Here is a 113,973-nt window from a genome sequence, read left to right as displayed (position 1 = left end):
GCGTGAGCCCGCTGGCATTCATGGCCGGGACGCAAAGCTGCAGGCTTGCGCCAGGGATGGCCTGCCATGCGGTTGGTCATCCTGTGCCGGCCGGCGGGACGGTCAGCGCGGGCAGCCGGTCCTGAAAGCGCAGCAGCCGTCCGGCATTGGCCATCACCAGCAGGCTGCTCAGATTATGCAGCAGTGCCGCCAGCAAGACCCCGGCCGTACCCAGCAGGCCCAGCGCCGCCAGCAAGGTGAGCAGGGCGGTCCAGCCCAGGCCGAGTGCCACATTGAGCGACAGGGTGCGGCGACACTGCCGGCTCAGGCGGATGGCGGTGGCCAGCCGGCGCAGATCCTTGCTGATCAACACCACATCGGCTGCCGCCACCGCAATGTCGGCCGCCTGTGCCCCCATGGCAATGCCGACGGCACCGGCCTTGAGCGCCAGCGAGTCATTGATGCCATCGCCCACCACCAGCGGGCGGTAGCCGGCACGGATTTCCGCCTGTACCGTGGCCAGCTTGCCTGCCGGCAATACCTGGGCGACCACCCGTTCTATCCCCAGTGCCTGCGCCAGCGGTTCGGCCGCGGCGGCGTGGTCGCCGGTCAGCAAGAGCTGGCGCTGCAGGCCCAGCTGCCGCAGCTGGCGCATGGCCTCTGCCGCTTCCGGGCGTGGCGTGTCCGCCAGATGAAACCAGGCCAGCAAGCGGCCATCGAGCGCCAGCCCGACCAGTGAAGCCGCGCCCCGCGCCGGTGGCAGATGGCTGATGCCCATCTGCTGCAGCAGGGCCGGCCGGCCCAGCACGGCCTGCCCCCAGGCGGTGCCGGCCTGCAAGCCCATGCCGGCCATCTCCTGCACGGCAGTCAGTGGCAGCAGCGGCTGTGTGCCGGCCAGCGTTGCCAGCGCCCGGCTGACCGGGTGGCTGCTGCTGGCTCCCAGGCTGGCTGCCAGCAGCTGGATGTCCGGCCCCGGGCCGGCGTCGAGCACTTCCACCCGCTGCAGGCTGAGCTGGCCGCTGGTGAGGGTGCCGGTTTTGTCGATCACCAGCGCGGAGACATCGGCCAGTTCTTCCAGAAAAGCCGTGCCACGAATCAGGATGCCATGGCGCGCCGCCACCGCCACGCCGGCGACCGCTGCTGCCGGTGTGGCCAGCACCAGCGCACAGGGGCAGGCGGCCACCAGTACCGCCAGCATGGCCTGGGTATCACGGCTGATAAACCAGCTGAGCGCGGCCAGCGCCAGCACCAGGCCCAGATAAGCGCCGGCATGGCCTTCCACCAGCCGGGTGATTGGCGGCTTGGCCATTTCGGCCTCGCGCATCAGGGCGGTGATGCGGCCCAGGGCCGACTGCTCGCCCACCTGGCTGATTTCCACCAGCAGCCGTCCTTGCAGATTGAGCGCCCCGGCATACACCTGGCTGCCTGCCGTCACATCCTGTGGCAGGGATTCGCCGGTGATGGCCGAGGTATCCAGGCTGGAGTGGCCCTGGCGCACCATGCCGTCGGCCGGGATGCGGTCGCCGGGGCGGACTTCCACACAGTCGCCGCTACGCAGCTGGCTGTTGTCGACGTCCTCGTGGCGGCCATCGGCCAGCAGGCGGCGGCTGCGGCTGCGCGTGAGCGTGGACAGTGCCTGGATGGCCTCTTGCGAACCCAGCAGGCTGCGCTCTTCCAGCACATGGCCCACTACCATCAGGATGGGCAGCAGCGCGGCACTGAGGGTGTCGCCACTGGCCCAGGCACCGATGATGGCCAGCGCCACCAGCAGGTCGGTCATGCCATGCAGGTCAGGGTGTTGCAGGCTGCGCCAGGCGGCGCGCAAGGCTGGTCCCGCCATCAGCAGGGCGGCGGCGGCGGTCAGCCATTGCGCCAGGGCGCTGCCATTGTCCACGGCAAAGCGCCAGTACGCTGCCAGCAGCAACAGTCCGACCGCGCTCATGGCCAGCAGCAGCTGCCGGCCCAGCCCCTTTTGCTCGGCCGGGCTGAGCAGGCCATTGCCGCCCGGTGTGCAGCACAGGCTCATGGCCGGACTCCTGGCAGGATCAGCCGGCTGCCGCTGTCCGGGTCAATGGTGCTGAGCTGGCCGGCCTTGGCCAGCACGCCCTGTATCCGGTTGCGGTAGAGCTGGCGCAGCAGCTCCGGCCCGTCGCTCTGTTGCATGTGGCTGGCCAGTGCGCTGATTTCACTGGTTTCGCTGCGGGCCAGTGCCAGCCGTTCATTGGCGCGGGCGCGGGCGTTGTTGAGCATGCTGCTGACGGCGGCGCTGGCCTGTTGCTGTTGCTGGGCGGCCGCGGTGCGCGCCAGTGCCAGCTGCCGTTCCACGGTCTGGTCGGCGGTCAGTACCGCATCAAAAGCCGCCTGCGCCTGGTGGGGCAGGGCGGAGAGCAGGTCGATGCGCACGATGCGGATGCCCAGTGCCACACCGCGCTGACGCAGTGACTGCAGGCGCTGGTTGGCGGCCGCCACCAGTTCGGCGCGCAGCCGTTCGCGCTGTATGGCCAGCTGGCCGGAGGCGGTGCTGCCGCGGCTGACCAGAATGCTGTCCAGATCGCGCCCGGCACTCAGTTGCAGGGCGGCGGCACTGACCAGCCGGTCCAGCGCCGGCAGCGCCTGTTCGCCCTGCACGGCATAGGCCATGGCATCGTCAATCTGGTAGTAGACCGTGGCATTCAGCTGCACCACGCCCAGGTCGCCACTCAGCAGATAACCCGAGCCGGCCAGTTCGTCGCCCATCTGCCGCAGCGCGGTGCCGGCGCCATCCAGTGCCAGCGCATGGGCGTTGCGTGCCAGGCCGCTGATCTGGCGCTGCTGCAGCCGTTCGCCGGCCGGCAGCAGCAGGACTTCCTCGATGGGGCTGGGCCAGGCCAGCAGCAGCCCGGCATGCTGTACCCGCTCGACCGCGCCAAAGCGCAGGACAACAGCCTGGCTGTCGGCCGGAATGGGCCGGATATGGCCAAACAGCCAGGCCAGCCCGGCCAGCAGCGTCAGGCCCAGCAGCAGGCGGTAGCTCAGGCGCAGCGATTGTTCCAGCGGGCTGGCAGTGTGCTCGGCATGCAACATCAGCGGCCCTTTGCACTCTTGCTGGCGCTCAGCCCCGGCGGGCCGTCCACCAGTGCGCGGAAGGGCGCGGCATCGGTGCGCAATACCAGCTGGGTCGAGTTGTTGACCACGCCGTTAAGGGTGTCCAGCGAGCGCAGTGTCTTGTAAAGCTCGGGTGCGCGCTGGTAGGCCGCGGCGTAGATGCGGGCTGCTTCCACCCGTGAGCCGGCTTCGATCTGGGCGGCGGCCACGCTGGCATCGGCCTGACGGATACGCGCATCACGTGCGGCATTGGCGCGGATGGCGGCGGCTTCTTCATTGCCGCTGGCCGTGCGTTCCGCCGCGATGGTGTCGCGCTCGGCCCGCATGCGTGCCACGGTGGCATCCAGCGTCACTGCCGGCAGTGTCAGCCGCTCCAGCCCGACATCCACTACCCGCACGCCATAACTGGTCAGCAGTTGCGGCGCCAGTTGCTGGCGCAGCCGCTGTTCGAGCTGGCTGATGCGCAGCTGGCTGGCATCGGTATTGACCAGGCTGGACAGGGCAAAGCCGCTGCTGCCGGTTTCCATGGCCGAACCGGCAAAAGTGGCAATCTGGCGTGCGGCTTCTTCCGGCTGGTTTTGTACCGCCCGCAGGAAACGGGTGATGTGGGTGGCATCGGCCGGCACTTGCCAGGCCACATAGCTTTGCATGATGACGCGCAAGCCGTCGCGGGTGCCGACATCCTGCAGGCCGCTGGAGGTGGTGCGCAGGCGCAGGTCGACCGCGATGGCGCTTTCCAGCGGCGGTGGCAGTCGCCATGCCAGGCCCGGTTGCAGCAGCACGCGTACCGGGTCGCCAAAGCGGGTGATGACCACGGCTTCGCCGGAGTGGACTTGCAGCAGGCAGCTGGCCAGGGCTGCCAGCAGCAGCACGGCCACGGCAGCCAGCTGCCGCCAGCGCAGGCTGCGGGGTGGCAGCGGCGGCGTGCTGTGATGATGATGGTGAGCGGAATGGTCCAAGGCGGACTCCTATGGGTGCGGCACCGCCGCACGGGCGGCAGCGCCGGTAGCAGGTGGTGGCTTGACTTCGACGCCGGGCAGCGTCGGCGCAGTGCCGGCCGGCCGCAGGTCGATGGTGGGCAGCGCGGCGGCCGGGATGCGGTGGTCGATGATCAGCGGGTGGGTATGGCTCAGCCCGTGTGCCAGTGCATGCAGATAGCGCTCCAGCAAAAAGGTCTGGCCCGCCAGCTGGTAGGCTTGCTGGTCGGCCTGGAAGGCAATGGCATCGGCACGGCTGGCGGCCAGCTGCTCGGCGGCGGCCGCACTGGCGGCGGCGCTCTGGCGCAGGGCGGCCTGCACGGCGGCACTGTGGCTGCGCACCGCCTGGGCGCGCTCGGCCGCCACATTGGCCTGGGCCAGAATCTGCGCGGCCTGCACGCCATGATAGGCATTGGCGGCGGCGGCTGGCGGGTGGATGGCCTGTATGACCACGGCCAGCAGCTCGATGCCGGCGGCAGAGCGGTCCAGCTGCTGCTGGATGCGGTTGCGCAGTTGCAGGGAGGTGGCCGATAGCCCCTCGCCCAGCAGCTGATCCAGTTGCTGGCCGGCAAAGTAATGCAGCATGGTCTGCTGTGCCAGGCTGTGCAGCAGTGCCGGCGCATCGCTCAGCCGGTACAGCGCCAGCGCGTCTTCATCGCGCAGCCCCTGGCGGTAGACCAGCCGCACATCCAGACCCATCAGCTGGATGGACTGGCTGCTGCCGCGGCCGCTGGCAATCAGCTGCATGCTTTCGGCGCGGTGCTGGCCATCCCACAGGCGGTTATTGCCGGCGCTGGCGTTCTGGCCGCCATCGTCGGGCAGCAAGGTGCTGGCCTGCTGATGGACCTGGCCGTTCTCGATAAAGCTGACGCGGCCCAGCGGCCACGGCAGACCCAGGTGCAGGCCGGGCGGCCACACCGCCACGGCGGCGCCAAAGCGCTGATAGATGCCGCGCTGGTCGGTGCCAATGATGCTGAGGCTGCTCAATAGCCAGGCGCACAGCAGCAAGCCGGCGGCCAGCGGGCGCAGGGCAGTGCCGAGAAAGCGCAATGCCCAGCTGTGGCGCAATTCCAGCCCCAGTCCCTGTTGCAGCTGCCGGCGCAGCCGCTGCGCCGGGTTGCTGCGCTGCATTAGCGAGGCCAGCAGGCTGTTGAAGGCCGGCGGTGTGGCCTGCTGCCGGTGGTAGGGGCGGAATCCGCTGAGCAGGGCGCGTAGCAGCAGTTCGGCACTGAGCAGCAGCAGCCAGCAGCCAGCCAGCGGCAGGCCCGGCAACAGCCAGTCCAGCCCCAGCATCAGCCCCAGCCCGCACAGCGCAGGCAGCAGCAGGGCAAGAATGATGGCGCGTGACAGGGTAAGCAGCAGCGGCGCCTCCGGCCAGTCGGTGGCGCTTTCCTGTGCCAGCCTGCGTTCCAGCAGCAGGCAGGCAAAGGCGGCCAGCAGTCCGCACAGCCCCGGCAGCAATAGCGACGGGCGGCTGATGCCGCTGGTCGTGGCGGCACTCAGGTCGGCCTGCACCAGCAGCAGCGACAGCAGCAGGGCCAGCAGGCTGCCCAGTGCCTGCCAGATGACCGGCCAGCCGCAGTGGCGGCCGATCAGCCGCCGTAGACGTGGCCACAGCAACAGCCGGCGCAGTGGCTGGTGCTGCTGGTAGGAAGTGGTACTGCGGCGCGGGTGGAGGGCTAGCCAGGCGGGCCGGGCAAAGGGCAGCACAGGCAGCGCGGCAGCGCCCTGGTGGCGCCGGCGCCAGCCCGCCCGGCTGGCCGCCGCATTGAGCAGGCCGGCCAGCAGGCCGAGTGAGGCTGCGTCGCTCAGCCACAACAGCCGCGCCGGCCACTCGGCTAGCAGCAGGCTGCACAGCAGGCAGGCCAGTGCCGCCAGCATGGCCAGCAGGCTGCCGCCGCGACTGCGCCGTTCGTGGTGGCAGTCGGCAGAAACGGGTGGAGGGGTGGCTGGCGTCTTCATATTCCGGCTTGGGGGGCGATCTGGGCTGCTGCTGGTGTTGGCAATGCTACACTGTGCGGAATGATAGGCCGAAAAAAAGGTGAGCGAATCATGACACAGGCGCACTGCCACAGCGTGTGTTTCCTGCTGCTGGCCGGTGGCGCATGCGCGGCCAGCCTGCCTGCGGCACCACCGCCGCAGCAGGTCGGGCCGGCCGCGGTGGCGCAGCCGGCGGCGGCAGCATCATACCAATGTCTCAACCCTTCCGGGCAGTTGCACCGTCTGCTGAGGCAGTACGCGCTGAAATGCGGTAATCCGGCGTGTCCGCTGTGCTATCCGGCTGCGCCGCCGCCCTGAGCGATGCGCTACGCAGGCTGTTTCAGTTTGGCAGCAGCTGTTCCAGTGTGCGCTGGTAGATGGCTGCCAGCGGCTCCAGGTGGGCCACTTCCACACACTCGTTCAGCTTGTGAATGGTGGCATTGACCGGGCCAAACTCAACCAGCTCGCGCGTAATGCGCTTGATGAAGCGGCCGTCGGAGGTGCCGCCGGTGGTGGAGAGCACCGCATTCTGTCCGGTGACCTGGTGGATGGCGCTGCTGAGCGCATCGGTCAAGGCACCGGGGGCGGTGATGAAGGGCAGGCCGGACAGCGACCAGTGCAATTCATAGCCCAGGCCGTGGCGATCCAGAATGGCATGCACTCGGTCTTTCAGTGACTCCACCGTGCTTTCCGGGCTGAAACGGAAATTGAAGCGGATTTCGCACAGGCCGGGAATGATGTTCACCGCACCGGTGCCGGCGTGGATATTGGACACCTGCCAGCTGGTGGGCGGGAAAAATGCATTGCCCTGGTCCCATTCGGTGGCGGCCAGCTCGGCCAGCGCCGGGGCCATCAGGTGCACGGGATTCTTGGCCAGATGCGGATAGGCAATATGGCCCTGGATGCCGTGGATCACCAGCCGGCCTGACAAGGAACCACGGCGGCCGTTCTTGATGGTGTCACCCAGTTGCTGGTCCGAGGTGGGTTCGCCAACGATGCAGTAATCGATCAGCTCGCCGCGTGCTTCCAGTGTATCCACCACCTTGACCGAACCATCCGTCGCCACGCCTTCTTCATCCGAGGTCAGCAGCAGCGCGATGCTGCCGCCGTGCTGCGGGTGATCCGCCACAAAGGCTTCGATGGCGGTGATGAAGGCTGCCAGCGAGGCTTTCATGTCGGCGGCACCGCGGCCGTACAGCAGGCCGTTGCGCTGGCGCGGTTCGAAGGGCGGGCTGTCCCACTGTTCGGTCGGGCCGCTTGGCACCACGTCGGTATGGCCGGCAAAGCACAGCAGCGGGCCGCTGTTGCCGCGGCGCGCCCACAGATTGTCCACCTCGCCAAAGCGCATGTTTTCAATGACAAAACCCAGTGCCTGCAGGCGTTCGGCCAGCAGTGGCTGGCAGCCGGCATCGCGCGGGGTGACCGAGTCGCGGCGGATCAGTTCGCAGGTCAGCTCCAGTGTCTTGCTCATGCGCCAAACTCCTCGGCCCATTGTGCTTCGTTGAAACCCACGCTGACCTTGCCCGGGCGTTCCAGCACCGGACGCTTGATGATGGACGGCTGTGCCAGCAGCACGGTAATGGCCCCTTCAGCGCTGCTGGCCTGGGCTTTCAGTTCGTCGGACAGGCCGCGCCAGGTAGTGCCCTGGCGGTTGATCAGCTTGTCCAGGCCGATGGCGTCGATCCAGGCTTGCAGCTGGGCTGCGGTCACGCCCTGTTTCTTGAAGTCGTGAAAGGCAAAGTCGATGTGATGATCGGTCAGCCACTGGCGGGCTTTCTTGACCGTATTGCAATTGGGGATGCCGTAGAGGGTGATCATGTGTGTGTGCTTGTTTTATAAATCCAGGGTGAATCCGTCAAAGCTGGTGGCAGTGTGGTCGCTGTCCTGCCGTTCCGGCTGTTGCTTGCGGGCTGTTTGCGTTTCCGCCTGCTTGTTCTGCGCATGGTTGATCAGCCAGTACAGATTGGTGGGCGAGTCGGCATTTTTCAAGGCATCGTCCAGCAGGATGCGGTCTTGCTGGTAGAGCCGGAACAGTGATTGTTCGAAAGTCTGTGCGCCTTCGCTCATGCTGTTTTCGATGGCTTCCTTGATCTGGTCCACCTCACCGTTGCGGATCAGCTCGGCGATATGCGGGGTATTGATCAGGATTTCCAGCGCCGGGATCTGCTTGCCGTCCTTGGTGGGGACCAGCCGCTGTGAAATCACCGCGCGCAGGGAGACCGACAGGTCCATCAGCAGGGCATTGCGGCTTTCGGTGGGGAACATGCTGATGACGCGGTTCAGCATGTGATAGCTGTTGTTGGCATGCAGGGTGCTCAGGCACAGGTGACCGGACTGCGCATAGTTGATGGCGTGGGTCATGGTTTCCGCGTCGCGGACCTCGCCGATCATCAGCACGTCCGGTGCTTCGCGCATGGCGTTCTTCAGGGCGTTCTGGTAGGAAAAGGTATCCACGCCGATTTCACGCTGGTTGACGATGGATTTCTGATGGCGGTAGACGAATTCGATCGGGTCTTCCACGGTCAGGATATGGCCGGACTGGGTCTGGTTGCGATGTTCCAGCAAGGAGGCGACGGTGGAGCTTTTGCCGCTGCCGGTGGCACCCACCACGATGATCAGGCCACGCTTTTGCAGCACCAGCCCCTGCAGCGTATCCGGCAGGTTCAGCTCGGCCAGCGACGGAATCCTCGGGCGGATGAAGCGCACCACCATGGCCACCGTGCCGCGTTGCTTGAAGATGTTGACGCGATAGTTGCCCAGGGTGTCGACCAGGCGGCCGAAGTTCATTTCCAGTTCGCGCTCGAAGGTGGCGATTTCCACCTCGTTCATCAGGCTGTAGGCCAGCTGGCGCACGATGTCGGCGGACAGCGGCTTGTCGTTGATCGGCAGGGTCACACCGTCGATCTTGATCTGTGGCGGGGCATCCGCGGTGAAAAAGATGTCGCTGGCCTGTTTGTCGGCCATCAGCTTGAAGAACGGCAGCATCAGCATGGTTGGGTTTCCCGATATGCAAGAGATGTGTTGTGGCGGACAGCACGCTGTCCTTGTTATAGCCGTATTGTGCCTGCAGTCGGCGCCGAGCGACAGCCAGCAAGAAAAAAGCCCGCCGGGGCGGGCTGGGATGGCTCAGGCCTGTTTGCCGACTTCCTGGTCGCGCAGGGCGCGGCGCAGGATCTTGCCGACATTAGTCTTGGGCAGCTCGCTGCGGAACTCCACCATCTTGGGTACCTTGTAACCGGTCAGGTTTTCGCGGCAATGATGGATGACATCCTTTTCCGTCAGCGCCGGGTCTTTCTTCACCACGAATACCTTGACCACCTCGCCGGACTTGTCGTCCGGCACGCCGATGCAGGCGACTTCCAGCACGCCGGGGTGGCTGGCGACGATGTCTTCCACTTCATTGGGGTAAACATTGAAGCCGGATACCAGAATCATGTCCTTCTTGCGGTCCACCAGCTTGACGAAGCCGTCCGGCGTCACCATGGCCATGTCGCCGGTGGCCAGGAAGCCGCGCTCGTCGATAACCTTGGCGGTTTCGTCCGGACGGTTCCAGTAGCCCTTCATCACCTGCGGGCCCTTGATGCACAGCTCGCCCTGTTCGCCCTGCGGCAGTGCCTGGCCATCGGCACCGCGAATCTCGATGTCGGTGGAGGGGACGGGCAGGCCGATGGTGCCGTTATAGGCCTTGATGTCCAGCGGGTTGATGCAGGCGGCCGGGCTGGTTTCGGTCAGGCCATAGGCTTCGGCCAGCGTGACGCCGGTAACCTGCTTCCACTTGTCGGCCACGGCTTTCTGCACGGCCATGCCGCCGCCCAGCGCCAGCCGCCAGCTGGAGAAGTCGACCGTCAGGAAGTCCGGATTGTGCAGCAGCGCATTGAACAGGGTATTCACCCCGGTCATGGCGGTGACGCGGTATTTCTTGATTTCCTTGACGAAGCCCGGAATGTCGCGCGGATTGGTGATCAGCACGTTCAGCGCACCCAGCTCGGTGAACACCATCAGGTTGGCTGTCAGCGAAAAGATATGGTACAGCGGCAGGGCGGTGATGATGACTTCCTGCCCCTCGCGCGCCACCGCCTTCACCCAGCTGCCGGCTTGCAGCATGTTGGCGATGATGTTGCGGTGAACCAGCATGGCACCCTTGGAGATGCCGGTGGTGCCGCCGGTGTATTGCAGGAAGGCGATGTCTTCGTGGCCGATCTGCACCGGCTTGAAGCTCTGTGCCGCTCCGGCGGCCAGGGCATCGTTGAAGCGGATGTGGCCGGGCAGATTCCAGGGCGGCACCATCTTCTTGATCTTGCGCACCACGAAATTCACCAGCAGCCGCTTGGGGAAGCCCAGCATGTCGCCAATCGAGGCAATGATGACGTTCTTGACCTTGGTGCGGCCGATCACGTCTTGCAGCACATTGGCGAAGTTCTCCAGGATGACGATGGTCTCGGCACCCGAATCATTAAGCTGGTGTTCCAGTTCGCGCGGGGTGTACAGCGGATTGACGTTGACCACGGTGCCGCCGGCACGCAGTGTGCCGAACACGGCCACCGGGTACTGCAGCAGATTGGGCATCATCACGGCCACGCGGTCGCCTTTTTGCAGCTGCAGCGTGTTTTGCAGGAAGGAAGCGAACTGCACCGTCAGCGCTTGCAGCTCGCCATAGCTCAGCACCTTGTCCATATTGGCCATGGCTGGCCGGTCGCGGAACTTCGTTACACTGCGATCAAACACCTCGACAATCGACTGAAACTGGTTGATGTCGATCTCGTGTGCTACCCCCGGCTGGTAATTCTTTAGCCAAACCTTTTCCATATCTAGGGTTTCTCCATCGTGCTGATTCGAGAGTGCCGCGCCGGCGCTGGTCGTGCTGGCGAGCGTCTTCTATATATTTGTTTCTGAATTTTCGACCGGACATTGCGCCCGTTCTTATATACCCGCACTCCGTCGGGTTGCGGCTAATTTACAGTATGTGAAAAACTCGCGCAAAGCACAGAACCTGTGCGCGACGGCGGCGGGTAGGGGCTTGACAGGCTTCGGTTTTCTTTTTCGCGGGAATGGGTTACAATCGCGATGTTTAGGGATGGGCGTTTCGCCCATTTTTTATTTGTGGAAAGAAGCAATGGATGTTCGTTTGCTGCTGGAAAACACCCTGCCAGGTCTAGGCTATGAGCTGGTCGATTTCGAAATGACCCAGGGTGGCGGTTATCGCGTGTTTATGGACAAGCCCGGTGGTATCACGGTGGAAGACTGTGTGCTGGTAAGCAACCACCTGACCCGTCTGTTTACGGTTGAAAACGTTAATTACGAACGGCTCGAGGTTTCCTCCCCGGGGCTGGATCGTCCTCTCAAGAAAGAGGCCGACTTCGTGCGCTTTGCCGGACAGCTTGCCAAGATCAAGACGCGCATGCCGGTCGAGCAGCAAAAGAAGTTTGCCGGTCGTCTTGCCGGGGTTGAAGATGGCGCCGTCAAGCTGGAAGTGGACGGCGGCCGCATCGTGGCAATTGCCCTGACCAATATCGACAAAGCCAGGCTGGAGCCTGAGTTTTGAGCGGAGGCGGGCTCTGACGCCACGCATAAGGACAAAAATTCGGAGGAATGCATGAGTCGCGAGATTTTGTTGCTGGTTGATGCCCTGGCAAGCGAAAAGAACGTCAGCAAGGACGTGGTCTTTTCCGCCCTTGAAATGGCGCTTGCTTCGGCAACCAAGAAGAAGTTTACCGATGACGAAATGGATGTGCGTGTCGAAATCGACCGCCATACCGGGCAGTACCAGACTTTCCGCCGCTGGACGGTGGTGCAGAACGAGCTGATCGAAAACGAAAGCCGTGAAATCACCATCACCGACGCGCGTGACGATGATCCGCGCATCGAAGTGGGTGCCGTGATCGAACAGCCGATGGAAGCGGTGGAGTTCGGCCGCATCGGTGCGCAGACTGCCAAGCAGGTCATCCTGCAGCGCATCCGCGACGCTGAGCGCGAACAGCTGCTGAATGAATTCCTGCAGCGTCGCGAACACCTGGTCAGCGGCACCATCAAGCGCATCGAGCGTGGCAATGCCATCATCGAATGCGGCAAGCTGGAAGCCGTACTGCCTCGCGATCAGATGATTCCGAAGGAAAACCTGCGCGTGGGCGACCGCGTCAAGGCCTTCCTGCTGCGCATCGACCGCATGGGTCGTGGTCCGCAGCTGGTGCTGTCGCGGACGTCCAGCCAGTTCCTGATCAAGCTGTTTGAGCTGGAAGTGCCGGAAATCGAAGAAGGCCTGCTGGAGATCAAGGAAGCCGTCCGCGATGCCGGTCTGCGCGCCAAGATCGCCGTCAAGGCCAACGATGCCCGCATCGACCCGCAAGGCACCTGCATCGGCATGCGCGGTTCCCGCGTCCAGGCCGTTACCCAGGAGCTGGCTGGCGAGCGCATCGACATCGTGTTGTGGGCGCCGGAACCGGCACAGTTCGTGATCAACGCGCTGTCCCCGGCCGAAGTCAACCGCATCATGATCGATGAAGACAACCACAGCATGGATGTGGTGGTCGAGGAAGACCAGCTGGCGCTGGCCATTGGCCGCAGCGGCCAGAATGTGAAGCTGGCTGCCGAGCTGACTGGCTGGTACCTCAACATCATGACGGTTACCGAAGCGGAAGAGAAACACCAGGCGGAAGACGCGCAATTGCGTGATCTGTTCGTCAAGTGCCTGAGCGTGGACGAAGCAACCGCCACGGTGCTGGTGCAAGAGGGTTTCGCCACCCTGGAAGAGGTGGCATATGTGCCGATCGCCGAGATGCTGGAGATCGACGGTTTTGACGAGGAGTTGGTGAATGAGCTGCGTAGCCGTGCACGTGACGCCATCCTCACCCAGGCCATTGCGTCCGAAGAGAAAGTCGAAGGTGTGTCCGAAGACCTGAAGGATATCGAGGGTCTGGACGCCGAGCTGGTTCGCAAGTTGGCCGAAAACGGCGTGTCCACGCGAGATGATCTGGCCGATCTGGCCGTCGACGATCTGGTGGACATGACCGGCATTGAAGCTGAAGCTGCACGTGCAATCATCATGAAAGCGCGCGAACACTGGTTCAACCAGTAAGGCTTCTTCGGGAAGTATTTACGGAATTTGGGAAGACGCATGGTATTGACGAATGTAAAACAGTTTGCCGGTGAGCTGAACCTCACGCCTGAACGATTGCTGGAACAGCTTCGTGCAGCGGGTGTGGCCAAGCGCACGCCGGATGATATGCTCTCCGAGCAGGATAAATCCCAGCTTCTTGACTACCTGAAGCGTTCGCATGGCGCCCGTGATGAGTCGCGTATTACGCTGACCCGCAAGTCCACCAGTGAAATCAAGACCGCCGACGGTAGTACGGTAAAAGTGGAGACGCGCAAGAAGCGTGTCGTGGTTCGTCCGGAAGACACTCCGGCAGCTGCTCCGGCGGAAGTTGCGCCGGTTGCCGCTCCGGTAGCCAAGGCCGCCGAACCTGTTTCTGCCCCCGCTCCGGCGGCAGAGACCAAGCCGGCTGAAGTCAAGCCGGAAGCAAAGCCGGAACCGCAAGTAAAGGTTGAACCCAAGGTGGAATCCAAGCCCGCCGCACCGGCAGCACCGGTTGCGGAAGCCCCGGCCAAGGAAGCCGCACCTGCTGCCAAGCCGGCTCCGGCTCCGGTACGCACCGTGGCCTCCATTCTGTCGCCGGAAGAAGTAGCCTCCCGCGAAGCGGAAGAAAAGCGTCAGGCTGCTTTCCGCGCCCGTCAGCAAGAGCTGATGCGCGAAAAGATCGAACGCGAAGAGCGCCGTCAGGCGGCTCGTCTGGCTGCCCAGCAGCCGGCACCGGCACCGGCTCCCAAGCCGGTTGAAGCGCCGAAGCCGGTGGAAGCACGCAGCGACGAGCGCCGCGATGAGCGTGGTCCGCGTCCTGCTGGTGCCGACAACCGCGGCCCGCGTCCGGCTGGCGACAACCGTGGCCCGCGCCCGGCTGGCGACAACCGTGGTCCGCGCCCGGCCGGTGACAACCGTGGCCCGCGCCCGGCTGGTGCCGACAACCGTGGTCCGCGTCCGGCAGGTGCCGACAGTCGTGGCCCGCGTCCGGCCGCTGCGCCGGGTGCGCCGGTCGTTCCTGCTACGGTAGCCGGTCGTCCGGATGCCAAGAAGGGCGGCGCCAAGAAGGGTAACGAGCGCTGGGAAGAAGGCAAGAAGGGCGGCCGTGGTCTGAAGACCAAGGGCGGCGATGCCGGCAGCGACTGGAAATCCCGCGGCGGCAAGGGCAAGCACAAGCAGAACAATCAGCATGCTTTCCAGGCCCCGACCGAGCCCATCATTCATGAAGTGCTGGTGCCGGAAACCATCTCCGTGGCCGATCTGGCTCACCGCATGGCCGTCAAGGCCGTCGAGGTGATCAAGGTCCTGATGAAGATGGGCATGATGGTCACCATCAACCAGGTACTGGACCAGGAAACCGCCATGATCGTGGTGGAAGAAATGGGCCACAAGCCGCGTGCGGCACAGGCGGACGATCCGGAAGCCTACCTGGAAAAACCGGAAGGCGAAGAGGTGGAAGTGGCCGTGTTGCCGCGTCCGCCGGTGGTTACCGTCATGGGTCACGTCGACCACGGCAAGACCTCGCTGCTGGACTACATCCGTCGCGCCAAGGTGGCGGCGGGCGAAGCCGGTGGCATTACCCAGCATATCGGTGCTTACCACGTGGAAACCCCGCGCGGCATGATCACCTTCCTGGATACCCCGGGTCACGAAGCGTTTACCGCCATGCGTGCCCGTGGTGCCAAGGCCACCGACATCGTGGTGCTGGTGGTGGCGGCCGACGACGGCGTGATGCCGCAGACCATTGAAGCCATTCACCATGCCAAGGCTGCCAAGGTGCCGATGGTGGTGGCGGTCAACAAGATCGACAAGATGGGTGCCAATGTAGAACGCATCCGCCAGGAGCTGGTATCGCACGAAGTGGTGCCGGAAGACTGGGGTGGCGATACCCAGTTCGTCGAAGTGTCTGCCAAGCAAGGCACCAATATCGACGCGCTGCTGGAAGCCATCCTGCTGCAAGCCGAAGTGCTGGAGCTGAATGCGCCGATCGACGCCCCGGCCAAGGGCATCATCGTGGAAGCCCGTCTGGACAAGGGTCGTGGCCCGGTTGCCACCCTGCTGGTACAGTCCGGCACTCTGAAGAAGGGCGATGTGGTACTGGCTGGTACGGCATTTGGCCGCGTTCGCGCCATGATGGACGAAAACGGCAAGGCCATCGACACCGCTGGTCCGGCCATCCCGGTGGAAATCCTGGGTCTGTCCGACGTGCCGCAAGCCGGTGAAGACGCCATGGTGCTGACCGACGAACGCAAGGCGCGTGAAATCGCCCTGTTCCGTGCCGGCAAGTTCCGTGACGTCCGCCTGGCCAAGCAGCAAGCCGCCAAGCTGGAAAACATGTTTGCCCAGATGGCCGATGGCAGTGGCGAGGTGCAAACCTTGTCCATCATCATCAAGGCCGACGTACAGGGTTCCTACGAAGCGCTGGCTGGCAGCCTGCAAAAGCTGTCCACCGACGAAGTGCGCGTCAGCATCCTGCACTCCGGCGTGGGTGGCATCTCGGAATCGGACATCAACCTGGCGATTGCTTCCAAGGCCATCGTGATCGGCTTCAACACCCGCTCCGATGCCGCAGCGCGCAAGCTGGCCGAAAACGAAGGCGTGGACATCCGTTACTACAGCATCATCTACGATGCCGTGGACGAAGTGAAAGCCGCCTTGTCCGGCATGCTGGCTCCGGAGAAGAAGGAACAGATCCTGGGTACCGTCGAGATCCGTCAGGTGATCCCGGTGTCGAAGGTAGGCAATATCGCGGGTTGTATGGTGACCGACGGTGTGATCAAGCGTACTGCTTCGATCCGTCTGATCCGCAACCACGTGGTGGTGCACACCGGCGAACTGGACTCGCTCAAGCGTTTCAAGGACGACGTGAAGGAAGTGAAGCAGGGTTACGAATGTGGCCTGATGCTGAAGAACTTCAACGACATCCAGGAAGGCGACCAACTGGAAGCTTTCGAAATCGTGGAAGTGGCTCGCTCGCTGTAAGCGGCAGCTCCCCGGCGGGCGCGCTTCGGGCTCAGGCTCGAAGGCGCTCGCCTTTTGCATTCAAGGCGGCTGACACAAGGCCGGGTCCATGCCCGGCTGGCTGTTGGCCGCTTTTATACCGACAGGATGGAAATCATGGCCAAAGCCAGAAAAGGTTTCTCCCGCGCCGACCGCATTGCTGAACAGATTCAGCGCGAGTTGGCCGAACTGGTCCGCACCGGTCTGAAAGACCCGCGCGTGGGCTGGATCACCATTACCGCCGTACAAGTGACCCGTGATTACTCGCATGCCAAGGTGTTCTACACCGTGATGGACGAGAAAACCCGCGAAGTCAGCCAGGAAGCACTGGAGCACTCTGCCGGTTACCTGCGTTCCGAACTGGGCCGCAGCATCAAGATGTTCACCACCCCGCAGCTGCACTTTGTCTACGACGAATCCGTATCGCGCGGCATGCACATGACCAGCCTGATCAACCAGGTGGCACGGGAAGATGCCGAGAAGTTCGGTGCTGCCGAAGGCGAGGGCGCAGCTGCCGGGCAAGAGCAGGAAGGTAGTGCCGAATGAGCAAGCCGCGCAGCAACCGCCGCCAGATTGATGGCGTGCTGCTGATCGACAAGCCCTACGATATTTCCAGCAATAATGCGTTGCAAAAGGCGCGCTGGCTGCTCAATGCCGCCAAGGCCGGGCATACCGGTGTGCTGGACCCGCTGGCCACCGGCCTGTTGCCGATGTGCCTGGGGGAAGCCACCAAGTTTTCCTCCTATCTGCTGGATGCCGACAAGGGCTACCGCGCCACCGTACGCTTTGGTGCCGCCACCAGCACGGGCGACATCGAGGGCGAGGTGGTGCGCGAGTGCCCGGTTGCCTTCGACCAGGCCCGCCTGTTGCAGGTGATGCAGCAGTTTGTCGGCGAGATCAGCCAGGTGCCGCCGATGTATTCGGCACTCAAGCACCAGGGCAAGCCCCTGTACGAATACGCCCGCGAAGGCATTGAAATCCATCGCGAAGCGCGCCAGATCACCATTCATTCGCTTCAGCTGATCAGCTTTGATGGCGTGGAAGCGGTCATCGATGTGCTGTGCAGCAAGGGCACGTATATCCGCACCCTGGCGGAAGACATTGCCATTGCGCTGGACTGCGCCGCCCACCTGACCGGCCTGCGCCGCACCACCACCGGTGGTTTCCAGTTGTCCGAGGCACACACCCTGGCAGCCGTCGAGGCGCTGGACATGGCCGGGCGGGAGGCCTTGCTGCTGCCTGCCGATGTGTTGGTGCAACATTTTCCCGCCACCACGCTGGATGAAACCATGGCCGGGCGTTTTATTCATGGACAGGCCGTGCGTTTTGCCGGCAACTGTGCGAGAATGACGCGCTTCCGGGTTTACAGCGATGCAAACGCGGAGTTTCTTGGTCTGGCCGAGGTGCGTGATGATGACATGCTGCACCCGATCAGACTGCTGGCTGTCAAGCAGACAGCCAGCTAGCGAAGTGCGGATGGGTTGGGCAACCGGCTCGCTGCACTTGTCGGATCGCAAGATCCTTACCTGATTTGGAGTTACCCAAAATGGCAATGACCGCCACTCAAAAAGCAGAAATCGTTAAAAACTTCCAACACAAGGAAGGCGATACCGGTTCGTCCGAAGTGCAAATCGCACTGCTGACCGCCCGTATCAACGATCTGACCCCGCACTTCAAGGCCAACACCAAGGATCACCACAGCCGTCGTGGTCTGCTGAAGATGGTGAGCCGTCGTCGTCGTCTGCTTGACTACCTCAAGCGCACCGATGCTGACAGCTACCGCGCCCTGATTGCCCGTCTGGGTCTGCGCAAGTAATTGGTTCAGGTTTGAAAAAGTCGCAGCAAGTCTGCGACTTTTTCACGCTGGCCTTCAAGCACGCTGTATTACTGTGACAACGGGGGGAGCCTCTAGAAATTTTGATCGCGGCCGGTCTGAATTTTTAGGGGTTCCCGTTGTGTTTTCAGCTTGAAAAAACATATTTTGACTAAGGGATACCCTGTGTTCAATAAAATTACCAAATCGTTTCAGTATGGTAACCAGACCGTTACCCTGGAAACCGGCGAAGTAGCGCGCCAGGCTTCCGGCTCCGTTATTGTTTCTGTTGATGAAACCGTAGTTCTGGTCACCGTTGTCGGTGGCAAAAATGTCAAGCCGGGCCAGGATTTCTTCCCGCTGACCGTCGATTACCTGGAGCGTACCTACGCGGCCGGTAAAATCCCGGGTGGCTTCTTCAAGCGCGAAGGCAAGCAGTCCGAGAAGGAAGTGCTGACCAGCCGCCTGATCGACCGTCCGATCCGCCCGCTGTTCCCGGAAGGCTTCTACCACGACGTACAGATCGTGGCCACCGTGCTGTCGCTGAACCCGGAAGTGGATTCCGACATCCCGGCCATGATTGGTGCTTCTGCTGCGCTGGCCATTTCCGGCCTGCCGTTTGCCGGCCCCATCGGTGCTGCCCGTGTGGGTTACGCCAATGGCGAATACATCCTGAACCCGACCAAGAGCGAACTGGCCGGCTCCGCAATGGACCTGGTGGTTGCCGGTACCGAACGTGCCGTGCTGATGGTGGAATCCGAAGCCAAGGAACTGTCCGAAGCCGTGATGCTGGGCGCCGTGGTGTTCGGTCACGAGCAGATGCAGGCTGCCATCAAGGCCATCAACGAACTGGCTGATGAAGTCAATCCGGTGATGTTCGACTGGGCCGCTCCGGCCAAGAACGAAGAGCTGATCGCCCAGGTGCGTGGCATTGCCGGTGACAAGCTGGCCGCTGCCTTCCGCCTGCGCCAGAAGCAAGCCCGCACCGTAGCCATCAACGACGCCTGGAGCGACGTCAAGGCTGCGCTGATCACCGAAGAAACCGACACCCTGCTGGCCAACGAAATCAAGGGCATCTTCAAGGGTCTGGAAGCCGAGATCGTACGTGGTCAGATTCTGGCTGGTGAGCCGCGTATCGACGGTCGCGACACCCGCACCGTGCGCCCGATCAGCATCCGCAGCAATGTGCTGCCGCGTACCCACGGTTCCGCCCTGTTTACCCGTGGCGAAACCCAGGGTCTGGTGGTGACCACGCTGGGCACCAAGCAGGACGAGCAGATCATCGACGCGCTGGCCGGTGAATACACCGAACGCTTCATGCTGCATTACAACTTCCCGCCGTACTCCACCGGTGAAGCCGGCCGCATGGGCCCGCCGAAGCGTCGTGAAATCGGCCACGGTCGTCTGGCCAAGCGTGCCCTGGTGGCCGTACTGCCGCCGGAATCCGAATTCGGTTACTCCATGCGCGTGGTGTCGGAAATCACCGAATCCAACGGTTCGTCCTCCATGGCTTCCGTTTGCGGTGGCTGCCTGTCGCTGCTGTCCGCCGGTGTACCGCTGAAGGCCCACGTGGCCGGTATCGCCATGGGTCTGATCCTGGAAGGCAACCGCTTTGCCGTGCTGACCGACATCCTGGGTGATGAAGATCACCTGGGCGACATGGACTTCAAGGTGGCCGGTACGGCCGAAGGAATCACCGCCCTGCAGATGGACATCAAGATCCAGGGCATCACCAAGGAAATCATGCAGGTTGCCCTGGCGCAAGCCAAGGAAGGCCGCGAGCATATCCTGGGCCTGATGAAGGAAGCCGTGGAAGGCCCGCAAGAGCTGTCCGCCCATGCCCCGCGTCTGTACGTGATGAAGATCAACCCGGAGAAAATCCGTGAAGTGATCGGCAAGGGCGGCGAAACCATCCGCTCCATCACCAAGGACACCGGCACCGAGATCAATATCGATGAAGATGGCACCATCACCATCGCCTCCATCTCCGGTGAAGGCGCCGAGGCTGCCAAGAAGCGCATCGAAGAAATCACCGTTGAAGTCGAAGTAGGCAAGATCTACGAAGGCACCGTGGTGAAGATTCTCGACAACAATGTCGGCGCCATCGTTTCCATCCTGCCGGGCAAGGATGGTCTGGTACACATTTCGCAGATCGCCAACGAGCGTATCAAGAATGTGTCCGACTACCTGAAAGAAGGCCAGGTTGTGAAGGTCAAGGCCATTGAAATGGACGATCGCGGTCGCATCCGCCTGTCCATCAAGGCCCTGCTGGAAGACGAATCCAAGGTGGCGCGCGAAACCGCCGACTCCTTCGGTCTGAAGACCCAGCAGTAATCCTGCCTGATCGGCAACAAGAAAGCCCGCAGCAATGCGGGCTTTTTTACGCCTGTCGCGCGGCGGCATGCTGGCGGGCAAGCTGTTGTTGCATGTCGCCATTGCCGCAGGGCTGAGTGGGAAAATGGACTTTTCAGGCCGGATTATGGCACTGCTGGCGCTATAATCTGCCGCAAGTATTTGAAAATTATGGGAATTATGCTGACGGGGCTGCTTTGAGATAGGTCAAGTAATTTTATAAGCTGATGTCGCAAACCGGATATGGGTTGGCTTGGTGATTCGATTAGAATCATTTCAAGCGTATTAAATCATAACAATGCCGTTTTCTGCCCAGGACAGCAGGCAGAAGCGGAGGACTCTGCAGGAAGGGAACTATAAAGATGAGCAATTCGATCACCCGCGCTGATTTCGACCAGGTCATGGTACCCAACTACGGCCCGGCGGCTTTTATTCCGGTCAAGGGCCTGGGCTCCCGCGTCTGGGATCAGGATGGTCGTGAATTCATTGATCTGGCCGGTGGTATCGCCGTGAATTCGCTGGGCCATTGCCACCCGGAGCTGGTGGCTGCGCTGACCGAACAGGCTGGCAAGCTGTGGCATGTCTCCAATGTGTTCACCAACGAGCCGGTACTGAAACTGGCGCACGCGCTGACTGCCGCCACCTTTGCCGACCGTGCCTTCTTCTGCAACTCCGGCGCCGAGGCCAACGAAGCCTGTTTCAAACTGGCACGCAAGTACGCTGCCGACCACTTCGGCCCGGAAAAGAATGAAATCATTTCCTGCAAGAATTCCTTCCACGGCCGTACCCTGTTTACCGTGAGCGTGGGTGGCCAGCCCAAGTACACCGAAGGCTTTGCCCCGGTACCGGCCGGCATCCACCATTTCGAGTTCAACAATATCGACTCGCTCAAGGCCGCCATCACCGACAAGACCTGCGCCGTGGTGATCGAGCCGGTACAGGGCGAGGGCGGTGTGCTGCCGGCCGACAAGGCTTTCCTGCAAGCTGCGCGCGAACTGTGCGACCAGCACAATGCCCTGCTGATCTTTGACGAAGTGCAAACCGGCGTCGGCCGTAGCGGCTCGCTGTACGCCTACCAGGAATACGGCGTGACCCCGGACATCCTGTCCAGCGCCAAATCGCTGGGCGGCGGCTTCCCCATCGGCGCCATGCTGACCACCGACAAGATTGCCAAGAGCTTCTCGGTCGGCACCCATGGCACCACTTATGGCGGCAACCCGCTGGCCGCCTCGGTCGCCCTCAAGGTGATCGAAATCGTCAATACCCCGCAAGTGCTGGATGGCGTGCGCGCCAAGAGCCAGCGCCTGCGCGATGGCCTGAATGCCATCAATGCCAAATACCACGTGTTCAAGGAAGTGCGTGGCATGGGCCTGCTGCTGGGCTGCGTGCTGACGGATGAATATGCGGGCCGTGCCAAGGACTTTGTCAACGCCGCCAGCAAGCATCAGCTGTTGCTGCTGGTCGCCGGGGTCAATGTCGTGCGTATGGCGCCGTCACTGGTAGTGGAAGACCGCGACATCGACGAAGCCCTGCAGCGTTTTGATGCTGCCGTGGCTGAACTCGTCGCCGCCAAGTAAGCCTGTTTTTCCCAGCAAGAGACACCGCAGCCCGGTTTTTCCGCGGCTGCGGGTACGGCTGCGCCCGTGAAACGGCGCAGCGGCTTACCCCCCAGAGGGAGGTTTCCATGTTTATCGTGCGCCCAGTCCGCACCGCCGACTTGCCCGCCATCGAAAGAATGGCCGTAGCCAGCGGCATTGGTGTGACCAGCCTGCCCAACAATCGGGACAAGCTGTTCGAACGCATCCAGCAGTCCTCATCGTCCTTCGAGTTTGAAGCCACTGCAGAAACCGGCAGCGAATACTATATGTTTGTGCTGGAATCGGCCGGCGAAGTGGTGGGCACGGCCTCCATCAGCGCCTGTGCCGGTTTTGACGAGCCGTTTTACAGCTACCGCAGCGAAACCTTCGTCCATGCCTCGCGCACGCTCAAGGTGAACAACCGCGTGCATGTGCTGAACATCTGCCACGACCTTACCGGCATGGTGCAGCTGTGCGGCTTTTATGCCGATGCCGCACTGGAGCCTGTCGCCGCCGAACTGCTGTCCCGTGCCCGCCTGCTGTTCATCGCCACGGCGCGCGCACGTTTTGGCCGCCGCATCATTGCCGAAATGCAGGGCATTCATGACGATGCCGGCCAGTCGCCGTTCTGGAACGCCATTGGCCGCCGCTTCTTCAATATGGATTTCCTGCAGGTGGAGCAGGCCTTTGTCGGCCACAGCAAAACCTTTATTGCCGAGCTGATGCCCAGCTACCCCATCTATGTCCCGCTGCTGCCGGATGATGCGCAAAATGCCATTGGCCAGATTCACGCCAATTTCGAGCGTCCCTGCCAGTTGCTGACTACCGAGGGCTTTGAGGCCGACAACTACATCGACATCTTTGATGGCGGTGCGGTGCTGACGGCCGAGCTGGACCGCCTGCAAACGCTGGAGCGCAATCGCAGCTATCCGGTGGAAGTGGCCGCCAGCCTGCCGGCCCAGGCCAGCATGCATCTGGTATGCAATCAACAGGTAGGCGACTTTGCCGCAGCAGCCATCCGGGTGGCGGTGGTGGACGGTGTGGCCTTCATCAACCCCGACGCAGCCCAGGCCCTGGGTGTGGCCAGTGGCGACACGGTGCGCGTCGTCGGTTTGCAGCAAGGCTGAGGAGAAGCAGCATGATGATTATCCGTCCCATCGCCCATGGCGATCTGCCCGGCCTGATGAATCTGGCACGCAGTGCCGGTGTCGGCCTGACTTCGCTGCCGGTGAACGAAGAGCGGCTGTCGCGTCGCATCAGCCGCTCGGTATTGTCCTTTGCCGGCGAGCTGGACCGCGCCGATCAGGGCTATGTATTCGTGCTGGAAGACAGTGAAACCGGCCAGGTTGGCGGTATCTGCGCACTGGAAGCCGCGGTTGGCCTGAAGGAGCCCTGGTACAACTACCGCGTGGGCACCATTGTCCATGCTTCGGACGAACTGGGTGTGTACTCGCGTCACGAAACCCTGTTCCTGTCCAACGACCACACCGGTTACTCCGAGCTGTGCACCTTGTTCCTGCATCCGGACTTCCGCGCCAATCGCAATGGCGGCCTGTTGTCGAAAAGCCGTTTCCTGTTCCTGGCGCAATTCCCGCAGCTGTTCGGCAAGACCGTGGTGGCGGAAATGCGCGGGGTATCCGATGCCGATGGCCGCTCGCCCTTCTGGGAAGGGCTGGGCCGCCACTTTTTCTCCATCGATTTTGCCCAGGCGGATTACCTCACCGGCGTTGGCCAGAAAGCCTTTGTCGCCGAGCTGATGCCCAAGCATCCGGTGTATGTGGATTTTCTGCCGGCCGATGCCCAGGCGGTGATCGGCAAGACGCACGACAACACCCGCCCGGCCGTGGCCATGCTGGAATCGGAAGGCTTCCGCTACGAAGGCTATGTCGACATCTTTGATGCCGGCCCCACCGTGCAGGCGTATACCAGTGAAATCCGCGCGGTGAAGGAAAGCCGCACCCTGGCGGTGAAACTGGCAGACCCGCTGCCGGCAGGCGAGCGTTGTCATTATCTGGTGTCGAATCAGTCGCTCACCGGATTCCGGGTGATTCTGGCGGAAGCCCCGGCACCCACCCATGAATTCTGCCTGACGCCGGAACAGGCGCAGGCGCTGAACGTGCAGGAAGGCGAGCATGTGCGCGCCGTGGCGCTGTCGCCCAAGGAGAATGTATGAGCACCCTGTTGATCAACGGACAATGGCTGGCCGGTGCCGGCGCAGCCCTGAGCAAGACCAACCCGGCTACGGCTGAAGTCATCTGGCAAGGGCAGGGCGCGGATGCCGCGCAGGTGGATGCTGCGGTTGCCCATGCGCGTCAGGCTTTCAAGAGCTGGGCCCGCACCGCGCTGGAGCAGCGCATTGCCATCGCCCGCCGCTTTGGCGAGCTGCTGACGGCCAACAAGGATGGCCTGGCCACCATCATCGCCAAGGAAACCGGCAAGCCGCTGTGGGAAGCGCTGACCGAAGTCACCACCATGGTCAACAAGGTGGAGATCTCGGTGAAGTCCTACCAGGAGCGTACCGGCGAGCGCGCCGCACCCATGGGTGATGCCCAGGCGGTGTTGCGTCACAAGCCGCATGGCGTGGTGGCGGTGTTCGGCCCCTACAACTTCCCCGGCCATCTGCCCAATGGCCATATTGTCCCGGCGCTGCTGGCTGGTAACTGCGTGCTGTTCAAACCGTCCGAGCTGACTCCGTGGACGGCGCAGGAAACCGTCCGCCTGTGGGTGGAAGCCGGCTTGCCGGCCGGGGTAATGGCCCTGTTGCAAGGCGCGCGGGAAACCGGCATCGCCCTGGCTGGCCACAAGGGTATCGACGGCCTGTTCTTTACCGGCAGCTCGGCCACTGGCGAACTGCTACACCGCAATTTCGGCGGCCAGCCGGACAAGATCGTGGCGCTGGAAATGGGCGGTAACAATCCGCTGATCGTGGAAGACGTGGCCGATGTCGATGCCGCCGTGCATCACATCATCCAGTCGGCTTTTGTGTCGGCGGGTCAGCGCTGCACTTGCGCGCGCCGTCTGCTGCTGCCGCAAGGCGCCTGGGGTGATGCGCTGCTGGCACGGCTGGTTGAGGTCACCGCCAAGCTCAAGGTGGGCAAGTACGACGAACAACCGGCACCCTTCATGGGCGCGGTAATTTCCAACGCCGCTGCCGAAGCCCTGCTCAAGGCCCAGGCCTGGCTGCTGGAAAACGGTGGCAAGAGTCTGCTGGAAATGCGTCGCCTGACGCCAGATGCCGCCATGCTGTCGCCCGGCATCATCGACAGCACCGCGGTGGATCGCCCGGATGAAGAATTCTTCGGCCCCTTGCTGCAAGTCATCCGCTATGCCGACTTTGACGAGGCCATCGCCATTGCCAACGACACCCGCTTTGGCCTGGCTGGCGGTGTGCTGTCGGACAGCCGCGATCTGTACGAACGCTATCTGCTGGAAAGCCGCGCTGGCGTGGTCAACTGGAACAAGCCGCTGACCGGCGCCTCCAGTGCCGCCCCGTTCGGTGGCATCGGTGCCTCTGGCAACCATCGCCCCAGTGCCTACTATGCTGCGGATTACTGCGCTTACCCGGTAGCCTCGCTGGAATGCGACAGCCTGACCGTGCCTGCCCAACTTTCTCCGGGGATTACACTGTGAACGCCTACGAAGTGAATTTTGACGGCCTGGTTGGGCCGACGCACAACTACAGCGGCCTGTCCTTTGGCAATGTTGCTTCCACCAGCAATACCAAGGCCGTGTCCAACCCCAAGCTGGCGGCCAAGCAGGGCCTGGCCAAGATGAAGGCGCTGCACGACCTGGGCTTCAAGCAGGGCGTGCTGGCTCCGCATGAGCGTCCGGATGTGGCCAGCCTGCGCCGCCTGGGTTTTTCAGGCACGGACGGCGAAGTGGTGGCCCGCGCCGCCAAGGAAGCCCCGGCCATTCTGGCGGCGGCCTCATCGGCCTCCTGCATGTGGACGGCCAATGCCGCCACGGTCAGCCCGTCTGGCGATACCGCGGACAAGCGGGTGCACTTTACCCCGGCCAATCTGAACAACAAATTCCACCGCTCCATCGAGCATCCCACCACGCGTCGTCTGTTGCAGGCCATGTTTGCCGATGAGCAGCATTTCATGGTGCATGAAGCCCTGCCGGCACAGATGCACTTTGGTGATGAAGGTGCGGCCAACCATACCCGCTTCTGTGCGGAATATGATGCTGCCGGGGTGGAGTTCTTCGTGTTCGGCGCGGCTGCATTCGATGGCCGTTACCCGGCCCCGCAGCGCTTCCCCGCACGGCAGACGCTGGAAGCCTGCCAGGCCGTGGCCCGGCTGCATGGTTTGGCGGAATCCGGCGTGGTGTATGCCCAGCAAGACCCGGCCACCATCGATGCCGGGGTCTTCCACAATGACGTGATTTCGGTGGGCAACCGCAATGTGCTGTTCCACCATGAAAAGTCCTTCCTGCAGCAGGGCAGGGTGCTGGAAGAGCTGTCGCGCAAGCTGGCTGCCGTGGGCGGGCAGTTTGTCCCGGTGGAAGTGCCGGATGCCGAAGTCAGTGTGACCGAGGCGGTAAAGAGCTATCTGTTCAACAGCCAGCTGCTGTCCAAGCCCGATGGCAGCATGATCATCGTGGTGCCGGAAGAGTGCCGCAACATCGAGCGCGTATGGAGCTATCTGCAAAAGATGACGTCCAGCGGCGGCCCGATCAATGAAATCCGCGTGTTCGACCTGAAACAATCCATGCAAAACGGCGGCGGCCCGGCCTGCCTGCGTTTGCGCGTGGCACTGTCGGCCGCGGAGATCGCCGCGGTCAACCAGGGCGTGCTGATGAGCGAGCAGCTGTTCATGAGCTTGAACAACTGGGTGGACAAGCATTACCGCGACCGCCTGAGCGGTGACGATCTGGCTGATCCGGCGCTGCTGGACGAGTGCCGTGGCGCGCTGGACGAACTGACGCAGATTCTGCGCCTGGGTTCGGTCTACCCCTTCCAGCTGGTCTAGCAGGCAGGGTGGCAGATTTGTCGCCCCTCTGCTGCCGAACCAAGCCACCTGCGGGTGGCTTTGTTCATGGTGGCGCTGGCGGTGGATGGCTGCGGCGGTGCGCCCAGGATTCTTTTTGGGGCGTCCGGGAGATTTCTGCCGCATTATGGGGCAGGGCCGGGCTTTTTCCGGCTAAAAATCTGGCCCGACTTTTGCTCTAGGGGGGGCGTGGAGTGGGTTTTGTCGCGATGGATACATCAGGATGACTGCACAGCCATGAGAATTTTCTCGTCAGCCATGCCTTAGTGTCATGCTTTGGATTGTATCCCGAAGATTGTATACATTCGAATGACTGCGGAAATTCTATGTTCACTTTGGAATATGAATGAACATATCTTTTCGAAAACGAAGAATATCAAGGGGAAACATGTCAAAAATGTGAAAATGCATGCTTGGACGGGTGTGGCGCGGCGCAGCGAAGATATCCAATTTTATCTTGTTGCGGCGCAGCGTTATGCCCTGAAAAAAATCAATAAAATCAATAACATGCAAAGTTTTTAAATGATTTGCTTTTTGGCTGTTTTTTGCTGGTTTTTAAGATTGACAGTCGATTGAATCCACACGCATAATCCGTGCGGCTGTCAGACAGAAACCAGAAAAATGGTTCGATAAGACAGGCTATACAACTACAGGTGGCATAAGAAGAGGGTAAGCCCTACAAGCTGCTGGGTCGTTTAATCAAAGGAGATCTCCCACGTGGACATTTTTATCCAACAGATCCTCAATGGTCTGGTACTTGGTAGTATCTATGCGCTGATCGCGCTGGGTTACACCATGGTGTACGGGATCATGGGGCTCATCAACTTCGCCCATGGCGAAGTCGTGATGTTTGGTGCCATGGTATGCATTACCGTTGTTTCTACGCTGATGCATTCCGGCGTAGACCTGCCGGGCTGGGCCATCGTACTGATCGGTACGCTGGTGGCCATTCCGGCTTGCGCCTTGCTCGGTTTCGTCATCGAGCGCGTGGCCTACCGTCCGCTGCGTGGCGCACAACGTCTGGCCCCGCTGATTACCGCGATCGGTCTGTCCATCACGCTGCAACAGGTGGCCATCCTGATCTGGGGCCGCAACTACATTCCTTTCCCTGACCTTCTCAACTCGGATACCGTCAGCATCATGGGTGCCAGCATCACCAAGCTGCAGGTCATGATCGTGGTGTTGTGCGTGGTGCTGATGGCCGGCTTGCTGGTGATCGTGGAGAAAACCAAGCTGGGCCGCGCCATGCGTGCCACCAGCCAGAACCCGAGCGTGGCCGGCCTGATGGGTGTGAACGTCAACACCATCATCTCCGCCACTTTCATGCTGGGTTCCGCCCTGGGCGCGATTGCCGGTGTGATGGTTGCCACCAACTACTCGCAAGCCCACTACTACATGGGCTTCATGATCGGCCTGAAGGCGTTTACCGCTGCGGTGCTGGGTGGTATCGGCAATCTGGGTGGTGCGGTGGCCGGCGGTATCCTGCTGGGCATCATCGAAAGCCTGGGTGCCGGCTATATCGGCCAGCTGACCGGTGGTTTCCTGGGTTCCAACTATCAGGACATCTTTGCCTTCATGGTGCTGATCCTGGTGCTGATTTTCCGTCCGTCCGGCTTGCTGGGCGAAAAGATGGCTGACCGTGCCTGATCCGGGGGAGAAATAATATGACCAAGGCACTCGATTCCAAAAAACTCGGGCTGTTCATTGCCTGCGGCATTGCCCTGTGCGTACTGCCCTTCGTGGTAGGCGGCGCACTGGGTAATTCCTGGGTACGTATCGTCGACTTTGCGCTGTTGTACGTGATGCTGGCGCTGGGCCTGAACATCGTGGTGGGCTTTGCCGGCCTGCTCGACCTGGGCTTCATCGCCTTCTATGCCGTGGGTGCCTACACCTACGCGCTGCTGGGTTCGCCGCACTTCGGCATTCACTGGCCTTTCTATGTCACCATTCCGCTGGGTGCGCTGTTTGCCGCCTTCTTCGGCATTCTGCTCGGTACTCCGGTACTGCGCCTGAAGGGTGACTATCTGGCCATCGTGACGCTGGGTTTCGGTGAAATCGTGCGTATTTTCATGAACAACCTGAATGCGCCGATCAACATCACCAACGGCCCGCAAGGGATCAACCTGATCGACCCCATCCACGTGGGGGGGGTCGATCTGGGTACTCCGATCAACCTGTTCGGCCTGAGCCTGCCGCCGGTTTACCTGTACTACTACCTGTTCCTGGTACTGACCGTGCTGGTGGTGATCATGGCTTCCCGCCTGCAGCACTCCCGTATCGGCCGTGCCTGGGTGGCACTGCGTGAAGACCAGGTGGCGGCTTCCGCCATGGGCATCAACATCCGCAACATCAAGCTGCTGGCTTTTGCACTGGGCGCGCTGTCCGGTGGTGTGGCCGGTGGCCTGTTCTCTGCCTTCCAGGGCTTTGTTTCGCCGGAATCCTTCAGCCTGCTCGAATCCATCATGATTCTGGCCATGATCGTACTGGGCGGCATGGGTAATATCGCCGGTGTGATCCTGGGTGCGGTTGTGCTGACCATTGCGCCGGAAATCCTGCGTGACGTGATTGGCCCGCTGCAGATGAAGACCATGGGTCGCATGCTGATCGACCCGGAAAATGCCCGCATGCTGCTGTTCGGCATTGCCATGGTGGTGATGATGCTGGTTCGTCCGGAAGGCATGCTGCCGTCCAAACGCCGCAAGGCTGAGTTCAAGGACGCCAAAGAAGCGGCGGCGCAGAAAGGTTAAGTCATGGCTGAAGTACTGCTGAAAATCGAAGGCATCAACAAGCGTTTTGGCGGCTTGCACGCGCTGAGCGGCGTCGGCCTCACCATCAACAAGGGTGAGATCTACGGTCTGATCGGCCCCAATGGCGCCGGCAAGACCACCCTGTTCAACGTGCTGACCGGGCTGTACGTGCCGGACGAAGGCTCCTTCACCTTCGACGGCAAGAACCTGTTCCAGGCCAAGCCGCACATCGTGGTGGAAGCCGGGATTGCCCGTACCTTCCAGAACATTCGCCTGTTTGCCGAAATGACCGCGCTGGAAAACGTGATGGTGGGTCGCCACATCCGTTCCAAGGCCGGTGCGCTGGGCGCGGTATTGCGTGACCGCCGTACCCGTGCCGAAGAGCAGGCCATTACCGACAAGGCCTGGGAGCTGCTGGAATACGTTGGCATCACCGACGTGGCCAACGAGCGAGCCCGCAACCTGTCCTACGGCCACCAGCGCCGTCTGGAAATTGCCCGTGCGCTGGCCACCGAGCCCAAGCTGCTGGCACTGGACGAGCCGGCCGCCGGCATGAACCCGCGTGAAACCGAGTCGCTCAAGGAACTGATGAGCAAGATTGCCAAGAGCGGCACCACGGTTTTGCTGATTGAACACGACGTCAAGCTCATGATGGGCCTGTGTGACCGTATCGCGGTGCTGGACTACGGCAAGAAGATTGCCGAAGGCATCCCGGAAGAAGTACGCAGAAACCCGAAAGTGATTGAGGCTTATTTGGGAGCGGCACACGCATGAGTCTCTTAGAAGTTAAAAACCTGCAAGTGGCCTACGGCGGCATCCAGGCTGTCAAGGGGATCGATTTCCATATTGACCAGGGCGAACTGGTGACCCTGATCGGTGCCAACGGTGCCGGCAAGACCACCACCCTGAAAACCCTGATCGGCATGGTCAAGCCCTCCGGTGGCAGCATCACTTATGATGGCAAGCTGAACGGCACCATTCCTTCCTATGACTACGTGCGTCATGGTCTGGTGATGGTGCCGGAAGGTCGCGGCATCTTCAGCAAGCTGACCGTGGAAGAAAACCTGCAAATGGGCGCCTACTACCGCAATGACAAGGCGGCGATCCAGAGCGAAATCGAACGCGTGTACGAGCTGTTCCCGCGCCTGAAAGAGCGTTACAAGCAGCTGGCCGGCACCCTGTCCGGTGGCGAACAGCAAATGGTGGCCATGGGCCGCGCCATGCTGTCCAAGCCCAAGCTCTTGCTGCTGGACGAGCCGTCCATGGGTCTGGCACCGATCATCGTGGAAAAGATTTTCGAAATCATCCAGATGATTGCCAAGGAAGGCGTGACCATGCTGTTGGTGGAGCAGAACGCCAAGCTGGCCTTGGAAGTGTCGCAGCGCGGTTATGTGATGGAAAGCGGCCGTATCACCATGGGTGGTCCGGCGCGCGAATTGCTCGACGACGAACGCGTGCGTAACGCCTACCTCGGCGAGTAAGCAAAAGAGTCTTCAATGACAGCAACGATTAGCCCCGAAGTACTGGTTCACCAGCTCTTCGGGGCCTTTTTATTGCCGCCGCTGCTGTTCATGCTGCCGATACTGGCCGGTGCGCTGCTGTTGCGCAGGCGCCCGCTGGCCGGCTGGCTGCTGCTGCTGGGCGGCCTGTTGCTGGCCTATGGCCTGTCCATTCCGCGCACGGCCATGTGGCTGAGCGCCGGTCTCGAGCAATATCCTCCCATCACCGCCAGTCAATGGCAGCAGGCGCAGGCCATCGTGGTGCTGGGTGGTGGCAAGAAACCGGCACCCGAATATGGTCGTAACGAACCCGCAGCCGATACGCTCGGCCGCCTGCGCTACGCCGCCTGGCTGGCACGGCGCAGCCAGCTGCCCTTGCTGGTGACCGGTGGCTCCCCGCTGGGCGGCGAGCCGGAAGGCGAGGTGATGGCGCGTACCTTGCAGCAGGATTACGGCCTGCCGGTGCGCTGGGTGGAAATGCAGTCCAATACCACGCTGGAAAATGCCCGCTACAGTGCTGCCATGCTGAAAAAGGATGGCATCGGGCGCATCGTGCTGGTCAGCCAGGGCTGGCATCTGCGCCGTGCCTTGCCGTTTTTTACTGCGGAAGGTTTGCAAGTGTTGCCCGCACCCACTGGTTTTGTCCGCTATGATGGCGGGGGGCTGGCCTGGTATCTGCCTGCGGGCCGGGCCATGCAGGAGTGCCACTCTGCCTTGCGCGAGTGGCTGGGGATTTTTTTCTACAAGGCGCGCGGCTGGCTGCATGGCCAGGCGGATCAGCCGGCTGCGCAGCCCTGATTTGACGAGGTGAGTACGTGAAAATCGGTGCCATCATCATTGGTGACGAACTGCTGTCCGGCAAGCGCCAGGACAAGCATCTGCAGGCCTTGATCCGCATTCTGGCGGCGCGGGGCCTGAATCTGGCATGGGCTGACTATGTGGGCGATGATCCGGCCCGTATCCGTGCCACGCTGGAGCGTGCCTTTGCCGGTGGTGATGTGGTGTTCAGCTTTGGCGGTATCGGCGCCACCCCGGATGACCATACCCGCGCTTGCGCGGCGCAGGCGCTGGGCCTGGAACTGGCGGTGCATCCCGAAGCCGGTGCGCTGATCGAGGCGCGTTTTGGTGCGGATGCCTATCCGCACCGCATCAATATGGCGATGTTTCCGCAAGGTAGCCGCATCATCCCCAACCCGGTCAACCAGATTGCCGGTTTCTCGCATGGCGATGTGCATTTCGTGCCGGGCTTCCCGGCCATGGCCTGGCCGATGATCGAATGGGTGCTGGATGAGCAGTACCGCCATCTGTTCAATGACAGCCCGGACGTGGAGCAGGGCGTGATTGCGCTGAATGCCCGCGAGGGCGACCTGATCACCCTGATGCAGGATTTCAGCCAGCGCTATCCTGCCCTCAAGCTGTCCAGCCTGCCCAGCTTTGGCAATGACACCATCCCGCAGATGCATATCGATTTCGGTTTCACCGGCCAGCGCCAGCTGGTGGAGATTGCCCTTGCCGAATGGCGCAAGGCGCTGACGGCGGCGGGGTATACCTTGCAAGAGCGCGCTTGAACTGAGGGGTGGCACAACTGACAAAGGGGCGTTACGCCCCTTTTTGTTTTGCTGGGCCTTGCCGATCAGCGCCCGGTTTTCAGCTGCGTCCACAAGCGGTTTTGCAGGCGCATGATGTCAGTCGGCAGCGGCTCCAGCAGGAACAGCTTGTTGATGAGGGCTGGCGGCGGGTAGATGGCCGCGTCGTTGGCAATCTCCGGTTTCACGAACTTGCGCGCCGCCGCATTGGCGGTGGGGTAGAACACGGTATTGGTGATGCCGGCATTCACCTGCGGGGTTTGCATGTAGTTGATCCACTGCAGGGCGGAGTCGACATTCTTGGCCCCCTTGGGAATCACCATCACGTCAAACCACAGCGGTGCACCGGTCCTGGGGATGTAATAGGCCAGCTGGTAGGGGCGTTTGGCTTCAGCTGCCCGGGTTTTGGCAATCACCACATCACCGGAATAGCCCAGCACCATGCAGATGTCGCCATTGGCCAGCTCGTTGATATAGCCGGAGGAGCTGAAGCGCTTGATATAGGGGCGGATCTTTTGCAGGGTCTGGAAAGCCGCCTGGTAGTCGGCCGGGTTACGGCTATTGGGATTCTTGCCCAGATAGTGCAGGGTGGTGGCAAACACCGCCTTGGCATCATCCAGCACCGAAATGCCGCAGCCTTTCAGCTTGGCTGCTTTTTGCGGATTGAACAGATTGTCCCAGTCATCCAGCGGGGTGTCCTTGCCCAGCAGCGGCTGCACCTTGGTCAGGTTGTAGCCCAGGCCATCCGTGCCATAGGCCCAGGGAACGCCATACAGATTGCCCGGGTCAGCCCCGGCTATCTTGGCCATCAGCGCCGGGTCCAGATTGCGCAGATTGGGCAGCTTGCTCTTGTCCAGCTTCTGGAAGGCACCGGCCTGGATCTGCTTGGCCATGAAGTCCGAGGTGGGGGTGACAATATCGTAGCCGGAGCTGCCGGTCAGCAGCTTGGATTGCAGGGTTTCATTGCTGTCGTAGTTGTCGTAGCGCACCTTGATGCCGGTCTGTTTTTCAAAGCCGGGAATGGTGTCCTTGGCAATGTAGTCGGACCAGTTATATACATTCAGCACCCCGGCGGCGCTGGATGCCTGGCTGGCAGCGGCCAGCAGCAGGGTGGTGGCAAGCAGTTTTCTGGTTTTCATGGCTGGTTTCCTGAGCGGTTGTACACGTCGTCATGAAGGGCGTTGGACCTCATCCTCATGACATGGTTTCGCCCGCGCATGGCAACCGGCCAAACTGCCTTGTGTGAATATGCCTGATGCAAGAAAGCCCGGCATAAAGCCGGGCGCCGATTATTGACAAGCCCCTCTCGCTTTCTGAAAAGAAAGCGAGGCTCCCTTTCAGGGAAAGGGCGGGGGGATTGGGATTAGATGGAAAGGCTGCGGAATCGAGTGCTTGGTCGGGTGGCCCAGCTTTGCTGGGTCCAGTGCCATCGCATCACATTACGTTGCCAGCAGCCTGGGCCCAGCATAAAGCCGGGCCGGGACAGACAAGAAAACGGACTCAGTCTTGCGGCTGGAAATATTGCAGGATGCTGGAAAAATCCAGCTGGCCGTGGCCGGCTGCTGCATGGCTCTCGTACAGATTGCGCGCCAGCGTGCCCAGTGGCGTGGTGGCATGGCTGTCCAGCGCGGTGGTTTCGGCCAGGCCCAGGTCTTTCAGCATCAGCGCGGTCATGAAACCGCCGCTATAGCCACGGCTGGCCGGGGCGGTGTCCATCACCCCCGGCCAGGGGTTGTACAGCTCCAGCGCCCAGTTGCGGCCAGAGCTTTTGCTCATGATGTCGGATAGCACTTTCGGGTCCAGACCGTTCTTCACGCCCAGCGCCAGTGCCTCGGCGGTGCCTGCCATCAGGATGCCCAGCAGCATGTTGTTGCAGATTTTGGCGGTCTGCCCGGCACCGTTGCCTCCGGCATGGAAGATGTTCTTGCCCATGGCTTCCAGCAGCGGGCGTGCTTCGGCCAGGTCTGCTTCTGCACCACCGACAATAAAGGTGAGCGTACCGGCAGCGGCCCCGGCGGTGCCACCGGAAACCGGCGCGTCCAGCATGCGCAGGCCCGCTGCAGTGGCAGCATCGGCCACCTTGCGTGCATCGCTGGCGGCAATGGTGCTGCAGTCAATCACCAGCGTACCCTTGGGCAGGCTGGCAAACAGCCCTTGCTCGCCCAGATACAGCGCCTGCACATGCTTGCCGGCCGGCAGCATGGAAATCACCACGCTGGCGCCTTGCGCAGCGTCCAGTGCGCTGCTGGCGGCACGGGCACCGGCGGCTTGCAGCCTGGCCAGTGCGTCGGCGGACAAATCAAAAGCGGCGACGCTAAAACCCTTGGCCACCAGATTGAGCGCCATTGGCCCGCCCATATTGCCCAGGCCGATGAAGGCGATGTGTGTCATTGCGTCTCTCCTGTTGTGTATTGCTTAGCGCAGGGCAGCCAGCGGGTGCTGATCTGCCGGCCACGGCGCCACAAAGTGGCTGTCCACCCAGTCCTGCGGGATGTCGGCCAGCTGGCGGTAATGCCATTGCGGCTGCCTGTCCTTGTCCACCAGCAGCGCGCGCACGCCTTCGCGGAAGTCCGGCTTGTGGCAGAAGTTGAGCGACAGGATCAGCTCCATGCGCAGTGCTTCAGCCAGCGACAGGTGGCGGGCGCGCTGGAAGATTTCCCAGGTCACGGTGGCGGATACCGGGCAGCCGTGGCGGAAGTTGTTGGCAGCGCTGGCCAGCCAGTCGTCGTCGAACTGTTGCGTGCCCAGGGCATCGGCCACGCTGGCCAGATCGCCCATGCTCATCAGCTGATGAATGGTCAGCAGATTGGGCTGCACATTGGACGGCGGCAGGCTGCTGCGTGCGGCCTGCTCCAGCTGGCTGAGCAGGGCGGAAACCTGGGCGCTGCGGGTGGCGCTGTCGGTATCCCAGTATTGCTGTTGCAGCTGCTCCAGCAGCTGCGGCCAGGCATCGCTGGCCAGCACGTGGTCAGCCAGATTGCAGATCAGCGCATCGTGGGCGTTGAGTGGTGCGCCGGTCAGGCCGAGGAACAGGCCGACGCGGGCGGGCATGCGTTGCAGAAACCAGCTGCCGGCCACGTCGGGATACAGGCCGATGGTGATTTCCGGCATGGCAATGCGGGTGGCGCTGGTGGCCACGCGGTGGCTGGCCCCGGCCATCAGCCCCAGCCCTCCGCCCATCACGATGCCGTGGCCCCACACGATGAGCGGCTTGGCATAGCAATGAATGTGGTAATCCAGCGCGTATTCTTCGCGGAAGAAGGCCAGCGCCTGCGGCTGCGGATGGCTGTCGTCGCTCAGCAGCGCTTCGCGCAGGGCACGCACATCGCCCCCGGCACAAAAGGCTTTTTCGCCAGCACCGCGCAGCAGCACGGCGGCGATATCGGGGTCGGCTTCCCAGGCGGCCAGCTGCGGCTGCAGCAGGCGTATCATCTGCAGCGTCAGTGCGTTCAGTGATTTTTCGCTGTTGAGGGTGGCAATGCCCAGGCGCTTGCCATCGGCACAGCGGAGTTCTTCAAACAACACGGCGTCGTGCATGGCGGCTCCTGTCAGCGGTTGTGCCATTGCGGGCTGCGCTTGGCCAGAAAGGCTTGCACGCCTTCTTGCTGGTCGGCGGTATCGAACAGCTTGATGAACTGCTCGCGCTCGTGAATCAGGTTATAGCCGGGCGGTTCGATGCGGGCGCGCTGCACCAGCTGTTTGCACACCTTGACCGAGGAGGGCGACTGCCGTGCTACTTTTTCCGCCAGCTTGAGCGCGGCTTCCAGCGCCTGGCCCTGGCCGACTACTTCTTCCACCAGACCGATGCGCTCGGCGGTGTCGGCATCCACCCGCTCGCCACACAGAATCATGCGCTTGGCCCAGCCTTCACCCACCAGCCACGGCAGTTGCTGCGTGCCGCCAGCGCAGGGCAGCAGGCCGACCGCGGCTTCCGGCAGCGCCATTTGCGCCTGGACTTCGGCAATGCGGATGTCGCAGGCCAGCGCGCATTCCAGCCCGCCGCCCATGGCATAGCCGTTGATGGCGGCAATGCTGACGCCACGGAAGGCCGCCAGTGCTTCGAAGGCCTCGCCGAACAGCATGGTCATTTCGGTGGCCACCAGCTTGTTGCCGTCGGCAAACAGGTTGAGATCGGCCCCGGCGGAGAAGAACTTGCTGCCGCTGCCGGTGATCACCAGCGCGTAGATGTTGTCGTCCGCGTTCAGGTCCGCCACCAGTTGCTTGAGCGCGTTCAGGCTGGCGCGGTTCCAGGTGTTGGCTGGCGGGTTGTCGATGGTGACCTGGGCGGTGTGGCCGCGTATTTCCACTTGCAGATGCGCGTAATGTGTCATGGCGTTCCCGATCATTGGTAAGTAGTACCTACAGTCTGTATACGATCTTTGCTGTCCTGAATCCGCGTCGCGGATGCCGGTTTGGTTTGCCGGGGCAGCCCGGCGGCAGGGAGGGGATATTTGCGTGGCCAAATATCCCCTCCACCCCTAAAGGCCACCCCGGCAAGCCTGGCCTGCGGCTGCCCGCCGGATCCTGTCAGTCCCGAGGCGCGGCTGAACTCGCCCTGCGCTAGCGTCGCAGGGCTCAAACATGCAGCCGCTTAATACCTCGGGCCTGCCATCCGGCGGCAGGCTTGATGGGGCCGTGGCTGCGTCGACAACATCAATCCTGTATTGCAACATGCACCACACAAACAGGGTGCATGGAGGTTCTCAACGGAGGTTTTCCAGCGCGCCGTCCTTCAGCAACTGCCGGGCGATTATCATGCGCATCACCTCGTTGGTGCCTTCCAGAATCTGGTGCACGCGGGCATCACGGACATGGCGTTCCAGCGGGAAGTCCTTCAGGTAGCCATAGCCGCCAAACAGCTGCAAGGCATTATTGGCGACATTGAATGACAGATCGGTGGCAAAGCGCTTGGCCATGGCACAGTAGGCACTGGCGTCGGTGCTGCCGCTGTCCAGCTTGAATGCCGCCAGCCGTACCATCTGCCGTGCGGCCACCAGCTCGGTCAGCATGTCGGCCAGGCGGAACTGTACGGTCTGGAAGTCGGCCAGCGGCTGGCCGAACTGTTGCCGTTCCTGCACATAGCGTTGGGCGGCATTCAGCGCGGCCTGGGCGGTGCCCACGGCGCAGGTAGCGATATTGATGCGGCCACCATCCAGCCCCTTCATGGCATAGGCAAAGCCCATGCCTTCTTCGCCCAGCAGGTTGCCTGCCGGAATTTCCACATTGTCGAAGGTGATGGCGCGGGTGGGCTGGCTGTTCCAGCCCATTTTCTTTTCCTTCTTGCCGTACTGCACGCCGGGTGCATTGGCGGGCACCACAAAGGCCGACACGCCTTTGGGGCCGGGGCCGCCGGTGCGGGCCATCACCACCAGCACATCGGTGCTGCCCGCGCCGGAGATGAACATCTTGCTGCCGTTCAGCACATAGACTTCGCCCTTTTTCTCGGCGCGGGTCTTGAGCGAGGCGGCATCGGAGCCGGCACCCGGCTCGGTCAGGCAATAGCTGCCCAGCACTTCGCCGCTCACCATGCGCGGCACCCATTCCCCGGCCAGCGTGGTGCTGCCGAAGCTGGCAATCATCCAGCTCACCATATTGTGGATGGTGAGATAGGCGGCAGTGGAGGTGCAGCCAGCGGCCAGTTCTTCAAACACGATAGCCGAATCCAGCCGCGACAGGCCCAGCCCGCCGTGGCTTTCCGGGGTGTACAGGCCGAGAAAGCCCATGTCGCCGGCTTCACGGATGGTATCCAGCGGAAAGGTTTCTTCCAAGTCCCATGCGGCGGCAAACGGCGCCAGGCGGCTGCTGGCAAAGTCGCGTGCGCTGTCCTGGAAGGCCAGTTGCTGTTCGTTGAGTGCAAAGTCCATGTCGGTTTCTCCTCTTGCAGCAGCCGGGCCGGTGGGGGAGGGCGGCCTGCTGCTGTCTTGTTTTATCTGACGTGAAGCGGTCTGCGTTTATCAGTTCATTTCTGCGCAGGTCAGCGCAGTGAAATGGTGGTGTGCACCTTGCCGCTGCTGGCCTCGTCGTCGAACCAGCGGCTGGTGACGGTTTTGGTCTGGGTATAGAACAGGATGACCTGCTTGCCGTAGGGGCCGAGGTCGCCCAGCTTGGAGCCGCGCGAGCCGGTAAAGCTGAACAGCGGCACCGGCACCGGAATGGGTACATTGATGCCGACCTGACCGACGTCGATGTCCTCCTGAAAGCGCCGTGCGGCAGCGCCGCTCTGGGTGAAGATGGCGGTGCCGTTGCCATTGGGGTTGGCATTGATGGTGGCAATGGCCTCATCCAGCGTGTCCACGCCCAGCAGGCACAGCACCGGGCCGAAGATTTCCTGCTGATAGATGGCCATGTCAGTGGCCACGCCCGAGAAAATGGTGGGGCCGACAAAGTTTCCCTCCGGGTAGCCATCCACTTGCACTTCCCGGCCATCCAGCTCCAGCACGGCGCCTGCGGCCACGCCCTGATTGATCAGGCTAGTCACCCGTTCGCGTGCAGCGCAGGAAATCAGCGGGCCCAGGTCCGGGTTGTCCTTGCCTGCGCCCACGCGCAGGGTTTTGGCCTTGGCTACCAGGTCTGGAATCCAGCTGCGTGCTTCACCCACCAGCACCGCCACACTCAAGGCCATGCAGCGCTGGCCGGCTGCGCCAAAGGCCGCGCCGGTCAGCTGGTTCAGCGCCTGTTCCTTGTTGGCATCCGGCAGCACGATGGCGTGGTTCTTGGCACCCATCATGCATTGCACGCGCTTGCCGGCCAGGCTGGCGCGGTTGTACACATGAGTGCCGACGCGGCTGGAGCCGACAAAAGAGATGGCCTTGATGTCCGGGTGGTCGCAAATGGCATTCACCACCGCTTCGCCACCATGCACCACATTCAGCACCCCAGCCGGGATGCCAGCCTGCAAGGCCAGTTCCACCAGCCGCATGGTCACCATCGGGTCCTGCTCGGACGGTTTCAGCACAAAGGTATTGCCGGTGGCAATGGCCATCGGGAACATCCACAGCGGAATCATCGCCGGGAAGTTGAAGGGGGTGATGCCGGCACAGACGCCCAGCGGCTGTTGTACGGTGTAGGTATCCACCCCGCCAGCCACGTTTTCGGCGTATTCGCCCAGTTGCAGATTGCCAATGCTGGCGGCGTGTTCCACCACTTCCAGCCCACGGAAGATATCGCCCTCGGCATCGGCCAGGGTTTTGCCCTGTTCTGCCGTCAGCAGCGCGGCCAGTTCCTTCATGTGCTCGCGAATCAGCTGCTGGTACTTGAGGAAAATCCGGGCGCGGCTGCCGATGGGGGTTTTCTTCCAGCTGGCAAATGCCGTTTTGGCACTGGCGACAGCGGCTTGCACTTCTTCTGCCGTGGCCATCGGTACCCGTGCCAGCACTTCTTGTGTGGCCGGGTTGATGATGTCGCGCCACTCCTGGCTGCGCGATTCGACAAATTCACCGTTGATCAACAGCTTGACGCTGGGAACAGCCTGTTTCATCTGCAACTCTCCTGTGCTTGGCGGCTTGTGTGCCGTCTTGGTATGTCAGTCGTAGTGATAAAAACCCTTGCCACTCTTGCGCCCCAGCTGTCCGGCCGCCACCAGTTGCACCAGCAGCGGGCAGGCGCGGTATTTGCTGTCACGGAATTCGGTATAAAGGATGTCCATGATGGACAGGCAGGTATCCAGGCCAATCAGGTCGGCCAGTGCCAAAGGGCCGATGGGGTGGTTCATGCCCAGCTTCATCACGGTGTCGATGTCTTCCGCCGTGGCCAGGTTTTCGAACAGGGCAAAGGCCGCTTCGTTGATCATCGGCATCAGGATGCGGTTGGAGACAAAACCCGGGCCGTCCTTCACCGTCACCGGAGTCTTGCCCAGCGCCACCGCCAGTTCGAATACCTTCTGGTAAGTGTGATCGCTGGTCTGGATGGCACGGATGATTTCCACCAGCTGCATCAAGGGCACCGGGTTCATGAAGTGCATGCCCACCACGCGTTCCGGCTGCGGCACCCAGGCGGCAATGCAGGTGAGCGAAATGGACGAGGTATTGGATGCCAGAATGGCGTCTGCCCGCACCACGCTGCCCAGTTCGCGGAAGATGGACTCCTTGATCGCCGGGTTTTCGGTGGCGGCTTCGACCACCAGATCGCGGTCGGCCAGCTCGGCCAGCCGGGTGGTGGGGTGGATGCGCGCCAGAATGCTGGCGATGTCGGCTTCGGCAATGCTGCCTTTCTTCGCCATGCGTGCCAGGCTGTTGCCAATGGCGGCCAGGCCCTTGTGCAGGGCAGGCTCATTGACGTCGGCCAGTTTCACGTCAAAGCCATGCATGGCAAAAACCTGGGCAATGCCGTTGCCCATGGTGCCGGCACCGACGACGGCGATGTTGAGGATGCTCATCTGCGTTTCTCCTGCGTTGTTTTTATCACAATAACTTGACGTTTACGTCAACGTCAATCAACAATCAGCCATCAGGGAAGAGAAAGCAGGGCAGCGGCGCAATCCGCCCTTGTCACAGACTGGATGCAGGGCCAAAACAACAACAGGGAAGCGGCAGATGGCCGAACACACTTTTAGCATCAGCGAGCTGGCACGCGAATTTGATGTCACCACGCGCACCATCCGCTTTTACGAAGACCAGGGCTTGCTGGAGCCGCAGCGGGCAGGGCAGCGCCGCATCTACAGCCGGCGCGACCGGGTAAGGCTGATGCTGATTTTGCGTGGCAAGCGCATCGGCCTGTCCTTGCTGGAAATCCGCGAGCTGTTTGATTTGTACGACGCCGCCAGCAACGACGAACCGCAGCTGCGCGAATTCATCCGCATTCTCAGCCGCAAGGAACAGCAATTACAGGAACAGCTGGACGATATCCGCGTGGTGCTGGGCGAGATCGGCCAGATCCGCAGCCAGTGCGAAAAAGCACTGGGCAAACAGGCAGTTTGAAGACAGAAGACATTAGCCGGGCAAGCAAGCCATTCAGGAAGGAAAACGCAAATGCAACAGCAAGAATCGATTGTCATTGTGGGCATGGCCCGTACCGCCATGGGCGGCTTTCAGGGCATGTTTGCCGGACAGACCGCCAGCCAGCTGGGTGCCGCCGCCATTCGCGCGGCAGTGGAGCGGGCCGGTGTGGCTGCCGAGGATGTCGACGAGGTGATCATGGGCTGCGTGCTGCCCGCCGGCCAGGGACAGGCCCCGGCACGCCAGGCCGCGCTGGGCGCCGGCCTGCCATTGGCCGCAGGCTGTACCACCATCAACAAGATGTGCGGCTCCGGCATGAAGGCCGCCATGCTGGCGCACGACCTGCTGCTGGCTGGCTCGGCCAGCGTGATGGTGGCCGGTGGCATGGAAAGCATGAGCAATTCGCCTTATCTGATTCCCAAGGCGCGTGGCGGCCTGCGGCTGGGGCATGGCGAAATCAAGGACCACATGTTTCTGGACGGACTGGAAGATGCCTACGACAAGGGCAAGCTGATGGGGGTGTTTGCCGAAAACTGTGCCGCCGAGTACGGCTTCAGCCGCGAGGCGCAAGACGCCTTTGCCATCGCCTCGCTTACCCGTGCGCAGGAGGCGATTGCCGCCGGCCGTTTCCGCGAGGAAATCACCCCGGTCGTGGTGACGGGCAAAACCGGTGAGCAGGCGCTGGATATCGACGAGCAGCCGCTCAAGGCCCGCCTCGACAAGATTGCCAGCCTCAAGCCGGCTTTCCGCAAGGACGGCACGGTGACCGCCGCCAATTCCAGCTCCATTTCCGACGGAGCCGCGGCGCTGGTGTTGATGACCGCCAGCGAAGCGGCGCGGCGCGGTCTCAAGCCGCTGGCACGGCTGCTGGCCCACGCCACCCACGCCCAGGAACCGGGGCTGTTCACCACCGCGCCGGTGGGGGCCATGCGCAAGCTGCTGGCCAAGACCGGCTGGACGGTGGGCGATGTCGACCTGTTTGAAATCAACGAAGCCTTTGCCGTGGTCACCATGGCAGCCATGCAGGACCTGGGCCTGCCGCATGACAAGGTGAACGTGCATGGTGGTGCCTGTGCGCTGGGCCATCCCATCGGCGCATCCGGTGCGCGGGTGATGGTGACGCTGCTGGCAGCCCTGCGCCAGCACGGTGGCAAACGCGGTGTGGCCAGCCTGTGCATTGGTGGTGGCGAGGCTACGGCGGTGGCGCTGGAACTGCTGTAAGACTGGATGCTGGACTGTCAGCCCGGACCTGATGACCGGGCTGACTACTGTCATGGATTGCTGCGGTGTGCTGGCCATGTCAGGCCAGGCAGAGTCAGTTTGCTGCAGGGGATGATTGCGATCTCAGCGTGTCCAGTCTTTGCATGAACAAAGTCTGGTCCAGCGGGGAAATCAGGATGCTCTTGGCCTGACCATCCTGGGAATAACGAATCAGCAGCCGGTCTAGCGATAGCGCAGGTGCCGAGGCCATGTCCCGGCTTGGCGTGACGCTTTTGATGGCAGAGACCGGGATGTTCCAGCGGAACAAGCCACTGCGTACCATCAGGCTTTGCTTATCCAGCGTGTACTGGGTATTGCTAAGCGGATACCACAGCAACAGCAGCAGTGGTATGCCGCTCAGCAGGATGCCCAGAATTTTTCCTGTCTCAGCCAGCGGAGCACGAGTCGCAGCCACCACTACCATGGCTGTGGCCATTACGGCTACCGCCACCAGCCACAGGTCGATTTTGGATGTCATGACCAAGGTTTGCATGGCATGCCTTTGCGCATTTCAGGACTGATGCTCTTCCTGTTCATCGTATGGGGACTCGGACTCCTCGGCATGCTCCGGGTAATTCTCCGGGCGCAGCCAGTGCTGGAACAAGGTAAAGCCCACCGCCAGCAGGGTGGGGCCGATGAACAGGCCCAGCAGACCCCAGGCCAGCAGGCCGCCGATCACCCCCATGAAAATGATGGACAGCGGCATCTGTGCGCCCTGGCTGATCAGCAGCGGCTTGAGCACATTGTCGATGGTGTTGACCAGCAGGAAACCCCATACCAGCAGGAAGATGCCCAGCCCGGTCTGGCCGGTGTAGAACACCCACAGTGCAGCCGGCAGCCAGATCAGCAGGGTAGGCAGCTGCGCCACCGCCACGATAAAGCACAGAAAGCCCAGTACCAGCGCGCCGGGCACGCCGGCGATCAGCAGGCCGATCACGCATAGCACGGTCTGCGCCAGGGCGGTGCCCACCACGCCGGTGGTGACGCTGCGGATGGTGCGGGCGATGACTTCCGGCAGCTCGTCCGCCGTGGCGCCCCCCAGCTTGCTGATGGCCAGTTCGGCACCGTCCCACAGCTTGTCGCCATTGATCAGCAACAGGCCGGCGATGACGATGGCCAGCACGATTTCCAGCATGCTGAGGCTGGCCGAGGCGCCGCCCTCCAGCGCCCACAGCGCCGCCTTGTTGATGGCCGGGCGGATTTTGTCGATGAAACCGGGCAGGTCGGCCTGCACGCTCAGCCAGAACTTGTGCAGGCTGTCGCCCACCAGCGGCAGGGTGCTCACCCAGTTGGGCGCATCCGGCAGATGAAAGCTGGTGAGGTCACGCGACATATTGGTGAGCTGCGGTATGGTATCGGCCAGCGTCAGCGCCATCAGCCCGATGGGAATGGCCAGCGTCAGTGACAGCCCGCCGACAATCAGGATGGCCGCCAGCTTGGCGCGGCCATTCAGGCGCAGCCGCAGGCGGGTGAACAGCGGCCAGGCGGAGATGGCAATGATGGCCGCCCAGGTCAGCGCTCCCAGAAAGGGCTGGATCACCTTGATGCAGGACAGGATGAGCAGGCCCAGCACGGCGATGCGCAATACCGCCATCACACTGATGCTGGGGAAGGGTTTGGGCGTCATGAGGAAATCCGGAGTCTGAGTAAAAAAAGCAGGCACAAGGCCTGCCCGTTGGTGTGACACGTTAATGGATCAACCCGCGGACTTCAAGCCAGCGCAAGCCGGAAAACCGTGTTCCCGCCCTGCACGGCCAGTTCATCGCACCTTGACCATGATGCGCAGCACGCCCCACTGCCTGCCCTGCACCATGATGGGCGCCGAATAGTTCTTCATCAGGTCAAAGCGGCCACCGCCCATATTGCGGCGGTAGGTTTGTACCAGGAAGGGCTTGTTGGTCTTCATCTGGTTGAGCGAGGTGCGGTCCAGCTGACGTGTTCTGGCACGGGAGTTGGCCGCATTCCATACCGGGTCAGCGGTGGGTGGTTTGGCAAATTCGCGGTTGATGATCGGGTAGTAATTGTTCATGTCGCCCGGTGTGCAGGCGATGATGTCGGGCGAGGAGTCGACTATCCGGTCACACAAAGGGCCCAGATGGCGGGCGCAGAATTCGGTGTGGCGCGTCAGGTAATGCGGCGGCGTGATATCCGGTACTTGCTGGTACTGGGTGTCGAACAGATCGTTGATGGCAATCTCGCCGCGTTTTACCGCGTCTTCGAACAGTGTGGACACCTGTTTGGCCGCCGCCACGATTTTCTCGATAAACGGCGTATCCACCGTTTTGATACCGGCTTCGGAGGTGAGCGACACCAGATCCTCGCTCATGTTCAGCAGCGAGGCGGTATGGCCCTTGATGACTTCGATATCCTTCAGCGATTCCCGGGTGGTTTCCGCCACAAGCCGGATTTCGTCTTCAATATGACGGCAGTGTTCGCGGTTGCCTACCGCCTCTTCCACAATCCCCGCCACCGATTGCTTGACCTGGGCCAGGTCCTGGCTGATCTGATCAATGCGCGTCACGGCAGAGCCAATCTCGCCGGTGCCGGAGCGTGCTGCCTGAGCCACTTGCGAGGCGGCGCGGCTGTTGGCGATCAGCGCATCCACCTGGCTGCTGAGCGCACTGAGCGTGGCCTGAATCATTTGCACGGCACCCTCGGTCTGGGCGGAAAGGTTCTTCACGTTGTCGGCCACCACGGCAAAACCGCGGCCGGCTTCTCCGGCACGGGCGGCTTCGATGGAGGCATTCAGCGCCAGCAGATTGGTCTGTTTCGCAACATCGTTGACCGTTTTGGAAACCTGGGAGACATGCTCCAGCGAGGTGAGGATTTCCGGCAGCTTGGCTTCGATCTGGCCCACACCGTCCACCAGCTCAAGAATGGCATCCAGTGCCACTTTGACCGTGGCACGGGTTTCTTCCATGCAGTTGGCGGCTTCGCTGGCATTTTTATGGGTGGATTCGGCGGCATCGCCGATACGGATGTTGGCACCGGACAGGGAATGTACTGCCTCGACCATCGAGGCCATTTTCTCCGTACGGCTGGTGGCCCGCGCATGCACCGTGTCCACCCGGCCATCTATTTCCACCGATTCAATGCCCAGCCGGCCAACGCGCTCGGCCAGCGCGGTGACGGTACGGCGCAAGGTATCTTCCGACACGGCATCTTGTGGCCCGGTCGCTGCGACCGGATCAGTCTTAGCCCAAAACATGAGACCCATCACTCCCCCCAACATTCATCTGCGGTTTCATTAACGGCACACACCCTGCGGGCATGGCCTGTCAGTACGGCCCGATATCGGTACTGCACCAAGCAATCCACATGCCATGCAGGGCAGGGTCCGCCCGCACACGGCTCAGGCCCTGCCCATGCTGATCCTCGATATTAGCGATAAGGCTGACAAATTTTAATGACGTTTGGGTTACTGCGGGATGGTTTACAGTTGGCGGGCAAAATCGGCAGCCGGAGTAAAGCCGATCACCCGGCCTTTTTCCTGAGCTGCCGGGTCAAACAGGATGATGCCGGGCGGGCCATACAGGCCAAAGCGTTTGAGCAGGGCCTGATGTTGCGGCAGGTTGGCGGTGACATCGGCACGCAACAGCACATAGCCTTGCAGTTTGGCGGCCACGGCGGGGGCGGGGAAGGTGTCGCTTTCCATTTCCTTGCACGACACGCACCAGTCGGCATAGAAATCCAGCAACAGTGGCTTGCCCTGGGCGCGGGCCTCGGCCAGGGCGGCATCGAGGCCGGCATTGTCGTTGACCGGGCCGAAATGCATGGACTGGCTGACGCCAGCCTGCGCCTTGTTGCCGGCCAGCCATTTCAGCGGATAACGCGGATCGGATTCGCCCGCCAGCGCACCGGCCAGCTGGGCGGCGCCTACCAGAAACAACAGCAGCCCCAGCCCCTTGCCCAGCTTGTGGCTGACATGAGCATTGCCGGGCAGGGTTTCGAATGCCTTGAGAAAGACCGCGCAGCCCACACACAGCGCAGCCCACAGCAGCAGTGCCAGGCTGCCCGGCAGAAAGGGGCTGGCCATCCAGATGGCAAGGCCCAGCATCAGCACGCCGAAGCCGGCCTTGACTGCCTTCATCCAGCCGCCGGCACGCGGCAGCACATGGCCGCCGAAGGTGCCGATCAGCAGCAAGGGCAGGCCCAGCCCCAGCGCCATCGCGTATAGCGCCGCACCGCCCAGCACGGCATCGCCGGTGCTGCCGATATAGCCCAGCGCCAGTGCCAGCGGCGGGGCCACGCAGGGGCCGATGATCAGCGCGGAGAGCGCACCCATGGCAAATACCGTGGCCAGCTTGCCGCCGGACAGGCGGTTGGAGGCATCGGCCAGCCGCGATTGCAGTGCCGATGGCAGCTGGATGGTGTAGAGGTCGAACATCGACAGGGCAAACACCACCATCAGCACGCTGGCCGACAGGATCACGGCCGGCTGTTGCAGCCAGACGGTGAGCAGCGAACCGGTCAGTCCGGCGATGATGCCGATCACGGTGTAAGTGAGCGCCAGGCCCTGCACATAGGTCAGCGACAGCCAGAAGCCGCGTTGGCGGGTGATGTGCTGGCCTTCACCGGCAATCAGCGAGGAGACGATGGGTAGCAGCGGATACATGCAGGCGGTAAAGGCCATGCCCAGCCCGGCCAGCAGAAAACTGCCGAGCGTGGCCAGCCAGCCCCTGGCCGCCAGATTGCCGCTGCTACCCGCCGGCTTTCCCGGCGTGGCATCCGCCAGCCAGTCGCCACCGTTCTGGGCGCTGCCGTAGCTGTCGATATTCAGGTGATGGGTATAGGGCGGGTAGCACACGCCAGCTGTGGAGCAGCCTTGCAGTTTGACATTCAGCTGGAAGCGCGCCGGCGCGCCGGCTGTCAGCGGCAGCTTGATCAGCTGCTTGCCCAGGTAGATCACCTGCTTGCCGAAAAAGGGATCATGCTTTTCCTTGCCCAGCGGCAACGCCGGCGTGCCCAGCAGCCCGGCCGGTTCGGTGCTGAAGGAGATGCGGTCGCGGTAGACATAATAGTTGTCGGCCACGGCCAGCTGCAGCAGCAAGTGGTCGGCCTGGCGCTCCACGCTGACAGCAAAGGCTTTTTCCGGTGGCAGCAGGTCTTCCTGATTGACTGCCAGCGCCGGCAGGCTGCTGCCAAGCAGGCTCAGCAGGGCCAGCAGGCGTAGCAGGGGAGAAAACAGGCGTAACAGAGACTGGGGCATGGCGGGGTTCAGTTTGGTAGAGCAAGGGTTGACCAGCAGACGGCTGCCGGGTTCCTGCCTGCTTGCGGCAAGTGGCGCGCAGGGTCGGGCAGCCGCCATTTTACGGTAGTATCGACCAACAACAACACAATATGGGCGAAACATCACATCATGCGGGACATCATTCATTTTGCGCATGCCAACAGCTTTCCGGCCACGGTATACGGCAAGCTGCTGGGAGCGCTGGCCACCGACTACGAATTGGGCTGGCAGGACACCATCGGCCATGATCCGCGCTTTCCGGTCAGCGACTGCTGGCCACAGCTGGTCGAGGAACTCATCCAGCACATCGGGCAGCATTATGCCATGCCTGTCATCGGCGTCGGCCATTCGCTGGGCGGTTTCCTGCTGTTTTATGCGGCGCTCAGGCGGCCGGAGCTGTTCAAGGCGCTGGTGATTCTGGATTCGCCGCTGATGGGGCCGCGCCGCTCGCTGGGGATCTGGCTGGCCAAGAAGCTGGGCTTCATCGACCGCGTCACGCCGGGTGGCAACACCCTGCGCCGGCGTGATAACTGGGCCAGCGTGGACATGGTGCAGGACTACTTTGCCCGCAAGCCGGCGTTTGCCCGGTTTGATCCGGACTGCCTGGCCGATTATGCCCGGCATGGCACGGTGGACAATGGCCAGGGGGGGCGCCGGCTGAAGTTTCGCCCGCAGATCGAGCACCAGATCTACTGCGGCCTGCCGCATGACTTCCCGCGTTATCGCGGTCAGCTGACGGTGCCGGCAGCCTTTGTCGCCGGTACGCAGTCCGATGTGGTGCGCGCGGCGGACATCCGCTTCATGCAGCGGCATTTCGCCATGCAACTGCATCAGCAGCCAGGCAGCCACCTGTTTCCACTGGAGCATCCGCTGGAAACCGCGGCCACCATCCGCCGCGCACTGGCGCAGCTGTTGCCGGCGCGTTAAGCCTTGCCGCCGCATTGCTGCACGACACAAAAATGAGCAGACGGGCAGGGCAGATGTTACCCTGAACCCGGTTTCAGCCGCGCTGCCAGGACGGGGGCGCGGTATCCGACTGCCTTTTCGTCCCCGCATGCCCCTTGCCCGAGTGATTCCGGAAGTGACTGCCCGTTCGATCAGAACGTTTCCTGCAGTGCAACCCAGTTTCCCTTGCGTAAAGGCGTCCCGGCATGCCCGGCTATCTGACCAAGCAGCAAACGGTGTCCGTTGGCGGCACCGATTATCTCATTCGTTCCCTGCTGGATTCCCAGCAATACGCCGACCCGCTGGGCGAGGCCGAACAGCGTGGCATCTCGCCGGCCAGCTGGCCCTTGTTCGGCCTGTTGTGGCCATCGGCCCGCGTACTGGCCCTGCTGATGCATAGTGAGCCGCTGGCCGGCTTGCGCGTGCTGGAAATCGGTGCCGGGCTGGCGCTGGCCAGCATGGTGGTGCACCGCCGCGATGGCGATGTCACCGTCACCGACTGGCATCCGCGCAGCCCGGATTTTTTGCGGGAAAACCTGCTGCTGAATGATTTGTCACCGCTGGAATACCAGGCGGGCGACTGGGGTGGCTGCAATCCGGAGCTGGGACGTTTCGACCTGATCATCGGCAGCGACGTGCTGTACGAACGCCAGCAGCCGGGCCAGCTGGCCCACTTTATCGACAGCCATGCCAATACTGCGGCCGAGGTCATCATCGTCGACCCCGACCGTGGCAACCGCGCCGGTTTCTGCCGCGAAATGGCAGCGCTGGGCTATGGCTTTGACAGCCAGCGTGCGCCAGGCCGGATGGAAAGCGGTGAGGCTTACAAGGGCTGCATTGTGCGCCTGTCGCGCCAGCGCATGGCGGCCTAGCTGCCCCAGCCCAGCACCAGCAGGCCGCCCAGCATGCCAAGGCTGGCGGCCAGCAGGGTGGGCAGGCAGCGCCGGGCCAGTGTGGCACCGCCCAGGCTGGCGATCAGGCCGAACTTGAAGGTGTTGTTGGCGGTGATGGCCAGGGCCAGCGTGGTGGCCACCTGCTGACCATCCAGCCTGCTTTCACCGAACAGGTTGAAAGCGGTCAGCGAGATGGCATCCACATCGTTCAGGCCGGAAATCAGCGCCACCACATACACGCCCTTGCTGCCGAATTCGGCATTCAGCCAGGCGGCGCAGAACATCACCAGCGCAAACATGGCACCAAAGCCCAATGCCAGCTTCATTTCGGACGGATTGCTCAGGCTCAGGTCCGGCTGTTGCTGCTCGCTCTGGCGGCGCTTCAATTGCAGCAGGGCGCAGGCCAGCCCGCACAGCAGGCCGGGCAGCAGCACCCACAGCACCGCCGGCAGCACGCTGGTTTGCACCACGGCGGCCAGCAGCATCAGCCGTACGAACAGCACCAGATTGGCCAGCAGGATGACGGCGGTGGCCAGCTGGATGGACTGCGGATTGGCACGCGCCTCACGCGCGTAGATCAGGCTGGTGGCGGTGGAGGACACCAGACCGCCCAGTATGCCCAGCAAGGGGCCGCCCACGCGCTGGCCCAGCAGCTTCACCGCCAGATAGCCGGACAGGCTGATGCCGACAATCAGCGTCACCATCAGCCATACCTGGTGCGGATTGACTGCTTGGTAGGGGCCGAAGGTGCGGTTGGGCAGCAGTGGCAGCACAATGAAGGACAGCGCGGCAAACTGCAGCAGCGACAGCAGGTCGCGCCGCTCCAGCTTGTGGGTGAGGCCGGTGAGTTCCGGCTTGAGATAAAGCAGGGCAGTGGCAACAATACCCACCGCCACGGCCACGCCGCCATAACCGTGCCATACCAGCGCGCCCAGGCAATACATCACCAGCAGCGAAGCCACCGTGGTGGTGCGCGGTTCGGTTTTGTCCGGCTCGCCGCTGTGTTCGGGCAGAAAACCCAGGCTGGCCACGGCCAGCAGGCCCACGGTTTGCAGCAGCACGCCGTGGGCGGGGGCGTCCAGCATGGCGGTCAGCGTGCCGAGGATGGCGATCAGCGGAAAGGTGCGGATGCCGGCCAGGGTGTGATGCTTGCGTTCGCGTTCCACCCCCATCAGCAGGCCGATGGCCAGGCTGGTGACAAACAGCGGCAGCGCCTCGAACGGGCTGCCCCTGAGGTTCAGCCAGGTTGCCAGATCAATTCCCCCCATGACTTCCCCTTATGCTGTCTGGCACCGCTCACCACACCCGGTTGCGGGCCGTTCTGCTTTATTGTCTGCGCTGGCGCGTCTTGCCCCAGCGGTACTGCACCCTCTGCCCGGCGGCGTTTACTGCTGCGGCAACCAGCTGCGGATGCTGGCTTCGATGCCGGCGGCGTTCAGGCCGCAATCGGCCAGCAGCACGGTGGGGTCGCCATGTTCGACATAGTCGTCCGGCAGGCCCAGCAGCAAGGCCGGCTTGACGATGCCCATGGCCTGCATGGCTTCCAGACAGCCGGAACCGGCACCACCCATCACCACGTTTTCTTCCACGGTGACCATGTAGTCATGCGTGTCGGCCAGTTGGCGGATCAGGGCCGTGTCCAGCGGTTTGACAAAGCGCATGTCGGCTACCGAGGCATCCAGTGCCTCGGCCGCGGCCAGTGCCGGCGCCACCATGCTGCCAAAGGCCAGTATCGCCACCTTGCCCTGGCCGCTGCGGCGCAGCACCCCCTTGCCCAGCGGCAACGCGCTCATTTCCTGCTGGATTTCCGCACCCGGACCCACGCCGCGCGGGTAGCGCACGGCGCTGGGACTATCCAGCTGGAAGGCGGTATACAGCAGCTGGCGGCATTCGTTTTCGTCGGACGGGGTGATCACCGTCATATTGGGAATGCAGCGCAGGAAAGAGATGTCGAAGGCGCCGGCGTGGGTGGGGCCGTCCGCTCCCACCAGGCCGGCACGGTCGATGGCAAACAGCACCGGCAGGTTTTGCAGTGCCACATCGTGAATCAGCTGGTCGTAGCCGCGCTGCAGGAAGGTGGAGTAGATCGCCACCACCGGCTTGGCGCCGTCACAGGCGAGGCCGGCGGCAAAGGTCACGGCATGCTGCTCGGCAATCGCCACGTCGAAGTAGCGCTCCGGGTGTTCCTTCTCGAAACGCACCAGGCCGGAGCCTTCGCGCATGGCCGGGGTGATGCCCACCAGGCGTGCATCCAGCTTGGCCATATCGCAGATCCAGTCGCCAAACACCTGGGTGTATTGCGGCTTGCCGCCGCTCTTGCTGCCGGCCAGGCCGTTGGCCGGGTCGAACTTGGTGACGCCGTGGTATTTGACCGGATCGTTCTCCGCCAGCTTGTAGCCGTGGCCCTTCTTGGTGACGATATGCAGGAACTGCGGCCCTTTCAGGCTGCGGATGTTCTTGAGCGTGTCCACCAGCACATCGATATCGTGGCCGTCGATGGGCCCGATATAGTTGAAGCCAAACTCTTCGAACAGGGTGCCGGGGGTGAAGAAGCCCTTGACGTGTTCTTCCACCTTGCTGGCGATTTCCTTCAGCGGCGGGGCAATGCCCAGCACCTTGCTGGAGCCTTCGCGCATGGCGGCATAAAAGCGGCCGGACATCAGCTTGGCCAGATAATTGTTCAGCGCGCCGACATTGGGCGAAATCGACATGTCGTTGTCGTTGAGGATGACCAGCAAGTCGGTATCCATCGCTCCGGCATTGTTCAGCGCCTCGAAAGCCTGGCCGGCCGTCATGGCGCCGTCACCGATGATGGCCACGCACTTGCGCTCCAGCCCCTGCAGCCTGGCGGCTACCGCCATGCCCAGTGCCGCACCGATGGAGGTGGAGGAATGACCCACGCCAAAGGTGTCGTAGGGCGATTCCTCGCGCTTGGGGAAGCCGGCCAGCCCGCCTTGCTGGCGCATGCTGCCCATGCGTTCGCGACGGCCGGTGAGAATCTTGTGCGGATAGGTCTGGTGGCCCACATCCCATACCAGCCTGTCGTCCGGCGTGTTGAACACATAGTGCAGGGCGATGGTCAGCTCGATGCTGCCCAGGTTGGAGGCAAAGTGGCCGCCGGTCTTGCTGACCGTGTCGACCAGAAATGCGCGCAGTTCCGTGGCCAGTTGCGGCAGTTGCTGGCGGCTGAGGGCGCGCAGGTCGGAGGGCAGGTGGATGGTGTCGAGCAGCGGGGTCATTGTTGTTCTTCTGCGGTTAAAACGAGCGGGCTACGATATAGTCGGCCAGTTGTTTCAGGCGGTCGGCATCCGGTCCGAAGCCTTCCAGTGCGGCAAAGGCTTCGGCGCACAGTTCGCGGGCGAACTGCTTGGCTTCGGCCAGTCCCATCAGGCTGACATAGGTCGGTTTGTCGTTGGCGGCATCCTTGCCGGCGGTCTTGCCCAGCGTGGCGGTGTCGGCCTCGCAGTCCAGCACGTCGTCCACCACCTGGAAGGCCAGGCCAATGCGTTTGGCAAAGATGTCCAGCTGTTCGGTCTGGGCGGTCGACAGCGGCTTGCCGGCTTGTGCGCCCAGCATCACCGCTGCGCGGATCAGTGCACCGGTTTTCAGCATGTGCATGAATTCCAGCTCGGGCAGGTTCAGCTGCTGGCCGACGCTGGCCAGGTCGATGGCCTGGCCACCGGCCATGCCACCATGACCGGAGGCGCGTGCCAGGGTGTGGCACAGGCTGAGCTGGGCGGCCGGGCTGACCCCTTGCATGGGGGTGGAGATCAGTTCGAAGGCCAGCGTCTGCAGTGCATCGCCCACCAGCAGGGCGGTGGCTTCGTCAAACGCCACATGACAGGTGGGCTTGCCACGGCGCAGCACATCGTCGTCCATGCAGGGCAGGTCGTCGTGCACCAGCGAATAGGCGTGGATCATCTCCACTGCGGCCGCGGCGCGGGCCAGGTTCTCGGTACTGGCGCCGCTCAGTTCGCCAGCGGCAAACACCAGTAGCGGGCGCACCCGTTTGCCGCCCTGCAGCGTGACATAGCGCATGGCTTCATGCAGGCGTTGCGGCAGGCTGTCGGCGGAGGGCAGAAAACGCTCCAGCGCGGTTTCCATGGTTTGCTGGATCTGCGTCATCCAGCCGATGAAGGATTCATTGGCCATTGCTGAGGTCCAGCGGTTTGAGTTCGTCGTTTTCCAGAATTTTCAGCTGCTGCTCGGCGTCGGACAATTTGCCCTGGCAGAACTTGATCAGCTCGATGCCTTGCTTGTACGAGGTGAGCGCAGACTCCAGCGGCAGGTCGCCGCCTTCCATCGCCTGGATGATGTCCTCCAGCTGGGCCAGTGCGGTTTCAAAGCTGGCCGGGGCTTTGGCGGATTTCGCCATGGCGTTTTCCTTGTTGCAAAATCAGGTAGTCGGCCATTTTATTCCATTTCTCCGGCAACACGATAACTTTGTCAGGCGTGAGCGCGGCAGCGAAAGCGCTTTAGCAAGGCCGGGCGGATGGTGTAGGGTGCCGGCTGTCTGTCCGAACATGAGAAGGAATTCCGGTGCACGCCCACCCCTGCATTCTGATTACCGGCTGCTCCAGCGGCATTGGTTACCACACGGCAAAACTGTTGCAGCAGCGCGGCTGGCGGGTGTTTGCCAGCTGCCGCAGTGCCGACGATGTGGCCCGGCTGCAAGCCGAAGGGCTGGAGAGCCTGCCGCTGGATGTGACTGACAGCGAGTCCATTCGCCAGGGCTTGGCCGAGGTATTGCGCCGCAGCGGTGGCCGGCTGGATGCGCTGTTCAATAATGCAGGCTTTGGCCAGCCGGGCGCGGTGGAAGACATTCATCGCCAGGCCATGCGTGAACAGTTCGAGACCAATCTGTTCGGGCCGTGGGAGCTGACCAATGCCGTGTTGCCCATCATGCGCGCCCAGGGCCATGGCCGCATCATCTATAACAGTTCCATTCTGGGCTTTGCCGCCATGCGCTGGCGCGGTGCCTATAACGCCAGCAAGTTCGCCATGGAGGGCCTGTGCGACACCTTGCGTCAGGAGCTGCACGGCACCGGCATTTTTGTGTCGCTGGTGGAGCCGGGGCCGATTGAAAGCCGCTTCCGCCCCAATGCCCTGCAGCGCTTCCTGAAAAATGTCGATGTGACGGGCAGTGTGCATCGCGAGGAATACCAAAGCCAGCTGGTGCGGCTGAAAAAGGAAGGCCACGCCGCCCCCTTTACCCTGCCGGCCACCGCCGTGGCCGAGGCGGTATGGCGCGCCATTACCGTGGCACGCCCGGCCGCGCGCTACCGCGTGACCACACCCACCAAGCTGTTCTGGTTCTTGCGCCGGGTGTTGCCGACGCGGGCTTTCGACTGGGCGCTGCGCAAGGCGGTGTAATGGCGGGCGGCCATCCGGCTGCCTCTGCCAGCGCTTGCATCAGTGTGGCGCGGCACGCCAAGGGGCTGAGTTTACGTCTGTTGGTGCGGATGGCTGCCTGATATCGTAGTTGTGCCTTTATCTCTTGCGGCGAACAACACCGTGCTAGTATCCGCTCCCGCGGATGATGGTTTACCTGCCGCTTCCGCGCGGCGGACGGGAAGGAGGGCTTGCCTGGCCAAGCCCTCCTTCACCTCCAAGGCCACCCCACAAGCATGGCCTGCGGCTTCCCTCCGGGGCCTGACCGCGGCGAGGCGCGCCTGAACTCGCGATTTGCTAACGTCAAATCGCTCAGACAGGGCAGGCGCTTAAGACCTCGCCCCGGCCACCCGTCGGCATGCTTGACGGGGCCCGTGGGTGGCGTTGGTGCGGTAGAGAATCAGACGATGCGGGTGGCTTCGTGTGCCGAATCAAAACTACTGAAAGTGGAACTTCTGCTTACGACCCTAAGTTGTCCCTGAGCCATTGATAAAGCAGACGTTCAGGAATGTTCAAATTCAGCCACCTGAATGAATTTCCGAGCATGCCAGGTGTATTGCATGGACCTCGAGCGGCAATCATTTCAGGGTTGCACTCTGAAGCCTGCCATCAGAGGTGAATACGTACTCAACCGTTCGAGTGCATTTGGTGCAGTTTCCACCACTCCAGAACGTTACTGAGATACTGTTCGAACCTTCGCACTTGACACTCGTTGGGTCACTGTCTCCGACAAACCATAGCCGGGCCTTAAAACTATCCTTGGCCGATAATAGAGAATTGACCGTAGGCAAGGGCAAGCGCTTCATGTCTTTGCTTACGTAGAAAACCTGCTCCTTGGCAAATGGAGTATCACCAAGGCATGACTCGTACTCCTCAGGGTTGCGTTCCCCATACACAAGCACGGTCGCTGCGTGGCAAATCATCCACATTTTGTATGGCATCGTAACGATGGGCTCGCCTTGTTTCGGGCAAAAATCAGCACTGGCGTTCAGCGAAAAAAGGCCCGAGACAAAGAAAGCCAACGCATATTTCAATCTCAATGGAACCACCTTCAATGACGAGGCTCAACGTGAGGAGGATGTCCATTTTGCAGGATTTCCTGGGTTTTCGAGCAGGTCCGGTGGAGCGCAAGGTTATGTCTTCTTGATTCACTCATCATCTGCTTCGCCTCCGGACGAACCGACCATTTTCCAGCGCCCGGTTTTAATGTCGAAACACCACTCCTCGTCTGTATAACCGGCAAGGCCACTCTTGTAGTTGGCAACTACGCACCCTTTGGCTTTTGACTTGGTAATTTCTCCTCGGCCGGACAACGTTTTGCTCTTAACAAAGCGGCCAAGCTTTGGTGCAAAAATCAAGACGTCAGCTGCCCTTGTAGGGCCTGCGCACAGGGCAAATCCAGCACAAGCGTTGTAAACCAATAAATCGACGTAGCCATCGCCGTTTAGGTCGACGAACTCGAACCAAGGTGAAGAAATTTCTACGTCCAGTGGCAGTTTTTGAAGTACCTCGCCAGATTGGCGATAGACCACAAGTTCAGCAGGCGTCGATTCCCAGAGCTTGTATGGAGAGGCACCAAGGCTTCTTAACTCAAAGCGAAATTTCCCGAGCTGGGGGCTGATGGTCGACTCGGCTTGAATGACTTCGCCATGTGATGCTGCTTCCGCAGCTTGTGTGAGTGCCAAGACTATGACGAACAGTAGGTTGCGCATAACAGTTATTCAGTTGTTGAAACATCATCGTTATTTTCAATAACACGTACACGCTAGCACAGCCTGTAAGTTTATGAATGTCAGGGAGATTGATGGATGCCGGTCCCCTTCTCAATCTGCAATCGTACGGACAGCGCGAAGGGCAACTATGTGGCAATTTCCCGGTGGGGCTCTTGGCCGACTACAGTCACTAACCACACAGCAGCAGCCGATTCTAAGTGGAAGTTGGCACGTATGGGAGGCGGACGTTTAACGGTCTTTACACTCTCTTTATTACCTCCAGTGCCACTCCAGCAAAACACGACAAGCAAACCATTGCAAAAAGAAAGTATTTTGCATGCTTATGGCGTGCTTCAATTTCAAATTTGAACCGGAAGATGCTAAAAAAGGTTACGCATGATTGCAAGCATAGCATTACGAAATAACGACTAACAGTCATGCCATGCTGGTATGGTGTCCAGCTTGAGTCTGTATTGATTCCTAAATTGAAATCGGTAGGTGTTAAGTAATCATAGCAATACCACGAAAAAACTGCGGAAAAAGGAATTGCCAGTGCCGAAGAATATAGCGCATGCCGCTGATTTTTTTTGATAAAATGATTGGTAATGACCGCTTGAAATAATTGAGAAAATGAAAAGACAACCCCTGTGGCCAAGACATTACATATCAAAACAATAGGCAGAAAGATGAATGGCAGTGAGGCAGCGTGAAGTTGAGATCTGTTCGGGTTTACTCTCAAGAAATCAATAAATATCACATTGGAAAGTATTGAAAAGAATATTGCAATTGAAGCAAGAATAGAAATAAAAAAAAGGCTCTTGTAGAAACTTGAAAAAATGGCATTGATTGGCATTTTCCATAACCGATTAAATTATTGTAATTTTTAGGTAAAATTTCTCTACAAATGACAGTTTGTATGAGTGACTGCTTTGCGGCATGGCCATCGAAGGTCAGCTCCTGGCCGGTAGCAGCCATGCTAACTCATTGGCATAAAACTTTCTTGTCCCTGATCAGGAATCCAGCTACCCAGCGTGCTGCCTGACAAGTCGATACCGGCACTTGGTTTACAGGACGCAGCCCACCTGGCTTTGTCACACCCGCTATCCCCCCGTCCCCATCAACTGCGCCAGCACCCAGGCCGCGGCCCGGCCGGGCTGGCGGGCGTGCGACCACACCAGGTCCACCCGGACTGACTTGGGCCAGCCGGCCACATTCAGCGCCTGTAGTTCATCTCCGCCAAAGTTGACTGCCAGCCAGCAGGGCAGTTCGGCCCAGCCAAAACCCAGCCGCGTCATTTCCAGCAGCAGCAGATAGCTGGGGGCGGACCAGCAGCGTGCGCTCAGCGTGGCGCTGGGTGGGCCGTAATAGGTGTTCAGCCGCAGCTCGCGCTCGGCTGCCAGTTGTTCGCGGCTGACTTCCGGCAGTGTCGCCAGCGGGTGGCCACTGGCCACATACAGATTGCTCTGGCTGGCATCTGCCATGGGGTAATGGCCGATGTCGGCCGGATAGCGTGCCAGGCCCGAGACAAAGCCGAGCTGGGCACGGCCACTTTCCACCAAGTCGATCACGTCTTCCTTTTCTGCTACCAGTGTTTCCAGTTCCAGTGCCGGAAACTGCTGCTCGAAACGCCGCAGCATCTGCTCCAGCGCCTGCGACTGGAAGGTGTCGGACAGCACAATGGTCAGCCGTGGCTCCAGCCCACCGCCCAGGAGGCCGGCCACCCGGCCCAGCGCATCGCTGGCATCCAGTAGCTGGCGGGCATGGCTGAGCAATTGCTGGCCGGCCGGGGTCAGTACCGGCTGGCGTCCGCTGCGCTCGAACAGGCTGACACCCAGGTCGATTTCCAGATTGGCAATGGCTTCGCTGATGGTGGACTGGCTCTTGCCCAAGCGGCGGGCGGCGGCGGAGAAGGAGCCCAGTTCGGCGGCGCTGCTGAAGGCGGCGATGGCGTCTAGTGACAGTGACATATCGGACTTTCCGATGGGTTTTATTTTTTAACTATCCGTCAAACCAATCACAATGTCACCCGATCAGAACCAGTCCGCAGTATTCGCCGGAGAAAACACCATGCAGACACAACACGACAAGCCTGTCAGCGAGCGGATTTTCCATGCCGTGCTGTACGAGCTGTGCGCCATGATCCTGCTGGTGCCGCTGGCCTCGCTGGTGATGGATACCGGCCTGGCTCATATGGGCGTGCTGGCACTGATGATGTCCAGCGTGGCCATGTTGTTCAACATGCTGTTCAACGCCCTGTTCGAGCGAGCGGAACGGCGCTGGGGGCTGACACGTACGGTGTGGGTCCGCAGCGCGCATGCCTTGCTGTTCGAAGGGGGGCTGGTGGTGATGCTGGTGCCGTTGGCGGCGTGGTGGCTGGCGGTGTCGCTGTGGCAGGCATTTTTGCTGGACCTGGGCTTTTTTGCCTTCTTCCTGCCCTATACCTATGTGTTCAATCTGGCTTACGACCGGATTCGTCTGCGTGTCATGCAGCGCAGGCATACTGCCCGGCTTCGCGCCGAGGGCGTTGCAGGAGAGTGATGATGAATAATGCGTGGATGTTCCTGGCGGTCGCCATTCTGTCCGAGGTTGTGGCCACCTCGTCGATGAAGCTGACCGAGGGCTTTACCCGGCTGGGGCCGTCGCTGGTCACGGCCATCGGCTACATGATTTCCTTTTACATGCTGTCGCTGACCCTGCGTCATGTGCCGGTGGGGGTGGTGTACGCCATCTGGTCCGGCGTGGGCATCGTGCTGGTGTCGCTGGTGGCCTGGCAGCTATACGGGCAAAAGCTGGATGTGCCGGCCATGATCGGCATTGGCATGATCATGGGCGGGGTGCTGGTGCTGAACCTGTTTTCCAAGTCGGCCAGTCATTGAGCGGCGTGCGGCGGCGGTTGCCGCACGGCCAGGGGTGAAAGGGGGGAGGGGACTTCCCCCTTTTTTCATGCCGATGCCACGGAGGCCGGGTCGCTGGTCTGGTCGATGATGCCGCCGCATACCTGGTTGCGGCCATTGTGCTTGGCCTGGTACAGATAGTTGTCGGCCTGTTTCAGCAGGGTGCTGATATCGGCTTCCTCGGCGGCGGCCATGCCGATGCTGACCGTGAAGCGCAGATCGCCCAGTGGGGTGCTGATGCTGAGATTGGCCAGCGCCCGCCGCAGCTTGTCCAGCTGGCGCAGCATGTCGGGGGCGTCCAGCGGCTGTGCCAGGATGACAAATTCCTCGCCACCGAAGCGGGCGATGATGTCGTCCGGGAAAAACGATTCCAGCAAGCGCGCCGTCTGGCAGATCACCTGGTCGCCGATATCATGGCCAAAGCCATCGTTGATGCGCTTGAACAGGTCGATGTCCAGCACCGCCACGCTGTAGTTGTGGCGTAGGCTGGCCACCTGCTCGAAAAAATGACGACGGTTGGACAGGCCGGACAGCGGGTCCTTGTTGGCGGATTCCTGCAGCGCTTGCAGGTTTTCCACAAATTCCACGTTACGGGTGACGCGACAGAAGAATTCTTCGTAATTGAAGGGCTTTTGCAGATAGTCATCCGCCCCGGCCTTGATGAAGCGGGCGGTCATGGTGGGGTCCTGGCTGCCGGAAATGCCGATGATGGCCAGGCGGGTGTGGTCGAGGAAGCGGCGCACCGTGCTGGTCATGCGTACCCCGTCCATGCCCGGCATGTCGTGATCGGTCAGCACCAGCTTGATGCCGGATTCGTGCCGCAGTATGCCCAGCGCCTCTTCGGCATCGGCGGCTTCCAGTACCTGATAGAGATGGCGCTCCAGCTGCAAGCGCAAGAACTGGCGCACCGCCTGCGAATCGTCCACCACCAGCACCTTGATGCCGGGATTGATGCGGATGCGGCGCAGCATCTTCATCACGTATTCAAAGGCGGACGGGCTTTCCTTGGGGATGTAGTCCACCACCGGCATGCACAGCACGCGTTCACGCGTCTGCATGTCGTTATGCGCGGTCAGCACCACGGTGGGAATGCGGTTTTCCAGCAAGAGCGGCAGCACTTCGCCGTTGGGCGCGTCCGGCAGACAATAATCCGCCACGGCAGCCATGAACCGCGGGTCGTCCGCCAGTGCCTGGCGGACTTCGGCCATGCTGGTGACGGGAACCGCGACAAAGCCCTGCTTGTTGACCATCCGGCATAGCGGACGGATCAGCATCAGGCTGTCTTCGATCACGAGAATGCGCGGGGCGGCCGTGCTCATGGTGAATTGCTGTCCGTCAAGATAGATTTCCGCATTATTGACGAAGCCAGACTATCTGTCAGTAAAGCTTGTGTTAAACCAGCAACAAATGCCCGCTGCTAGCGGCTCGGAGAACACCGCAAAAAAGGGTATAATCAACCCATTTTTTCAGCATAAGACGCACCATTCACCACCATGGAACTTGCCAAGAGCTTTGAACCGGGCGATATCGAACGTCGCTGGTACGACCAATGGGAACAGGCCGGCTATTTCAAGCCGAGCATGGACACCACCAAGCCTTCCTTTGCCATCCAGCTGCCGCCGCCCAATGTCACCGGCACCCTGCACATGGGTCACGCCTTCAACCAGACCATCATGGATGGCCTGACGCGCTACTACCGCATGAAGGGCGACAACACGGTATGGATTCCCGGCACCGACCACGCCGGCATCGCCACCCAGATCGTGGTGGAACGCCAGCTGGCCGAGCAGGGCATCAACCGCCACGACATGGGCCGCGACGCGTTTACCGCCAAGGTGTGGGAATGGAAGGAAAAATCCGGCGGCACCATTACCAGCCAGATGCGCCGCGTGGGCTGCTCGGTGGACTGGAGCCGTGAGTACTTCACCATGGACGACGTGCGCGCCGAAGTGGTGACCGAAGTGTTCGTGCGCCTGTTCGAGCAAGGCCTGATCTACCGTGGCAAGCGCCTGTCCAACTGGGACCCGAAACTGGGCACCGCCATCTCCGACCTCGAAGTGGTTTCCGAGGAAGAAGACGGCCATATGTGGCACATCAAATACCCGGTAGTCGGTAGCGACGAGTTTGTCACCGTGGCCACCACCCGCCCGGAAACCCTGCTGGGCGACGTGGCCGTGGCCATCAACCCCAGCGACGAACGCTACCAGCACCTGCTGGGCAAGCAGCTGGAACTGCCGCTGACCGGCCGCACCATCCCGGTGATCGCCGACGACTACGTGGATGCCGCCTTTGGCACCGGCTTCGTCAAGATCACCCCGGCGCACGACTTCAACGACTATCAGGTGGGCAAGCGCCACAACACCCAGCTGATCAATGTGATGAGCCTGGAAGCCACCATGCTGGCCCGTGCCCAGGTATTCGGCTTCGACGGCTCGGTACAAGGCAGCATCGACCTGCCGGCCGCCTATGCCGGCCTCAGCACCAGCGCCGCCCGCAAGGCCATGCTGGCCGACCTGGAAGCCCAGGGCCTGCTGCTGGACACCAAACCGCACAAGCTGATGGTGCCGCGTGGCGACCGTACCGGCTCCGTCATCGAACCCCTGCTGACCGACCAATGGTTTGTCGCCATGGACAAGGTCGCCGTGGACAAGAACGGCCAGCCCGACCCCACCGGCCAGTCCATCGCCGCCAAGGCCATCGACGCGGTACAGTCCGGCGAAGTGCGTTTCATCCCGGAAAACTGGGTCAACACCTACAACCAGTGGATGAACAACATCCAGGACTGGTGCATCAGCCGCCAGCTGTGGTGGGGTCACCAGATTCCGGCCTGGTACGACGAAGACGGCAACATCATCGTCGCCCGCAGCGAAGCCGAAGCCCAGGCACAAGCCCCGGGCAAGACGCTGCGCCGCGAACAGGACGTGCTGGACACCTGGTTCTCCTCCGCCCTGGTGCCGTTCTCCACCCTGGGCTGGCCGGAAGAAACGCCAGAGCTGAACGCCTTTGTCACCTCCAATGTGCTGGTGACCGGTTATGAAATCATCTTCTTCTGGGTAGCCCGGATGATCATGATGACCAAGCACTTCACCGGCAAGGTGCCGTTCCGCGACGTGTACATCCACGGCATGGTGCGCGACCACGAAGGCAAGAAGATGTCCAAGTCCGAGGGCAATGTGATCGACCCGGTAGACCTGATCGACGGCATCGCCCTGCAACCGCTGATCGAAAAACGCACCACCGGCCTGCGTCGCCCGGAAAAAGCCCCGGCCATTGCCAAGGCCACCGAAAAGCTGTTCCCGGAAGGCATTCCGGCCTATGGTACCGACGCCCTGCGTTTCACCATGGCCAGCTACGCCACCCTGGGCCGCAGCGTCAACTTCGACTTCAAGCGGGCAGAAGGCTACCGCAACTTCTGCAACAAGCTGTGGAACGCCACCCGCTTTGTGATGATGAATGTGGAAGGCAAGGACTGCGGCCAGGATGAAAGCCTGCCGCTGGAATACAGCTTTGTCGACCAGTGGATCATCGGCCGCCTGCAACAGGCCGAAGCCGACGTGACCAATGCGCTGGAAACCTACCGTTTCGACCTGGCCGCCCAGATCATTTACGAATTCATCTGGAACGAATACTGCGACTGGTATGTGGAACTGGCCAAGGTGCAGCTGCAAAACGGCAACGAAGCCCAGCAACGCGCCACCCGCCGCACCATCGTGCGCGTGCTGGAAGTGGCCCTGCGCCTGACTCACCCGCTGATGCCCTTCATCACCGAAGAGCTGTGGCAGACCGTGGCCCCGCTGGCCAATGCCAAGCACACCGACTCCATCATGCTGGCGCAATGGCCGGTGGCGGTGCCGGAGAAGATCAATGCCGCAGCCAACGCGCGCATGGATGCCTTCAAGGACATGGTGAACGCGGTGCGCAACCTGCGTGGCGAAATGGGCATCGGCCCGGCCGTCAAGGCGCCGCTGTTCATTGAAACCAGCGATGCTGCGGTAGCGGACTTCATCCCTTACCTGAAGCTGCTGGCCCGCCTGACCGAGGGCAGCATTGTTGCCGCCCTGCCGGCAGACGACGCGCCAGTCGCCATTTCCGGCAACGCCCGCCTGATGCTGAAGGTGGAAGTGGACAAGGCCGCCGAAACGGCCCGCCTCACCAAGGAGCTGGGCAAGCTGGAGGCCGAGCTGGCCAAGCTGAGCGCCAAGCTGGAAAAGCCGGGCTATGTCGACAAGGCCCCGGCGCATCTGGTGGAACGCGACAAGGCACAACTGGCCGAGCTGAACGACAAGATGGAGAAGGTGAAGGGTCAGCTGGCCAAGCTGGCCTGATCGGCTTTATCCCGCATGCAAAGCCCACCGTAACGGTGGGCTTTTTTGTGGCTGCAATGGGGCAGGGGATTGCTGTTGGCTCAGAAGGAGCAAGAGCGGCTGATGTGGCTGGGGTGGCCAATATGCCTGTTGTGGCAGGATTAGCCACGCGCACCTGCCGGCAAAAAACCATGACTGGCCGGGGAGGTGGCTCAGGCCGGAATAATCCGGTTCTTTCCGCCGTTTTTGGCCTGGTACAGAGCCAGGTCGGCCCGTCTAATCGCATCTTCGTATGAGCGATCTTCCTGCATGATGGTCGTGATACCCATGCTCACGGTCACAACAGCATCATCCACCAGGAAGCGGCTCAACTGTTTCCTGGATAGCTCGTGTATCTGTCTGGCCAGCTGCATGGCCTGCTCCAGCCCGGTATCGGGGAAGGTAATCACAAATTCATCACCACCAAAGCGGTAGGCGCCATCATTTTCGCGGAGTGCCTGGCGACAAATATGGGCGACTACCCGGATGGCCTCATCACCTTCATGATGTCCTTTGCTGTCGTTAACCCTTTTGAGATTATCAAGATCGAACATCAGGATGGATGTGGGTACGGCAGCCCGTACATAGGATTTGTAGTGCAGGGTCAGGTCATGCTGCAGCTTTCTGCGATTGAACAGGCCGGTAAGCTGGTCGGTTTCGCCCAGCTCCCGCAGTCTGATTTCCAGCTCGTGACGCTCTGAAATATTACTGGCAACCCAGAGCACCACCTCTTCGCCCTCAACCGGGAAACTCAGGGCCTGAATGCGTCCTTCGAACCAGATCGGTTTGGCCGGGCCATCATCGGGCAGACCTTGCACATCGCTATTGCTCAATTCGTATTCTTCGATGAGCAGTTTTCTGGACTCCAGTGCCCGGGCAATCTGCTCCAGAAACCAGTTGGCCTTGGCGGGCTTGATCAAATCCGAAATGTACAGACCAACCAGGCCGGAGCCATCGTGATAATAGCGCTTGTCACGACCACCAAATACCGCAACGTATTTTCCACTGCGGGACAGAATAAAGGCAGGGTCTGGCAAGGTATCAAGAATGATGGCCATCTGCTCAATGTTGATCATGAAGCACTTCTTCTGCGTGACTTGCAATAAGTGACACCTTAGTCAAATCAAAACATAAATGCACGGTTTATTCCTGGATGTTTCAACAGGCCCATCATTGCGGCGAGACCGCGGCTGGCTGTCTGAGCGATTGGACCATGGCTGGTCGTGAGTTCCCGTGGCGACGGCAAGGAGCTCCAACGCTTCTGATTGATGACTTTCTGTTTATCTTCGTCCGGTGCGGGCAGATGCATCTGGCACAAAGTGGCTTTGTGCGCGGATCTGCAGCGCACGGCCTGTACAGCCAGGGCTGCAGTCGCGTTGCGGGTTTCTTCGCGAATGGCTGGTGTTGTGCGGGTTTGTTTGTGTGGTTTGACGATCATGGGGATTGGATAGGGATAGCCCTGCCCTGACGGGTGGGGCAAGCACTGCAGATGCGTTTGCCTAAATTAATGTCAAAAATGCGATAGCCAATGCATTTGTGGTTAGAATATGCCAAACAGAACTTTGCCTTGCACCATGAAATACCTGAGTCTTGCCTCTCTTTGTTCGACAATCCTGCTTGCTGCATGCAGTTCAACTGCCTACACCGTTGATGACGGAAGAAAGGTCAATCAGCAACTGCTGTCCAACATCAAACTATATGGCCAAGGCGAACGGGTGTTGCGCCCGGCGATTGTCCGATCAGCCACCATGAACGACCAACAGTGCGCAAAGCGCTGGGAATTACCCTTCAGTGTTGCCAGCAGCTACCTGGTCGAGGACAAGACAGATCGTGTGGCGTGGGTACGTGGACTGAATGTCGACGAGCGGCTGACCGTCGTTGGTGCCGCTCCCGCAAGCGGACTGGCCATTGGTGACAAACTGACCCAGCTGGATGGCTACCATACCGATGACTCGGAAAAAATGCTGAAAAAGCTGGAAGCCTTGCGCGAGGATGGCTCTGCATTTCCCGTCGTGACGGATAAAGGCAAGACCATCACCATCAATCCGGTACAGGTATGCCGTGGCCTGATCCGGCTGGCGCCCCCGACTGCCCCTTACAGTCAAAGCTTTCACTGGGAAAAAATTGTCTACCCACTGGAGATTTTCAACCCCGCGCTCACCGAGGATGAAGCACTGTGGATGGTGGTGTGGGGGCAAGGAGTCTCCGAGGAGGGCGGGACAAGAATGAAGAGCTACGCCGCGGCACGCTGGGTCATCGACAAGACCATCACCGTTGCAAGTCTGGCCATGTCAGGAGGTGCGATCTATCAGGCTGGTAAAGCCGCATCGACACAGATCATGGCGCAAGCGAGTTCGGCAGCGGCACAGGCCGCGACAAACGAAATCGCCAAACAGGCTGCCACCGAGGCTGCCAAGCAGGCTGCAGAAGCAGCGGCCAAGGCCTACCTGGAAAAGACAGCCGCCGAGATCAGTAAAAAGGTAGCCACCCAGACGGCAAGTACCGTTGCAGAATCCTACATCGCGCGTGAAGGCTTTGCTGTCGACCTGATGGATCGCGTGGCCGCAACGAGCTTTGATGATGCAGATGCCTGGGCTTATACCCGCATGTCACAATTGCATGCAGACCAGATGTCCGGGGCAAGCCTGCATTACAAGCTTTTCAGCCATAATTATATTCATAATCCCTTTATCCTGGACAAATCCCGCCTTGATAGTCTGAATAGTTTTGTCAAATCAAAAAATGGTGAAGCGGAATTGAAGTCAGTTATCAGCGGGGGGCAAAAAGATAATATTCCACTTCTCGTTGGCGATATGCCGGAAGCCAATCCGGTAAAAACGTATGAAGACACTATGCTGCCTGCTGCGACCACATTACCTGCCGATGCGACTCATGCCCTGCTCGAGATGCCGGATGCAGGAAAATAATCATTTTATCCATTCAACTGAATTGCCATCATGTCGCGTATCAGACTAGCCTTCTTTGGACTCATCTTCTCCACATCCTTGCATGCCGAAGCGGTTTCTGTCAGTGATATGGATAACAAAACGGCAGCCGCAGACGATCAGGCACAACAATGCGTGCTACTTCTGCAAGACATACATACCGGCGTTGATCGCGCACAGGGTATGGTCGTGGCAAAGCGCTGGAAAGAAAGCCAGGAGCTTTATTCGACCAGTGCCGACGCGCTGCAACGTTTCGTGCAGCAGTGCCCGGCATTCACCGATCAGGCCCATGTACTTGAAACCCAGGTCAAAGCTGAACTGCTGCAAGTAAAAGAAGCAATCAATCGCCAGCATACTTGCGATGAGGCGATCGACCACGGGTTTGATCTGGATTTGCAGACTAGTGCCGCCCGTCGTGAAAACAAAGACCCACGTTTTCTCGATAAATTACTGGTCAGTGCCGAGAATAGCTGGCAAACCGCAGTCGAAAACTGCACCGGAAGTTACCATGAATCAGCGGTAAGCAGCTTGCGCGCAGCGCAGCAGGCGCGCAAGGAAAATGCCGAATTACTGGCAGATTCACCGGCATGTGAAAATGCCTATAAAAATGCAGTGGCGATTGGTGATTTGGCCCGGCAAGCCAAAAAAGACAGACGACATGAAGAGAGCATCATGTTGTACAACAAGCTCCACATGGCATGGAACCGGGTGGCAGACAACTGCAGTGGCCCGCGCAACCAGATGGCCAAAAAGGAAATAGAGAGCAGCAGTCTTGAAGCCAGTAACGCGCAATATTGCGCACCCCAATGGGCCGATGCAGCAGAAGCAACGAAACTGCTCAATCAGGCAAAGATGTCCTCTGCAGTCTATGCCGAACGTGAACTGCTGATGAACAAGGCCGAGGTGTTGTGGCGTGAAGCTGTTGACTTATGCAAGGGTGAACCCCAAAAGCAGGCCAAGCTGAATGCCGACAGTATTGCGAAAGAGCGTGCGACGCCACTTCCCATTACGGCAATCACCGAGCTTGGCAAACATCGTCCATTGCCACCGGCGCCGGCTGTGCAGGTGACGGAAATTACCGCACCGACAGCAGCCCCGACCCTCCCTGTGCCAGACAACAAGGCGTCATTGTCTGCTCCTGCCAAAGTGAGTGCCAAAATCGTCGAGATGCCGGCGCCACAAACAGTATCCATCCCCGAAAAAGTCAATGCCCCGGTGGTAACGGACAATACGCCACTTACCGTGGTCGACAATGTTAAATTCCAGGGTGATTTTCACAGTGATGGTGGCAAGGTGACTGGTAGCGGTGTCATCGAATTTCCCGACGGAGATATCTACCGTGGCCGGATTATTCAAGGAATGCGTAGCGGAAAAGGCCGCCTGGAGTGGAAAAACGGGCAGATTTATGATGGGGATTGGGTCGATGATCACGCAACAGGTGTTGGCGCCATCCTGTTTCGAAATGGAAACCGCTACCAGGGGGATGTTGTTGATGGTGCACCCCAAGGGCAAGGGCAGCTGGACTTGAGTTCTGGCGACCGCTATGTCGGGCACTTTGACCGAGGCGTATTCAATGGGCAGGGTACTTACACTTGGAAAAGTGGCTCCTTTTATACCGGGGCCTGGAAGGATGGTAAGAAGAATGGCTTCGGCAAGACCATTCTCCCAAATGGATTTGGCTTTGAAGGTGAGTATCTTGATGATACAGAAACTGCCAATGTGAAGCGTATCAAGCCAAAATCATGATGCCACCGATTACCTATATTTGAATTGCCATGATGATGGCTCGAATATAAAGCGCCATCGGTAAAAATTTTTTTGAAATGATTGCCCATGCAGAAAATGCAGCGCCAACAAGATCGTCTGATTATTGAGCGTGGCCAGTAAAACGCAACCAGCGATGCCGTGCTGGCGGATTTCATCACTTGTTGCAAGCTGCTGCCCGCCTGATCGAGGGCAGCGGATGCGCAGGTGGCCAAGCTGGCCTGATCGGCTTTATCCCGCAGGCAAAGCCCACCGTAACGGTGGGCTTTTTTGCTTTTAACGTCAGCACTAGACTTGGCAGAAGCCGCGCAGCTTCAGGCGACAGGCAATCAGGTGATGATGTTACAAGGGTGGCAAATAGTCCTTGGAGTGCTATGGTTGATCGCTGAACATTTCATCTGCATTCGATCAGAAAGGATGCCCATGCGCCCCTCCATGGCACTGAAGATGAAGCGTGTCGCAGTACGTGAAACAGTGGCCCGTTTTCCGACTGCCAACCCGCGCGTTTTTGGTTCGGTAGTACATGGCACCGACCAGGAAGGCAGTGACATCGACTTGCTGGTGGATGTCTTGCCTGGCGCAACGCTGATCGATCTTGGCGGCCTGCAAGTGGAGCTGGAGTCGCTGCTCGGTCTGCATGTCGACCTGCTGACCCCTGCTGATCTGCCATTGCAATTCCGCAACCAGGTACTGGCTGAGGCGCAGCCGGTATGAGCGCAGACTACCGCTTACCCGATTACCTTACGCACATCCGGCAGGCTGCCAACTAGCACCACCACACCGACGTGCCCACGGGTCCCGGCAGGTAGCCGCAGGCCATGCTTGTGGGGTGGCCTTGGAGGTGAAAGAGGGCTTGGCCAGGCAAGCCCTCTTTCCCGTCCGCCGCGCGGAAGCGGCAGGTAAAACATCATCCTCGGGAGCGGATGCAAAGCCTGTTTTACTTGGCAATGGCAACCCGATTTTCCTCCAGCCCCACTGCGTTTAACTTCGCGGGTCTCGCCCCGCCGGCGAGGTACTTTGCTTTTGCTTCGCCAAAAGAAAGTACCCAAAGAGAAGGCGACCCGCAGCGCGTCGAATTCCCGCCCCAGCCATCCCGCCCAGGGCGCGGCCGGAACTTGCGGCGCGCTAATGTCGCGCCGCTGCGGACAGCCGACCGCTTAATACCCTGAGCGGCAAGTCTGGGCCGGCTTGCGCTGACGGGACCGGTTACTACCCGCAAAGGTTTTAATAAGGAAAATCAGAGAAATTCGCGGGAAATATGGGCTAAACCAGATGTCACCAGTGGCCATAAAAGAAACCACCGCACCAACGCGCCCACGGGCCCCGTCAAGCATGCCGACGGGTGGCCGGGGCGAGGTTTTAAGCGCCTGCTTTGTCTGAGCGATTTGACGTTAGCAAATCGCGAGTTCAGGCGCGCCTCGGCTCGGTCGGGTCCCGGCGGGCAGCCGCAGGCCATGTTTGTGGGGTGGCCTTGGAGGTGAAGGAGGGCTTGGCCAGGCAAGCCCTCTTTCCCGTCCGCCGCGCGGAAGCGGCAGGTAAAACATCATCCGCGTGAGCGGATTCTTGCCCTTTGTGCATCAACAGCGGCCCTTAAAAATCAAAGACAAAGACAACTTCGCGGGTCTCGCCCCGCCGGCGAGGTACTTTGCTTTTGCTTCGCCAAAAGAAAGTACCCAAAGAAAAGGCGACCCGCAGCGCGTCGAATTCCCGCCCCAGCCATGCCGCCCAGGGCGCGGCCGGAACTTGCGGCGCGCTAGCGTCGCGCCGCTGCGGACAGCCGACCGCTTAATACCCTGGGCGGCACGTCTGTGTCGGCTCGCGCTGACGGGACCCGTTCCCCTCGACAGAGGTTTTAATGGGGAAATGAAAACAGGATGTCGGGACGATTGCCTAGTGATAAATACAAGTCGGTGTGATCTGAGAAACCACCGCACCAACGCGCCCATGGGCCCCGTCAAGCATGCCGACGGGTGGCCGGGGCGAGGTCTTAAGCGCCTGCTTTGTTTGAGCGATTTGACGTTAGCAAATCGCGAGTTCAGGCGCGCCTCGCCGCGGTCAGGCCCCGGCGGGTAGCCGCAGGCCATGCTTGTGGGGTGGCCTTGGAGGTGAAGGAGGGCTTGGCCAGGCAAGCCCTCTTTCCCGTCCGCCGCGTGGCAGCGGCAATGCAAAGCATCATCCGCACCGCGGATACAGTCTCGACCTGCACATCTTGCCAGTGTTTCTGCGGCCATCTAACCTTGCCGCTCCCGGCCGCGCTGTTTAGCCTTGACGCGTTGCACCTCAACAGCGCAACCGGGTTTGGCGACCTGACATTATCCGGATTGGAAATCATCCATCACCGCATTGACGGAGACTCGCCATGTCCGCAGACAACAAAACCACGCAGCCCCCACCACCCCTCACCCTCTACTACCTCGGCAAACCCGTCCGCCTGCTGCTGCACCAACAACACGGCTACCTCGCCGCCGCCGACATCAGGACGGTGATCGGCCCACGCCTGGGAAAACACATCCAGCAGCAACTGCACCCGCAAAGCCACTGGCTGCCCCGGCGCGGCCATGAACAAAAACTGCAATGCTGGCCATTGCCCGCCCTGCAACACACCCTGAGCCGCAGCCGCCAACCTGCGGCACAGCGCCTGCTGCGCTGGCTGAACCGGCAAGTCCTGCCGGCGCTGGCGCAGGGCAAGCTTGCCACCCCACGGCTGGAACAGGCGCTGGCCCTGTCGGTTGAGGCCGGCCAGCATATCAGCCATGCCATCCTGCGCGCGGTACTGGAACAAGCACAAGGCTGGCAGCATTCGCACTGGCTGCTGACACTGCACTACACCCCGCATCACCGCTCTCGCCATGCACATGGGCGCCTGCTGGCACTGGACTGCCAGGTGCAGCCCTTGCAGGCGCTGGCCAGGCAGATTGCCCGGCCCAATGGCTTGTCGGCCAATAATGTCGACTTGTTGAGACTGGCAGCAGCTTGCCATCAGCAGCTGGCCCGGCGCATGGAGAAGCGGGCGTGGCAGGTACAGGCGGCGGAGCAGGGGGTGTCCGCGCCATCGGATTGAGGGCTGGCCGGCCATGGCTGTGCCTGCATGCCGCGTCCCGCTCCGGCCCTGCTGCGCAGGTGGTGGAGGGGGCGCTCCGTCCATGCCCCATCCCCAGCTGGGCTGGTTTATTGCGCCGATCCGAGCAAATGGCTGCGCAAGCTGGTGTCGCGGCTCTTGGCACTCAGCCAGATGGCAAAAAAGGACCGGGCAAAATCGGCGTCCTTGATCGCCGCGGTCATCCGTCCGTTGTGGTAGAAATTCACCCCCACGCCCGGCAGATACACGCCGGTCAGGCTGTCGCCCATCTCGACCTCATCAATGGCCTGCTCCAGGGCTGCTCGCCAGGCGGCCAGCTTTTCTGCCGGCAGGGCGGCACCCTGGATGCGCTGGATTTCATCCAGGCTGGTGTTGATCAGGCGTGATTTGGTGATGTGGTGGTGATAGGTCAGGCTGAGCGCAAAACGGTGGGCGGGGTCGAACGGCTTTTCCGCCACCCATAGCCTGGCGGTGTAGATCGGCATGCCAAGAAACTGGTAGTCACCCTGTCCGACCAGCAGGGCGGGGGTGATGTCCTGCGACCAGTCGGCATGGGCAGGGCTGGAACACAGCAGTAACAGGCTCAAGAGCAGGCTACGTGGCAAGGGCGGCTCCGTCGTCGAACAAACAGGGCATGAATGAACCGGTCAGCGTTGATGCGGCCGGTCGCCACAGGCTAACGCGCTGTTGTGACAGTCTGCTTGCAGCCGGCCATTTTGCCTTGTCTGCCCAGGGCCGGGTGGCTGATCCGCTGCAAAAACACAGCGTTCAATATCCTGGCATTAAGCGCGGGCGGCTTTCCCCTTACACTCTAGTCTGAGTCCATTCTTTGATCCCACCATCTTCCCAGTGCAAGGGCCCCGTCATGACCGACCTTTCCGTCTATCCGATTACCCGCAAATGGCCAGCCAGCCACCCGGACCGGCTGCAACTGTATTCGCTGCCCACTCCCAATGGCGTGAAGGTATCCATCATGCTGGAGGAGTGCGCTTTGCCGTACGAGGCGCATCGGGTCAGTTTTGACAGCCAGGACCAGTTCAGCCCGGAATTCCTGTCACTCAATCCCAATAACAAGATTCCGGCGATTCTGGATCCGCATGGTCCGGGCGGCCAGCCGCTGGCCTTGTTCGAATCCGGCGCCATCCTGCTGTATCTGGCCGAAAAAACCGGTCAATTCCTGCCGGCCGATCCGGCGCGGCGCTATGAAACCATCCAGTGGCTGATGTTCCAGATGGGTGGGGTGGGGCCGATGTTTGGCCAGCTGGGTTTCTTCCATGCCTTCGCCGGCAAGGAGTACGAGGACAAGCGCCCGCGCGACCGCTATGTGGCCGAGTCGCGCCGTTTGCTGGGGGTGCTGGACGCGCGGTTGCAAGGGCAGCACTGGATCATGGGCGATGACTACACCATTGCCGACATCGCCATCCTGCCCTGGGTGCGTAATCTGGTGGAGCGCTATGGCGCGGGTGATCTGGTGGGCTATGGCGATTTTGCCGAGGTGCAGCGCGTGCTGGCGGCCTTTGTCGCCCGTCCGGCCGTCGGGCGTGGGCTGCTTGTGCCGTAGCCTGGCTGATTTTCCACTCCGCGCATCGCAGTGCAAACAAAAATGGCCCGTGCGGGCCATTTTCATTGCGCAGGTCGGCCCGGCGCTAGCTGCGTTTGACCAGCCTGACCATCAGCAGCAGCACCACGGCGCCAATGGTGGCGACGATGATGCTGCCCACCATGCCGTCGCCCGCTCCTATGCCCAGGCTGCGAAACAGAAATCCTCCCAGGTAGGCACCGATGATGCCGACCACCATGTCGCCGAACAGGCCCAGTCCTTCGCCTTTTACCAGCAAGCCGCCCAACCAGCCGGCGATGATGCCGACCAGCAGAAACCAGATGAGATGCATGTTTTTCTCCCTGTGTGTCCGGGTTGTCTTGACCCGATGGCAGCAGCCTAGCAGGCTGTCGGTTTGCTTGCAATATTTGAAAACAGTTATTGCTATCTGTTTAATGTGCTGGCGTAAAAAACCGGGGAAGCCCCCGGTTGTGCTGGCTGCTGTGCGCTGCCCGACGTCGATACCGCGCCTGGCAGGCCGGCAGCGGGCATGGGCTGTTACAGTGCCGGCATGCTGTAGCCTTCGATCTTGGCGGCTTGTACCAGGCCAGCCAGGTATTCATGCATGGCCTTGTTGCCGGCCATCTGGGTCAGGTATTGCTGCAGGCGTTCCTTGATGTCGTCAAAGCCGATCTGGCCGCCCTGGGTGCGTTCGTTGACCTGGATGATGTGATAACCGAACTGGGTCTGTACCAGGTTCGGGGTGATCTGGCCGGCTTCGGTGCTGAATACGGCTTGTTCGAATTCCGGCACCATCTGGCCACGGCCAAACTGGCCGAGGCTGCCGCCTTGCTGGCCGGACGGGCAGGTGGAGTGTTCACGGGCCAGGTCGGCAAAGCGGGACGGATTGGCTTGTACTTCGGCCAGCACGCCTTCGGCCTTGGATTTGGCCAGCATATTGCCCAGCTCGTCGCCGGCACCCAGCGGGAACAGGATGTGGCTGGCCACGGCGGATTCGCCGCTGGCAAAGCGTTCCGGGAATTCGTCGTAGAAGGCGCGGCAGGTGGCTTCGTCCACCGGCTCTACCTGGATTTCCTTTTCCAGCAGGGCGCCGATGGCGGCGTTCGGATTGGCAGCATCCAGGCCTTCGGCCTTGGCTTTTTGCAGCAGCAGTTCGCGCAGGATCAGTTCTTGTACGGTGGCATCGCGCGGATTGGGCGCGTCTGCGTGGTTTTCCTGTTCAGCCTGCACCATGGCTTCGGTGATTTCGACGCCGTTTACGATAATGGCCATGTGATTTTCCTGTGTGGGAGGGTAAGTGAGACGCTGCAAAATGTACGGCGTAGTGAAGTAGGGCATTAAATGGGGCTGCGGGGGCGGATGTCAATAGTGGCTAGTGATTCCGGCGGTGTTTGCTGCAAATTGCTAATCATTGTTAATGCTGCGCCCGGCTTATTACAAAAACACATTTGCTGCGGCCAGCTTAAGCAGCAGTTCATCCGCGGGCGTTTCAATGTCGGGTATCGCAAGTACAAGGATGCCGGGCATGTATCGATTCCGCTGGAAAACCCACCCTCTTGCCACAGCCATGCTGCTGATGGCGCTGGCCTTTCTGTTGTGTCACGCGCTGACTATCCCCTGGCCGGACAATTACTTTGCCTGGCGGCATGAGCTGATGCTGCTCAGCGGCGTCGAGCTGATCATGCTGATGTCGCTGGGCATGCTCTTGGGCATGCGTCCGCTGTGGCTGGAAAAACTGTGGGGCGGGCTGGACAAGCTCTACGGCTTGCATCGCCGGCTGGGTATTGCCGCCGGGCTGATGCTGTCGGCGCACTGGCTGCTCGACCTGTCGCCGCGCTGGCTGATCCAGCTGGGACTGATTGCACCCAGGGTACGGCATGCCGGCCCACATCTGTTTTCCTGGACGGTGCTGGCCAAACAGGTGGGCGAGTGGGCGGCCTGGGCGGTGCTGGGCCTGGTGATCATCGCCTTGCTGCGCATGGTGCCGTATGGCTTCTGGCGCAAGCTGCACAAGCTGTTTGCCCCGGTATACCTGATGGGGGCTTTTCATAGCGCCATCCTGATTCCGCTGTCTTTCTGGTGGACGCCATTGGGCTGGCTGCTGGCCTTGCTGCTGCTGGTGGGGGGCTATGCCGCGCTGCTTTCCCTGCGGCGCAAGGTGGGCAGCCTGCAACGGCACGTCGGCATCATCACGGCGGTGGAGAGTTTGCCGGGCAATATGCTGGAGCTGCGTTGCGCCGTGCCGCGCTGGCCCGGTCACCAGGCCGGTCAGTTTGCCCTGCTGCAGCTGGATGCCGCGGAAGGCGCCCATCCCTTCACCATTGCCTCTGCCTGGCAGGGGCAGGGTGAGCTGCGCTTTGTCATCAAGGCTTTGGGCGATTACACCCGCAGCTTGCCTGGCCGGCTGCAGCCGGGGGCCGAAGTGGTGCTGGAGGGGCCGTATGGTGGCTTTACCGGGACACGGGACGGACTTGCCGCGCAAGGCGCCCAAGTGTGGGTGGCCGGCGGTGTGGGGGTGACGCCCTTTCTGGCCTGGTTGCAGGCGCAGTGGCAGCCACTGCCCGCGCCGGTGGATTTCTTTTATTGCGTGCGCCATGCCGGTGAGGCCGTCAGGCTGGACGAGCTGCGCCATGCGTGTGCGCGGCTGGGGGTACGACTGCATCTGCTGGAAAGCGCGCATGGCCAGCGCCTGACTGCGCAGGTCTTGCCGGCGACGGCGGCTGATGTGTGGTTTTGCGGGCCGGAGGGACTGGGGCAGAGCCTGCAGCGCCAGCTGGCCAGTCGCCCGCAGCCGCCGCGTTTCCACCACGAGGCGTTTTCGCTGCGCTAGGCGTGGGGGAGGCGGCTAGAACAGGTCGATATCGCCGCTGGCGACGGTAGCCTGCGCGACGAAGCCCTGCTGTTGCAGGGCTTCAAACTGGTTGACCTGGTTGCGGCCATGGGTTTTGGAGTGGTACAGCGCCTTGTCGGCGCGGTCGATGACCTGGGCAGGTACAAAACATTGGTCGAGCCGGGTGAAGCCTATGCTGACCGTGACCTGCCCCACCTGCGGGAAGGGCTGATTGGAGATGCGCTCACAAAAGCCTTCCAGGATGGCCTGGGCCTTTTCTGCGCTGACCGCGCGGAACAGGATGGCAAATTCCTCGCCGCCATAGCGGTACAGGCCGTCTTCTTCGCCAAAGAACTGCTGCATGCGTTGTGCCAGCATCAGCAGTACCTCGTCGCCGATGATGTGGCCGTAGCTGTCATTGACCTGCTTGAAGTGATCGATGTCCAGCAGGGCGAGAAAGGGCAGCCGGGGCAATTCCGCATGCTGGCTGGCCACCAGGGTGTAGAGCTGGGCATCGAACTTGCGGCGGTTGTTCAGCCCGGTCAGCGTATCGCTGTCCGAGGCGTGCAGCAGGTTGAGGAAGTTTTCGTGAATGCGTGCCAGTGCCAGCAGCAGGGTGTGGTCGACTGCCGTGTCGTGATTGGGCGTGAGCATCAGCAGCGCCACCACCTGGTTGACCTGGTAGAGCGGCACGCACAGGCCGGTTTCGGTCTGGTAAACCGGCTGGCGTTCTTCCTGCTGCAGCAGGATGCGCAGTATCTTGCCGCCGGGCAAGGCCCAGGGCGGGTTTGCCTGCCCGGCCTGGTCGGACTGGTCCAGCTGGATGCGCCACCAGGGATGGCCATCGATCCAGCGGCAGCTGTAGAGCGCCACGGTGCAGTCGGGCATCAATTCGCGCAGCGTGGTCAGCAGGCTGACTTCCAGCGTCTTGCGTTCGCGCTGGGCCGTCAGCTCGACCAGGCTGTCCAGTATTTCCGGGATGGGAGAGCCTGTTGGCATGGTGTCCGGGGTGGTCCTGCTCATTTTGATGGTGGTGGCCGGCTCGCAGGCGGCATTCATGACAAGGAGATGAATGCAGTATATGCACGGCAGGCGGGTTTTTCCATGTCGGGGACGGCCATCTTGCAAGCCTGGCCGTCCCGCTTTGCTTCAGCTGCGACCGGTACTGCCAAAACCGCCTTCGCCGCGTTCGGACTGGCTGAAATCATCCACCAGATTGAACTGCACCTGTACCACCGGCACGATGATCATCTGGGCGATGCGCTCCAGCGGTGCCAGGCGGAAGGCGGTATGGCCGCGGTTCCACACCGACACGAACAGCTGGCCCTGGTAGTCGGAATCGATCAGTCCCACCAGGTTGCCCAGCACGATGCCGTGCTTGTGACCCAGGCCGGAGCGCGGCAGGATCATGGCGGCGAGCTTGGGATCGGCAATGTGGATGGCCATGCCGGTGGGCACCAGCTGGGTTTCACCCGGTGCAATCAGCAGGTCCTTGTCGATGGCGGCGCGCAGGTCGAGGCCGGCGGAGCCGGGCGTGGCGTAGTCGGGGAGGTTGTCGTGCAGGCGCGGGTCCAGCACTTTGACGTCTACAACAGGTTTCATGATGGTTTTCCTGCAATAAGGAGTGGGCAGGCAGGCGCGCTGGCCTGCCTTGTCTAGGCATGTCGTCCGGAGGTTGCGACTCAGCGGTTCAGCAGGGCGGCCAGATGCTCGACGATGGCCCTGGCCACGGCAGGCTTGGGCATGTCCGGCAGCGCATGCTCACCGGCATCATCCAGCAGCACCACCTGGTTGCTATCCGCACCCATGGCGTGTTGCGCCAGATTGGCCACCAGCAGCGGCAGCCGTTTTTTCTTGCGTTTGCGCTCGGCAAACTCCAGCAGGTTCTGGCTTTCGGCGGCAAAGCCGACACAGAACGGTGCCGCCGGCAGGCTGGCGACGGTAGCCAGGATGTCCGGGTTTTCTTCCAGTTCGATCTGCGGCAGGCCGGCTTCTTTCTTGATCTTGTGCGCGGAGCGGTTTTTCACCCGGTAGTCCGCCACGGCGGCAACCGCGATGAAGATGTCGGCCCGGCCCACTTCCTGCATCACGCTATCGTGCATCTGGCGCGCGCTGTCGACATTGATGCGCGTCATGCCGATGGGGGCCGGCATGCCGGTCGGGCCGGAAATCAGCGTGACTTCGGCACCGGCATCACGGCAGGCGCGCGCCAGGGCATAACCCATCTTGCCGGAGCTGATATTGGTGATGCCGCGCACGGTGTCGATGGCTTCATAAGTGGGGCCGGCGGTCAGCACCACCTTTTTGCCGGCCAGGCTTTTGGCCGCGAAGAAACTTTCCAGCATTTCGGCGAGGTCTTCCGGCTCCAGCATGCGGCCTTCGCCCACTTCGCCACAGGCCTGCTCGCCGGAGGCCGGCCCCCATACCGCCACGCCGTCGGCGCGCAGCTGGGCGACATTGCGCTGGGTGGGCGGGTTCTGCCACATCTGGCGGTTCATGGCCGGTGCCACGATCAGCGGACAGGTCCGGGCGGCCGCCAGGGTGGACATGAGGTCGTCGCTGACGCCATGCGCCAGCTTGTAGAGCAGATTGGTGCTGGCCGGGGCAATCAGGAACACATCGGCGCGGCGCGACAATTCGATGTGCGCCATGGCGTTGTCCGGGCGCGGGTCCCACAAATCACTGTAGACGGCATGGCCGGACAGGGCCTGAAAGGTAAGCGGGGTAACAAAACGGGTGGCTGCCTCGGTCATCACCACCTCGACCTGATGGCCGGCCTTGACCAGCAGGCGGGTCAGTTCGGCGGCCTTGTAGGCGGCAATGCCGCCGCTCACGCCAAGCAGGATGCGTCTGGCTGTCATGGGGCTTCTCAACGTGCTGTGCAGTAAAGGCGAAAGTGTACCGGATTTTGTCCGGAGCCGCGCTGCGGCTTGCAACTGGCCCTTGGCAAGGCGGGGCCCCGCCAGTGGGATGGATATGATGATTGCCGACTGCCTGCAAACAGGCTATAGCCAGAGTAAGGGTGACACATTCATGTCCATCAATGATTGGCCGCTGGCCGAGCGGCCACGCGAAAAACTGTTGGCACAAGGTGCCGCGGCGCTGTCGGATGCCGAATTGCTGGCCATTTTCCTGCGGACCGGCATCCGCGGCATGACGGCGGTGGACATGGCGCGGCAGTTGTTGGGGCAGTTTGGTTCACTGGCGGCACTGCTGGGGTGTCGGCTGGCTGATTTCCAGCGCTGCCCTGGGCTGGGTGCGGCGAAATATGCCCAGCTGATGGCATGCAAGGAGCTGGCGCGGCGTGCGCTGGCGGAGGAGATGAATCTCAGTGATGCGCTGCAAAGCCCGGCCGCGGTAAAGGATTATCTGCGCTGGGTGATCGGGCGGCGTGATGTCGAGGTGTTTGTGGTGCTGTTCCTGACGGCACAGCACCGGGTGATTACGGTGGAAGAGGTATTCAGCGGCACCCTGACCGAAACCAGGGTCTACCCGCGGGAAGTGGCGCGGCGCTGCCTGCAGCACAATGCCGCCGGGGTGATCGTGGCACATAATCACCCCTCGGGCGTGGCAGAGCCGTCGGCGGCGGACCGCAGTCTCACCGACAGCCTGCGGGCGACGCTGGCGCTGGTGGATTGCCGCCTGCTGGACCATTTCGTGGTGACTGGCAGCCAGGCGGTGTCGTTTGCCGAACTGGGCTGGTTGTGAAGGAGGATGCGGACCGGTGTTGCGGCGGCCTGACAGTGCTGCGGTAGCTGACGGGCGCATCGGATGGATGACTGTCGGCTGTGATCTTCTCTCAACTGCATCACAAGGAGCTTGCCATGAACATCCTGCGCTTGCTGAATGAGTCGGATTACATTCAGGTCAACAACCAGTTTATCAAGCCGGACCAGCACGGAGCCTCGGAAGAGTTTGCCGATGAGGACGATGTGGTGCTGGAGGCGCACCTCGATGGCCATGACCTGGTGCTGACGCTGGGCGATCTGGAAGATGCCACGCCGCTGGCGGATGGCGGCTTCTGGCTGGAAGGCGTGGGTTATCTGCGCTTCCTGTCGCGGCAGAGCCTGCACTGATGTGCACTGCGGCCCCGCTGGTCTGCCTGCGAAACCCGGACTGTTCCGGGTTTTTTGTGCCGGCTTGGCGGCTGGCTGCATGCAGTTTGATTTGTCTCAAATCCGCGCGGGCTTGGGACTGCTAGAGTGTCGGCTCTTATTCTAAAGGCATAATCTGCCGCATCGAGGGTGACATGGAAAAATTCAGGATCGGCATGATAGGCGCGGGTGTGACAGGTGCCCCGCTGCTCCGGCAACTGCTGGATGCCCCGTTTGTCGAGATGGTTGGGGTGGCTGATCTGGATTTGCGTCTGCCCGGCATCGAACTGGCTCGTGAACGGGGTGTGCCGGTGACCAGCAATTTCATCGAGATCGCCGAGCAGGGCGATCAGGTCGACATCATCATCGACGTGACCGGCTCGCGCAAGGTACGTGAGGACTTGCGCCGTTTCATGCAGTTTTCCGGCAACAGCCACACCGTGATCGTGCATGAGCGCATTGCCTTGCTGATGATGTCGCTGGGCGCGGGCAAGCAGGTGGAGACCCAGCACGAGGAATTGGGCTACTGAGCCCCGCCAACACACGCCCGCGGCGGCTGCTGCTTGCCGCTCCGCTGCGGGATGTTGTGAGCGGCGCCGAGTGCGACTGCCTGAGCAGTAAACTGAAAACCCGGCCATGGCCGGGTTTTTGCATGGCATGAGCGGCGACTGCCTCAGCCGAAACCCCGCTGTTGCAGGCTCAGGTACAGCATGCCGGCGGTGATGGCATCGTTCAGGGCGTCATGGCGTGGCAGGGCGGGGATCTGCAGGTCTTCGTTCAGCACGGACAGCCGCAGGTCGATGTAGGCTCCGGGGTTCTGCTTGAACTTGTAGTCGTAATAGCGACCGGAGATTTCGATCTGGCGATTGGGCAGGCTGATGCCGGTGATGACGCGCACGTATTTGTTGAGCACTGCGACATCGTATTCCAGGTAATAGCCCACCAGTGGCCGGCCGCCGATGAAGTCCAGCAATTGCCGCACGGCGGTGTCGGCATCCAGCCCTTCGGACACGTCCATTGGCCGCAGGCCGTGGATGCTGATATTGCGGCTTTCCAGCTTGCGCGTGGGTTTGACCAGCACATAAAAGGACTGGCTGGACAGGATGCGGTTGCCGCGCAGCCGCACCGCACCGATGGACAGCAGCTCGGCCTCCTGCACCTTCAGGCTGGTGGTTTCGCAGTCCACGCTGACCACTTCTTCATCCAGTTCCTCGAACAGCGTGGCATAGCGCGGGTCTTTCAACTGGCGGCGCTGCCATTGCCGCTTCAGCCGGGCCAGCATCAGAAGCTCCCCAGGCGGAAGTGGTGGCGCAGCTGGGCGCGGAATTTCTTTACCACCCCCAGGGCATCCTTGAGCAGGTCGCGTTCCAGCGTGGAGAGCTGGTCCGGCTCGATCTGGTTGCCCGGCAGCTGGCCCAGCGACAATTGCTGCAGGCCCTGGCTGAGCTTGAGCGTGAGCAGGAAGGACAGCGCTTCGGCAATTTCGCTGGCCAGTTCCTTGTCCAGATGGCCGGCTTCGGCCAGGGCGTGCAGGCGGTCGAAGGTATTGCACTGGCTCAGGCCGTGTTCCAGCGCCAGTGAGCGCACGCCATGCACCAGCGGGAAGATGCCGCCTTTTTTCAGGTCGAGCACGGCCTTGCCGTTGCGCTCCTTGGTGAGCAGGTGGGAAAACAACCCCAGCGGGGTGTCGAACTGTTCGATGGCACGGGCGAAGCGCGAGAAGAAGCTGGCGTCGTCACGCAGCTGGCGCAGCAGGGCGTCATGGCTGCGTGCGAGCAGGCTGGCATCACCGGCCACGGCCTCGGCATCCACGTAAATGGCCAGATTCATCAGCGCCTGGCCGTCCGGTTGATACACCCATTGGTGGATCTGTTGCTGCAGCTGGCTTTCGCTCAGGCGCCAGGCGGCATTGTTGACCATGATCTGTCCCTGGCAGGGCGGGTAGCCAAAGCGGGCCAGGGCGGCGGAAAAGGCTTCGCAGATGGCGGGCAAGTCGGGGTGGTGGAAGCCGTCGCGCAGGATGAGGGCGTTGTCCTGGTCGGTTTTCAGTATCTGCTCGCCACGGCCTTCTGAACCCATCACCAGCAGGCAGCTGTTTTCCTGCAATGCTGGCGGGGCCAGCAATTGCCAGGTGCGGGCGAACAGCCGTGCGTTGAGGGTCTGCACCAGCCGCCCCAGTTGCGGGGCTTTCACGCCATGGCTGAACAGGATCTGCACCAGCCTGGTGATCTGGCCGGCAATATCGGCCAGCTCGTCCAGGGTGTCGGCCCGTTCCAGGCGCTGGGCAATCAGGTGCGAGTGATTGGAGAAGTAGGACAGGATGTCCACCTGCGACAGAATGCCGATGGCCTCGCCGTTATCAGTCACCACCAGGCGGCGGATATTGCGCCGGGTCATGATCAGCAGGGCATTGAACAGGAAGTCGCCGACATCGACGGTGAGCAGTTCGAAGCGGCACAGCTCGGCCAGTGGAGTGCTGCCGGGGATTTCCTTGAGCACGATGTCGCGAAAGTCGGTGGTGGTGAAAATGCCCAGCTTGCCGTCGTGACGCACCAGTACCGATTTGACCTTTCTTTCCTTCATGACGCCTGCCGCTTCGCGCACGCTGGTGTGGCCATCGACAAACACCGGGGTGCGGCTGCCTACATCGCGTACGGTGGCCGTGAGCAGGGTTTGCAGCTCGCGGTTGCCGGCACGCTGGGCCATGCTGCCGAATTTTTCCGACACGCTGGCATAGAAATACGCCCCAAAGCGCGGGTTCTGCTCGGTGAGTGCCAGCACCACATCGCGCGGCAGGGTATAGACCAGTGCCTCCTCATGTACCACGAAGCGGTGCGGGGTCTGGCCGGCCACCATGGCGCGGGCGTCGAAGGTATCGCGCTCGCGGTACAGGGTGATGACTTCGTCGTCGGCCATTTCCCGCACGCTGCCCTTGAGTACCACATACAGCGCCTCCACCCGTTCGCTGGGACTGAGCAGGCATTCCTCGTCAGCAAAAAACTGGATGTCGGCGTTTTTTTCCAGCGTTTGCTGCTCGCTGGGGCTGAGGGTGTCGAACGGCGGGTGGCTGAAATCGAATCGGCTCATCTGTTCTTCCTGTGGCGCTATTGTTATCCATGGCTGCGAGAGGGACTTTGCCAGCAGCATAACGCGGAAGTGGCGAGGCGCAAATGTGAAAAAGCCGTTTCTGTCGGGAAACGGCGCTGGTGCTGTGGCGTGTGGCTGCGGCTCAGTGGCTGCCGGAGCTGACCAGCAAGGGCGCTCCGTCGCGGAACAGCAGCAGCTGGCCGGGTTGCAGCTGGGTCCAGCTTTCATTGTCGGTCAGCGGCTGGGTGGCCACCACCGCCACGCGGTCGTGCGGGGTGGTGACGGTGGAGAAATCCACGGTGACGTCGTCGTCCACCAGGTGTGCCTTGTTGAACGGTGCCTGGCGAATGATGTAGTGCAGATGCGTGGCGCAGTGGGCAAACAGCACTTCGCCATTGCTCAGCATGAAATTGAATACGCCATGCTGGCGGATTTCCGCGGCCAGGCGGTCGATCTCGGCAAACAGCTCGTCCAGTTGCGGCGCGCTGCACCATTTGCTGCGCAGCTGTTCCAGCAGATAGCAGAAGGCGCGTTCCGAATCGGTGCTGCCAACCGGATTGAAGTGGCAGCCGGCTTCTGGCTGGAAGGTTTTCAGGTCACCGTTGTGGGCAAATATCCAGTACTGGCCCCACATCTCGCGCATGAAGGGGTGGGTGTTGGCCAGGTTGACCTCGCCCTGGGTGGCTTTGCGGATGTGGGCGATGACGTTTTGCGACTTGATCGGGTAGTTGCGCACCAGATGGGCGACCGCCGATTCCACCGAGGGCTTGTCGTCCAGAAAGATGCGGCAGCCCTTGCCCTCGAAAAAGGCGATGCCCCAACCGTCGGCATGGTGATCGGTCAGGCCGCCGCGGCGGTGAAAGCCTTCGAAGGAAAACAGGATGTCGGTCGGGGTATTGCAGTTCATGCCTAGTAGCTGGCACATGAGGTCATTGCTCGCAAATTGGGGTGTATCGGGTGTGACAGCCAGTCTGGGCGCGCCATCTGGCCTGTTCCGAGCATAGTCGATTCGGGCTGGAGCGACAATTGGCAGGGTGAAATCCTTGCGGTTTATTTGATGCATTTGCTTAATTGACAAATTAAAACTTGAACATGCCGCGGCCGCGATATAAAATTTTACTAAATACTATTTAAATAAAATATTTAATATCAAGCGTGGCAACAATGAAGCGAAACCGCATGTCCAGCCTGCTGCTCGGCTTGTGCATGGCCAGCAGCCTGATGGCGGAAACCCCCCTGTGGCAGCAAGCCGACTACGTGGCTGCCATTCTCAAGGCCCGTGCCGGTGAGCCGGCTGCGGCGCTTGCCATGCTGGAAAAACAGCGCGCCGCTGCGCCATTGCAGGGCAGCCTGCTCGACGATTACCTGACCTTGTTGTGCTGGAGCGGCCGGCCTGCCGATGCGCTGGCCAGCCTGCCAGCCTCGCATGCTGGCTTGCGCAGCGACACCCTGGCCGTGCTGGCCCGCGCTGCCCGTGACACCCGGCACTATCCGCTGGCGGTAGCGCTTTACCAGGCCCTGTTGCAGCGTGAGAGCCGTGCCGACTGGACGGCCGGCCTGGCCATGGCCCAGGCCGAGGCCGGACAGATGGTGGCTGCCAGTCGCACGCTGGATCAGGCAGAGAGCAGCGTGCCGGCCGGCGATGGGCGCGAGCTGCTGCGCGCGCGCGCCTATGTGCTGATCCAGGCCGGGCAGCTGACTGCGGCGCTGGCCTATCTGCAGCGCATGCAAACCCAGTATCCGGACGATGTGCCGCTGCAAAACCTGCTGGTCGAGGTGCAGCTGCGGCTGGGGATGCCGGTGCAAGCCATGGCTACACTGCGCCAGCAAGCGCAGCCCGATGCTGTGCTGCTACGCCAGGCCGAGCTGGATCAGGCCGCCACGCTAAGCCGCTGGGGCCACATGCAGGAAAGCCTGCAAAACGGCATGGCGCGGCATGGCCAGACCGATGCCGCACTGGCGCTGAACCAGCAGCTAATGGATGCACTGCCCGCTGGCGACAGCGTCATGCGCCAGCACGTGCTGGACGACCGCTTGCAGATGCTGACCCAGCGTGGCCGCTTTGCCGAGACGATTCAGCTCTACCAGGCGCATCCCGGTCTGTCCTGGTCTGCCTATGGTCTTGCTGCGGTGGCGGATGCCTATCTGGCACAGCGCCAGCCGCAAGCCGCCGTGCCCTTGTACCGCGCGGCCATCCGTAGCAATCCCGGTGCGGACGAGGCGCTGGACTGGCGCAGCGGGCTGGTGTACGCCTTGCTGGAGAGCAATGACTTTGCCGGCGTCCGCAGCGAGCTGGCCGCCATGCGTGCGGCCACGCCGCGTGTGCGCAGCAATGCCGCCGGCCAGCGCAGCTTCAATCCGGATTACCAGCGGGTCATGCTGCTGGACGCCATGCTGGCCGCCTATCAGGACCAGACCCGCGCCGCCTGGCAGCAAGTGGCAGGGCTGCTGCGCGATGCCCCCTTCAATACCGAACTGCGCCAGAACCAGGCAGCGCTGGCCTTGCAGCGCGGCTGGCCGCGCCGTGCCGGTGACATTTACCGTCGCTTGCAGGTGGATGATCCGGCCTCGCTCGAGGCCCGTGCCGGGCTGGCCAGCGTGGCGCTGGATAGCTGGGAATATCCGCAGGCGGCCAGCCTGCTGGGCGAACTGCGGCAACAGCGGCCGGACTGGACCGAGCTGGACAAGCTGCAGCGCAGCTACGACTGGTCGCAACGGCCACAGCTGACGGTGGAGGCGGGGCGCGACCTGTCTGGCGGCCAGGGCAGTAGCGAGCAGAATGCCTGGGATACCCTGTCACGGCTGTATGCCTCCCCCTTTGGCCACTGGCGGCTGTTTGCCCAGCATCAGCTGCAGCGGGCCAGCTATGTCGATCAGCCGGAGCCGGCCCGCTATGAAGCCGGTGGGCTGGGGCTGCAATACCGTAGCCTGCAGGGCAGCGGCGAGTTTGGCGTGCTGGCCGGGCTGGATGGCCAGCAGCAGGCTGGCGCCTTTGCCGGCTACAGCTGGACGCCGGATGACCAGTGGACTCTGGGTGCCCGCTACGAGCAGAACAGTGCCGACACCCCGCTCAAGGCACGGTTGAGCCAGACCCGTGGCAACAAGGCCGAGCTGCAGGCGGGTTACCGGGTGGATGACTACCGCCAGTTTTCCCTGCAACTGAGCCAGCTGTCGCTATCCGACGGCAATCTGCGCCAGTCACTGGGTGGTGGCTGGACCGAGCGCTGGTATGGTGGCCCGCTCTACAAGCTGGACAGCACCTTGTGGCTGGCCGCCAGCCACAATCGCGACACGCCTTCCGTCCTGTATTTCAATCCGCTCAGCGACAGCGAAGCCGACCTCACCATTACCCAGGACTGGCGCTTGTGGGGCCATTGCGACAACAGCCTGCATCAGCGGCTGGGGCTGACGCTTGGCACATACCAGCAACAAGGCTATGGCCGTGGCGGCGTATGGGGGCTGCTGCTGGAGCAGGAATGGCGCTGGGGCGAGCGGGCCAGCCTGCGCTATGGCTACACCCGGGTACGTCACCCCTACGACGGCCAGGCTGATTTTGGCAGCAAGGTCTATCTGAATATCGATTGGCGGTTCTGATGAAAACGAAACAATGGTTTTTGCTGATGTGCTTGGCCCTGTGCGCACTGTTGGCGCTGGCTGCACCGGTGCGGGCTGACTCCTCCCGCTTGATCATTCTCTGTTACCACGAAGTAGGGCAGCCGGATGCGCGCAGTGACGACCCCTTCGCCGTGGATGCACGCAGCCTGGTGCGGCAGATGGCATGGATGCGCGGGCAGGGTTATCAGTTTGTCAGCGTGGAGGATGTGCTGGCCGACCGTGCCGGCAAGAAGCCGCTGCCGGACAAGGCGGTATTGCTGACCTTCGATGATGGCTACCGCAGCGTCTACACCCAGGTTTATCCGGTATTGCGCAGCTTTCATGCGCCGGCGCTGATTGCGCTGGTGGGAAGCTGGCTGGAGGCTGCGGATGGCGAGCAAGTGCGTTATGGCGATGGCCTGGTGCCGCGCAGCACCTTTCTGAGCTGGGCGCAGATCCGCGAAATGCAGGCCAGCGGCCTGGTGGAGGTGGCCAGCCACAGCTATGCCGAGCATTTTGGCCAACGGGCCAATCCGCAGGGCAATAGCGAGCCGGCCCTCACCTCGCTGGCCTGGCTGGCGGGCAGCTATGAAACCCCGGAAGCCTACCGGGCGCGCATCCGTGCCGATCTGCTGCGCAACAGCACACTGCTCAAGGCCAGGCTGGGCCAGGCACCGCGGGTGATGGTCTGGCCCTATGGCAGCTATACCCGCGAAACGGCGGCCATTGCCGGCGAGCTGGGCATGCCGCTGACCATGAGCCTGGACGAGGGCATCAACACCCGCCAGACCCCGCTGGCGGGGCTGCGCCGGCTGTTACTGGACGCCAATATGAGCCTGGCCGACCTGGCCTGGCAGTTCCAGCAGCTGGAAACCTGGCCGGACGGCATACGCCCCGAGCCCAGCCGCATCATGCATGTCGATCTCGACTATATCTACGACCCCGATCCGGCGCGGCAGGAGGCAAACCTGGGCCGGCTGCTGGAGCGGGTCAAGGCCATGGGCGCCAGCACGGTCTATCTGCAGGCCTTTGCCAACCCGGAAGGCGATGGCGTGGCACGGGCGCTGTACTTTCCCAATCGCCACCTGCCGATGCGGGCCGACCTGTTCAACCGCGCGGCCTGGCAATTGCGTACCCGTGTCGGCGTGCGTGTCTACGCCTGGATGCCACTGCTGGCTTTCGACCTGCCGCGTGACAACCCGCTGCGCCAGCAAAGAGTGCTGGCACTGGGGCGGCAAGGGCTGCCGGAGCAGCAAGGCTATATCCGGCTGACACCGTATTCGGCCGAGGCTCGCCAGACCATCCGCGAGATTTACCAGGACCTGGCGCGTTCGGTGCAGTTCGACGGCCTGCTGTTCCATGACGACGCCACCCTGTCCGACGTGGAAGATGTCAGCGGCCCCGCCATGGCGGCCAACCGCGCCCTGGGCCTGCCGGATTCCTTACCGGCCCTGCGCCAGGACGAAGCGGCCCTGCAGCGCTGGAACGACAGCAAGATCAAGCTGCTGGACGATTTCACGCTGGAGCTGGCGCAAGTGGTAGGCACCTGGCAACCCACGCTGAAAACCGCCCGCAATCTCTACGCCGGGGTGGTGATGAACCCGGCCACGGAAAGCTGGTTTGCCCAGTCTTATGCCACGGCGCTGCAGCACTACGACCGGGTGGCCATCATGGCCATGCCCTATATGGAGAAGGCCGCGCAGCCGCGGCAATGGCTGCGCCAGCTGTTTGACAAGGTAAAGGCGGTGCCCGGCGCGCTGGATCGCACGGTGTTCGAATTGCAGGCACGCGACTGGCGTAGCGGCCAGCCGATTCCCACCCGGGAAATGGCCGAGGTGGTGGAGGAGCTGCATACCCTTGGCGCACGCCACATTGCCTATTACCCGGACGACCTGTTCCAGGACCAGCCACGCCTGGCCGATTTCAAGGCGGCCTTTTCCATGCGCAGCCACCCCGAACAATAAGGCCCGCCGGCCACCTGTCCCCAGCGCGGCGGCTGCTTGTGCCGCTGTCGCTGCACACATGCAAGGAGTCAGATCATGACCACCGCTCTGGCACTGCTATTGGGCTATGCTTTTTTCTACCCGCTGTTCATGGCCTATTTGTGGATGGTGGGCGCAGTGCATTACTACTTTCATTACGAACGCAAAGACCCGCCGCTGGATCAGCCGCCAGCGCTGGATTATCCGCCCATCAGCGTGGTGGTGCCCTGTTACAACGAAGAAGACAATGTGCGCGAAACCCTGCACTACGCGCTGTCGTTGGACTATCCGGATTACGAGGTGATTGCCGTCAACGATGGCAGCAAGGACGCCACCGCCGCCATCCTGAATGAGCTGGCCGCCGTGCAGCCGCGGCTGCGTGTGCTGCACCAGGCCAGCAACCAGGGCAAGGCGGTGGGGCTGAACACGGCGCTGACCATGGCGCGTCACGAATACCTGCTGTGCATCGATGGCGATGCGCTGCTCGATCCCTATTCGGCCAAATGGCTGATGCGTCACTTTCAGGGTTCGCCCCGGGTGGGGGCGGTGACCGGTAATCCGCGCATCCGCAACCGCACCACCTTGCTGGGCCGGCTGCAGGTGGGCGAGTTCACCGCCATCATCGGGCTGATCAAGCGCGCCCAGCGCACTTATGGCCGGCTGTTTACCGTGTCCGGGGTGATTACCGCCTTTCGCAAGACGGCGGTGGTGCAGGCCGGCTACTGGAGCGACGACATGCTGACCGAGGACATCGACATCAGCTGGAAAATCCAGCTGCAGCACTGGGATGTACGCTTCGAGCCGCGTGCGCTGGTGTGGATCCTGATGCCGGAAACCCTGCGCGGGCTGTGGAAGCAGCGCCTGCGCTGGGCCAAGGGCGGTACCCAGGCGCTGATGCGCAATGCCTGGATTGTCGGCCACTGGAAGCACCGCCGCATGTGGCCGGTGTATGCCGAGTATTTCCTCAGCGTGGTGTGGTCGTACGTGATGGCCTTCATCATCGGCAGCTGGCTGCTCAGCCTGTTGTTGCCCGGCCTGCTGCCGGCGATGGAATCGCCATTTGTGCCGGGCTGGCATGGTGTGGTGCTGGGGGTGACCTGCATGCTGCAGTTTGCCACCAGCAAGCTGATGGACAGCCAGTATGACGTCGATCTGGGCAAGAACTATTTCTGGATGATCTGGTATCCGCTGGCCTACTGGCTGCTGAATATCGGCACCACCGTGGTGGCCTTTCCGCAAGGCGTACTGCGGCGTAAGGGCAAGCGTGCGCGCTGGGTCAGCCCGGACCGGGGTGTGCGCGCATGAAAAAGCTGGCCGATGTGCTGATCATTCGCGCCGCGCACAATATGAGCTGGCTGCAGCGGCTGCTGTCGCGACTGCTCACCGTGTTGTGGTGGCTGTTGTGGGTGTATCTGTGGCTGCCGGCCCTGGCCTTTTTTTGCCTGCTGATCTGGGGCGAGCAGCTGTTGCCGGTGACGGTGCGCATCGACCAGCTGCCCGGCCATCTGCTAGCGCTGGGGCGCTATGCCTTGCTGGTCTGCCTGTTTGGTGGCGGGCTGGTGCTGTGGTCGCGCATCAACTACTGGCGCTTTTCCGGCGAGGAGCAGCGCGGCGCCATCGCCAATGTCACGCTACTGGATATGGCGGCTGACCTGGGGCTGGAACCCGCGCTGCTGCAGGCCGGCCAGGCCGGCAAGGTGGTGGTGGTGCATCACAATCCGGAAGGCGGGATTCACCACCTGGACATCCTGCAGCCCTTGCCGGCCGGCACGGCGACACCGCCAGAACCTGTCCTGACCATGTCGGCGAGCCTGCCCTTGTCAGTCGCCCAGCCCGGCAAGCGCTGAGTCGCCCATGCCCGAGGCCAGCTCGCCCACCCGCACCAGCGCCCGCTCGTAGGCTTCGTTCCACGGGTAGCAGCAGGACAGGCGCAGGCAATTGCGATAACGGCCGCGTGCCGAATACATCACCCCCGGTACCACGGTAATGCGTTCGGCCAAGGCCGCATGAAACAGCTCCAGCGTGTCCACGCCGGCGGGTAGCTCCACCCACAGCAGGCAGCCGCCAGAGGGCAGGGTGGCGCGGGTGCCCTGTGGAAAACGGCTGGCCACCGTGCCGCGCAGTCGCTCCATCTGGCTCATGAAATGGCGGCGGATCAGCCGCAGGTGGTGGTCGTAGCCACCGCTTTCCAGATACTCGGCCAGAGTTTCTTCCAGCAGCCGTGGCTGGCCCAGCGAGCTGGCGCACTTCAGCTGCAATACCTCGCGGGCAAAGCGGCCGGCGGCAATCCAGCCAATGCGAAAGCCCGGCGCCAGCGTCTTGCTATAGCTGGAGCACAACAGCACCCAGCCATCGCGGTCGAAGGCTTTTACCGCGTCCGGCGTCTGCACGCCATAGTGCAGGTCGGCATGCGGCGCGTCCTCGATCAAGGGCACGCGGTAGTCGTTGACCAGCTGCGCCAGCCGGCGCTTGGCTTCCGGCGGCATGGTGCTGCCCAGCGGATTGTGCACGGTGGGCATGGCCACAATGGCTTGCAGCCGTTTTTCCGACAACAGCAGTTCCAGTGCATCCAGCGACAGGCCGCTATTGGGGTGGGTGGGGATTTCGATCACCGACAGGCCCAGGCTTTTCAGCAGCGGCAGCAAATAAAAATAAGTGGGCGATTCCAGCCCCACCGTGTCACCCGGCTTGCACACCGCGCGCAAGGCCAGTTGCAGCGCTTCGGAGCAGCCATTGGTGATGACGATGTCGTCCATGGCCAGCACACAGCCCCAGCTGACCGCACGCTGGGCAATCTGCCGCCGCAGGCGTTCGGAGCCGGGCGGGAAGGGGTAGTCGGTGGTCAGCTCCGGCTGCTGGCGCAATAGCCGCCCCATGATGTGCTTGAAGCGGGTGGTGGGGTAGAAGTCGCTGCCGCGTGGGCTGGCCAGCGACAGGTCGATGAAGTCGGCCGCAGTCTGCACCCGCATCACCGTTTCGATATGGTCCACCACTTCGCCGGTAGGCGCGGCTTCGCTCTGGCGGCGCATGCGTGGCAGCGGCAGGCTGGCGGCAGCCTTCACATAGAAGCCGGATTGCGGCCTGGCTTCGATAAAACCACGGTCTTCCAGCGTGCGGTAAGTCAGCAGGATGGTGGAGGGGCTGACCTTGTGCATGGCGCAGGCCTTGCGCACCGAGGGCAGGCGCTCGCCGGCGCGCACCACACCGTTCTGGATCAGGGTGATCCACTCGTTGACCAGCTGTTGATACAGCGGCTCCTGGCTCATGGTCGGTCTCCGCTAGGCAGATGAATGGCTGTCAGACGGCCCGCCCGGCACAATTCTGCCCGGAACAGACCATAACAGTTTTAGATGCTGCGAACTGTTACGGTCTCAATTGTATTTTTCTGAATCTGTTATTGTCCAGTGACTTTACGTAGCATGACAGCATCAAAAACATGGAGCGGTGACAGGGTTTGCCTGTCGGGCCACAAGCCGGAATACGGCAGCCCTGCGCACCGCCAGCCCTGCCCTGGAGTGGTCATGAATCTTGTTGCCCTGGTTACTTATCTGCTGGTGATGTCCATCACCCCCGGCCCAAACAATCTGGTGCTGGCCTCGTCCGGCGTCAATTACGGCTTTGGCCGCACCCTGCCGGCCATGCTGGGCATGGCGCTGGGGCTGGCGCTGCAGGTGGGGGTGTTGACGGTCTTCCTGGGTAATCTGGTGGCGCTGATCAGCAGCGTGCAGCTGTATCTGGCGCTGGCCGGTTGCAGCTATCTGCTGTGGCTGTCCTGGGGCATGGCCCGCGCCGGCGCGGCGGGCGAGCAGGCCGATGCCGGCCAGCCCATGGGTTTTGCCGGTGGCCTGTTGTTTAACTGGCTTAACCCCAAGGTGTGGCTGATGGGCTTCAATATTGCCGTGGTGTTCCTGCCGCAGCACATGCCGCCGCTGACTGCCAGCCTGCTGTTTGCTGCCATTACCCTGGTGGTCGGCCTGCCCTGCATTGCGCTGTGGGCGGGCAGTGGCGTGGCCATCCGCCGCTGGCTGGCTTCGCCGCGCCGGCTGCGTGCCTTCAATTGCGGCATGGCCGCCATGCTGGCCGGCACGGCCTTCTGGCTGCTGGCGCAGATGCTGCCGGCCGATGTGCTGCCAGCCGTGGGCGGGCTGATTTGAGCCAGCAGAATCCTGCTGGAGGATGAGGCTTGCCCGGCCCGCATTTGCGGGCTGTTTTGTTGGCGGCGTACAATAGCGCCTTTCTTCATCCGGCTGGACCTCATTCCATCATGATCCGTACCCGCTTTGCCCCCAGCCCCACCGGCTATCTGCATATTGGTGGCGTGCGTACCGCACTCTTTTCCTGGGCTTATGCCCGCAAGAACAACGGCGTTTTCGTGCTGCGCATCGAGGACACCGACCTTGAACGCTCCACGCCGGAGTCGGTCAAGGCCATCATGGACGGCATGCACTGGGTTGGCCTGGATTATGACGAAGGCCCCTTCTACCAGACCCAGCGTTTCGACCGCTACAAGGAAGTGATCCAGCAGCTGCTGGAGTCCGGCCATGCCTATCGCTGCTACTGCAGCAAGGAAGAGCTGGAAGCCATGCGCGCCGAGCAGGAAGCCAAGGGTGAAAAGCCGCGTTACGACCGCCGCTGGCGTCCGGAAGAGGGCAAGACCCTGCCGGCCATTCCGGCTGATGTGGAGCCGGTAATCCGCTTCCGCACCCCGCTGGATGGCACTGTGGCTTGGGACGACGCGGTCAAGGGCCGTATCGAATTCTCCAATACCGAGCTGGACGACCTGATCATCGCCCGCCCGGATGGCAGTCCGACCTATAACTTCTGCGTGGTGGTGGACGACTGGGACATGCAGATCACCCATGTGATCCGCGGTGACGACCACGTCAACAACACCCCGCGCCAGATCAACATCCTCAAGGCGCTGAACGCGCCGCTGCCGGTGTATGGCCATCTGCCGATGATCCTGAATGAGGACGGCCAGAAGATGTCCAAGCGTCGCGACGCCGTCAGCGTGGTGGACTACGCCGACAAGGGCATCCTGCCCGAAGCGCTGCTCAACTACCTGGCCCGTCTGGGCTGGGGCCATGGCGATGATGAATTCTTCGACATGAAGCAGTTTGTCGAATGGTTCAGCCTGGAAGCGGTCAGCGCCTCGGCCAGCCGTTTCAATCAGGAAAAATTCCTGTGGCTGAATGCCCAGCACATCAAGGCGGCCGATAACAGCCGCCTGGCAGCGCTGATTGCCCCGCGTCTGGCTGCCGCCGGTGTGGATACCAGCACCGGCCCGGCCATCGAGGAGGTGATTGCGCTGGTGAAAGAGCGCATCCAGGACCTGAACGCGCTGGCTGTGGAAGTGGATTACTTCTACAAGAAGCGTGAAGCCGCTGCTGCCGATGTGGAAAAGCACCTGGCTGGCGACGCCGTGGCTCGCATGGGCCGCTTTGCCGACAAGCTGGCAGCGCTGGACAGCTGGACGGCAGAAAGCATTCACGAACTGTTCAAGCCGTTCTGCGCTGAAGAAGGCATCAAGATGGGCCAGCTAGGCATGCCGCTGCGCGTGCTGGTATGTGGCACCACCCAGACCCCGTCGGTAGATGCGGTGCTGGCGCTGATCGGCAAGGAAGAAGTGCTGCGCCGTCTGCGCACCTGAGCGGTCTTGGCCGTGTAAGTCAAAAAGCCATCCCAAGGGATGGCTTTTTGCATGCTGACGCGGACCAGGGTTTGGGCGGTCGCAACCGCTGCTGCTTGTCTCTAATGACGAGGCTCGATTTGTAGCATTTCATTACCCCCTCGCTGGAATTCATACGATACGCGTTTTATGGTGACGCAGAAACCGCGTGCGCTAAATTGTTCAGTCACATAATCAAGATGTGGGGAAGGCTTGCCATCAAGGGTAAGTAAAGGAAATACACGTACCTCACGCGCCACTCGCAGCACCTCTTCCAGTGCTTGAAAATGAAATACCGCTGACAATTGCTGACTATATAAAAAGAGAAAATGAGATGATAAGGCAAGGTCAAACTGTGCTTTGGTAAAGGGGAGAGCTGGTAGTGCCCCTGAAACGTATCTGCCTTGGTGCTTCCCATGTTCAAAGTCGTTCAAGAAATTATTCATCGCAGACATGCGGGTATGCCCAAGATTTTCAATGGATGATATTGCATTCCATACATAGTCAGACTGGTTATTGTTCATCTGATTCATTACTATATGATAGGTTTTTGTTATTCTTTCTCTGATCTGCTCCGTATTAAATTCATATATGGGATCCAAAGAAACAACATTTCCGTTGTTCGCAGTTAGCTTTGCATTGAATTCAGCAGGGCCATCGCCGCAGCCTAAAATACGTAGCTGCAGATCATCATCGGAAAGATTGAACATGTCGACGTACTCTTGGTAAGATCGACCCCAAGGCACGATTTTTTCGAGCGTAAATCCTGTCATGCATAAAACCTTTTATTTAAAGTAAGGCAGCTTGCTGTTGAGTTGTGCTGCCTGTCTGAGTCGATAATGCCTGCCGGAGCTATCAATTAAATTGCTATGCGATTATTTTAAAATATCAATTATTTTGTATTATAGCAATGAGATTATTGTTGGTGCGTAATTTGGGTGGTTATTTAATGTTGAGTGTCTTGTGTGGTTTGATTGCGTTTTAAGATAATACATTGCGTTGTATCGTTTTTTAGCGTGTTTGGTGGTGGCTTATTTCTAATTGGGGTCATGAATATTTAAAGGATTTATTAATTGCGAGGTGTTTTCTTAAATTGCGTCTGGTGATACTCCCAATAAACATGTAACGGTGCTGCTGGTAATTGGTACTAGCAAGCAAACATATATGCATACGGCCTGTGTGCGGCACCACCCAGACCCCGTCGGTGGATGCCGTGCTGGCGCTGATCGGCAAGGAAGAAGTGCTGCGCCGCCTGCGCGCCTGAGCGGTTTTCGGCTGTGCAAGTCAAAAAGCCACCCTGCGGGGTGGCTTTTTGCATGCTGGCGTCGGCCTAGTTCTGGCTGACCAGGCGTGGCTGGCGCACAAAGCGGTATAGCAGCACCAGCAGCAACAGGAAGGGCAGGCCGAAGGCCAGCGTCAGGCGGAAGACATCGGTGAAGGCGGTGGTGAGCAGGATGGCCAGCATCAGCCCCAGTCCCATCAGGGTGGAAACCGGAAAGCCGGGCAGGCGGAAAGCCAGCGGCTGGCTGCCATGGCGCTGGTGATGGCGGCGGAAATGCCAGTGGGTGAGGAAGATCATCATCCAGGTAAACAGCGCGCCAAACATCGACAGCGACATCATCAGCGTGAAGGCCTGCTCGGGAAACAGCACAAACAGCAGGGTGGCCAGCGCAATACCGCTGGTGGACAGCAGCAGCGCGTTGAGCGGAATGCCGTGGGGGTTCAGCTTGCCCAGGCTGGCCGGGGCATCACCGGCGCGCGACAGGCTGAACATCATGCGGGTGGTGATGTAGAGCTGGCTGTTCATGGCGGACAGCGCGGCGATGATGACGACAAAGTTGAGAATGCCCGCGGCGTAGGGAATGCCCAGCACCTGCATCACGGTGACAAAGGGGCTGCTGCCCTTGTCCAGTCCGTCCCAGGGGACGATGGTCAGGATCAGGGTCAGCGACAAGAGATAAAACACCAGCAGGCGCACAATGGTGGCGCGAAAGGCGTGGCGCACCGCCTGCTCCGGGTGTTCCGCCTCACCGGCGGCCACGGCAATCATTTCCACGCTCAGATAGCTGAAGATGGAAATCACCACCGCCACCCACATGCCCCACCAGCCGTGCGGGAAAAAGCCGCCATGGCCGGTGAAGTGCCGGGTGCCATAAGCCGGATTACCGCTGCCCCACACCATATAACTCCCCAGCAGGATGAAGCCGACGATGGCAAAGATCTTGATGGCGGAAAACCAGTATTCCACGGTGCCAAAGGCTTTGACGCTCATGGCATTGACGCCGATCAGCACGCCGGAAAACAGCAGGATCCAGATCCACGACGGCGTGTCGGGAAACCAGTACTGCATGTATTCGGCCACTGCCGTGACTTCGGTGCCCACTGCCATGACGATGCAGGTCCAGTAGCTGTAGCGCACCAGAAAGCCGGCCAGCGGGCTGATGTAATGTTCGGCAAAAGCGCCAAACGAGCCGGATGTGGCATGGGCGATGGTCATCTCTGCCAGGCAGCCCATCAGCAGCAGGGTGATCAGCCCGCCGATGGCGTAGCTGAGCAAGACACTGGGGCCGGCAAAGCCGATGGCAAACTTGCTGCCGAGGAACAGGCCGGTGCCAATGGCACCGCCGATGGCGATCATGCTCATCTGCCGGCCGCTCAGCCGGCGTTGCAGGCCGCTTTCGCGTTGCTGGATCTGTTTGAAGCTCATGTCTTCTCCTTATCTTCCTTGGTGGGACGGCGCATTTCTCTTGGACGTGGGGCGTCCTGGACGCGCTCGGCTCCCGTGATGGTGTGTGGCTGGGTGAAGGCCGCCCACCGGGCGGCGGGCGGGAATGGGCTCAGGTCACCGCGTGACGCTGCTTGAAGCGCGGCTGGTCCCAGCTGGCGCTGTCCAGGATGTCGCGCAGGATGTCCACGGCATCCCAGATATCGGCATGGCTCAGATAGAGCGGGGTGATGCCAAAGCGCAGCACCTCTGGCTCGCGGTAGTCACCGATCACGCCGCGGTCGATCAGCGCCTGCATCACCGCATAGCCCTCGGGGTGGCGGTAGCTGACATGACTGCCGCGCTGTGCATGCGCGCGCGGGGTGATCAGCGTCAGCGGATGCTGGCTGCAGCGCTGTTCCACCAGCTGGATGAACAGGTCGGTCAGCGCCAGCGACTTTTGCCGCAGTGCCGCCATGCTGGTTTGCAGGGTGGCGTCCAGTCCGCACTCCACCAGCGACATCGACAGGATGGGCTGGGTGCCGCACAGAAAACGGCGGATGCCCTGGGCCGGCTGGTAATCCACCGCCATGTCAAACGGGCGCGAGTGGCCCCACCAGCCGGACAGGGGCTGCCAGAAGGCATCCTGATGGCGCGGGGCCACCCAGATGAAGGCCGGTGAGCCGGGGCCGCCATTGAGGTATTTGTAGGTGCAACCCACGGCAAAGTCGGCGGCACTGCCATTCAGGTCCACTGGCACGGCACCGGCGGCGTGGGCCAGGTCCCAGATGGTGAGTGCACCATGCTGATGCGCCAGGGCGGTGACGGCGGCCATGTCATGCATGGCACCGGTGCGGTAATTGACGTGCGACAGCAGCAGCACCGCCACATCGTCACCCAGTGCCTGTTGCAGCGACAGCGTGTCGTCGATCAGCCGCATTTCATAGCCCTGCTGCAGCAGGTCCATCATGCCCTGGATCATGTACAGGTCGGTGGGGAAGTTGTCGCGCTCAGAGACAATCACCTTGCGCTGCGGTGCACTGGCTTGCTGGATGCGGATGGCGGCCGCCAGCGCCTTGAAAATGTTCAGTGAAGTGGTATCGGTGATCACCACTTCGTCGCTGCCGGCTCCGATCAATCCGGCCAGCTTGTTGCCCAGCCGGCGCGGCAGCTCGAACCAGCCGGCAGTGTTCCAGCTGCGGATCAGGCCCTCGCCCCATTCCTGGCGCAATACCTGCAGGCTGCGCGCCTCGGCGCTGGTGGGCAGTACGCCCAGTGAATTGCCATCCAGATAGATCACGTTTTCCGGCAGGGCAAATTGCTGGCGCAGGGCGGCCAGTTGATCCTGGCGGTCGGCGGCCAGGCAGTCTTCACGGGTGAGCATCAGTCTCTCCTTGCGGTGGTGGTGCTGGTTGTCGGGGAAGGGATGGTGCGCAGCACGGCGCGTACCGGGCTGGCATCCAGATTGATCAGTTTCAGTGGCAGGGCAATCAGCTCGTAGTCGCCTGCTGCTATCTCGTCCAGGTAGAGGTTTTCCAGAATGGCCATGCCGTGGCGGGCGACTGCGTGATGGGCGGCCAGCGTCTTGCTGTCTGCCGCATCCAGCGAGGCGCTGTCCACCCCGATCAGCCGCACACCCTGCTGGCCCAGCCAGTCAATCAGTGCCGGGTCCAGCGCGCAGAATGCCGGGTCCCATTGTTGGGGAAACTGCCGGTAACTGCGGATCAGCAGCCGTGGTGGCAGCGGGGCCGGCTGGTCTGCCAGCGCCTGCTGCAGTCTGGCCAGGCTCAGTAGTGGCGCTGCATCCAGGCAGTGCACCACGCGGCAGGGGCCAAGATAGGCATCCAGCCCGACCAGGCCGATGGCTAGGCCGTCCGCCTGATAATGCAGCGGGGCATCGGCATGGGCGCCGCTGTGGGGGGACAGGGTCAGCCGGGCCACATTGACCGGGCAGTGTGCATCCAGCTGCCAGGCCGGGCTTTCCTGTAGCGCGGTATCTCCCGGCCACACCGGCATGCCGGCATGCAATGGCGGGCTGATGTCATACAGCATGCTGCTCTCCATGGATTGGGCAATTCATGTTAGCACCGTGATTGTTTTGAAAAATTGCAAGTTCAACTTGTGAATTGGTAATATTTCGCAGAATATTCGACAGGAATGATTGAGTAAGAAAGGAAGTTGCAAATGCAGCTGGATGCCATTGATATGCGGATTCTTTCCGCGCTGCAGCACAACGGCCGGCTCAGCAATCAGGACCTGGCCGACCAGGTGGCGCTGTCACCCTCGGCTTGTCTGCGCCGGGTACGCACGCTGGAGGAGGGAGGGCTGATTCGTGGCTACCACGCCGAACTGGATGCGGTGGCGCTGGGCTTCGAGCTGGAGGCCATCGTGCAGGTGTCGCTGGATCGCAGCCGCGATGACTGGCATGGCGAGTTCTTGCTGCAGATGCAGGCCTTCGAGGAGGTGACCGCGGCCCATGTGGTGGCCGGGCCCTGCAATTACATCCTGCATGTGCGCTGTCGCAGCCTGCCGGCGTTTTCCGATTTCATCGTCGACAAGCTGAACAAGGTGCCTGGCATGCGCGATATCTGTTCCTTCATCGTGCTGAAAACCGTGAAGGACACCCGTGACCGTCTGCCGCTGGCCGGGGGCTGAGGCGGGAGCGTCACGGTAACAAAAGCCTTGTATGCTTGAGTGGAGGCCACTACGGCCCGCTGGTCCGCCCGACTTACCTTGGCTGCGAGCAAAAACTCTAAAAAAATGGATTTTGTGCAAAGGGATGGGGGATAATGCCGCCCAGCCAAACTGAGGTTCATCAAAATGAAGTGTGTTGACGATTTCCGCCTGCGTCTGGGCAAGCAAGAGCTGGTTCCCATCATGGTCGGCGGCATGGGTGTGGATATCTCCACCGTGGCCCTGTCGCTGGAAGCGGCCCGTCTGGGCGGCATCGGTCATATTTCCGATGCCATGGTGCCGACGGTCACTGACCGCCGCTTCAATACCAAGTTCGTCAAGGACAAGCTCAAGCAGTACAAATTCAATGTGGAAAATGCCGACAAGTCCGTGGTGAAGTTTGACCTGGACATCCTGGCTGAAGCCACCAAAATGCACGTTGGCTCCGCCATGGAAGCCAAAAAGGGCGATGGGCTGATTTTCATCAACTGCATGGAAAAGCTCACCATGAATGCGCCCAAGGAAACCTTGCGCGTACGCATGCAAACCGCCATGGATGCCGGCATCGACGGCATCACCCTGGCCGCCGGCCTGCATCTGGGTTCGTTTGCGCTGATCGAGGACCACCCGCGTTTTCGTGATGTAAAGCTGGGCATCATTGTTTCGTCCTTGCGCGCCTTGCAGCTGTTCCTGAAAAAGTCCGCCCGTACCGGCCGCCTGCCGGACTACGTGGTGGTGGAAGGCCCGCTGGCTGGCGGTCACCTGGGTTTCGGCATGGACTGGGCGCAGTATGATCTGGCCACCATCGTGGCCGAGATCCACGCCTGGATGCAGGCCGAACAGCTGGATATTCCGCTGATTCCGGCTGGCGGCATCTTTACCGGCAGCGATGCCGTGGGCTTCCTGGAAAACGGTGCCAGTGCCGTGCAGGTGGCCACCCGCTTTACCGTTACCCGCGAATGCGGCCTGCCGGAAAAAGTGCAGCAGGAATACTTCAAGGCAACGGAAGACGATATCGAAGTCAACCAGCTGTCGCCCACCGGCTACCCGATGCGCATGATCAAGTCCTGCCCGGCCATTGGCGACGGCATTCGTCCCAATTGCGAGGCTTACGGCTATCTGCTGGATGCCAATGGCAGCTGTGCCTACATCCAGGCCTATAACCGCGAAGTGGCGGCCCATCCGGGCGAACGCCGCATCAAGGTGATGGACAAGACCTGTCTGTGCACCCACATGCGCAATTTCGATTGCTGGACCTGCGGTCAGTACACCTATCGTCTGAAAGACACCACCCGCCGCAACGAGGATGGCAGCTACCAGATCCTCAGCGCCGAACATGTGTTCAAGGACTACCAGTTCAGCAAGGATGGCAAGGTCGCCCTGCCGGATTGATGTCGCACACCAACCCGGTCTGGCTGGACCGGTCGTGGAACATGGCGGAACGCTGCGGCGTTTCGCCATTTTTCTTGTTGAAGCGGCACTGGCAGTAGTATTGTCGGAGCCTGTCTTGTCACTGTTTGAGGACTGCCATGCCGGACCGTTTTGATCCCGCCACCACCGCCCTGATCCTGATCGACCTGCAGCAGGGCATTCTCGGTTTTGCCAAACAACCCTATGACACCGAGCAGGTACTGGAGCGCTCGGCGGCACTGGCGCGGGCGTTTCGTGCCGCCGCGGCACCGGTGGTGCTGGTGCGGGTGGGCTGGTCGGCCGATGGCGGCGATGCGCTGAAGCTGCCGACCGACCTGCAGCCGCCATCCACCCCGGTGCCGGACAACTGGCTGCAGCAGCCGGCCGAACTGGAGGTGGCGGCCACGGACATCCAGATCATCAAGCGGCAGTGGAATGCCTTTTACGGCACCGAGCTGGATTTGCAGCTGCGCCGGCGCGGCGTGCAGACCGTAGTGCTGGCCGGGATCTCCACCCATATCGGGGTGGATTCGACGGCACGCGCCGCCTGGGAGCGTGGCTATGCCGTGGTGCTGGCGGAAGATGCCATGAGCTGCCCGCTGCTGGAGTGCCACCAGTTTTCCGTACAGCATATCTTCCCGCGATTGGGGCGGGTGCGCAGCAGTGCCGAGGTGCTGCAGGCGCTGGCTGTATAGCCGCATGGCGCGTGAAGATTGCCGCATAGACCCGCAGCAGGTCGAGCTGACTGCTATCCGCGCCCAGGGGGCGGGTGGCCAGAACGTCAACAAGGTGTCGTCGGCCATTCACCTGCGTTTCGATGTCATGGCTTCCAGCCTGCCCGAGCGCGTCAAGTTGCGGCTGTTGGCGCTGGGCGATGCCCGCCTGAGCAAGGAGGGCATCATCATCATCAAGGCGCAGCAGCACCGCACACAGGAGCTGAACCGGGCTGATGCGCTGGCGCGCTTGCAGGCCATGGTGGATGCGGCGGCGCATGTGCCCAAGGCCAGGCATGCGACCAAGCCGACTTATGGCTCACGCCAGCGACGGCTGGAGGGAAAGTCCCGGCGCAGCGGCATCAAGGCCCTGCGTGGCAAGATCGCCGATTGAGGTGCCGCAGCAGCGGGCTGCTCAGGCGCGCCGGCTATGCTGGCAGCTGGGGAGGATGTGCTTGCCCAGTTCATCGGCCGGTACTGGCCGGCACAGCAGAAAGCCCTGCAGCTCGATGTCCGGGTGCTGGGCGCACAGGTAGTCCAGGTCCTGGGTGTTGTCGATACCCTCTGCCACCATGCGCAGGCCCAGTTCGCGGGCGATGTTGGCCATGCCGGAAATGATGCTCTGGCTACGCGCGTCGCGGTGGATGTCCTTGATCAGGATGCGGTCGAACTTCAGCTCGGTCAGCGGCAGGTTCTTGATGTGTTCCAGCGTGGTATGGCCGGTGCCAAAATCATCCAGCGACAATTCGAAACCACGCATGCGCAGCCGCAGCAGGGTGGCCAGGGTGTGGCCGAAATTGGTGAAGGCCATGGTTTCGGTGATTTCCAGCACGATGCGGTCGAAAGCCAGCCCGCGCGATGTCACCTGCTCGACCAGCCAGTCGAGAAACTCGCGGTCATCCAGCAGCCGGCGTGACAGATTGATCGACAGCCGCAGCTGCTGCATGTTGGGCTCGCGGATCAGCATGTCCAGGCTGGTTTGCACGATGCGGTTGGTCAGCAGCGAGATAAAGCCTTCGTGTTCCAGCATGCCGATGAACTGGTTGGGCCCCAGTATGCCTTGCTGCGGGTGACGCCAGCGTGCCAGCGCCTCGATCTGCACCGCACGGCCCTGGCGCAGATCGTAAATCGGCTGGTAAAAGGCGCAAAACTGGTTGTGGGCCAGCCCGGTGATGATGTCGATCAGCGGCAGGCTGCTCTTGCTGTCGCCGATGTCCTGCTGCACATCCAGCAGGCGGGTGATTTCGGTCAGGAACAGATCATCATCGATGGGCTTGGCCAGGTGGCCGATGCCGGTAAAACCCAGCTCCTGGGCGGCACGCACGCTGTTGGACAGCAGTTCCGGCGAGTGGCCGCTGATCAGCAGTAGTGAGGGAATGTGCGGCTGGCGCGACAGCTGTTCCACCAGTTCGATGCCATCCATGCCCGGCATGTTCAGATCGGTGATGACCAGGTCCAGTTTGGGAATCTTGCGACTGAGCTGAAAAGCCCAGCTGCCGTCGGCAGCCTCGTGCACCACGGTATTGGGTATTTGCAGGCAGAGCGCCTTGAGCAGGCTGCGCTGACTGCTACTGTCTTCAGCAAGCAGGATTTGTCTTGGAATCTGGATGGTCATGGCTGACGCACTGTTCAGAAGTGTATGTCTCAATCTAAGCAGGTGTCATGCATTCTTGCCAGTGGAAAAATCGATAAATCAGTTATTTGTAAATCATTGTTATGGATTTAACCGGATTTTACGGTAAATGAATAGCGATTGATTGCTGCGGTGCGCAAAGGGAGGGAGCAGGCGGCTGAAGGCCGGGACAAGGGTCCGGCGGCCGGGCAGCCGTCAAGCGGTCACCTGCCGCAAAGCGATGGACCGGGTGGTCATCACTTCCGGGGCAGTGTGCTGCAATATGTTGCCGGGCCGAACGGCCGGCGGGCAAGGCAGTAACTGACTACGCGACCCACAGGTGGGCTGAGTGGCCGCGAGGGGGCTCAGCTAATCAACGACGCTTGAAGTGGTGCGGTGCGCCGCCGCCAACCGGAGCGGTCGGATGACGGAAGTTGATGCGACCCTTGGTCAGGTCGTAGGGAGACATTTCCACGGTCACGCGGTCGCCAACCAGTACGCGAATACGGTGCATCTTCATCTTGCCCGAGCCATAGGCCAGGATTTCCACATTGTTGTCCAGACGCACGCGGAAGCGCGATTCCGGCAGCATTTCAATGACAACGCCTTGCAGCTCGATCATGTCTTCTTTGGACATTAACGATTCCTTTCAGTGTAACGGGTGGGCCAATAGCCCATGCGGCAGTCCCTCACGGAGCGCCGCACGATCTGTGATAACAGATTGCTTCTATCGATAACCAAGCAGGTAAGACAGGTAGCACACAGTAAAAATGTGCCGTTACCAAGGCAAGGCAGACGGATTGAACCCCGTGCTGGGGAACGGTCCGGAAGGAGGCAGGGCGCATTATACGGCTAAATGGCTGATTTGTCAGTAGAAATGTAGTCGTAATTGCCTTGCCCCCTTGTCGTGCTGTTGCAATGGCTAAAAACACTTATGCATCCGCAGCTTAGCGCAGCTGCCGCCTGTTGCAAGACACGCAGTCCGGCAGGCGCTTGCTGCTGAATTGCCCGGTCGGCAGGGGATGCCGGCAGGTAGGGCGGTGCTGCCTGTCAGGTGGGTGGTGGCCAGCGGCTGCCTCGGCCAGGCCGGTCTGGAGCGGGGGGGCTGCTCAGGGGCGTTGCGGCCGCATGACAGCGGCTGATTGTTTGACTTTTGTCATCAAAAGAAAATTCACCATTCATATTCTTACAATTCAATACAAAAATAGGCTGGATTATTCTGTTCTCTGCTGACATCCTGTACGGTTTCGATCATTACCCTTTGCTGATATTTTGCATCAGCAAAGGGGAGCACCAGTTGGAAACTCTGCAGTAGGACAGACTATGGAAAATAATCGAGAGGGCGAAGGACTACGGCGCAGCCTGCAGGCGCGCCACCTGTCCATGATCGCCATTGGCGGCTCCATCGGCACCGGCCTGTTTCTGGCCTCCGGGGCCACGGTAGCCACTTCCGGCCCCGGTGGTGCCTTGCTGTCGTATGCCCTGATCGGGCTGATGGTGTACTTCCTGATGACCAGCCTGGGCGAGATGGCGGCCTTCATGCCGGTGTCCGGTTCTTTCCAGGTGTATGGCTCGCGCTTCGTTGACCATTCCTTTGGTTTCGCCCAGGGCTGGAACTACTGGTATAACTGGGCGGTGACCATTGCCGTGGAACTGGCCGCCGCATCCATCGTGATGCATTACTGGTTTCCCCACGTACCCGGCGTGGTGTGGAGCGCGTTGTTCCTGGCCATCATCTTTGCCCTCAACTACTTCTCGGTAAAGGGCTTTGGCGAGGCGGAATTCTGGTGCTCCATGCTCAAGGTGATCACCATCATCGCCTTCATCATCATCGGCTTCATGATGATCTGGGGCATCATGTTCCATCCGGACAACAGCCGTTATGCACCGGGGCTGAAGGTATTCATGCATGGCGACGGCCCCTTTGTCGGCGGCATGGCAGCCTTTGTCAGCGTGTCGATGATTGTCGGTTTTTCCTTCCAGGGCACCGAGCTGATCGGCGTGGCCGCTGGCGAGTCCAGTCATCCGGCCAAGACCATTCCGCGCGCGGTGAAGCAGATTTTCTGGCGCATCCTGATGTTCTACATGCTGTCCATCCTGATCATCGGCTGCATCCTGCCGTATAACGACCCGATGCTGCTGAAGAACGATGTGCAGGACGTGGGGGCCAGCCCCTTCACCCTGGTGTTCAGTCGCGCGGGTCTGGCCTTGTCGGCCAGCCTGATGAATGCCGTCATCCTGTCGGCCATCCTGTCGGCCGGCAATTCCGGCATGTATGCCTCCACCCGCATGCTGTATGTGATGGCGAAGAACAAGATGGCACCGGCCTGGTTCGGCCAGCTGTCGGGCAGCGGCGTGCCGCGCAATGCGCTGTATGCCACCACGGTGATTGCCGGCCTGTGTTTCCTGACCTCGCTGTTTGAAAGCAATGCCGTCTACCTGTGGCTGCTGAATTCTTCCGGCATGACCGGTTTCATCGCCTGGCTGGGCATTGCCATCTGCCATTACCGCTTCCGCCGTGCCTATGTGAAGCAGGGCTATGATCTGGGTGACCTGCCCTACAAGGCGCGCTGGTTCCCGCTGGGGCCGCTGTTTGCCTTTGCCTTGTGCATGCTGATCATGCTGGGGCAGAACTATGCTGCCTTCACCAGTGCCAAGGTGGACTGGAACGGTATTGTCGCCACCTATATCGGCATTCCGCTGTTCCTGTTGCTGTGGCTGGGCTACAAATGGAAGCACGGCAGCAAGCTGATTGCGCTGGACAAGATCGCACTGGCCGAGGCGCACGCCCAGCTCAAGCGCGACGAGCGGGCTGATGGCCGGCTGGCGCAGCAAACCACCAGCTGATCACTGACCTTGCCAGCCCTGCAACGGCCCGGCCTGACCGGGCCGTTGTCGTGTGTGCCGCCGGGGCTGTCAGGCAATGCTGTGCCTGCCGCGCCGGCACGCTACAATCGGCGCAGCGCCGCCACAGGCAGACCCCGTCACCGCACTGAGGGTGCATACCCGGAGAACAATAATATGGCCTTGATGTCACTTTTTTTCAGCAAGTATCTGTTTGTGCTGGCAGCCCTGCTGCCCATCATCAATCCCCCCGGACTGGTGCCCATCTTTATTTCCATGACGGCGCGCAACAGCAAGCAGCAGCGCGCTTTCCTGGCGCGGCGCATTGCCATGTACTGCTTTCTGCTATTGCTGGGCAGCATGTATGTGGGCAGTTTCGTGCTGGAATTTTTCGGCGTGTCGCTGCCAGTGGTGCAGTTGTCCGGCGGCCTGCTGATTTCGCTGGCGGCCTGGCGCATGCTGAATGACAACCCGGCCGAGAGTACCCAGCCTTCCAGCGAACCGGTACGGCAGGAAAACCGCGACGAGCTCAAGCAGCGGGCTTTTTATCCGCTGACCTTTCCCTTGACGGTGGGGCCGGGGTCGATTTCGGTGTCGATCACCGTGGGCGCATCGCTGACCGTGACCGGCAAACCGATGATCAAGTACATGCTGGTGCCGATGGCCAGCCTGGCCGCTGTGTTGTCGCTGTCGGTGCTGGTGTATATGTGCTACCGCCATGCCGACAAGCTGCTGGGCTATCTGGGGCAGACCGGCTCGGTGGTGTTTCTGCGGCTGTCGGCCTTCATCCTGATGTGTCTGGGTGTGCAGATCATGTGGGAAGGGGTGGAGCAGCTGTTTGTCGAGCTGATCCAGAACAACGCCGACCTACTGCATCGCTAGGCCAATGCGTTGTGCCACGGCTTGCTGCAGTTGCGGATAGAAGGCAAGAAAATCCGCTTCCAGTGCGCTGTACTGCTGCAGCAGGTCGTCAATGCCGGTGGCAACCGGATTGTCACGCCGGATGCGGTGGCGGGAAAAGCCGCGCAGCACGGCGGCGATACCTTCGGTTTCTGCATAAGACCCTAGCCAGTCCTCGGCCTGCATGCGTGGCAGCATGTCCAGCAGGCGCGGTGGCAACCACTGGCGGTGTTGCTGCAATTCGGCGTAGCTGCGGCGGGTGAAGTCAGCCAGCGGCAGGCTGGCGAAGGTGTCCCAGTGCCGCGCCAGGAAATGGTCGTAAAAAATATCCACCAGAATGCCGGCATAACGCCGCCGTTCTGCGGCAATGCGTGTCTTGCTTTGCAATACCAGCGGATGACTGTCGGTATAGCTGTCGATCTGCCGGTGTAGCGCCATGCCTTGCTGCAGGCTTGGCGGCAGGTGGCCGGCATGGGCCGGCTTGATGAAGTCCCCCAGCAGATTGCCGACACGGGCGCTGGCATCGTCCGGGGCCAGCTGCAGGTGGGCCAGGTAATTCATCCGGCCGACAGCCGGTTCAGCCTCACCACGATCACCCGCACCGCCGCACTGCTGCGCAGGGTCAGGCCAATGGCCAATTGTTGCAGCAGCGCATCCTGTGCTTGCAGGCGACAGCAGCGTCCATCTTCGCGGCTGATTTCCAGCTCCGCTCCCGCCGCCAGCAGTACCAGCAGGACTTCATCGTCGCTTTGCAGCTGGCGCTCGCCGTTCAGGGTGAAGTCTTCCACTTGTTGCAGATAGCGGCCACGCCGGGTCATGACATTGAAGTCGATGACCGGGCCTTCGCTCAGCCGGCTGCTGATGCTTTCCTCGCCGGCAAAGGCCAGCGGCAGGCTGAAGGCATCCAGCCGCACTTCGCTGCCGTCTTCGCGTTGCAACAGCAAGGCCGCGCCCTGCAGCAGCAAAAGCTGACGGTCGATGCCGGGGAAGCGGGAGAAGTCGCCGTCACTGGCCACGCTGGCGATGCTGATGCGGTAATCGAAGTTGTCCAGCGTGGCGTCCGGCGGCGAAATCAGTACCTGGCGGGTAATGCCGCCGCCGTTTTTCCAGGGGGTGGCCGGGTAGTGGCGGGCGTGCAGAATCTGCATGGCAAGCTCGGGCTAGGGAAAAAACCGATTATCCTCCGATGCCCGGTGCTGTGCATCTTCACTTTGGTTCGGCGCCGCCAAGTCCTTGTTATGGTGCGGATTTGTAGTGCCGGCACTACAAATTGGGGCGCTTGATCTGCCGCAATATGCCATTCCGCTGTCGTGCCAAGATGAAGACATAGCTTGAACCCACCACGAGGAGATCATCATGGCCATCAGTGCATTCTTCATTCCTTCCGTCAATCTGATGGGAGCCGGCTGTCTGCAGCAGGCCGTCGACAGCATGCAGGCGCAGGGTTTCAAACGCGCGCTGATCGTGACCGACGCCGGTCTGGTCAAAACCGGTCTGGCGCAGAAGGTCAGCACGCTGCTGGCAAACGCGGATATCCAGTCCGTGGTATTTGACGGCGTGCATCCCAATCCCACCTGCGCCAATGTCAATGCCGGCCTCGCCTTGCTGCAGGAAAAACAGTGTGATGTGGTGATTTCTCTGGGGGGTGGCTCGCCACACGACTGCGCCAAGGGCATTGCGCTGGTGGCGGTGAATGGCGGCAAGATCCAGGACTACGAAGGCGTGGACAAGTCGGCCAAGCCGCAGCTGCCGCTGGTGGCCATCAATACCACGGCCGGCACCGCCAGTGAAATGACGCGCTTTTGCATCATCACCGACGAGGCGCGCCACATCAAGATGGCCATCGTCGACAAGCACACCACGCCCATCCTGTCGGTAAACGACCCGGAAACCATGGCCGGCATGCCGCCGTCGCTGACCGCCGCTACCGGCATGGATGCGCTCACCCATGCCATCGAGGCTTATGTGTCGACCATTGCCACGCCGATTACCGATGCCTGCGCGCTCAAGGCCATCAGCCTGATCGTGGCCTACCTGCCGCGCGCCGTGGAAAACGGCCAGGACATGGAAGCCCGCGAGCAGATGGCCTATGCCCAGTTCCTGGCCGGCATGGCTTTCAACAATGCTTCGCTGGGTTATGTACACGCCATGGCGCACCAGCTGGGTGGCTTCTACGACCTGCCGCACGGCGTGTGCAATGCGGTGCTGCTGCCGCATGTACAGGTATTCAACAGCAAGGTGGCTGCTGCGCGGCTGGCTGATGTCGGGGTGGCATTGGGGGTGAAAGCCAGTGCGGAAGAGGCCATTCAGGCTATCCGCACCCTGGCGGCCACGGTGGGTATTCCGGCCGGCCTGACCCAGCTGGGCGTGAAAGAGCAAGATATCCCGGTACTGGCCACCAATGCCCTGAAAGACGCATGTGGCTTTACCAATCCGCTGCAGGCCAGTCACGAAGAGATCTGCGCCATTTACCGCGCAGCCATGTAAGCAGGGGGTAGTCTGCTGTAGTGAACAGGGCCGGCCATGCCGGCCCTGTTGCATGCATCATGGCGCGGGATGATGGCCAAAACCGGCCGCCTGGGCCGCGCTGCGAATGGCATCCAGCACCAGTCTGGCCTTGCGCGGGATGCGCCGGCTGGCAAATACCGCGTGCATCTGCGCATCTTCGCCGCGGCTGGAGACGATGCGATAGTCCGGGCACAAGCGCAGCAGCTGGCCGCTGGCCACCAGTGGTTCGGCCAGCCAGTCGCCCATGCGGGCCACGCCCCATCCTGCCAGCGCTGTCTGCAGTACCGCATTGCCGGAGCTCACCCGGTGGCTGGCATTCAGGTTGAGGCTGACCTGATGGCTGTCCGAGACAAAATTCCAGGCTTTCAGTATGCGTGGCGCAGCATGAATCAGGATGGCGTGTTCGCTGAGTTGTTCCGGCTGGGTGGGCAGGCCGCGGCGTGCGACGTAGTCGGGGCTGGCGTACAGGCGGCGTTGATACGGCCACAGTGGAAAGCCGATCAGTTCGCTGGAGGTGGGGTAGGCGCCGCGAATGCTGAAATCCAGCTTTTCGCGGATGGGCTCCAGAATGGTGTCGCTATACAGAATGTCAAAGCGCAGCTGCGGATTGTGCTCGGCCAGCCCTTGCAGGACGGCGGGCAGAAAATGGCTGGCCATCACCTCGGGCGCGGAAAAGCGCAGCCAGCCGCGCGGTGTGCTGCCGAGTGCGGCCAGGTCGTCTTCCACTTCCTCCTGCAATTGCAGAATGTGCCGGGCCGTATCGTAATAGGCTTCGCCGGCCATGGTCAGGCTGACCTGCTTTTGCGAGCGGGCCAGCAGGCTGCTGCCCAGGCTTTCCTCCAGTGCCTGCACCGCACGGGTGGCGGTGCTGGGCGAGGTGCCCAGCTGGCGTGCCGCCGAGACAAAGCTCTTGCGTTCCACCACGGCGCAGAATACCTGCAGCTCCCATAACAGCTTCATTGAATTGGCCTTGATTGCAGAAACTGCAATACGGTATTGCAAGCATGCAGCCAGGGCAAGCCCTACAATGGCGGCATTATCAGGAGGCAGTCATGTTGTTGACCTTGGGATTTCTGTGTTTCTTTTCTTTCATGGCCGGTTTGATCGATGCGGCCGTCGGCGGCGGCGGGCTGATCCAGACGCCGGCGCTGTTCAATTTCCTGCCGCAGTACTCGGCAGCCACGCTGTTTGGCACCAACAAGATGTCCTCGGCCGTGGGCACCTTATCGGCCACCCGCTCTTATCTGCAGCGCGTGCGCCTGCCGTGGAAGCTGGTGATTCCGGCGGCCATCACTGCCTTTATCATGTCCTTTGCCGGCGCGGCCACGGTGAATGCCATTCCCAAGTCGGTGATTCGCCCGCTGGTGCTGGTGCTGCTGGTGTTGATGGCCATGTACACCTTGTGGAAGAAGGACTTCGGCAAGCTGCACAAGCCGGTGACGATAGGCCGCCGCGAAATGGCAGTCGGCATGGCCATCGGCGGGGCCATCGGCTTTTATGATGGCTTGTTCGGTCCCGGTACCGGCAGCTTCCTGATCTTCCTGTTCATCCGCTTTTTTGCCTTCGACTTCCTGCATGCCTCGGCGGCGGCCAAGGTGGTCAACCTCACCACCAATGTGGCGGCGCTGGCCTTTTTCATTCCCACCGGCAATGTGCTGTTCCAGTACGCCATTCCCATGGCGGGCTTCAATGTGCTGGGCGCGATGACCGGTTCCTGGGTGGCCATGAAGAAGGGCGCTGGCTTTGTCCGTATCCTGTTCCTGCTGCTGACCACCGTGCTGATCGGCAAGCTGGCCTGGGACATGCTGCAACCCTGGCTGCATGGCTGAGCCAGGCAGTCAGCATGAAAAAAGACCACGCATGGCGGCGTGGTCTTTTTTTGTGGGCGGGAAGGCTTAGTGGTGATTGTCCCACCCATGGTGATGGCCATGGTGGTGGCGATGATGGTGGCGTCCTTCATCACGCGCCGGTGCTGCCGGTCGGTCTTCGTGCTGATTCTTGGTGGTGATGGCCACGCCAGTGGCCCCACCTACCGCACTGCCGATGATGGCGCCATTGCGGCCACCTACCGCATTACCGACTGCTGCGCCTGCTGCACCGCCTACTGCACCACCAAGAATCGCATCCGTTGTCGAACTGGCCTGGGCTGTGCCAGCCGCCAGGGTGATGGCAATCATCGAAATCCACTTGTTCATTTGCATGATTTGCTGCTTTCACTGAGTAAGTGACGGCAGTCTAGGCAGGGCAGGGCAAAACGGACAAGCCGTGAAATGTTAGCAAGTATTGAAAAGCGTTTGCCTGCTAATGATCATGGAATTGTCTGGTGCATAATTGCGGCTAATTTATTGTTTTTAATGTATTTTGTATTCCGCATTCAAATGATGGTTTTATAACAATCTGTTACAGAGTCGGGCCGGGTAAATGCACGGACCCTGCAACAGCCATTGTCATGCAGCCAGGCGACAGCGCGTTGGCCGCGGCATCACTGGCCGGAGCAACCGCAAGCACCGCCGCCACCGCCGCAGCCGCCCGCGCTGGCAGGCGCGGCTGCCGGCTGCTGGCCCAGGCTGATCTGGAATTCGATCACGATCATCTCCGGCACGCGGTCAACATAGCGATAGCTGATCTGCTGGCCATAGCGCTGGCCAATCTGCTCCAGCAGGGGCAGCGGATCGTGATCATTGACGAAACGCATGGTCTCGCCATCGTGCAGGCTTTCCAGCGCCGCGAAAATGGCAGCATGGCGAAAGCGTTTGGCGATGCCACGGGCATCGAACAGATAGCTGGTATTCAGCTGGGGGGACAAGATGCTCATGAAACTCTCCTGCGGCAGAATGGACAAGCCCGGATTCTGCCGCAGCCGTGTGCGCCTCCTCCTTGAGGCAGGATAAGAAAATCCGCGGCGCAAACCCTGCAAGCAGCCGCTGCTGATTTAAGATGCAAGCATTGTCCAGAGGAGAAGCGGCATGCATCCTGCACGCTGCCCGCCAGCCAGCGCAGCGGTTGATCTGCTGCAGCTGCCTAATGTCGGGCCGGCCATGGCGGCAGATTTTCACCTGCTCGGGTATCACAGCCCGCAATCGTTGCGCCAGGCCGATCCCTATATGCTTTACCAGGCCCTGTGCCAGCAAACCGGTGTCCGGCATGACCCTTGCGTGCTGGATGTGTTTATCGCGGTCGCCCATTACCTGCAGCAGGACGAAGCCCTGCCGTGGTGGCATTTCACCGCGCAGCGCAAGGCCGCGCTTGCAGCCCGGGCTGTTGGCAGCGCATGGCCGCTTGTACAATAGCCCGTCATGATCAACACTCCCGCCCCCCTGGCAGACGCAGCACTACTGGCCTGCCACGAATGCGACCTGCTGCAGACCGCCCCCGCCACGGCCGGGCAAGCCGTCTGCTGCTGCCGCTGCGGCTGCCAGCTGCGGCCCCGCCCCGGCTATCCCCCCGCCACCTCCCTGCCACTGGTGCTGGCCGGACTGCTGGTCTTTATCCTGGCCAATGTCTTTCCCGTGGTCGGCCTGGAGGCCGGTGGCGTGCGCACCGCCACCACCTTGCTCGGCACCGCCTGGCAGCTGGCCCAGCAGCAGATGCAGCCGGTGGCGCTGCTCATCCTGCTCACCGGCGTGCTGTTGCCCGGCCTGGAGCTGCTCTGCCTGCTCTATCTGTTGCTGCCGCTGTCGCTGGGCCATGCGCCACCCGGCTTTGCCATGGTGATGCGCCTGGTGCGCAGCCTGCATCCCTGGG

General features: G+C 61.4%; 101 protein-coding genes and 2 pseudogenes. 53 read left to right on the top strand and 50 right to left on the bottom strand.

The window, feature by feature from the left end:
* Positions 1–76: 76 nt before the first annotated feature.
* From JHD64_RS06085 to JHD64_RS06050, 8 genes are all read right to left on the bottom strand, one after another.
* Positions 77–2,005, bottom strand: a complete 1,929-nt coding sequence (locus JHD64_RS06085) for a cation-translocating P-type ATPase (protein ID WP_199052600.1) — start codon at positions 2,003–2,005, stop codon at positions 77–79.
* Positions 2,002–3,042 carry an SPFH domain-containing protein gene (locus JHD64_RS06080; RefSeq protein ID WP_199052599.1) on the bottom strand — a complete coding sequence of 347 codons (1,041 nt, stop codon included), beginning with the start codon at positions 3,040–3,042 and terminating at the stop codon, positions 2,002–2,004. The genes JHD64_RS06085 and JHD64_RS06080 overlap by 4 nt, the downstream gene beginning before the upstream one ends.
* A complete protein-coding gene (locus JHD64_RS06075; RefSeq protein ID WP_199052598.1) occupies positions 3,042–4,022 on the bottom strand; it encodes an SPFH domain-containing protein in 981 nt (326 codons plus the stop codon). The genes JHD64_RS06080 and JHD64_RS06075 overlap by 1 nt, the downstream gene beginning before the upstream one ends.
* A gap of 9 nt (positions 4,023–4,031) precedes the next feature.
* Positions 4,032–6,002, bottom strand: a complete 1,971-nt coding sequence (locus JHD64_RS06070) for an SPFH domain-containing protein (RefSeq protein WP_199052597.1) — start codon at positions 6,000–6,002, stop codon at positions 4,032–4,034.
* Positions 6,003–6,360: 358 nt separating this feature from the next.
* The gene (gene dapE / locus JHD64_RS06065) at positions 6,361–7,491 is read right to left on the bottom strand and encodes a succinyl-diaminopimelate desuccinylase (RefSeq protein ID WP_199052596.1); all 1,131 of its coding nucleotides are present in this window, start codon (positions 7,489–7,491) and stop codon (positions 6,361–6,363) included.
* Positions 7,488–7,838 carry an ArsC family reductase gene (locus JHD64_RS06060; RefSeq protein WP_199052595.1) on the bottom strand — a complete coding sequence of 117 codons (351 nt, stop codon included), beginning with the start codon at positions 7,836–7,838 and terminating at the stop codon, positions 7,488–7,490. The genes dapE and JHD64_RS06060 overlap by 4 nt, the downstream gene beginning before the upstream one ends.
* A gap of 15 nt (positions 7,839–7,853) precedes the next feature.
* A complete protein-coding gene (locus JHD64_RS06055) occupies positions 7,854–9,011 on the bottom strand; it encodes a PilT/PilU family type 4a pilus ATPase (RefSeq protein WP_199052594.1) in 1,158 nt (385 codons plus the stop codon).
* A 135-nt stretch (positions 9,012–9,146) separates the two neighbouring features.
* Complete coding sequence (locus JHD64_RS06050) at positions 9,147–10,826, bottom strand: long-chain-fatty-acid--CoA ligase (RefSeq protein WP_199052593.1); 1,680 nt, start codon at positions 10,824–10,826, stop codon at positions 9,147–9,149.
* A gap of 307 nt (positions 10,827–11,133) precedes the next feature.
* Here JHD64_RS06050 and rimP point away from each other — a divergent pair, with 307 nt between their 5' ends.
* From rimP to JHD64_RS05955, 19 genes are all read left to right on the top strand, one after another.
* Entirely contained in the window at positions 11,134–11,562 is a 429-nt protein-coding gene (gene rimP, locus JHD64_RS06045) for a ribosome maturation factor RimP (protein ID WP_059286748.1), read from the top strand.
* Between the two features lie 51 nt (positions 11,563–11,613).
* The gene (gene nusA, locus JHD64_RS06040; RefSeq protein WP_110313242.1) at positions 11,614–13,092 is read left to right on the top strand and encodes a transcription termination factor NusA; all 1,479 of its coding nucleotides are present in this window, start codon (positions 11,614–11,616) and stop codon (positions 13,090–13,092) included.
* A gap of 39 nt (positions 13,093–13,131) precedes the next feature.
* The gene (gene infB, locus JHD64_RS06035) at positions 13,132–16,077 is read left to right on the top strand and encodes a translation initiation factor IF-2 (RefSeq protein WP_199052592.1); all 2,946 of its coding nucleotides are present in this window, start codon (positions 13,132–13,134) and stop codon (positions 16,075–16,077) included.
* A 135-nt stretch (positions 16,078–16,212) separates the two neighbouring features.
* Positions 16,213–16,641, top strand: a complete 429-nt coding sequence (gene rbfA / locus JHD64_RS06030; RefSeq protein WP_110313280.1) for a 30S ribosome-binding factor RbfA — start codon at positions 16,213–16,215, stop codon at positions 16,639–16,641.
* Positions 16,638–17,561, top strand: coding sequence for a tRNA pseudouridine(55) synthase TruB (gene truB / locus JHD64_RS06025; protein ID WP_199052591.1), 924 nt, complete (start codon positions 16,638–16,640; stop codon positions 17,559–17,561). The genes rbfA and truB overlap by 4 nt, the downstream gene beginning before the upstream one ends.
* Positions 17,562–17,641: 80 nt before the next feature.
* Entirely contained in the window at positions 17,642–17,911 is a 270-nt protein-coding gene (gene rpsO / locus JHD64_RS06020; protein ID WP_059286119.1) for a 30S ribosomal protein S15, read from the top strand.
* Positions 17,912–18,094: 183 nt separating this feature from the next.
* Positions 18,095–20,242 (top strand): polyribonucleotide nucleotidyltransferase, encoded by a 2,148-nt coding sequence (pnp, locus tag JHD64_RS06015; protein ID WP_059286118.1) that lies wholly within the window; start codon positions 18,095–18,097, stop codon positions 20,240–20,242.
* Between the two features lie 380 nt (positions 20,243–20,622).
* A complete protein-coding gene (locus tag JHD64_RS06010) occupies positions 20,623–21,837 on the top strand; it encodes an aspartate aminotransferase family protein (protein WP_059286117.1) in 1,215 nt (404 codons plus the stop codon).
* Between the two features lie 107 nt (positions 21,838–21,944).
* On the top strand, positions 21,945–22,964 hold the full coding sequence (gene aruF, locus JHD64_RS06005; protein WP_059286116.1) for an arginine/ornithine succinyltransferase subunit alpha: 1,020 nt from the start codon (positions 21,945–21,947) through the stop codon (positions 22,962–22,964).
* Positions 22,965–22,975: 11 nt separating this feature from the next.
* Positions 22,976–24,010, top strand: a complete 1,035-nt coding sequence (astA, locus tag JHD64_RS06000; protein WP_233170354.1) for an arginine N-succinyltransferase — start codon at positions 22,976–22,978, stop codon at positions 24,008–24,010.
* Positions 24,007–25,467, top strand: a complete 1,461-nt coding sequence (gene astD / locus JHD64_RS05995) for a succinylglutamate-semialdehyde dehydrogenase (protein ID WP_199052590.1) — start codon at positions 24,007–24,009, stop codon at positions 25,465–25,467. Before astA ends, astD begins: the two co-directional genes overlap by 4 nt.
* Positions 25,464–26,810, top strand: a complete 1,347-nt coding sequence (astB, locus tag JHD64_RS05990) for an N-succinylarginine dihydrolase (protein WP_199052589.1) — start codon at positions 25,464–25,466, stop codon at positions 26,808–26,810. Before astD ends, astB begins: the two co-directional genes overlap by 4 nt.
* A 360-nt stretch (positions 26,811–27,170) precedes the next feature.
* On the top strand, positions 27,171–27,350 hold the full coding sequence (locus JHD64_RS05985; protein ID WP_199052588.1) for a hypothetical protein: 180 nt from the start codon (positions 27,171–27,173) through the stop codon (positions 27,348–27,350).
* A gap of 195 nt (positions 27,351–27,545) precedes the next feature.
* Positions 27,546–28,475: a branched-chain amino acid ABC transporter permease gene (locus JHD64_RS05980; protein WP_059286111.1), complete on the top strand. Its 930-nt coding sequence runs from the start codon at positions 27,546–27,548 to the stop codon at positions 28,473–28,475.
* Between the two features lie 17 nt (positions 28,476–28,492).
* Positions 28,493–29,575 (top strand): ABC transporter ATP-binding protein, encoded by a 1,083-nt coding sequence (locus JHD64_RS05975; RefSeq protein WP_199052587.1) that lies wholly within the window; start codon positions 28,493–28,495, stop codon positions 29,573–29,575.
* Between the two features lie 3 nt (positions 29,576–29,578).
* Entirely contained in the window at positions 29,579–30,349 is a 771-nt protein-coding gene (locus JHD64_RS05970) for an ABC transporter ATP-binding protein (RefSeq protein ID WP_059286109.1), read from the top strand.
* Positions 30,346–31,056, top strand: a complete 711-nt coding sequence (locus JHD64_RS05965; protein ID WP_059286108.1) for an ABC transporter ATP-binding protein — start codon at positions 30,346–30,348, stop codon at positions 31,054–31,056. The genes JHD64_RS05970 and JHD64_RS05965 overlap by 4 nt, the downstream gene beginning before the upstream one ends.
* A 15-nt stretch (positions 31,057–31,071) precedes the next feature.
* Positions 31,072–31,872, top strand: a complete 801-nt coding sequence (locus tag JHD64_RS05960) for a YdcF family protein (RefSeq protein WP_199052586.1) — start codon at positions 31,072–31,074, stop codon at positions 31,870–31,872.
* A 17-nt stretch (positions 31,873–31,889) separates the two neighbouring features.
* Positions 31,890–32,642: a molybdopterin-binding protein gene (locus tag JHD64_RS05955; protein WP_059286107.1), complete on the top strand. Its 753-nt coding sequence runs from the start codon at positions 31,890–31,892 to the stop codon at positions 32,640–32,642.
* Between the two features lie 65 nt (positions 32,643–32,707).
* Here the strand turns inward: JHD64_RS05955 and JHD64_RS05950 are convergent, their stop codons facing one another.
* From JHD64_RS05950 to JHD64_RS05920, 7 genes are all read right to left on the bottom strand, one after another.
* On the bottom strand, positions 32,708–33,799 hold the full coding sequence (locus tag JHD64_RS05950; protein ID WP_199052585.1) for a polyamine ABC transporter substrate-binding protein: 1,092 nt from the start codon (positions 33,797–33,799) through the stop codon (positions 32,708–32,710).
* Between the two features lie 361 nt (positions 33,800–34,160).
* The gene (mmsB, locus tag JHD64_RS05945; protein WP_199052584.1) at positions 34,161–35,051 is read right to left on the bottom strand and encodes a 3-hydroxyisobutyrate dehydrogenase; all 891 of its coding nucleotides are present in this window, start codon (positions 35,049–35,051) and stop codon (positions 34,161–34,163) included.
* Between the two features lie 24 nt (positions 35,052–35,075).
* Entirely contained in the window at positions 35,076–36,197 is a 1,122-nt protein-coding gene (locus tag JHD64_RS05940; protein ID WP_199052583.1) for an enoyl-CoA hydratase/isomerase family protein, read from the bottom strand.
* A gap of 11 nt (positions 36,198–36,208) precedes the next feature.
* The gene (locus JHD64_RS05935; RefSeq protein WP_199052582.1) at positions 36,209–36,991 is read right to left on the bottom strand and encodes an enoyl-CoA hydratase; all 783 of its coding nucleotides are present in this window, start codon (positions 36,989–36,991) and stop codon (positions 36,209–36,211) included.
* A gap of 372 nt (positions 36,992–37,363) precedes the next feature.
* A complete protein-coding gene (locus JHD64_RS05930) occupies positions 37,364–38,524 on the bottom strand; it encodes an acyl-CoA dehydrogenase family protein (protein WP_199052581.1) in 1,161 nt (386 codons plus the stop codon).
* 110 nt (positions 38,525–38,634) lie between these two features.
* Positions 38,635–40,137, bottom strand: a complete 1,503-nt coding sequence (locus JHD64_RS05925; protein WP_199052580.1) for a CoA-acylating methylmalonate-semialdehyde dehydrogenase — start codon at positions 40,135–40,137, stop codon at positions 38,635–38,637.
* A gap of 45 nt (positions 40,138–40,182) precedes the next feature.
* Complete coding sequence (locus tag JHD64_RS05920) at positions 40,183–41,034, bottom strand: 3-hydroxybutyryl-CoA dehydrogenase (protein ID WP_199052579.1); 852 nt, start codon at positions 41,032–41,034, stop codon at positions 40,183–40,185.
* A 157-nt stretch (positions 41,035–41,191) separates the two neighbouring features.
* Here JHD64_RS05920 and JHD64_RS05915 point away from each other — a divergent pair, with 157 nt between their 5' ends.
* Both JHD64_RS05915 and JHD64_RS05910 read left to right on the top strand, forming a co-directional pair.
* Positions 41,192–41,575 (top strand): MerR family DNA-binding transcriptional regulator, encoded by a 384-nt coding sequence (locus tag JHD64_RS05915; RefSeq protein ID WP_059287227.1) that lies wholly within the window; start codon positions 41,192–41,194, stop codon positions 41,573–41,575.
* Between the two features lie 51 nt (positions 41,576–41,626).
* Positions 41,627–42,814: an acetyl-CoA C-acyltransferase gene (locus JHD64_RS05910; protein WP_199052578.1), complete on the top strand. Its 1,188-nt coding sequence runs from the start codon at positions 41,627–41,629 to the stop codon at positions 42,812–42,814.
* Between the two features lie 94 nt (positions 42,815–42,908).
* On the opposite strand, the gene JHD64_RS05905 is transcribed toward JHD64_RS05910, so the two are convergent.
* The 4 genes from JHD64_RS05905 to dsbD form a co-directional block, all read right to left on the bottom strand.
* Positions 42,909–43,331: a PH domain-containing protein gene (locus JHD64_RS05905; RefSeq protein ID WP_199052577.1), complete on the bottom strand. Its 423-nt coding sequence runs from the start codon at positions 43,329–43,331 to the stop codon at positions 42,909–42,911.
* A gap of 33 nt (positions 43,332–43,364) precedes the next feature.
* Positions 43,365–44,480 (bottom strand): AI-2E family transporter, encoded by a 1,116-nt coding sequence (locus JHD64_RS05900; protein ID WP_199052576.1) that lies wholly within the window; start codon positions 44,478–44,480, stop codon positions 43,365–43,367.
* A gap of 132 nt (positions 44,481–44,612) precedes the next feature.
* Entirely contained in the window at positions 44,613–46,010 is a 1,398-nt protein-coding gene (locus JHD64_RS05895; RefSeq protein WP_158527712.1) for a methyl-accepting chemotaxis protein, read from the bottom strand.
* 276 nt (positions 46,011–46,286) lie between these two features.
* Positions 46,287–48,062, bottom strand: a complete 1,776-nt coding sequence (dsbD, locus tag JHD64_RS05890) for a protein-disulfide reductase DsbD (RefSeq protein ID WP_199052575.1) — start codon at positions 48,060–48,062, stop codon at positions 46,287–46,289.
* A gap of 150 nt (positions 48,063–48,212) precedes the next feature.
* Here dsbD and JHD64_RS05885 point away from each other — a divergent pair, with 150 nt between their 5' ends.
* Entirely contained in the window at positions 48,213–49,010 is a 798-nt protein-coding gene (locus JHD64_RS05885) for an alpha/beta fold hydrolase (RefSeq protein WP_059284791.1), read from the top strand.
* Positions 49,011–49,234: 224 nt separating this feature from the next.
* Positions 49,235–49,900 (top strand): methyltransferase, encoded by a 666-nt coding sequence (locus JHD64_RS05880; protein ID WP_059284792.1) that lies wholly within the window; start codon positions 49,235–49,237, stop codon positions 49,898–49,900.
* Here the strand turns inward: JHD64_RS05880 and JHD64_RS05875 are convergent.
* The 4 genes from JHD64_RS05875 to JHD64_RS05860 all read right to left on the bottom strand — a co-directional run bounded on the left by JHD64_RS05875 (position 49,897) and on the right by JHD64_RS05860 (position 54,296).
* Positions 49,897–51,189, bottom strand: coding sequence for an MgtC/SapB family protein (locus JHD64_RS05875; RefSeq protein WP_199052574.1), 1,293 nt, complete (start codon positions 51,187–51,189; stop codon positions 49,897–49,899). The two genes, JHD64_RS05880 and JHD64_RS05875, sit on opposite strands and share 4 nt — an antisense overlap.
* Positions 51,190–51,306: 117 nt before the next feature.
* Complete coding sequence (gene dxs, locus JHD64_RS05870; protein ID WP_110313234.1) at positions 51,307–53,160, bottom strand: 1-deoxy-D-xylulose-5-phosphate synthase; 1,854 nt, start codon at positions 53,158–53,160, stop codon at positions 51,307–51,309.
* Positions 53,161–53,176: 16 nt separating this feature from the next.
* Positions 53,177–54,073, bottom strand: coding sequence for a polyprenyl synthetase family protein (locus JHD64_RS05865; protein WP_059284793.1), 897 nt, complete (start codon positions 54,071–54,073; stop codon positions 53,177–53,179).
* A complete protein-coding gene (locus tag JHD64_RS05860) occupies positions 54,063–54,296 on the bottom strand; it encodes an exodeoxyribonuclease VII small subunit (RefSeq protein ID WP_059284794.1) in 234 nt (77 codons plus the stop codon). Before JHD64_RS05860 ends, JHD64_RS05865 begins: the two co-directional genes overlap by 11 nt.
* A gap of 164 nt (positions 54,297–54,460) precedes the next feature.
* Here JHD64_RS05860 and JHD64_RS05855 point away from each other — a divergent pair, with 164 nt between their 5' ends.
* On the top strand, positions 54,461–55,294 hold the full coding sequence (locus JHD64_RS05855; RefSeq protein ID WP_199052573.1) for an SDR family oxidoreductase: 834 nt from the start codon (positions 54,461–54,463) through the stop codon (positions 55,292–55,294).
* A 1,166-nt stretch (positions 55,295–56,460) separates the two neighbouring features.
* Here the strand turns inward: JHD64_RS05855 and JHD64_RS05850 are convergent.
* The 3 genes from JHD64_RS05850 to JHD64_RS05840 form a co-directional block, all read right to left on the bottom strand.
* Positions 56,461–57,024 carry a hypothetical protein gene (locus JHD64_RS05850; RefSeq protein WP_199052572.1) on the bottom strand — a complete coding sequence of 188 codons (564 nt, stop codon included), beginning with the start codon at positions 57,022–57,024 and terminating at the stop codon, positions 56,461–56,463.
* 753 nt (positions 57,025–57,777) lie between these two features.
* The gene (locus JHD64_RS05845) at positions 57,778–57,999 is read right to left on the bottom strand and encodes a hypothetical protein (RefSeq protein ID WP_199052571.1); all 222 of its coding nucleotides are present in this window, start codon (positions 57,997–57,999) and stop codon (positions 57,778–57,780) included.
* Positions 58,000–58,124: 125 nt separating this feature from the next.
* On the bottom strand, positions 58,125–58,991 hold the full coding sequence (locus JHD64_RS05840; protein ID WP_059284802.1) for a LysR family transcriptional regulator: 867 nt from the start codon (positions 58,989–58,991) through the stop codon (positions 58,125–58,127).
* A gap of 100 nt (positions 58,992–59,091) precedes the next feature.
* Between JHD64_RS05840 and JHD64_RS05835 the strand changes: the two genes are divergently transcribed.
* The gene (locus tag JHD64_RS05835; protein ID WP_199052570.1) at positions 59,092–59,562 is read left to right on the top strand and encodes a multidrug/biocide efflux PACE transporter; all 471 of its coding nucleotides are present in this window, start codon (positions 59,092–59,094) and stop codon (positions 59,560–59,562) included.
* A 2-nt stretch (positions 59,563–59,564) separates the two neighbouring features.
* Complete coding sequence (locus JHD64_RS05830) at positions 59,565–59,900, top strand: SMR family transporter (RefSeq protein ID WP_059284803.1); 336 nt, start codon at positions 59,565–59,567, stop codon at positions 59,898–59,900.
* A gap of 65 nt (positions 59,901–59,965) precedes the next feature.
* Here the strand turns inward: JHD64_RS05830 and JHD64_RS05825 are convergent, their stop codons facing one another.
* Positions 59,966–61,237 carry a diguanylate cyclase gene (locus JHD64_RS05825; RefSeq protein ID WP_059284804.1) on the bottom strand — a complete coding sequence of 424 codons (1,272 nt, stop codon included), beginning with the start codon at positions 61,235–61,237 and terminating at the stop codon, positions 59,966–59,968.
* A gap of 174 nt (positions 61,238–61,411) precedes the next feature.
* On the opposite strand from JHD64_RS05825, the gene JHD64_RS05820 reads away from it, so the two are divergent.
* On the top strand, positions 61,412–64,243 hold the full coding sequence (locus tag JHD64_RS05820; protein WP_199052569.1) for a valine--tRNA ligase: 2,832 nt from the start codon (positions 61,412–61,414) through the stop codon (positions 64,241–64,243).
* A 191-nt stretch (positions 64,244–64,434) separates the two neighbouring features.
* On the opposite strand, the gene JHD64_RS05815 is transcribed toward JHD64_RS05820, so the two are convergent.
* Together JHD64_RS05815 and JHD64_RS05810 are read right to left on the bottom strand one after the other, a co-directional pair.
* On the bottom strand, positions 64,435–65,337 hold the full coding sequence (locus JHD64_RS05815; protein WP_059284806.1) for a GGDEF domain-containing protein: 903 nt from the start codon (positions 65,335–65,337) through the stop codon (positions 64,435–64,437).
* Between the two features lie 47 nt (positions 65,338–65,384).
* Positions 65,385–65,699, bottom strand: a complete 315-nt coding sequence (locus JHD64_RS05810) for a hypothetical protein (RefSeq protein ID WP_199052568.1) — start codon at positions 65,697–65,699, stop codon at positions 65,385–65,387.
* Between the two features lie 136 nt (positions 65,700–65,835).
* On the opposite strand from JHD64_RS05810, the gene JHD64_RS05805 reads away from it, so the two are divergent.
* The 4 genes from JHD64_RS05805 (at position 65,836) to JHD64_RS05790 (ending at position 72,031) form a co-directional block, all read left to right on the top strand.
* A complete protein-coding gene (locus JHD64_RS05805) occupies positions 65,836–67,188 on the top strand; it encodes a hypothetical protein (RefSeq protein WP_199052567.1) in 1,353 nt (450 codons plus the stop codon).
* Positions 67,189–67,218: 30 nt separating this feature from the next.
* Positions 67,219–68,952: a hypothetical protein gene (locus JHD64_RS05800; protein WP_199052566.1), complete on the top strand. Its 1,734-nt coding sequence runs from the start codon at positions 67,219–67,221 to the stop codon at positions 68,950–68,952.
* A gap of 441 nt (positions 68,953–69,393) precedes the next feature.
* Positions 69,394–69,684 (top strand): nucleotidyltransferase family protein, encoded by a 291-nt coding sequence (locus tag JHD64_RS05795; protein ID WP_199052565.1) that lies wholly within the window; start codon positions 69,394–69,396, stop codon positions 69,682–69,684.
* 1,645 nt (positions 69,685–71,329) lie between these two features.
* A complete protein-coding gene (locus tag JHD64_RS05790; RefSeq protein WP_199052564.1) occupies positions 71,330–72,031 on the top strand; it encodes a hypothetical protein in 702 nt (233 codons plus the stop codon).
* A gap of 107 nt (positions 72,032–72,138) precedes the next feature.
* Here the strand turns inward: JHD64_RS05790 and JHD64_RS05785 are convergent, their stop codons facing one another.
* Entirely contained in the window at positions 72,139–72,654 is a 516-nt protein-coding gene (locus tag JHD64_RS05785; protein ID WP_146216022.1) for a chalcone isomerase family protein, read from the bottom strand.
* Positions 72,655–72,914: 260 nt separating this feature from the next.
* Between JHD64_RS05785 and JHD64_RS05780 the strand changes: the two genes are divergently transcribed.
* Positions 72,915–73,610, top strand: coding sequence for a glutathione S-transferase N-terminal domain-containing protein (locus JHD64_RS05780; RefSeq protein WP_059287248.1), 696 nt, complete (start codon positions 72,915–72,917; stop codon positions 73,608–73,610).
* 85 nt (positions 73,611–73,695) lie between these two features.
* Here the strand turns inward: JHD64_RS05780 and JHD64_RS05775 are convergent, their stop codons facing one another.
* Together JHD64_RS05775 and JHD64_RS05770 are read right to left on the bottom strand one after the other, a co-directional pair.
* Positions 73,696–73,941, bottom strand: coding sequence for a GlsB/YeaQ/YmgE family stress response membrane protein (locus JHD64_RS05775; protein WP_059287247.1), 246 nt, complete (start codon positions 73,939–73,941; stop codon positions 73,696–73,698).
* 206 nt (positions 73,942–74,147) lie between these two features.
* Positions 74,148–74,882: a peptidylprolyl isomerase gene (locus JHD64_RS05770; protein WP_059287246.1), complete on the bottom strand. Its 735-nt coding sequence runs from the start codon at positions 74,880–74,882 to the stop codon at positions 74,148–74,150.
* A gap of 253 nt (positions 74,883–75,135) precedes the next feature.
* Between JHD64_RS05770 and JHD64_RS05765 the strand changes: the two genes are divergently transcribed.
* Positions 75,136–76,440 (top strand): ferric reductase-like transmembrane domain-containing protein, encoded by a 1,305-nt coding sequence (locus JHD64_RS05765; protein ID WP_199052563.1) that lies wholly within the window; start codon positions 75,136–75,138, stop codon positions 76,438–76,440.
* Between the two features lie 15 nt (positions 76,441–76,455).
* On the opposite strand, the gene JHD64_RS05760 is transcribed toward JHD64_RS05765, so the two are convergent.
* The 3 genes from JHD64_RS05760 to coaBC all read right to left on the bottom strand — a co-directional run bounded on the left by JHD64_RS05760 (position 76,456) and on the right by coaBC (position 79,301).
* Positions 76,456–77,463: a GGDEF domain-containing protein gene (locus JHD64_RS05760; protein ID WP_158527771.1), complete on the bottom strand. Its 1,008-nt coding sequence runs from the start codon at positions 77,461–77,463 to the stop codon at positions 76,456–76,458.
* Positions 77,464–77,589: 126 nt separating this feature from the next.
* Positions 77,590–78,042, bottom strand: a complete 453-nt coding sequence (dut, locus tag JHD64_RS05755; RefSeq protein WP_059286425.1) for a dUTP diphosphatase — start codon at positions 78,040–78,042, stop codon at positions 77,590–77,592.
* An 80-nt stretch (positions 78,043–78,122) separates the two neighbouring features.
* Positions 78,123–79,301: a bifunctional phosphopantothenoylcysteine decarboxylase/phosphopantothenate--cysteine ligase CoaBC gene (gene coaBC / locus JHD64_RS05750; protein ID WP_199052562.1), complete on the bottom strand. Its 1,179-nt coding sequence runs from the start codon at positions 79,299–79,301 to the stop codon at positions 78,123–78,125.
* 172 nt (positions 79,302–79,473) lie between these two features.
* Between coaBC and radC the strand changes: the two genes are divergently transcribed.
* From radC to JHD64_RS05735, 3 genes are all read left to right on the top strand, one after another.
* Positions 79,474–80,148, top strand: a complete 675-nt coding sequence (gene radC / locus JHD64_RS05745; RefSeq protein WP_059286427.1) for a DNA repair protein RadC — start codon at positions 79,474–79,476, stop codon at positions 80,146–80,148.
* Between the two features lie 116 nt (positions 80,149–80,264).
* Positions 80,265–80,516, top strand: coding sequence for a hypothetical protein (locus JHD64_RS05740; RefSeq protein ID WP_059286424.1), 252 nt, complete (start codon positions 80,265–80,267; stop codon positions 80,514–80,516).
* A 173-nt stretch (positions 80,517–80,689) separates the two neighbouring features.
* Positions 80,690–81,064 (top strand): hypothetical protein, encoded by a 375-nt coding sequence (locus JHD64_RS05735; protein WP_059286423.1) that lies wholly within the window; start codon positions 80,690–80,692, stop codon positions 81,062–81,064.
* 143 nt (positions 81,065–81,207) lie between these two features.
* On the opposite strand, the gene JHD64_RS05730 is transcribed toward JHD64_RS05735, so the two are convergent.
* The 3 genes and pseudogenes from JHD64_RS05730 to JHD64_RS05720 form a co-directional block, all read right to left on the bottom strand.
* Positions 81,208–81,816 (bottom strand): 3'-5' exonuclease, encoded by a 609-nt coding sequence (locus JHD64_RS05730; protein WP_199052561.1) that lies wholly within the window; start codon positions 81,814–81,816, stop codon positions 81,208–81,210.
* A complete protein-coding gene (locus tag JHD64_RS05725) occupies positions 81,816–83,621 on the bottom strand; it encodes a putative nucleotidyltransferase substrate binding domain-containing protein (protein WP_199052560.1) in 1,806 nt (601 codons plus the stop codon). The genes JHD64_RS05730 and JHD64_RS05725 overlap by 1 nt, the downstream gene beginning before the upstream one ends.
* A gap of 172 nt (positions 83,622–83,793) precedes the next feature.
* Positions 83,794–84,546, bottom strand: a pseudogene (locus JHD64_RS05720) (class II glutamine amidotransferase); the annotation flags it as partial.
* A 254-nt stretch (positions 84,547–84,800) separates the two neighbouring features.
* Between JHD64_RS05720 and pgaA the strand changes: the two are divergent.
* The 4 genes from pgaA (at position 84,801) to pgaD (ending at position 91,044) form a co-directional block, all read left to right on the top strand.
* Entirely contained in the window at positions 84,801–87,215 is a 2,415-nt protein-coding gene (gene pgaA / locus JHD64_RS05715; RefSeq protein WP_199052559.1) for a poly-beta-1,6 N-acetyl-D-glucosamine export porin PgaA, read from the top strand.
* A complete protein-coding gene (gene pgaB / locus JHD64_RS05710; protein WP_199052558.1) occupies positions 87,215–89,179 on the top strand; it encodes a poly-beta-1,6-N-acetyl-D-glucosamine N-deacetylase PgaB in 1,965 nt (654 codons plus the stop codon). The genes pgaA and pgaB overlap by 1 nt, the downstream gene beginning before the upstream one ends.
* Before the next feature lie 75 nt (positions 89,180–89,254).
* Positions 89,255–90,502, top strand: a complete 1,248-nt coding sequence (gene pgaC, locus JHD64_RS05705; RefSeq protein WP_059286416.1) for a poly-beta-1,6-N-acetyl-D-glucosamine synthase — start codon at positions 89,255–89,257, stop codon at positions 90,500–90,502.
* Entirely contained in the window at positions 90,499–91,044 is a 546-nt protein-coding gene (gene pgaD / locus JHD64_RS05700; RefSeq protein ID WP_199052557.1) for a poly-beta-1,6-N-acetyl-D-glucosamine biosynthesis protein PgaD, read from the top strand. Before pgaC ends, pgaD begins: the two co-directional genes overlap by 4 nt.
* On the opposite strand, the gene JHD64_RS05695 is transcribed toward pgaD, so the two are convergent.
* Positions 91,018–92,463 carry a PLP-dependent aminotransferase family protein gene (locus tag JHD64_RS05695; RefSeq protein WP_110313783.1) on the bottom strand — a complete coding sequence of 482 codons (1,446 nt, stop codon included), beginning with the start codon at positions 92,461–92,463 and terminating at the stop codon, positions 91,018–91,020. The genes pgaD and JHD64_RS05695 overlap by 27 nt on opposite strands.
* A 255-nt stretch (positions 92,464–92,718) precedes the next feature.
* Between JHD64_RS05695 and JHD64_RS05690 the strand changes: the two genes are divergently transcribed.
* Positions 92,719–93,351 (top strand): LysE family translocator, encoded by a 633-nt coding sequence (locus tag JHD64_RS05690; protein ID WP_199052556.1) that lies wholly within the window; start codon positions 92,719–92,721, stop codon positions 93,349–93,351.
* Between the two features lie 107 nt (positions 93,352–93,458).
* Positions 93,459–94,847 carry a glutamate--tRNA ligase gene (gene gltX / locus JHD64_RS05685; RefSeq protein WP_370540936.1) on the top strand — a complete coding sequence of 463 codons (1,389 nt, stop codon included), beginning with the start codon at positions 93,459–93,461 and terminating at the stop codon, positions 94,845–94,847.
* Positions 94,848–94,948: 101 nt separating this feature from the next.
* On the opposite strand, the gene JHD64_RS05680 is transcribed toward gltX, so the two are convergent.
* A complete protein-coding gene (locus JHD64_RS05680; protein ID WP_199052554.1) occupies positions 94,949–95,575 on the bottom strand; it encodes a hypothetical protein in 627 nt (208 codons plus the stop codon).
* Between the two features lie 467 nt (positions 95,576–96,042).
* Here JHD64_RS05680 and JHD64_RS22195 point away from each other — a divergent pair.
* Positions 96,043–96,129, top strand: a pseudogene (locus JHD64_RS22195) (hypothetical protein); the annotation flags it as partial.
* 66 nt (positions 96,130–96,195) lie between these two features.
* Here the strand turns inward: JHD64_RS22195 and JHD64_RS05675 are convergent.
* The 3 genes from JHD64_RS05675 to kynB form a co-directional block, all read right to left on the bottom strand.
* Positions 96,196–97,572, bottom strand: coding sequence for an amino acid permease (locus tag JHD64_RS05675; RefSeq protein ID WP_059287532.1), 1,377 nt, complete (start codon positions 97,570–97,572; stop codon positions 96,196–96,198).
* Between the two features lie 130 nt (positions 97,573–97,702).
* A complete protein-coding gene (gene kynU, locus JHD64_RS05670; RefSeq protein ID WP_103525036.1) occupies positions 97,703–98,953 on the bottom strand; it encodes a kynureninase in 1,251 nt (416 codons plus the stop codon).
* Complete coding sequence (gene kynB / locus JHD64_RS05665; RefSeq protein ID WP_304506282.1) at positions 98,953–99,621, bottom strand: arylformamidase; 669 nt, start codon at positions 99,619–99,621, stop codon at positions 98,953–98,955. The genes kynU and kynB overlap by 1 nt, the downstream gene beginning before the upstream one ends.
* 132 nt (positions 99,622–99,753) lie before the next feature.
* On the opposite strand from kynB, the gene JHD64_RS05660 reads away from it, so the two are divergent.
* The 4 genes from JHD64_RS05660 to arfB all read left to right on the top strand — a co-directional run bounded on the left by JHD64_RS05660 (position 99,754) and on the right by arfB (position 102,759).
* On the top strand, positions 99,754–100,224 hold the full coding sequence (locus tag JHD64_RS05660) for an Lrp/AsnC family transcriptional regulator (protein ID WP_059287363.1): 471 nt from the start codon (positions 99,754–99,756) through the stop codon (positions 100,222–100,224).
* Between the two features lie 165 nt (positions 100,225–100,389).
* On the top strand, positions 100,390–101,634 hold the full coding sequence (locus tag JHD64_RS05655; protein WP_059287364.1) for a nitronate monooxygenase: 1,245 nt from the start codon (positions 100,390–100,392) through the stop codon (positions 101,632–101,634).
* A 137-nt stretch (positions 101,635–101,771) separates the two neighbouring features.
* The gene (locus tag JHD64_RS05650; RefSeq protein WP_110313785.1) at positions 101,772–102,347 is read left to right on the top strand and encodes a hydrolase; all 576 of its coding nucleotides are present in this window, start codon (positions 101,772–101,774) and stop codon (positions 102,345–102,347) included.
* Positions 102,348–102,351: 4 nt separating this feature from the next.
* Positions 102,352–102,759, top strand: a complete 408-nt coding sequence (arfB, locus tag JHD64_RS05645) for an alternative ribosome rescue aminoacyl-tRNA hydrolase ArfB (protein ID WP_059286934.1) — start codon at positions 102,352–102,354, stop codon at positions 102,757–102,759.
* A gap of 21 nt (positions 102,760–102,780) precedes the next feature.
* Here arfB and JHD64_RS05640 read toward each other — a convergent pair whose 3' ends face one another.
* Both JHD64_RS05640 and infA read right to left on the bottom strand, forming a co-directional pair.
* Positions 102,781–103,980 carry an EAL domain-containing protein gene (locus JHD64_RS05640; RefSeq protein ID WP_059286935.1) on the bottom strand — a complete coding sequence of 400 codons (1,200 nt, stop codon included), beginning with the start codon at positions 103,978–103,980 and terminating at the stop codon, positions 102,781–102,783.
* 370 nt (positions 103,981–104,350) lie between these two features.
* On the bottom strand, positions 104,351–104,614 hold the full coding sequence (gene infA, locus JHD64_RS05635) for a translation initiation factor IF-1 (protein ID WP_059286936.1): 264 nt from the start codon (positions 104,612–104,614) through the stop codon (positions 104,351–104,353).
* Between the two features lie 686 nt (positions 104,615–105,300).
* On the opposite strand from infA, the gene JHD64_RS05630 reads away from it, so the two are divergent.
* Together JHD64_RS05630 and JHD64_RS05625 are read left to right on the top strand one after the other, a co-directional pair.
* The gene (locus JHD64_RS05630) at positions 105,301–106,824 is read left to right on the top strand and encodes an amino acid permease (RefSeq protein ID WP_199052552.1); all 1,524 of its coding nucleotides are present in this window, start codon (positions 105,301–105,303) and stop codon (positions 106,822–106,824) included.
* Positions 106,825–107,007: 183 nt separating this feature from the next.
* Positions 107,008–107,703 (top strand): MarC family protein, encoded by a 696-nt coding sequence (locus tag JHD64_RS05625; protein ID WP_233170353.1) that lies wholly within the window; start codon positions 107,008–107,010, stop codon positions 107,701–107,703.
* Here JHD64_RS05625 and JHD64_RS05620 read toward each other — a convergent pair.
* Together JHD64_RS05620 and JHD64_RS05615 are read right to left on the bottom strand one after the other, a co-directional pair.
* Entirely contained in the window at positions 107,689–108,282 is a 594-nt protein-coding gene (locus tag JHD64_RS05620) for an ACP phosphodiesterase (RefSeq protein ID WP_199052551.1), read from the bottom strand. The genes JHD64_RS05625 and JHD64_RS05620 overlap by 15 nt on opposite strands.
* The gene (locus JHD64_RS05615; protein WP_199052550.1) at positions 108,279–108,869 is read right to left on the bottom strand and encodes a HutD family protein; all 591 of its coding nucleotides are present in this window, start codon (positions 108,867–108,869) and stop codon (positions 108,279–108,281) included. Before JHD64_RS05615 ends, JHD64_RS05620 begins: the two co-directional genes overlap by 4 nt.
* A gap of 208 nt (positions 108,870–109,077) precedes the next feature.
* Between JHD64_RS05615 and yiaY the strand changes: the two genes are divergently transcribed.
* Positions 109,078–110,208: an L-threonine dehydrogenase gene (gene yiaY / locus JHD64_RS05610; protein ID WP_110313787.1), complete on the top strand. Its 1,131-nt coding sequence runs from the start codon at positions 109,078–109,080 to the stop codon at positions 110,206–110,208.
* A 57-nt stretch (positions 110,209–110,265) separates the two neighbouring features.
* Here yiaY and JHD64_RS05605 read toward each other — a convergent pair whose 3' ends face one another.
* Positions 110,266–111,189, bottom strand: a complete 924-nt coding sequence (locus tag JHD64_RS05605) for a LysR family transcriptional regulator (protein WP_199052549.1) — start codon at positions 111,187–111,189, stop codon at positions 110,266–110,268.
* 92 nt (positions 111,190–111,281) lie between these two features.
* On the opposite strand from JHD64_RS05605, the gene JHD64_RS05600 reads away from it, so the two are divergent.
* Complete coding sequence (locus JHD64_RS05600) at positions 111,282–112,058, top strand: TSUP family transporter (RefSeq protein WP_199052548.1); 777 nt, start codon at positions 111,282–111,284, stop codon at positions 112,056–112,058.
* A gap of 66 nt (positions 112,059–112,124) precedes the next feature.
* On the opposite strand, the gene JHD64_RS05595 is transcribed toward JHD64_RS05600, so the two are convergent.
* Together JHD64_RS05595 and JHD64_RS05590 are read right to left on the bottom strand one after the other, a co-directional pair.
* Entirely contained in the window at positions 112,125–112,424 is a 300-nt protein-coding gene (locus JHD64_RS05595; protein WP_199052547.1) for a glycine zipper domain-containing protein, read from the bottom strand.
* Positions 112,425–112,711: 287 nt separating this feature from the next.
* Positions 112,712–113,044, bottom strand: a complete 333-nt coding sequence (locus JHD64_RS05590; RefSeq protein ID WP_199052546.1) for a DUF2249 domain-containing protein — start codon at positions 113,042–113,044, stop codon at positions 112,712–112,714.
* Between the two features lie 151 nt (positions 113,045–113,195).
* Here JHD64_RS05590 and JHD64_RS05585 point away from each other — a divergent pair, with 151 nt between their 5' ends.
* Both JHD64_RS05585 and JHD64_RS05580 read left to right on the top strand, forming a co-directional pair.
* Positions 113,196–113,519, top strand: coding sequence for a helix-hairpin-helix domain-containing protein (locus JHD64_RS05585; protein WP_110313790.1), 324 nt, complete (start codon positions 113,196–113,198; stop codon positions 113,517–113,519).
* Between the two features lie 6 nt (positions 113,520–113,525).
* On the top strand, positions 113,526–113,973 hold a 448-nt coding region (locus JHD64_RS05580), incomplete at its 3' end, for a paraquat-inducible protein A (protein WP_199052545.1).

This window comes from Aquitalea sp. ASV15 (assembly GCF_016429115.1).
GTDB lineage: Bacteria > Pseudomonadota > Gammaproteobacteria > Burkholderiales > Chromobacteriaceae > Aquitalea > Aquitalea magnusonii.
The sequence above is the reverse complement of the archived record's forward strand: the minus strand, read 5'-3'. Positions and strand labels throughout refer to the sequence as shown.

What these genes read in the sequence shown, in the direction of transcription:
- JHD64_RS06080 (WP_199052599.1), bottom strand. Translation starts at nt 3,042, where the DNA reads ATGTTGCATGCCGAGCACACTGCCAGCCCGCTGGAACAATCGCTGCGC.
- JHD64_RS06050 (WP_199052593.1), bottom strand. Translation starts at nt 10,826, where the DNA reads ATGGAAAAGGTTTGGCTAAAGAATTACCAGCCGGGGGTAGCACACGAG.
- JHD64_RS05640 (WP_059286935.1), bottom strand. Translation starts at nt 103,980, where the DNA reads ATGACCATCCAGATTCCAAGACAAATCCTGCTTGCTGAAGACAGTAGC.
- astA (WP_233170354.1), top strand. Translation starts at nt 22,976, where the DNA reads ATGATGATTATCCGTCCCATCGCCCATGGCGATCTGCCCGGCCTGATG.
- kynU (WP_103525036.1), bottom strand. Translation starts at nt 98,953, where the DNA reads ATGCTCACCCGTGAAGACTGCCTGGCCGCCGACCGCCAGGATCAACTG.
- JHD64_RS05940 (WP_199052583.1), bottom strand. Translation starts at nt 36,197, where the DNA reads ATGCACGACGCCGTGTTGTTTGAAGAACTCCGCTGTGCCGATGGCAAG.
- JHD64_RS05805 (WP_199052567.1), top strand. Translation starts at nt 65,836, where the DNA reads ATGAAATACCTGAGTCTTGCCTCTCTTTGTTCGACAATCCTGCTTGCT.
- pgaD (WP_199052557.1), top strand. Translation starts at nt 90,499, where the DNA reads ATGAAAAAGCTGGCCGATGTGCTGATCATTCGCGCCGCGCACAATATG.
- JHD64_RS05810 (WP_199052568.1), bottom strand. Translation starts at nt 65,699, where the DNA reads ATGATCGTCAAACCACACAAACAAACCCGCACAACACCAGCCATTCGC.
- dapE (WP_199052596.1), bottom strand. Translation starts at nt 7,491, where the DNA reads ATGAGCAAGACACTGGAGCTGACCTGCGAACTGATCCGCCGCGACTCG.
- rbfA (WP_110313280.1), top strand. Translation starts at nt 16,213, where the DNA reads ATGGCCAAAGCCAGAAAAGGTTTCTCCCGCGCCGACCGCATTGCTGAA.
- JHD64_RS05775 (WP_059287247.1), bottom strand. Translation starts at nt 73,941, where the DNA reads ATGCATCTCATCTGGTTTCTGCTGGTCGGCATCATCGCCGGCTGGTTG.
- infA (WP_059286936.1), bottom strand. Translation starts at nt 104,614, where the DNA reads ATGTCCAAAGAAGACATGATCGAGCTGCAAGGCGTTGTCATTGAAATG.
- JHD64_RS05865 (WP_059284793.1), bottom strand. Translation starts at nt 54,073, where the DNA reads ATGGCCAATGAATCCTTCATCGGCTGGATGACGCAGATCCAGCAAACC.
- JHD64_RS05935 (WP_199052582.1), bottom strand. Translation starts at nt 36,991, where the DNA reads ATGACACATTACGCGCATCTGCAAGTGGAAATACGCGGCCACACCGCC.
- nusA (WP_110313242.1), top strand. Translation starts at nt 11,614, where the DNA reads ATGAGTCGCGAGATTTTGTTGCTGGTTGATGCCCTGGCAAGCGAAAAG.
- rpsO (WP_059286119.1), top strand. Translation starts at nt 17,642, where the DNA reads ATGGCAATGACCGCCACTCAAAAAGCAGAAATCGTTAAAAACTTCCAA.
- JHD64_RS05600 (WP_199052548.1), top strand. Translation starts at nt 111,282, where the DNA reads ATGTTGTTGACCTTGGGATTTCTGTGTTTCTTTTCTTTCATGGCCGGT.
- astD (WP_199052590.1), top strand. Translation starts at nt 24,007, where the DNA reads ATGAGCACCCTGTTGATCAACGGACAATGGCTGGCCGGTGCCGGCGCA.
- kynB (WP_304506282.1), bottom strand. Translation starts at nt 99,621, where the DNA reads ATGCTGTATGACATCAGCCCGCCATTGCATGCCGGCATGCCGGTGTGG.
- infB (WP_199052592.1), top strand. Translation starts at nt 13,132, where the DNA reads ATGGTATTGACGAATGTAAAACAGTTTGCCGGTGAGCTGAACCTCACG.
- JHD64_RS06010 (WP_059286117.1), top strand. Translation starts at nt 20,623, where the DNA reads ATGAGCAATTCGATCACCCGCGCTGATTTCGACCAGGTCATGGTACCC.
- JHD64_RS05780 (WP_059287248.1), top strand. Translation starts at nt 72,915, where the DNA reads ATGACCGACCTTTCCGTCTATCCGATTACCCGCAAATGGCCAGCCAGC.
- arfB (WP_059286934.1), top strand. Translation starts at nt 102,352, where the DNA reads ATGGCGCGTGAAGATTGCCGCATAGACCCGCAGCAGGTCGAGCTGACT.
- JHD64_RS05830 (WP_059284803.1), top strand. Translation starts at nt 59,565, where the DNA reads ATGAATAATGCGTGGATGTTCCTGGCGGTCGCCATTCTGTCCGAGGTT.
- JHD64_RS05970 (WP_059286109.1), top strand. Translation starts at nt 29,579, where the DNA reads ATGGCTGAAGTACTGCTGAAAATCGAAGGCATCAACAAGCGTTTTGGC.
- JHD64_RS05675 (WP_059287532.1), bottom strand. Translation starts at nt 97,572, where the DNA reads ATGAGCTTCAAACAGATCCAGCAACGCGAAAGCGGCCTGCAACGCCGG.
- JHD64_RS05910 (WP_199052578.1), top strand. Translation starts at nt 41,627, where the DNA reads ATGCAACAGCAAGAATCGATTGTCATTGTGGGCATGGCCCGTACCGCC.
- JHD64_RS05900 (WP_199052576.1), bottom strand. Translation starts at nt 44,480, where the DNA reads ATGACGCCCAAACCCTTCCCCAGCATCAGTGTGATGGCGGTATTGCGC.
- JHD64_RS05765 (WP_199052563.1), top strand. Translation starts at nt 75,136, where the DNA reads ATGTATCGATTCCGCTGGAAAACCCACCCTCTTGCCACAGCCATGCTG.
- JHD64_RS06070 (WP_199052597.1), bottom strand. Translation starts at nt 6,002, where the DNA reads ATGAAGACGCCAGCCACCCCTCCACCCGTTTCTGCCGACTGCCACCAC.
- radC (WP_059286427.1), top strand. Translation starts at nt 79,474, where the DNA reads ATGTCCATCAATGATTGGCCGCTGGCCGAGCGGCCACGCGAAAAACTG.
- JHD64_RS05695 (WP_110313783.1), bottom strand. Translation starts at nt 92,463, where the DNA reads ATGAGCCAGGAGCCGCTGTATCAACAGCTGGTCAACGAGTGGATCACC.
- pgaC (WP_059286416.1), top strand. Translation starts at nt 89,255, where the DNA reads ATGACCACCGCTCTGGCACTGCTATTGGGCTATGCTTTTTTCTACCCG.
- JHD64_RS05835 (WP_199052570.1), top strand. Translation starts at nt 59,092, where the DNA reads ATGCAGACACAACACGACAAGCCTGTCAGCGAGCGGATTTTCCATGCC.
- JHD64_RS06060 (WP_199052595.1), bottom strand. Translation starts at nt 7,838, where the DNA reads ATGATCACCCTCTACGGCATCCCCAATTGCAATACGGTCAAGAAAGCC.
- dxs (WP_110313234.1), bottom strand. Translation starts at nt 53,160, where the DNA reads ATGACCCCGCTGCTCGACACCATCCACCTGCCCTCCGACCTGCGCGCC.
- aruF (WP_059286116.1), top strand. Translation starts at nt 21,945, where the DNA reads ATGTTTATCGTGCGCCCAGTCCGCACCGCCGACTTGCCCGCCATCGAA.
- JHD64_RS05930 (WP_199052581.1), bottom strand. Translation starts at nt 38,524, where the DNA reads ATGGACTTTGCACTCAACGAACAGCAACTGGCCTTCCAGGACAGCGCA.
- JHD64_RS05595 (WP_199052547.1), bottom strand. Translation starts at nt 112,424, where the DNA reads ATGAACAAGTGGATTTCGATGATTGCCATCACCCTGGCGGCTGGCACA.
- JHD64_RS05960 (WP_199052586.1), top strand. Translation starts at nt 31,072, where the DNA reads ATGACAGCAACGATTAGCCCCGAAGTACTGGTTCACCAGCTCTTCGGG.
- yiaY (WP_110313787.1), top strand. Translation starts at nt 109,078, where the DNA reads ATGGCCATCAGTGCATTCTTCATTCCTTCCGTCAATCTGATGGGAGCC.
- JHD64_RS05845 (WP_199052571.1), bottom strand. Translation starts at nt 57,999, where the DNA reads ATGGCTGCTACCGGCCAGGAGCTGACCTTCGATGGCCATGCCGCAAAG.
- JHD64_RS05850 (WP_199052572.1), bottom strand. Translation starts at nt 57,024, where the DNA reads ATGCGCAACCTACTGTTCGTCATAGTCTTGGCACTCACACAAGCTGCG.
- rimP (WP_059286748.1), top strand. Translation starts at nt 11,134, where the DNA reads ATGGATGTTCGTTTGCTGCTGGAAAACACCCTGCCAGGTCTAGGCTAT.
- JHD64_RS05630 (WP_199052552.1), top strand. Translation starts at nt 105,301, where the DNA reads ATGGAAAATAATCGAGAGGGCGAAGGACTACGGCGCAGCCTGCAGGCG.
- JHD64_RS05585 (WP_110313790.1), top strand. Translation starts at nt 113,196, where the DNA reads ATGCATCCTGCACGCTGCCCGCCAGCCAGCGCAGCGGTTGATCTGCTG.
- JHD64_RS05615 (WP_199052550.1), bottom strand. Translation starts at nt 108,869, where the DNA reads ATGCAGATTCTGCACGCCCGCCACTACCCGGCCACCCCCTGGAAAAAC.
- JHD64_RS05590 (WP_199052546.1), bottom strand. Translation starts at nt 113,044, where the DNA reads ATGAGCATCTTGTCCCCCCAGCTGAATACCAGCTATCTGTTCGATGCC.
- JHD64_RS05915 (WP_059287227.1), top strand. Translation starts at nt 41,192, where the DNA reads ATGGCCGAACACACTTTTAGCATCAGCGAGCTGGCACGCGAATTTGAT.
- JHD64_RS05875 (WP_199052574.1), bottom strand. Translation starts at nt 51,189, where the DNA reads ATGGGGGGAATTGATCTGGCAACCTGGCTGAACCTCAGGGGCAGCCCG.
- JHD64_RS05905 (WP_199052577.1), bottom strand. Translation starts at nt 43,331, where the DNA reads ATGACATCCAAAATCGACCTGTGGCTGGTGGCGGTAGCCGTAATGGCC.
- JHD64_RS05660 (WP_059287363.1), top strand. Translation starts at nt 99,754, where the DNA reads ATGCAGCTGGATGCCATTGATATGCGGATTCTTTCCGCGCTGCAGCAC.
- JHD64_RS05790 (WP_199052564.1), top strand. Translation starts at nt 71,330, where the DNA reads ATGTCCGCAGACAACAAAACCACGCAGCCCCCACCACCCCTCACCCTC.
- JHD64_RS05625 (WP_233170353.1), top strand. Translation starts at nt 107,008, where the DNA reads ATGTCACTTTTTTTCAGCAAGTATCTGTTTGTGCTGGCAGCCCTGCTG.
- JHD64_RS05730 (WP_199052561.1), bottom strand. Translation starts at nt 81,816, where the DNA reads ATGCTGGCCCGGCTGAAGCGGCAATGGCAGCGCCGCCAGTTGAAAGAC.
- JHD64_RS05985 (WP_199052588.1), top strand. Translation starts at nt 27,171, where the DNA reads ATGAATGAACATATCTTTTCGAAAACGAAGAATATCAAGGGGAAACAT.
- JHD64_RS05770 (WP_059287246.1), bottom strand. Translation starts at nt 74,882, where the DNA reads ATGGCCATTATCGTAAACGGCGTCGAAATCACCGAAGCCATGGTGCAG.
- dut (WP_059286425.1), bottom strand. Translation starts at nt 78,042, where the DNA reads ATGAAACCTGTTGTAGACGTCAAAGTGCTGGACCCGCGCCTGCACGAC.
- JHD64_RS05655 (WP_059287364.1), top strand. Translation starts at nt 100,390, where the DNA reads ATGAAGTGTGTTGACGATTTCCGCCTGCGTCTGGGCAAGCAAGAGCTG.
- coaBC (WP_199052562.1), bottom strand. Translation starts at nt 79,301, where the DNA reads ATGACAGCCAGACGCATCCTGCTTGGCGTGAGCGGCGGCATTGCCGCC.
- JHD64_RS05760 (WP_158527771.1), bottom strand. Translation starts at nt 77,463, where the DNA reads ATGAGCAGGACCACCCCGGACACCATGCCAACAGGCTCTCCCATCCCG.
- JHD64_RS05825 (WP_059284804.1), bottom strand. Translation starts at nt 61,237, where the DNA reads ATGAGCACGGCCGCCCCGCGCATTCTCGTGATCGAAGACAGCCTGATG.
- JHD64_RS05650 (WP_110313785.1), top strand. Translation starts at nt 101,772, where the DNA reads ATGCCGGACCGTTTTGATCCCGCCACCACCGCCCTGATCCTGATCGAC.
- JHD64_RS05950 (WP_199052585.1), bottom strand. Translation starts at nt 33,799, where the DNA reads ATGAAAACCAGAAAACTGCTTGCCACCACCCTGCTGCTGGCCGCTGCC.
- dsbD (WP_199052575.1), bottom strand. Translation starts at nt 48,062, where the DNA reads ATGCCCCAGTCTCTGTTACGCCTGTTTTCTCCCCTGCTACGCCTGCTG.
- JHD64_RS05795 (WP_199052565.1), top strand. Translation starts at nt 69,394, where the DNA reads ATGCGCCCCTCCATGGCACTGAAGATGAAGCGTGTCGCAGTACGTGAA.
- pgaB (WP_199052558.1), top strand. Translation starts at nt 87,215, where the DNA reads ATGAAAACGAAACAATGGTTTTTGCTGATGTGCTTGGCCCTGTGCGCA.
- JHD64_RS06055 (WP_199052594.1), bottom strand. Translation starts at nt 9,011, where the DNA reads ATGCTGATGCTGCCGTTCTTCAAGCTGATGGCCGACAAACAGGCCAGC.
- JHD64_RS05860 (WP_059284794.1), bottom strand. Translation starts at nt 54,296, where the DNA reads ATGGCGAAATCCGCCAAAGCCCCGGCCAGCTTTGAAACCGCACTGGCC.
- JHD64_RS05925 (WP_199052580.1), bottom strand. Translation starts at nt 40,137, where the DNA reads ATGAAACAGGCTGTTCCCAGCGTCAAGCTGTTGATCAACGGTGAATTT.
- JHD64_RS05735 (WP_059286423.1), top strand. Translation starts at nt 80,690, where the DNA reads ATGGAAAAATTCAGGATCGGCATGATAGGCGCGGGTGTGACAGGTGCC.
- JHD64_RS06085 (WP_199052600.1), bottom strand. Translation starts at nt 2,005, where the DNA reads ATGAGCCTGTGCTGCACACCGGGCGGCAATGGCCTGCTCAGCCCGGCC.
- JHD64_RS05690 (WP_199052556.1), top strand. Translation starts at nt 92,719, where the DNA reads ATGAATCTTGTTGCCCTGGTTACTTATCTGCTGGTGATGTCCATCACC.
- truB (WP_199052591.1), top strand. Translation starts at nt 16,638, where the DNA reads ATGAGCAAGCCGCGCAGCAACCGCCGCCAGATTGATGGCGTGCTGCTG.
- JHD64_RS05800 (WP_199052566.1), top strand. Translation starts at nt 67,219, where the DNA reads ATGTCGCGTATCAGACTAGCCTTCTTTGGACTCATCTTCTCCACATCC.
- JHD64_RS05840 (WP_059284802.1), bottom strand. Translation starts at nt 58,991, where the DNA reads ATGTCACTGTCACTAGACGCCATCGCCGCCTTCAGCAGCGCCGCCGAA.
- mmsB (WP_199052584.1), bottom strand. Translation starts at nt 35,051, where the DNA reads ATGACACACATCGCCTTCATCGGCCTGGGCAATATGGGCGGGCCAATG.
- JHD64_RS05965 (WP_059286108.1), top strand. Translation starts at nt 30,346, where the DNA reads ATGAGTCTCTTAGAAGTTAAAAACCTGCAAGTGGCCTACGGCGGCATC.
- JHD64_RS05605 (WP_199052549.1), bottom strand. Translation starts at nt 111,189, where the DNA reads ATGAAGCTGTTATGGGAGCTGCAGGTATTCTGCGCCGTGGTGGAACGC.
- JHD64_RS05815 (WP_059284806.1), bottom strand. Translation starts at nt 65,337, where the DNA reads ATGATCAACATTGAGCAGATGGCCATCATTCTTGATACCTTGCCAGAC.
- JHD64_RS05880 (WP_059284792.1), top strand. Translation starts at nt 49,235, where the DNA reads ATGCCCGGCTATCTGACCAAGCAGCAAACGGTGTCCGTTGGCGGCACC.
- pgaA (WP_199052559.1), top strand. Translation starts at nt 84,801, where the DNA reads ATGTCCAGCCTGCTGCTCGGCTTGTGCATGGCCAGCAGCCTGATGGCG.
- JHD64_RS05620 (WP_199052551.1), bottom strand. Translation starts at nt 108,282, where the DNA reads ATGAATTACCTGGCCCACCTGCAGCTGGCCCCGGACGATGCCAGCGCC.
- JHD64_RS05820 (WP_199052569.1), top strand. Translation starts at nt 61,412, where the DNA reads ATGGAACTTGCCAAGAGCTTTGAACCGGGCGATATCGAACGTCGCTGG.
- JHD64_RS05885 (WP_059284791.1), top strand. Translation starts at nt 48,213, where the DNA reads ATGCGGGACATCATTCATTTTGCGCATGCCAACAGCTTTCCGGCCACG.
- JHD64_RS05740 (WP_059286424.1), top strand. Translation starts at nt 80,265, where the DNA reads ATGAACATCCTGCGCTTGCTGAATGAGTCGGATTACATTCAGGTCAAC.
- JHD64_RS05680 (WP_199052554.1), bottom strand. Translation starts at nt 95,575, where the DNA reads ATGTTCAATCTTTCCGATGATGATCTGCAGCTACGTATTTTAGGCTGC.
- JHD64_RS05920 (WP_199052579.1), bottom strand. Translation starts at nt 41,034, where the DNA reads ATGAGCATCCTCAACATCGCCGTCGTCGGTGCCGGCACCATGGGCAAC.
- JHD64_RS05975 (WP_199052587.1), top strand. Translation starts at nt 28,493, where the DNA reads ATGACCAAGGCACTCGATTCCAAAAAACTCGGGCTGTTCATTGCCTGC.
- JHD64_RS05725 (WP_199052560.1), bottom strand. Translation starts at nt 83,621, where the DNA reads ATGAGCCGATTCGATTTCAGCCACCCGCCGTTCGACACCCTCAGCCCC.